Source organism: Kiritimatiella glycovorans (assembly GCF_001017655.1).
In the GTDB taxonomy this organism is placed as follows: domain Bacteria; phylum Verrucomicrobiota; class Kiritimatiellia; order Kiritimatiellales; family Kiritimatiellaceae; genus Kiritimatiella; species Kiritimatiella glycovorans.
In genome coordinates this window covers 2815145-2930487 of record NZ_CP010904.1, presented here as the reverse complement: position 1 = coordinate 2930487, position 115343 = coordinate 2815145, and the positions used below count along the sequence as shown (strand labels likewise).

Genomic DNA, 115343 nt, shown 5'->3' with positions numbered 1-115343 from the left:
CGGCGGCCCGCGAGCGCCTGGCCGACGGCGGCGCCGACGATGGTGGCCTCGCTCAGCGGGGCGTTGCGCACGCGGCCCGGGAAGGCGGAGCTGAGTCCCTTCGCGAGCCCGAAGACGTCGCCTTTGGGGTCTTCGAGGTCCTCACCCCAGACGTACGCCGCGTCTTCCTCCTCCAGCCGCACGCGCAGGGCCGCGCGCAGGGCGGCGATCATGGTGAGCTTGCGTTCTCCCGTGCCGCGATATTCGCGTTTCGGGTCGGTCAGCTCGACCGGCAGCGGCTTCTTCGCGCTGAGCGCCGCTTCCGGTTCCGCCCCGGCACGGGCGGCGGCGAGGGCGTCCTGCACGGCCTGTTCGCATTCCTCCTCGATCGCCCGAAGCCGCGACGCCTCCTCGCCCGCGTCGATCAGCATACGCTCCAGGTTGCGCAGGGGATCGCCGTGCTCCGCCGCCTCGGCCAGATCCTCCTCCGTGCGGTACGCGGTATGGTCGTCGGCGTTCGTATGACTCTGCAGCCGCTCACAGCGCATGCAGACGATCTGCGGGCGGCGGTGTTCGCGCGCCTCGGCCACGGCCGCGCCGAAGGTCTCGTGGCACGCCGCGACGTCCGCGCCCTCGACGCGGCGGATCGGGAGACCGTAGAACGTTTCGGGGTTGCCGTCGGGCGTCGAGTAGAACGTCTGGCCTGCGGTGAGTGTCGACAGCGCGTAGCGGTTGTCCTGAACGACGAAGAGCACCGGCAGGGTCGCGCGGACGGCCTCCGCCACCGCCTCGAAGAACTCGCCTTCCTGCGTCGCGCCGTCGCCCAGCCCGCAGTAGACCACCGGCGCGCCCTCGCGGTCCTTCACCGCCGCCGCGACGCCGGCCGCCTGCAGGGCGTTGTTGCCGACGAGCGTGGGGGTGCTGAGGATGTTCAGTTCCGGATCGCAGGGGAAATCGGGCATACGGCGCCCCGCGCTGCCGGACGGGTCGCGCGCGAGCAGGGCGGCGAACATCGACTCCACGCTGACGCCGCGCGCCAGGGCGAGCGCCTTGTCGCGGTAGTGGCAGTGCAGCCAGTCGGCGGCGGTCAGGTGCGGCGCCAGCGCCGCCGCGGCCTCGTGACCGGAGCCGGGGATGAAGAAGAACGCCTCGCCGCGGTGGGCGAGCGCCTGTTCCATTTCATCCACGCGCCGGGCCGTCCAGATGGGTCTGTAAAGCTCGAGCAGTGTTGACGTATCCAAGATTCTCATGCTCCTTGCGGGATTGAGTGCCGAATGTACGTCATCGGCACGAAGTTGAGAAATGAAAAAAGGGAAAGCGGATGGGGAGGGTTGCGTGAGGTAAAACGCGGAAAGCACCACGGAGGTTCGGCTCGGATTGTTTAATTTCGGGGACGACCACGGACGACACCAATTTCACGGATAAGAGCGGCGGCCTAAGAGATCGTCCTCTACCTGATCGCGGGGTTTTCGTGTTCCCCTTCGGCGTCCTTTTCGCGCGAAGCCTTCGTCTTCTCCGGCAGGCGCAGCGAGCGGAATATGCGGCGGGCGAGTTCGTCGTTCAACTCGCCGCCGGAGGCGAATTCCAGGCTGTAGAAGCGTCCGTGCGAGATGAGGTAGTAGACGCGGTACTGCTTTCCTTCCGGATGGCGAAAGGTATCCGCGAGGTAGAGCCCGCCGTGATCCCGGGCCACGCGCAGCCCTTCGCTGGTTTCCTGCCCCATGCGCTTCATCAGCTGTGCATGCGCTTCGCGCAGATAGTGCAGAGCGCTGTCGAAATCGCCGGGTGCGGGGACGTCGATCGAGTTGCGCCGGAAGATGCCGCTGCGGTCGTAGATCTGGATGGTATCGAACGGCTGGTCTCCGTTGCCGGCGAATTGGGCCACGAGGCCTGCGCCGGGCATCGTCGAAGGCACCAGGCGCATGCCTTCGGGGTAGTCGAGGCCGAGGCCTTCGTCGGGGTCGTAGTACGGGCGGAGCACCACGCCGCCTTCCACGACCGGCGGTTTGATCTTCAGGCTGCGCGCCAGCTCGCGCCCGGCGCGGAGTACTTTTTCGTGTTCCGCGGACCCGTTGAGGTGGAGCACGGCGATCCGGCCGGAGGATTCGAAGGCCGCGACATACAGCGTCTCGTCCAGAAACCGCCGCGAGATGGCGGCGCCGTACGACGGGCCCGGGCGGTCGATCTCCCCGCTCTCCACCTGTTCGGCAAACAGCGTGCCGACCGTGCCCAGCACCTCTTCGATGCGTGCACTCACACTCTCCTCGTCCTCGGGCACCGGCCCGTTCGCGAAGCCGATCCGCAGCTCGCCGTCCAGTTCGGGGAGCCGGGCGATGAACATGCAGCGCATGCCCTGCAGCGGAACATCGTGAACCAGCGCGATCTGGTTCATCTCCGGGAACACGCCGGACATCCGGTAGAGTTCGGTTTCGATCCGGAGCCGTTCGGCGCCCGCCGCGGACAGGGGTACGGCAAGGCAGAGCGCCCATGCGAGCATGGCGGCGCGGACCGGGGGCGCGTGGAGTAGCCGATGTGCCGGTGACATGATGATCAGGGGTTAAGTTTACCCGTATCTGCGAAAACCTGAGCGCACGATATGAACACAGGCGGCTCGGCAAATCAAAGCGTAAGTGTGTGTAAATGTGAGCATGCGCCCGTCGCGCTTGCACTTCAGCGCGGTGCGTGCACAATCGTGCCCCGGAAGACCGACGGTAAACCCGGGAGGAGCGAGCGTGTTGGACCGGAAAAAAATGACCAGGCGGATCATCGGACCCGCGGTTCTCGGGCTGGCCTTCGGCGCCTCGGCGCAGAGTTCGGTCTGGGAAGTGCGGGCTGACGGGAACCGCATGTATGTGGGCGGCACCTGTCATGTCCTTCGCGAGTCGGATTACCCGCTGCCCCGGGAATTTGAAACGGCGTATGAAACGTCGGGCCTGCTGGTTTTTGAAACCGATTTGGGCGGGCTCAACGACCCGGAGGTTCAGCGTGAGCTGCTCCAGCGCGGCGTCTACCAGGACGGCACGACACTGCAGGAGGCGCTCTCCGCCAAGTCCTGGAAGACGCTCAAACGGTACTGCCATTCGGCCGACATCCCCCCGGCCAGCCTGCAGGCGTTGAAACCCTGGATGGCCGTTCTCACGCTGATGCAGCTCGAGCTGCAGCGCCTCGGGGTCGACCAGGAGGGGGTCGATATGCACTTCTACCGCCGGGCCGTCGAGGAAGGCAAGCAGGTCGGCCGGCTCGAACCCCTCTCGAAGCAGATCGACCTGCTCGCCTCGATGGGCGAGGGGCACGAGGATGAGCTGGTGCAGCAGTTCGTGAACGATATCGCGTCGACCTCCGAAATGCTGACCGGACTGCTGTCGGCGTGGCGGAACGGGGATCGCGAGGCGCTTCAGGAGCTGCTCAACCGCGACATGAAGCGCAAGCATCCGGAGCTGTACCGGGAGATCATTGTCGAACGCAACCGTGACTGGATGGATGAGCTGACCGCCTTCGCGCGCTCGCCGGAGACGGAGTTCGTGCTGGTGGGCGCAGGCCATCTCGTCGGCGAAAAAGGCGTCCTGCACCTGCTCGAGAAAGAGGGCTTCCGCGTCACGCGCCTCGTGGCCGCGGAGGAATAAGGTCATGGGCGCCATTCGCGGGGGCGGGCTAAGCACCCCCGCCGTGCTTCATGAGCTTCATGGTGACTCCCGATCCCGAACGCGATCCCGATTCTTTGCTATTCCTCTTCACCGTCCCTTTCCTCCCCGTTCTCACGGATGAGCCGGATGAGGTGTTCGGAGGAGCGGTGGTCGGGGTGCTGGGCGAGGACGGCCCGGGCTTCGCGTTGTGCTTCGCGCAGGTTGCCGCGCTGATAGTGGACGAGCGCCAGGTTGTAGCGTGCGCGGGCTGAGGCGGGGTTCAGTTCGAGCGCGCGACGGTAGGCGGCCGCCGCGGCGTCCAGGCGGTCCAGTTTGTGGTAGGTGAGCCCCAGGTTGTAGAACGCCTCCTCGTACGTCTCGTCGTGTTCCACTGCGCGGGTGTACCATTGCGCCGCTTCGTCGAAATCGCCGGCCGCGTAGTGGCGGAACGCCCTGCCGAAGGCCTCGGTCGCGGCGGCCCGGTCGCGTTCCGGCCGGGGTTCGAGACCCAGCGGATCCTCTTCCCGCGTGCGCCGGGCGCGGCGGGGGGGCGGGGTTTCGCCGCGCCGGAGGCGGGCGGCGCGTTCCCGTGCGTCCGGGCCCTCCGCCGCCTCCAGGTAGGCGTTCAGCGCGCGGTCGGCATCGCCGGACCGGTTGAAGCCGAAGCGGTACACGGCGGCGAGGTTGAAATGACCCGGGGCGTAGCCGGGGTGCCCTTTCGTCAGCGCCTGAAGGCGTTTCAGCGCCGACGAGGGATCCTGTGCGCCGTACTCCGCCAGGGCCAGCCCGCACAGGAGGGCGGGGTCGTCCGGGCGGCGGCGCAGGGCCCGTTCGTAGGCCTGCCGGGCGCGGTCCCACTTGCCCTGTTCGAGGAAGGCGGCGCCGAGGAGCTGGAGCGACTGCGCGTCCTGGGGGTGTACCAGCGCCGCCTCGGTAAGCACCTCTTCGGCGTGTTCCGCCCGCCCTTCGGAGACCAGCGCGTATCCGAGATTGTAGAGGGCGTCGAAGGAATCCGGCGACCGGGTACGGCTTTTCTGAAACGCTTCGATTGCGTCCCCGGGGGCGCCGAGTTCCCAGAGGACCATACCGAGGCGATTGCAGGCGGGTCCGGTGTCGCCGCGTCCGGCCCGCTGGCGGACCGCTTTTTCGAGATGGGCGCGGGCGCGGACGAGCCGCCCTTCCCTGATCGCCCGCATGCCCTTTTCATATTCCGCATCGCCGGGGCCGCGTCCGCAGCCGAAGATCCCCCCGACCAGCAGGAGGCCGGCCATCAGCGGCGCGGCATACGTGCCTTTCCTGTCGAGCATGGAATCGATCATTCGCCTTTCACCCGCACCCGCCCGGGCCGCGGCCCGTTGCAGGCACAGAAATAAAACGGCTCCCGTGATCCCGGCTCGAACCGTCCGTCCTCGACCGGGACAATATATTCATACTAACATCCTGCCTGCGGTGTGGCACGGGATCCATGGGCCCCCCGCGCATCCGCCCGGGCGTTCCGTGCTGTTGACGGGACGCCGCACAGAATCGAGTATAAACGTATCTCCGCCGCGGGCAAACCACAATCATGGAGCAACTGAGCGAATACGGAACGGGACTGGCGGGGCTGGTCCTGCTGCTGGCCGGATCGGCCTTCTTCTCGGGGGCCGAAACGGCGCTGTTCTCTCTGAAGAGGGACCAGCTCCATCAGCTCGCGCGTTCGGAGGGCAGGACGGCGGCGGCCATCGTCTCGCTTTCCTCGCGTCCCGCCGAGCTGCTGGTCGCCGTTCTGTTCGGGAATATGCTCGTTAATCTGCTCTTCTTCTGCTCGGGCGCGGCAATGGCGACGCATCTGGGCCGCGCGGCTGGGGGCTGGATCGAGGTGGCGGCGGGGATCGTCCTCCTGGTGCTGGTGATTCTCTTCGGCGAAATCCTTCCGAAGGCGCTGGGGGTGTCCTATCCGCTCGCCTTCTCCCGGGCGGCCGCGATTCCGCTTCGGGGCTGGTTCGCGCTCACCTCCCCGGTCCGCGCAGTGTATCGCGCCGTCCGCGCGCGCCGGGGCGGACACGAGGGCGGCGAGGCCACGCGGATGATCACGGGCGAGGAGCTGCGGATCCTGCTCGATCTGACGCGCGGCAGCGATTCCGTTCCCGTGAAGGAAAAGGAGATCATCGAAGACATCGTGCATCTGCCGGGCATCCGGATCAGCGAGATCATGACGCCGCGGGTGGATGTGCTCCTGCTCGACCGCCGCGGCGATCCGGGGCCGGTGCTGGAGGCGGCGCGCCGGCGCGATATCAGCACGCTCCCCGTGTACGAGGATCACGAGGATCGCATCATCGGGATCGTCGGCGTCCGCGACCTCTACTTTGCACGGCGGGACGGCCGCGACGGGGTCGGGCGCGTGCGGCCCGTGAAGTTTGTGCCCGAGATGCTGCGCGCGGACGAACTGCTGCGGCGTTTCGTCGAGGAGAACCTCGAGTTCGTGGTCGTGGTCGACGAGTACGGCGGGCTGGCGGGCGTGGTGACGATCGAGGATCTGCTGGAAGAGGTGCTCGGGGAATTCGACGCCGGGCAGGCGCTCGACGTGGATACGCTCGGCGAGGCGCGCTACCGCCTCAGCGGCAGGCTGCCGGTGCGCGAATGGCGCGCGCTCTTCCGAGGCTACGTGCCGGAGGCGGAGCTGGAATCGCTGCCCTTCGACACGCTCGCGGGGCTGATCGTGTACCTGCTCGGGCGGGTGCCCCGGGAGGGCGATACGGTGAGGCTGCAGAATCTTGCGTTCACGGTGGAGCGGATGCACGGCAGGCGGATCGAGACAGTCCTGCTCGAACTCGCTTCGCCCGAGGAGGAACTGAAGGTGCCGCTGCCATGACCGCCTGGGACGCATGGGTCAAACTGCTGAGCGCGCTGATCCTCTCCGCCTTTTACTCGGGGAGCGAGACCGGCGGATACATGGTCAGCCGCATCCACCTGCGCTACCGCGCGCGCCACGGCGTGCGGCGCGCGCGCTGGCTGGAGGAGGTGCTGCGCGAACCCCAGCGCTTCGTCTTTACGGTCCTGCTCTGCAACAACGTGGTCAACTACCTCGCGGCTCAGACCGTGACGGCCTCCTTCCTGGCGCACGGCGTCGGCGCCGGAGGGGGGCGGGTTCTGTTCGGCCTGATCCCATGGAACGCCGAGATCGCCGCGACGCTCGTGCTCACGCCGCCCATGTTCCTGTTCGCCGAACTGCTGCCCAAGAACCTGTTCCGGACGCGGGCGGAGGAGCTGATGACGCGCGGCGCGATGGTCCTGCGGATATCCCTGGCCGTATGCCGTCCTCTGACCACTCCGCTGCGCCTGCTCTTCCGCGCGCTGCTGCGCACCTCCCCCGCCGACCCGCACCGCGATCTGCTGCAGCTCTCGCCGCAGCGCCTGCGGATGTACTTTTCCGAGGGCATCCGCCACGGTGCCCTGACGCCCCACCAGAACCAGATGATGGAGAACGTGATCGCGATGCGGCGCATACCCGCGCGGCGGCTGATGACCCCGCTCGACCGGGTGCCGGCGGTGTCGGTCGAGTCCGCGGTGCGCGACGCGGAACGGCTCCTGCAGAAGAGCGGCCGCAACCGCTGCGCGGTATTCCGGGGACGCCGGAATAACGTGATCGGCACGCTGCATCTCTGCGATCTCATGGATCCGGAGACGGGGCCGGACGATCCGGTGCGGCCGCTCGTGCGCAAGGCCGTACGGATCCGGGCCGACGCGACCCTCCAGCAGGCCTTCAGCAAACTGCGGAAAAATCGTCAGCCGGTCGCGGTGCTGATGGACGAACGCGACCGCGCGCAGGGACAGGTCAGGATCGAGGATCTGGCGAGGTACATCGCCGGGGCCCCCGCAGCCCACGGTCGCGGGAGGGAGTAGCCGCAGAGGCCCGAAAGCGGCGGGGAGAGAATGGGATTCACCATGAAGACCATGAAGGGTAATCGAGGGGGGTGAACATAATTCGCACCCTCATTCTTACTCTTACTCGTACTCGTACCCGTACTCGTACCCGAAGCGCCGAAGGCGCGATCCCACTCCCCCGATTCAAGGAATTCGAGTACGAGTACCGCTTCGCTGAGCACGAGTACGCGTACGTTGTGACGCGAGCGGATTTCTAATCCAGCCGCCGGGATTCCAGTAGTTCACCAAAATCTACGAAGAACCTACTGAGCGTATTCGATGCAGCGGGTCTCGCGGATCACGGTCACCTTGATCTGGCCGGGGTAGCGCACTTCCTGCTCGATCTTCTTGGCGATATCGCGTGCGAGCAGGGTGGCTGCCTCGTCGCTGATCTCCGACGGGGCCACGATCACGCGCAGTTCGCGTCCGGCCTGGATGGCGAAGGCCTTGTTCACGCCCTCGAAGTCGCCGGCGACGTTCTCGAGCCGGGAGAGGCGTTTGAGATAATTCTCCGTCGTGTCCGAGCGCGCTCCGGGCCGCGAGGCCGAGATCGCGTCGGCCGACGACGCCAGTGTCGCGTAGATGCTGTCGACGTCCATTTCGTGGTGGTGGGCGGCGACGGCGTTATAGACTTCGGGGCTTTCCCCGTGCCTGCGCAGCAGTTTCCCGCCGATCAGCGCGTGGGGGCCTTCGACTTCGTGATCCACGGCCTTGCCGATGTCGTGGAAGATCCCCACTCTCTTCGCAACAGAGGGATCGAGCCCGAGATCGGCGGCCATCGACCCCATAAGGAAGGCGGTCTCCAGCGAGTGCTGCAGGACGTTCTGGGAGTAGCTGTGGCGGAACTTCAGCCGCCCGACCAGGCTGACGAGTTCCGGGGCGACCCCCTGCAGACCGAGCTGGAAGAGCACGTCCTCGCCCGCCTTGCGGATCGTGTCGTCGACCTCCCGGCTGGTCTTTTCGAAGATCTCCTCGATGCGCGCCGGCTGGATACGCCCGTCCTCGATCAGGCGCTCAAGGGTGATCCGCGCCGTTTCGCGCCGCGTGGGGTCGAAGCCTGACAGGGTCACGACCCCGGGGGTTTCGTCGATGATCAGGTTGATCCCGGTGGTCGATTCGAACGCGCGAATATTGCGTCCCTCGCGCCCGATGATCCGTCCCTTCATCTCGTCGCTCGGCAGATCCACCGTGGTGGTGGTCACGTCGTTGGCCTGCTCGCCGGCGTAGCGTTCGATGGCCGAGACCACGATCTTGCGGGCCTCGGTCCGGGCCAGCACCCGGGCCTCGTTCTGGGCGTGGCGGATGAGACGCGCCGAGTCTTCGCTCAGGGCCTCCTGCAGCCGCTTCATGATCGTCTCCCGCGCCTCATCCCGGGACATTTCCGCGGCTTTCTGGACCGCCCTGTTCTCCTGTTCAATCAGCTCGTCGAGTTCGGTGCGGCGGGCCTCGGCCGCCTGTTCCTTCCGCTCCGCCTCGGAAATCTGCTGTTCGAGCTGCTGCTCTTTCTGGTCCAGCAGGGAGAGCTTGCGGTCGAAGTCCTTCTCCCGCTTCATGATCCGGTTTTCGAGATCGACCAGCTCCTTCCGCGCACTGTCCTGTTCCTCATGCGCCTTTTCGTGGACTTTAAGTTCCTGATCGCGCAGGTTGAGCTGCGCCTCGCGCCGGATGCTTTCGGCCTGTTTCTCCGCGTCCTCAAGGATCGATTTGGCCTGTTTCGACGCCGCGACGGCGTTGGCCTTTGTAAGGTAGGCGTGGAAAAAGAATCCCAGCACGACAAATCCCAGCGGGACGATAATGTCCTGCCACATCTGCCACCAATCGTACTCGTACCCCATGGTGCTCCTCCGGAAGTTTCATCGGGAAGATCCTCCCCGGTTGGTTATCCGCCTCGTTCGACACTCAGAATTGAGAATCGTTCGGCATTGATACCGTACAACCTGCGTTCGGTGAGCACAAGGCGAACCGGAACATCGTGCGGGGCCGTTTCGATTCGCGGCACGAGCTGGGCGTCGAAGGCGACGCCGGTCCGGAAGGCGCGGAGATTTTTCAGCATGCGATCGTAATGGCCGCCCCCGTGGCCGGCCCGGTTCCCTTGCACGTCGAATGCGAGGCCGGGAACCAGCACGAGATCGATCTCATGTTCGCCTGCGGCCGGTCCCGGGGGCTGCGGGATGCCGAGCGGCCCTCTTTCGAGGGGGGTGTCCGGTTGCCAGAGCGCCATTTCGTATTGTTCGCCGTTATAGCGGGGCAGGTAGATACGCACCCCCCGGGCGCGGAGGGGCGCCTCCACCTCCGAGAGGTCGACTTCATCGCCGACGGCCCTGTAGAGGGCAACGGAGCGCGCCGTGATAAAAGGCTTCAGCCGGGTCAGACGACGGCACAGAGCGCGGTTTTTGCGAGCGCGTGCATCGGGGGGGAGAGAGGCCCGCCCTGCGCGTCCCCACCTCCGGGCCTTGTCTTTAGCGAGACGGTTCATCTTTTCGCGGCGTTTTTTTCCGCGCACGATGCCACTCGAGCATGCGCGCGCGGATCTCGGCTTCGCGTCCTTCCCGGGAGGGCCGGTAATAGATCTTCGAGGTGGGGACGTATTCCTGGTCGACGAAGTGCCCCTCGTAGTCGTGGGCGTACTTGTAGCCCTCGTGGCCCAGCTCGCGGGCGCCGCGGTAATGCGTATCGCGCAGGTGGTCGGGCACCGGGAGGGTGTTTCCCTGTTCGACGTCGCGTCCGGCCTCTTCGATGGCCCGGTAAGCCGCGTTGCTTTTCGGGGCCGTCGCGAGGTAGGTCGTGGCCTGCGAAAGTATGATGCGGGCCTCCGGCATGCCGACGAAATCGACGGCGTTCAGGCTCGCGACCGCGAGCGGGAGGCCGTGCGGGTCGGCGTTGCCGATGTCCTCCGAGGCCAGGATGATCAGGCGGCGTGCGATGAAGCGCGGGTCTTCTCCCGCATAGAGCATTTTGGCCAGCCAGTAGACCGCGGCGTGCGGGTCGGAGCCGCGCACGCTCTTGATAAACGCGGAAATGGTGTCGTAGTGCTCGTCCTCGTCGTGGTCGTAAACCACCGCCTTCTTCTGGACGGAATCCTCGATGACCCCGCGGTCCAGCCGCCGGACACCGTCCTCGCCCGCGGGCGTGGTGAGGGCCGCGATTTCCAGCGCATTCAGCGCGCGGCGGGCATCGCCTTCACAGATCGAGCAGAGGTGTTCGCGGGCGTCGTCCTGCAGCTCGATCCGCAGAGGTCCGAGTCCCTCGGGATGGTGGATCGCCCGTTCGAGCACCTGCCCCATAGTGCCGGTGTCGAGCGGTCTGAGCTGAAAGATCTGGGAGCGGGAGGTCAGCGGGCTGTTGATGAAGAAAAACGGATTGTGGGTGGTCGCCCCGATCAGCGTGACATCGCCCTTTTCGACGTAGGGGAGCAGCACGTCCTGCTGCGCCTTGTTAAAACGGTGAATTTCGTCGATGAACAGGATGGTTTCACGCCCGCGCATCCGCCGCAGCTCGCGGGCGCCCTCCAGGATTTTGCGCAGCGTCGCCACGTTGGCCATTACGCCGCTGACCTGTTCGAAGCGCCGCTGCGTGGTGCGCGCGATCGCCTCGGCCAGCGTGGTTTTGCCCGTGCCCGGCGGTCCGTAGAGGATGATGCTGCTCAGGCGGTCGGCTTCGATGGCGCGGCGCAGCAGCTTATCCGAAGCCAGCAGGTGGTCCTGGCCGAAGATTTCATCGAGGGTATCCGGACGGACGCGGTCAGCCAGCGGCCGTGTACGCCCGCCGCCGCTTTCGTCCCGATCCCGGTTGTCGGAGGTGAACAGATCCATAAAAAGGCCCCGCCCGGCCGACTGTTATGCTCATCTCTGGACCACGGTAACAAGGTGGGTGCTCTGCCGGCGGTTTATCGTTTCCCCTTCAGGGGTATACGGCCACTGCCGGACTCCGAGCTCCCTTTCAGTGGCTAAAGGGTCAGAGAATTTGCATGTCCGCGTACCGGGCAGGGCCAAGCCGTACATCCCGTGTGCCGCTGCCGTTCACACCATCGGCAAAGCTGCCGAAGCGTCCGCTCCGCTCTGCCGCCTGTAGCATCATATTACCGCGTCCGCCCCGCGGAGTCAACAGGCCGCGCGATCACGAATCGATCGCGGCCAGAATACCTTCAAAGTCCGCACAGAATTCTCTGCACAGCCCCCGGGTGCCGCTTCCCTCGATGTTTCCGCCCGCGATGCCGAACGGCTCGAAGCCGGCGAGGCGGATCGAGCATACCCCGGCCCCGCTGTCTTCGATCCCGATCACATGCGCGCGCCGGTCGAAGGGAATCCCGAGCCCCACGCGCGCGACCTCGGCGTACAGCCACGGGTGCGGCTTGGGAGAGAGTTCGCCCAGGGTTCCCGTCGAACGTCCCTGCTGCATCGGAAATCCGGCGGTGATGATCGCATCGTAGAATTCGAGCGGGTCGCCCAGTTCCAGTTTGCGGAAGGCGGACACGATTTCGGGCCAGGCCTTTTCGTAGAGCCCCGACGTCACGAGCCCCAGGGCGACGCCGCGCGATTTCAATTCGAGAAGAAACTCCCTGATCCCGGGGCTCGGGACGAAGGCCTCCGTCCGCCCCGTCCCGTCGAGCACGGCCTGCATCTCGCGGCGGGTATGCTCGAAGTAATAGTCGCGCGCCTCTTCGACGCTGCGGTCCGGGCAGTACTTGGTTACGCAATACTGCAGGTGTTCCGACACGCTGTGCCCCGAGACATACGGAATATCCTCGTCCTCGAGCTCGAAGGAGTCGTCGCCGAGCAGACTGGCCGTCGACAGCTGAATGATCCATATCCAGAACGTCTCGCTGTGCACCGTGGTCCCGTCGAGGTCCATCAGCACGGCCTCGACCGGCTTATCGAGCCGGACCGGGTGCACGGGATAGCAGGCGGGGTATCCCATGGCCGAATTGACCGTGGCCAGCGTATGGGAGTCGAAGCCGATAAACTCGACCTTCCCGTCGCCGGTCCGCGCCACCGCGCACACCCCGTCGCGTCCCGCCGCGAACCGGCCGTCGGACGTGACCTCCAGCGCCGTCAGCCCCAGGGCCGCGGCGCTCTCTCCCAGTCCCGGAAATGCTTCACTCATCGATTCTCTCCTCTTCTGCCGAAAAAAACCTTCATAAAGCATCCGTGCGGCCCATGAAAGCATAAGCTGAGCGTTTATCGCTGCCTCGCCCCGTTTGAATCCGCGCGGAAAGGGCGCGGCCGGGGTATAAGGCCCGCATAATACAGAAATCACGATCAGATAAGTAACATTATATAATTGGTTCTCTACGGCTCTGAAGCTGCTGTAGTATCGGGGGAAGTACAGGCGTCTTAGTGGCTGGAACTAAAATTTGCTCGCGTCACAAAGTACGCCTACTCGTACTCAGCGAAGCGGTACTCGTACTCGAATTCCTGAAAAATACTATCTGCGCTTACGCTTGCAACCTATACTATTTATAAACGTCATTAATAATGTGCATACAGAGCACAAAAAAAGGTTGTATCGGTTTTATATATTCTTAGGATGGTAATCCTGTTCCGGGGGTTCGGTCCGGCCCGCCAGGGGGCCGGCACCCGGGACGCATCCACAACCACTGCGAGGAGGAAAGAATGGCAAAGATCACGCTCTACGACGTGGCGCTGGAGTGCGACGTAAACGCTTCGACGGTCTCCCGGGCCCTGCGCAACGATCCGCGACTGAGGCCCGATACCTGCCGCCGCATCCAGGAGGTCGCCGCACGCATGCAGTATCAGCCGAACCTGGCCGCGCGATTTCTCGTGCAGGGCCGGGCCGAAATTCTCTGGTTCATTGTCCCTTCGCTCGGGGTGATGGTGGACTGGAAGGCCGCCGAGTTCGCCTCCCGCCGGGCGGCGATGCACGGGTACGATCTGTCGATCGCCGTTCATCACAAGGATCAGGAGACGTTCGACCGCACGGCGGCGCGTATGAGTCAGGGTCTCTCGGCCGGCGCCATCGTGAATCCGCGCCATATCCATGACCTCTCTGCGCTCGCGCCGCTGAAAAAGCGCGAATTTCCTCTGATCTTTCTCGATGTGCCGCCGGAGGACGTTCAGGGCGTGACCGTGACGAGCGCGAACGAGGAGGCCGCCCGTGAGCTGGTCCGCCATTGCGTGGAGGCGGGCGCGTCGCGGTTCGTGCTGCTCTTCCGTACCGAAGACAACCCGGTGGAGAAGATGCGACTGAAAGGCGCGTCAGAGGAACTCTCCGCGCGCGGGCTGGGATGGATCGGCGGGAGCGGCGGGGAGGAGAACGTCGATCTCAGGGGGGAACCCCTGGCGATACTGGGCTCCTCCCAGTACGACGTCCGCGAGTACACCCGTCCGCGCGCCCCGGTGCTCCGCGAAAGCGAGACCCTGGTCGGCTGCTTCGACGAGTGGCAGGGGGAGCCTTATCCGGCGCGCCGGGTTATTGTGGCGGAACAGGACTACCGGACCATCGCCGATACGGCGGTGGATGAACTCTTCAATATGATCGGCGGGCAGAAAAACGGCGGTTCCCATCAGGTCCGGATTCCCATGGCCCGGTACCACAGCTGCGCCTCCTGTTGCTGAGACCCGTGAGGGGGTCCGGCTTGCGGGGATGTCCCGAATCCTGTTGAAACTCGTTGGCGGTCTCGGTCTTCATTTCGATGTAGTTCCTTGTCATTCACTTGTCCAGTCCCTGTTCGGCAGTTCGCTTCGCTCTCTGCCTGGGGGTGAGGCGTCGTGGAGTGGAGCCCGTTCCCGCCGGAGGCGGGATGGCCCGGAGGGCCAAGGGCGGAGCGGAGCGACGCCTCAACAGCTTCCGATGGCCAGCCCAGGGATTTCAAAAGCACCGGGATCTGACGATAGCCTTTGATTCGACGGAACCCTTTCTCGGCCCTCAGAAGCGAATAGGCCAGCCAGCGTTCCGCCTGATCCGTCTCTGCGCGCCAACGCTTCACCCGCCCGATTTTTGCGCGTGTGTTTCGGAACGGGTTCTCGATGCAGTTTGTGTTCGTCAACGTGGTGTGTAGAGTGGACGGCGCATTCAGCTTGTGAACCGTAATGAGCTCCTCACCGGCCTCGTGCAGGGATTCCAGGGCCTTGTGGCTGTGCCGGCTCAGAAAGCGTTCCAGATCGGCGAGTGCTTCACGTCCGGCTTCTTCGCCTTCCACGGAGCGGAGACGCTTGAAAAGGTCGCTCACGCTGCCGTGATGACGCCTGGAGAGACAACGCTTAATATTTCGTTCCTTATGCACCAGGCATCGTTGAATGCGCGCTCGCGGAAAATGCTTCAAGACGCTGTTATGAAGTGCCCGAGAACCGTCGAGAACCGCCAACGGATCGCCCTCGAACTCAAGACCGCGGTGGACAAGCCGGTCGAGCAATGCGTCACACACTTCTGTCGATTCCTGTGCGCCTATTTCAAAATCCAGCATAACTTTGCGGCCGTCCAGCGTAATGCCCAGCCCCACAATGGCGCTGAGATCCTCGGACAGTACAATGCCGTCCAGCAGCATGCAGAAGAACCTCTCGGACTTCAGGTCGCGGTCACGGAGCTTCTGTATGCGCTGTCGGCCCTCGACAATCCAGGCGCGGGAAACCCTGCTGCGTCCGGGCGCTGAATCGGGATACAAGGTTTTCTGATCACGTGAACTGACTCCGGCAGCTGTGGCACGCAAGATACGGTCACGAAGGTCGTCGGCCCTGTTGACCGCGTCGTAACTTTTAAGCCTGACCTCCTTCGATGTGTCTGCCTCATGGCGACGTACACGCGGCTTGCGGATCTCCTCATCAATACCGTCAATTCGAAGTCCTACGCGGGTTCCGCCGGCACGTCGGCAGCCTCTGTCCCCTGCCGGCTTGTAGGCCGGACCACACAGTTCTGTGACCTCTTCAGCCAGAATATCGGCGATCAGGGTTCGCATTTCACCACGCAGCCAGTCACGGAAAACATCTCCTGCTGCAGACGGTTCAACTTGTCCAAGGGCTTCAAGGACGCTATTGTCACTCATGGCGGTCTCCTTTCGGGTTGGTTTGCCCCGAGCGTCCAACATGGACGCTCAGGAGACCGCCTTCAAGTTTCAACAGTCAACGGGACACTTCCCGGCTTGCATTCCCTCCCGAAAGCGGATATTGAACGGGTGAACTGTGGAGGGTAACCGGATGCGCGCTCATACTCATATACTTCGCCTGCTTTCGCTGGCTGTGATTACGGCCTTCCAGCCTTGTATTGCCGCAGACGCGGAAATGCACACGTTCCGCGACACACAGGGTCGCACTGTCGAAGCCGAGATTCTTTCGTTTAATGAGCGGCGGGACATGGTGAATGTGAGACGATCCGACGGGCGCCGACTCTCCGCGCCTCTGAGCGCGTTTTGCGAAAAAGACCGTGAATATATACGCACATGGGCCCGGGATGAGAGCTTCCGGTCGCAAATGGATTTCCGGATCGAAGTGGAAAAGAAGGAGACGGGTAAGCAGACGGGGAAAGAGGAGGGCCTGATTATTGAGGCGGAGGAATACCGCTACGAAGTGCTCCTCGAAAACAGGTCCGGTCACGACTTCAGAAACCTGCGTGTGGATTACATGCTCTTCTATAAGCAGGAGGAAGCCGCCTCGCATGCCGACGCCAAGATGCTCGACGTGAGCGGCAGTATCGAAGTGCCGGTGCTCGAAGCCGGCGGCGAAAAGACCGTTACCACCGGTCCCGTCGTGCTGAAGAGCCTGGAGCTGATGCCCGGCTACGTATGGGAGAACAACGCGCCCGCCTCAAGCACCGGCAAGCTCAAGGGCTACTGGGTGCGCGTGTACAGGAAGAGCGCGGACGGCGATGAGATTTTCCGGGAGGTCTGCAATCCGTCCGCGATCGCCGAGAGAAACACCTTCCGGGTCGACCGGGAAACCGCGAAATAGAATCCCGGCGACACGGACTACACGGCTCCGGTTTTGCGCTTGAAACGCCCCGCTCTCATCCCTGCTTTCCCGTCATTGACTGCGGATATGGCTACCTGAGCCGTTTCACCATCGCCCGGTACTCGGGCATGACGAGTTCGGCGACGGCGTACTTCGGTTTGTGGCCGCGCACCGGGGTTTTATCGGCGAGGAGTTCCCGGTGCCATTCGGTCATGAGGGCGAGATTCTCCGGCTTGCGCAGGGGATCGTCGGTCTCTTCCTGCCATGCCCGAAGTTCATGCTTCATGCGCTCCAGCAGCCCTGCGTATTTCGGATCGTCGGCGAGGTTGACGAATTCGCCGGGGTCTTCCTCCAGGTCGTACAGTTCAAACTCCGGCGGACGGCGCAGGCGGTCGAGCGCCCGTTTCATTTTTTCGTCGCCGCCGGCAATGACCGGGCCCGCCTCGGGGTGTTTCTGCGGCACGCGCTCGTAGGCGGCCCAGTAGGGATTCGGTGTATCGGGGCCGAGGAGGTTGTGGATCAGGTGGTAGCGCCCGTCGGAGATCGTGCGTCCGGGGAAATAGTGACCGGATCCGTGCGCGGTGAACTCGGCGCAGACGCCCGTGCGCCACGGAACCTCGTCCCCGGCACAGAGCGGAAGCAACGAGCGGCCGTGCAGGGTCTCCGGAATATCCAGCCCGGCGGCGTCGAGAATGGTCGGCGCGATATCGACCGCCGAGACCGGTTCCGCGCGGCGCTGTCCGGCCTTCACCCCTTTCGGCCAGCGGATGACCAGCGGCACGCGAATGCCGGCGTCGTAGAGATACGGTTTGCTGCGGATAAATCCGGGACCCTGATCGCCGGTGACGATGATCATCGTATCGTCGAGTACGCCGCGTGTTTCGAGCCTTTCGATTAGCAGTCCGATCCCCGCATCCGCGCGCCTGAGTTCAACATGGGGACACCCGGGGGAATATCGTACTCGTACTCGTACTCAGCGAAGCGGTACTCGTACTCGAATTACTTGAATCGGGGAAGTGGGATCGCGCCTTCGGCGCTCCGAGTACGCGTACGAATTATGATCTCTATGAATCCCGATTTCGACTTCGATTCGGATTTCGAGATCCCATCCGTGTCATCGGGTGCGCCAAGCAAAGCTTGGCTGTTTCTAACTGAATGAAAGGAGTCAGTCGTGTGAATTGATCGTTGCACATGTAGCCGACCCAGCGGTGATCGGGGGTAACCCCGGCGTCGAAGCCTGGGAAGGCGAACGCGCGAGCCGTAGCGAAAGCGAACTTGATTCAGCCTCGTTACACAAGTCGAGGGCGGCCAGCCTATCGGATATGATGAAGCCAGCACTTGTCGGGAAGGAACGGTCATATGCACCGGCAAGGCCCTCCGGGGTAACAAGAGACGGCGCGCGCAGAAAGAACAGCCAGGAACTTGGGAGGCCCGCCGTGATGTCGGGTAAGCCGACAAGCCCGTGGGGGAATCAATAACCTCGGGGGTGATCGCGTGCGGGAGTCGGAGAGGCTCGTAGTAGTGATGAAGCGGGGTAATGCCCGTGGAGCGAAGGGGTCTCGGCGGAAGACGAGCTGAGTAAGAAGCGCGGGGGACTGATTGGTGAAACCTATGACAGAAGAAGCGACGGAGTACTATCGCATTGACGACAGACTCTTGCCGCCGAAACTCGCCGCGCTGAGACAGAAGCTGAGTCAGAAGGCCAAACAGGAGAAGCGGTTTCGCTTCTACAGTCTCTATGGCCACATTGGCCGGGCCGACACTCTGCTGGCGGCATGGAAACATGTACGCGCCAACGGCGGAAAAGAAGGCCCCGATGGTGTGACCATCGAGGACATCGAACAGAGTCAAGGAGGAGTCGAAGCCTTCTTGGCGGATATTGAACGCAGCCTGAAGGATCGAACCTACCGTGCTGGAAAAGTGCGGCGGGTCTACATCCAGAAGGTGAACGGGAAACTCCGTCCCTTGGGAATACCCTCGGTGCGGGATCGGGTCGTGCAGACCGCTACGGTTCTGATACCCTCTGTGCCAATAAGAATGAGACACGAACCTGAACCAGGATGGAGGGCGCAGAGGAGCCGGTTGGATGAAGGCAGAGGCGTTGGTTGTAGAGGAGCAGTCCCAGGGACAGGAGCCCCCCATGGGGGGCTCGCGCCGATCGCGGGCAGGACAGCTCGCCGATCCTGAAGCCGCGACACCGAGAGTCGCGAAACGAAAACGATGGGACGTGGCGTACAAGCTGCGGATCGCGGAGGAGGCCGAGAAGTGTAAGCACCGGAAGGGGGAACTGGCTGCCCTGGCTCGTCGGGAAGGGCTATACTCCTGCACACTCACGAAGTGGATGCAATGGAGGCGCACGATGGACGAGAAGGGCTTCGATGTCACCCCGGACGGCAAGAGCAAGCGCTCGATGCGCAACGAGATGAAGCGCCTTGAACGCGAGAACGAGCGGCTGAAGACCAAGCTGCGCCGCGCCGAAGGGCTCATCGAGCTTCAAAAAAAAGTCTCCCGACTGCTGGAGGATCTCAGCGACGCCGGGCAGAGCGAGAGCTGAGCATGCAGACCGTAGATGACAACGGCAAGAAGCTCTCCGTGAAGGCGGCCTGTGAAGCCCTGGGCGTGAGTCGCGCGACGTACTACCGGTGGCGGAAGCGCAAGGAAGATCCGCCCCCGCCACCCGCGCCGCGCATCTCGCATCGTCGGCTCAGCGAGGACGAGGAACAGGACGTGATCGACGAACTGAACAGCGAGCGGTTCTGCGACTACGCCGTCCCGGAAGTGCATGCCACGCTCCTGGACGAGGGCAAGTACGTGTGCAGCGTGCGCACGATGTACCGTGTGCTGAAGCGCCGTGAGGAGGTCCGCGAACGCCGAGACCAGCGCGTCCACCCGCCCTATACGAAGCCGGAGCTGCTCGCGACACGCCCGAACGAGCTATGGTCGTGGGATATCACCCGGATCAAGGGACCGAAGTCGTGGATCTTCTACCACCTCTACGTCGTGCTGGACGTGTTCAGCCGCTACGTGGTCGGCTGGATGATCAGCGAGACCGAATCCGGCGAGGAGGCCGAGGCGCTGGTGACCCACTGTTGCGAGCAGCAGGCGATCGGGCGCGACGAGGTGACGTTGCACTCGGACCGGGGCAAGGCGATGCGTTCAAACCGGTTCATCGACCTGCTCATCGAGCTGGGCGTGGCGCGCAGCTACTCCCGGCCGCATGTGTCGAACGACAACCCGTACTCCGAGGCCCAGTTCAAGACGCTGAAGTACCACTGGACGTTCCCGGAGCGGTTCGGGTCGCTGGAGGATGCGCGTCAGTACCTGCGGGAGTTCTTCCGCTGGTACAACGACGAGCACCGGCACTCCGGCCTGGCCATGATGACGCCGGCCGACGTACATGCCGGCCGAGCCGACGAGCGCTGGTTGGAGCGGAAGCAGACCCTCCTGGCCGCCTACGAGCGGCATCCGGAGCGGTTCGTTCGGGGCGAGCCGTCGCCACGGCACGTGCCCGAGGAGGTGTGGATCAACAAGCCGAAGGAACTCGAAGTGGCCGGGTGACCGGCCAAGAAAAGTGTCTCATTCGCGTTGACACGTAGCGATATTGGAACCGATCTTTGAAGCTGACTTCAAGGATTGCTCCCATGGGTTCCGGCCTGAGCGCTCGGCGCATGATGCGTTGAAGGCGATTGGACAGGAGCTCCGGCAAGGGCGGTGTGCGGTTTATGATGCGGATCTGGCCGGCTATTTCGACAGTATTCCACACGACAAGCTCATCGCTTGTGTGCAGATGCGTGTCACCGACCGGTCCGTGCTGAAGCTGATCCGAATGTGGCTGAAAGCGCCGGTAGAGGAAACGGAGAAAGGCAAACCGCCGACCGTGAAGCGCAACGACAAGGGCACGCCGCAAGGCGGGGTCATTTCGCCGCTTCTGGCCAACATCTATCTGCACTGGTTCGATGCGGTGTTTTACCGCAAAGACGGACCGGCACGGTGGGCGAAGGCCAAACTGGTGAGGTACGCCGATGACTTCGTGGTCCTCGCCCGGTATATCGGTCCGCAACTCGAAGCGTTCATCGAAGCCAAGATAGAAGGGTGGCTCGGGCTGAAGATTAACCGGGAGAAAACCCGGATACTCGATGCTCGGGAACCGGGGCAGACGCTGGACTTTCTCGGATATAGCTTCCGCTATGACCGGGACCTCGGCGGACGCCCGTGCCGGTACTGGAACCTGACACCGTCGCGGAAAGCGCTCCAACGGGAACGTGATCGGCTTCGGGAGATGACCGGACCGGAACAATGCTTCAAACCTCTGCCGACGGTGATCGACGAACTCAACATGCAAATGCGAGGATGGGCAAACTACTTCTCGCTGGGTTATCCGCGTGTGGCATTCCGCCACGTCAATGGATACGTGCGACAGCGTCTCACGCGACATGCGAAACGACGCAGTCAGCGCGGCTACTGGCCCCCTGAAGGTATGAGCTACTACGCGCATTTCAAGAACATGGGACTGATCTACCTGTGAAACCATCCAACAAATGCCTTCCGCGAGAGCCGGATGCGGGAAATCCGCATGTCCGGTTCGACGAGGGGGAGGGCAGTCCGCGGTCATTGGCTCTAAGCCTCTCATCCCGTGGCTCCCTCTCTACTCTACTGGCCGAAAACACAAGAAAGGTCTCTCGCCAAGGCGCAGAGATCGCAAAGATGAATGAGAAGAGCACAGGCAAAGAAATGGTGCGTTCTCTCTTACGTTCGTAGTAGGCCCGCAGGCCTGCGAAGCAGGATCAGGGCCGTTATCTTTCACGCGCCTGGCCTGCCGGGGGGCAGGCTTGCGGCGCTACTACGAATGTTTGTCGTCTCCCATCCCGACCCCGGCATGATCTGTGACCGTTGTGGTGAATCCCCATCCCGCCTCTTCCCCGAACGGCTCCACCACAAAAATCTACGAAGAACCGGATTTTTGTAGAACTACTGAAATCGTAGCGGCTGGATTAGAAATCCGCTTGCGTCACAACGCACGCGTACTCGAATTCCTTGAATCGATGGAGGGGATCGCGCCTTCGGCGCTCCGAGTACGCGTACGAGTGCGAGTACGAGTATATGTCCCCCTCCTCAACCAACCTTCATGCTCTTCAGGTCCTTCATGGTGAATCCCATGCTCTCTCCCCCTCCGATCTGCCGCATCCCACCTTTCCCGGGAACCCTTCCATAAAAATCCACGAATAACCTTTTTTTCCGCCGGGACACCCTGATTCAAAACTCACTTCAATGTTCACAGGGGGATTCGAGCGCGTCTTCGGGCAATGTTGAAGTCAGGAGGGGCGGGGTCAGACTCAGCGTGCTGAAGCCTGTGTCCCGGAGCAGGGTTCCGGTCCGCGCATCCCGCGGTGCTCACCAGATCAGGAACGCATACTCTCCCGCGCCTTCGAGCCGGAAGAGGTCACCCTCCCGTTCCGCTGTCCCGTCAGCGCGTTCGGTGCGTACTCTGCGGCCCCGGCCCTCCGGGGGCAGCGTCAGTTCGGCGCGCACGTCTGCGGGGATGCTCACCCGAAGCCGCCACTGCTGAGGGTCCCAGTACAGGTAGACTCCGCCGCGGGGCGTCATGGCATGACCCGCCACGTAGGGCAGTCCGCCGGAATCGGGTTCGAGGGCGATCTTCCCCCCTCCGGGTTCGAGCACCCTCACGCCCAGCAGTGAGTCGTGCATCCAGAGCAGGGGCGTAGCGCACCAGCCGTGCGAGCCCGTTTCGTCGTGCGGCTGATGCGGGTTGGGTTCGCCCTCGGCCAGACCCGCGTCCTCGCGGCTCATCCAGTACTCGGGAAGCGGTCCGCCGTAACAGCCCTGCAGGGCGTGGGATATCCTGTTGTCCGGATGACCCGGAAGGTAGGGGGCGAATCTTTCTTTCAGGTGGCGGACGGCGCGTTCCGAGCGGTCGAGATAGCTGAGGGTGCGGAGGCAGCGGTATCCGTAGGTGGGGTTGTTCCAGCGCCGCACGCCCTCCGGGGGGTCGCCGCAGGGTTCGGAAAAGGCGTAATCCACGGCAGCCTCCGCCGTTTCACGGGGCAGGAGGCCCGCCGTGGTCGCGACGGTTTGGCCCGACTGGCTGAAGCCCCGGTCGATCTCCTCGCCCGTCGTCTCGAATCGCGAGGCTACATGGGCGGGCACGCCGTCGCGGGCGGGGACGACATGATCGCGGTGAAAGGCCTCCAGCATGCGGTCATGCAGCTGCTTCCATTCCCCCTGTTGATCCCGGTCGCCGATCGCCGCGGCCATCTCCATCGAGAACCCCAGCCGCTCGATCAGCCAGGGCGTGACCAGCCCGTTCGACTGCGTATGGGTGCAGTCGTAGCCCATGCGGAGGTCTCCGTAGGTGCGGTAGGTCACGAAACGACCCTGTTCATCGACGAACTCTGCGACGTTGTTCCAGAACCGGATCACGTGGTCCCAGTAGCGGCGGACCAGTTCGGTGTCGCCGCTCCACATGTACTCATCGTACAGCGTGCAGACCCACTGGACGGACCAGTCGAAGTTGCCGGGCATCATGATGGGCCACTTGGCGGGCCAGAAGGGGTGGAAATCGCCCTGCTCGTCCTGGCCTTCGGCGAAGGTGCGAATGAGGAAACGGCGCAGGCGTGTATCGTTGAACCACGACGCCGCGAGCTTCGCGCGGGGCTGGGCGTCTTCGATCCACTGGCCGTCTTCGCGGCCGGGGGTGTCGACGTAGGCGTCGGTCATGGCCACCTCAGCGTGCGCCATGCAGAGTTTCATGATTTGTTCGACGGTCTCGTCGCCGCAGTGGAAGGAACCGTACCGCTCGATCGGGTACTGCGACTTGATGAAACCGAAATCGTGCAGGGTGAGGCTGCCTTCTTCGGGGAAGGTGACGTGCAGCGTACACCAGCGCAGAGTCCGTTCGTCGGGGACTTCCGCGTACCTGCGGCCCGTTCCGGCGATGTAGCGGTCCGCGTAGTGCGTTCCCGCCACGCCCTCGGTATCGATCCAGCCGTCCTCCCGGACCAGCGTCTTGTCCTCGTAGAGGGTGCGCGCAATCTCTCCGTATCCGAGGTCGATCGTGATGCCGGGGATGGAGGTTTCGACTTCCAGGAAGGGGAATCCGTGCGAGGGCAGGGCGAAATCGACGGTGAGGTACAGGGTTTCGCCGGCGCGTCCGGTGAGGGTGCACGGCCGGCCGCGCAGAAGATCCTCGACGGAGGTGCGGGTGTTCTCGTCCGGCGAGAGCTTTGCGGAAACGATCGCGCGGCTCAATTCGGCGGGCCCGGCGGCTTCGGGCCGTTCGGCCGTGCCGGCGGCGAGGACGGTGCGGGGCCGGACGGGGTGTTCGCGCTGCCCCGGCGTCTCCTGTTCCACCGGCCGCCGCGGCCACGGGCCGTCCTCGACCGCGCAGGCGCACTCCCAGGCGGAATCATCGAAATCGGGATCGTGGATCTTGCCGGGGGCGCGGGCGCCGTCGATCAGAACCGGATAACGCAGCCTCTTCGATTCGCCGACGATGCCGATGATCTGTTCTTCGTGCGGGAGAAACTCGGGGGCGGGCGTCCACTTCCAGCTCGTATCGGACTGCAGCCAGGGGGCTTCGGCGTAGAGGCCCGCGTGGCGGTTGGCGTCGCGCATGAAACAGGGCACGTCGCCCCAGTTGTGGTGGAGCACCACGATCGTGTTGCGCCCCCCGTGCAGGTGCGGGCCGGCGTGGATGTTTTCGGCGCTGATCGCCTCTTCGGTGTAACGGGAGACCTTGCGCCGGACGATCCGTCCGTTGATCCATACCTGCGCGTTCGTGTCCGCTGCGAAGCGGAGGCGCGGATCGTCGGGGACCGACTCCAGTTCAAACACTTTCCGGAAATAGTGGAAGCGATTGCAGGGAGCGGGGTCGTCGGGCCGGGTCCAGATCCATTGAGGTGCGGTCCGGGTACTCATACGGGTGCGGGGTTCTCCTTTCCGGTATAGGTGAAGTGGGACATGATTTCCGCATCCTCACACTTTCTGAATTCGGTGGCCGTTTTTCCGGTCTCCCGTGCGAAGGCGCGGCAGAACGAAACCACGCTGCCGAACCCGCTTTCGATGGCGACTTCGTTCACGCTGTTTTCCGTTTCGCGGAGCATGCGGCAGGCGTGTTCGATGCGGCAGCGGGTGATCTCCTTGGCGATCGAATGTCCGAGCGCGCGGTCGAATTCCTGGTATACGAACGATCGGGACATGCCGGTTCGGGCGATGACGTCGAGTACGTTGATTCGGTCCGCGAAGTGGTCCCAGATGTAGCGCAGGGCGCCCGCGATCGCGGGCTGTTCGATCGCCAGCATGTCGGTCGAGCGCCGGAGCTGCACGTCACGGGGTGAGACGCGGACCGGTTCCTCCGGGGGTGCTTCGCCGTTGATGATCCGGTCGAGTACGCGTGCCGCCTCGTATCCCAGCCCGTAGAGATTGCCGTCCACGCTCGAAAGCGGGATCGGCGCGAAATCGCAGATCAGGTGATTATTGTCGGCCCCCAGCACCGCCACCTGTTCCGGTACGCGGATGCCCGCTTCGATGCATGCGTACAGCACGAGGATCGCGGAGTCGTCATTCTGGGCCATGATCGCCAGCGGGGTCGAGGCCTCTTCGAGCTTGCTCACGAGCCAGTCGCGCACCTGGCGGTAGGAGCGCACGCGTCCCTTCCGCGGGCTCATCCAGCGCTGCAGCCGGTAGTCCGTGCCCGTTCTCTGCAGGGCTTGCTCAAGCCCTTCGCAGCGTTCGTGTTCCAGCGTTCCGTGATCGAAGAACACGAACGCGAAATCCCGGTACTTGCGCTGCAGAAAATGTTCCGCCGCCAGCTCGCCCACCCGGGCGTGGTCGCCGAGAATGATCGGGTAACGGTCCTGAAGGACATACCCGATTCCCGCCGTCGGGAGGTCGAGAGCCTCCACGTAGCGGAGAAGCTGCGATTGCTCCTCGTTCAACAGCGAGATGACCCCGTCGCCCTCCCAGTGCTCGGGCATCGTATTGGTGCGCGCCATGCTGACGTCCAGTACCCAGTCCGCCTCCTTGGCGTACTGCGCAATGCCTTCATGGATCATCGGGTCGTACCACTCAAGGGCCATCAGCACGCGGGGACGCGCCGAAAAAGCGCACGGACGCTCCGTTCTGTTGTTCGATACCGCCATGAGTCTCCTCTCGCGTTTAAGGCGGGAATCCGTCACGTTCCCGCTTTCGGAGAAGAATAAAACTTATTGATATATAAAGTGCAATGTTATTATCATTTCGTTTCAACATTTCGTGCGCACGCTCTGCGGCAGAGCCGGATATTCTGGCCGTGCACAAAAAGCCGGTCCATTGTTACTATATTTTCTGCAAAGTAACAAAGACTTTATTTATCGCTTAGTTTCCGCTTCAATCGGCCCGATTTTAAGCGGGGGATCGGATCAGGCGGTTGCGCAGGAACGGGGAGAGGCGGTTCAAACATGGCTCGGAAAGCACGTCCATGGTATCTGGATGCGGTTTTTTATCAGATATATCCCCAGACCTTCTGCGACTCGGACGGGGATGGCATCGGAGATCTGAAGGGGATCGAAAGCAAGCTGGATTATCTCGCGGACCTGGGGGTTGACGCGCTGTGGCTGAACCCGATTTTCGAGTCGCCGATGCTCGATGCCGGGTACGACGTCACGGACTACTATCGCATTCATCCCCGGTACGGTACCCGGGAGGACTTTCGCAGGCTCGTCGGCAGGGCCCACGACCGCGGCATGCGCGTGATTCTCGACCTGGTGCTGAATCACACCTCCCGCCGGCACCCGTGGTTCCTCGAATCGCGCCGGATGGAAAAGAACCCGTACTCGAACTGGTACGTATGGAACTTCAACGCGTGGAATGCCGCCGCGCTTCCGGGGAAGTGGCTGACGAATCTCGAGGGGCGACACGACAGCGTGCTGTCCACATTTCATCAGGATCAGGTCGATCTCAACTTCGGACTCCCCGTGCTCCGGGACGGGTACGGCAATTCGCCGGACGACCCGGGCGTAAAGCGGCTCTGGGAGCAGATGCGCCACGTGGTCTGTTACTGGCTGGACCAGGGAGCGGACGGGTTCCGGTGCGATGTGCCCAACTGCGTGGGCACCAAGGCCTGCTGTCACGAGCCCGGTCTCAACCGCGCCTTCTGGAATTACATCCGGGAGGCGGTCGACGCCTACGGGGACCGTGTGATGGTCGCGGAGATGTGGGACGATGCGTCGGAGGCGGTCAACGAACTCGGCTTCCATCTGCAGTTCACCAAGAACTTCTGCATGATCTCGACCCCGCGGGACACGCTGTTTTCCGAAAACCGGCAGTTTATCCGCGACGGCGAGGCGCACGATCCGGTGGAGTTCGACCGGCACCTCCACCTGCAGACCGGAAATCTCCGGCGGTCGGACGGAGCGATCGCCATGCAGACCGGGAGCCACGACCTTCCCCGCCCGAGTACGGGAAGCTGCGGCGACGACGACCTGACGATGCTGGCGCTGGCGATCAACCTCACCAGCAACGTGGTTCCGTTTCTGTATTACGGCGACGAGATCGGCCTCGAAGTCAATCCCGCCGCCCCCTCCCACGAAGGGGCGTCGTTCAAGGCCCCGTACCGTTGTCCGATGCCCTGGAACGCGGGCCGCAACGCGGGCTTCAGCGAGGCGCGCAAGCGCGATCTCTATCTTCCTCTGCACCCGGACTGGCGGCGAAGAAACGTGGAAAATCAATTGAAAGAAGGGGGCTCGGTATTGCAGGAAGTGAAGGCGCTGATCGCACTTCGCAGAACCGCGCCGGCCTTGTCGAGCGCGGCGGAAAAGATCACGCTGCGGGCTCGCACCCGTGATCCGTTGTACGTATATCTCCGGCGGGGCGGCGGCCAGGTCCTGCTGGTGGTGGTGAACGGCGATGCGCGCGGGCGGGGCATGCGGCTGGACCTTTCCGGGGTGCTCGGAAAACGGCGGCGGCCGTACCGCGCCGGCCTCCGGTCGGGGAGGCACGGCGCGGCCTTACCCGCCGGGCCGCTGGATCTGCGCGACCGGGTGTTGAGTATGAAGGTTCCGCCCCGCACCTACGGCGTATATGAAATTGCATAAACCGATCGTCATGCTGGCCGTCTTGGCGGCGGTTCTGGCGGTAGAGACGGAAGCCATGGAACTCAAAACCGTGCGCTGCGGCGAACGCGCTGTTTTCAAGCCGGAACCCTGCGGCAGCGAAGAGATGGTCTATTACGCGGTTGACCGCGGCGACGGAACCTTGTGCACCACCGCGCGCGGCGCGGGCACGTCCGCGCCGCGCCTTTCGCTCTCCTGGGCAGAACCGGGGGTGTACGAAGTGACGCCGCGCGCCGTCAGCCTTTCAGGACGCATTTACGAGTCGCCTTCCCGCACGTTCCGTGTCCGCGGGCGTTCCGTTGCGGAAACCCGGGCGATCGGGGACGCGGCGTCCTTTCACCACGATACGCTGGACGGACCGGCGGAACAGGGTCCCGATCCGAAAGCGTCGCAGTCGCCGTATGCGGTGCAGTGCAGCGGCCTCTGGTTCGACCGCGTGGTGGCGCTGGACGCGCTGGAACTCGACGCGCATCCCGACCACCCGTTCCCGCCGGATTTCGAGGTGCAGTACTGCACGGACCGCGGCGCCACCTGGTATCCCGTGCCTTCGGCGCGCTTCGTGCACTTCCCCGATCCCGACGGCCGTACCGTACGCATCCCCCTGCACCGGCTCGCTGTGCGCGGCGTGCGCGTCATGACCCCCCGCCCTCCGGAACTCGAAAACGGGGCCTTCGCCCTGCGGCTGGGCGCAATGCGGGCGCGGGGCGACGAACATACGCTCTTCGAGATGGACGCGCCGGCGCAGGTCCGCGCGGACTGGAACAACCTGTGGACGATCTACGGCACGGCGGATGCGGAGGTGCACGGGAATTTTTCGGGCTGGTGGCCCACCGATCGTCCGGACTGCGGAGGGATGACGGGCATCGGGAGCACCATCTGGGCGCACTGGAACGCGATGAAGCTGGCCTGGACCGCGCGGGAGCACGACCGCGCATTTTACGAGGAGATCGTCACCACCTATCCCCAGGACGAAAACGGGTTTCTCGGCGTCGCCCCGAACAGCTTCCGCCACCTGGGCCACTCGAAGCATTACGTTACGCCCGCGATCTATATCGCCGGTCTCGCGCGGTGGTATCTCACCAATCTCGATCGCGCGTTTCTGGAGCAGCGCGCCGGCCCCGGCGAACCGACCCAGCTCGAGCGGATGAGACGCGCCATGACCTTCCAGGTGGAGTCCATGGACGGCCGCTCCGGCGTATTGACGATCAAGGACCCCGAAAACGACGGCACGGTGCACGGGCGCAGCAGCAACTACTGGGACGGGTGGCGCTTCGGCTATCAGTCCGCCTACGCGAATGCCCGCTTCTACGATTCGCTCCTCTGGATGGCGAGGCTCGAACACGCGCTCGGCCGGAGTACGGAAGCGGAGGAGTACCACGCCCTGAGCCGCCTCGTTCGCGAACGCTTCAACGAGATCTTCTGGTCCGAAGAGCGCGGCCGTTTCATCGGCGCGGTCGACCGGGAAGGGAATCGCCACGATTACGGATTCAGCTTCGTGAACCTTGAGGCGGTCGCCACCGGCGTGGCTTCCGACGAACACGCCGAAGCCGTGCTCGAATGGCTGGACGGCGAAAGAATCGTCGAGGGCGACACCTCTACGGGAAGCGACATCTATCACTTTCGCATCGCCCCCCGCGCGAACACGCTGGCGGCGGAGGCCGTGCGACCGACGTGGTGGGACAACTGGACGATGAAGGTCGGCGAAGGTGAAATCGGTGAATACGGCAGGCAGATTCAGAACGGCGGCGTCATCTTTTATGTCTCTTACTACGATCTGATGTCGCGGTTGCGGGTTCGCGGGATCGGCGATGCGATGCGCCGCATGGAGGCAATCCTCGAGGAATTTCATCAGGACCAGCTCCGCCGCCAACCCTGCAATCAGCATGGGAGTACCCACCTGCTCGGCATACTCCGCGAATTCCCCGAATCGGGCCTGGTCCCTCTTTTTTTCGTCAACGGGATCCTCGGACTGCGTCCCGCCGCGCAGGGACTGCTTATCACGCCCGCTCTGCCGGCGGAATGGAACTACGCCGGGATCCGTGCGTACCGCTACGCGGGGGAGGAGTACGCCCTGCGGATTGAACGCGGTCGCGAAGAGGCAGCCTCGAGCGAAGCGAACGGGAAGACGCACTGGCGGATTCCCGCGGAAGGACGCTGGATACTGAGCCCGGACGGCGTACTGCACCGGGTGGGAGAATGAGCATGACCGATCGGCCCGAAAGAACCATGAGCCGGAGGAAGAGCCTGATGACGATGGGATGTGCCGCGGCGGCGGCTGCAGGGAGCTTTGCTGCGGAGGAACGCCCGGTCTTCTCGGATTTCTTCACCCCGCCCGGCGGTCTCGACCTCTACCTCCGCCACATGCACGACCTGACCGGATGGCGGCGCGTCAAATCCCCCTCGCGACGCGGAGCGCGCTCGCTCGAAATGACCCTCCGGTTCTCGAAGCGTTTCAGGCGGGCTACCCTGTTCTGGGATCTTTCGCCGGTCCATTTCACGCGCCTGCGCACCGCCCTGTTCAATCCGAACGGACCGGAACACCCCGTCTATTTCAGATCGGTGCTGCGGACGACAAAAAGGAAAGTGTGGCGCGCGCCGTATTACGGCTCCTCCGGCGGCGCGGAGAGCAGGCCGGGCCGACCCCACGATTCGGGAGCGAAACCCCTGCCGCCCGGGGGAAGCGGGTGGATCCCCTACGAGGTCGACCTGGAACGCGACGCGATGATGCGCACCGGGCGGGAGGACGACGATCGCGGTTCGATCGACGATGCGGCGTTCGAGTTCATTATGTTTTTCTTCGAGCCGCCGGACGGATACCGGCGCTGGGGCGAGCCGCTCAGGCTGATCATGGACGGCATTGAATGTTTCGCGTAAGAGGTTAGAATCAACCCGTGATGCACTTTGACCGCGCGTATCTCGATCTGTTCCGCGAATCTCCTCTCGCGTGTGCCGTGGAGACGGAGCATCCCGACATGGAGCCGCACGCGCACGAGTTCGATGAACTCGTGCTGATCGCCTGCGGAGAGGGCCGACACGAAGCGGGCGGCACGGACTACGGGTTCGCAGCAGGCGACGTGTTCGTGGTGCCCCGCGGGATGCGCCACGCCTATCGCGATATGGAAGGGGTCACCCTGTACAACGTGCTCTACGACTTCGATCACATGGGCATGGCGAACTGGGACGCGCGCGACCTGCCCGGCTTCCGGGCGCTCTTCGCGCTGGAGCCCGCGGCGCGGGAGCGCAATGAATTCCGCGGCCGGCTGCACCTCACCGCCCACCGCCTCCATGAGGCCCTGATCCACCTGCGCGCATTAAACGAGGAACTGGAGGAAGAACGCCCCGGCTTTCGCGTGGCCGCGTTCGGACGCTTCATGCAACTCGCCGCCTTCCTCGGCCGCTGCTACGAGGAACAGGAGGAACCCTCGTCGGAAGCCCTGCTCAGGATCAGCCGCGCCATCGGTTTTATGGAAGAGCATTTCCGGAATCCGCTCTCGGTCCGGGAACTCGCCGATGCGGAGCACACGTCGGTGCGGACCCTCCAGCGGCTCTTCCGGGAGGCCCTCGATACCACCCCGACCCAATACCTCCGGCGGCTCAGGATCGAACATGCCGCTTCGCTGCTGCGCGAGCGGCGCTGCACGGTGACCGAGGCCGCCTACGCTTCGGGATTCAATGACAGCAATTACTTCTCGCAGCTGTTCCGGGAGATCACCGGCGTCACCCCCACGGCCTACCGCCGCTCGGAAGACGAACGACACGGACTCGACGATTTCCCCGCGGACGATGACGGCGGGATGTCGCTGCCGTTCCCGGCAGCGCGCTCGGAGAGCACGCCCTAACCGAGAGACGCAAGCCGAACCCGTGCGTGAGGGTAGGGATTCTGCAGTACAGCAGAAGGCCGTCCGCCGTTTTCGTACTCCTGCTCGTACGCGTACTCGGAGCGCCGAAGGCGCGATCCCAGCAGTTCTCATTATGGCCGCATTCCGACCGCGGACGGCGTGGCAGCCGTCCCTCCCGAGTCGATATCCGACGCCTTTTTGGGCATTGGGAGGGTCGGGTGCCACCCCGACCGAAAAGGGTGAAGCCATAATGAGAATCGCTGGCGCGATCCCACTCCCCCTGTTCAAGGAATTCGAGTACGAGTACGATATTCCCCCGGGTGTCCCCATGTGGAACTCAGGGGTGACGGACGCGGCCCCGCTCCTAATGGGCCAGGGACCGGATGCGCTGACGCCATCCTTTCGGGGAGGTGCCGGTGCGTCGTTTAAACGCTTTGGAGAACGTGGGACCGTCGGCATAACCGACTTCCCCGGCGATGTGCTCGAGCGTCCAGTCGGTACGCATCAGGAAATCGCAGGCGCTGCGGATCTTGAGCCGTTCCAGGTACTCTTTGGGTGTGCAGTCCGCGTGTTTCCCGAACAGGGTGTAGAGTCGGCTCCTGCTGCAGCCGCAGGCCCCGGCGATTTCCTCGATGCTGCGCAGTTCGCGGTAATGCTTCTTCACATAGCGCAGGCAGCGTTCCGTGCGCCACCGCTCCCCGTCCGCCTGAGAATGACCCCTCAGGTCTTCGCCGAGCACGGTGCGCAGAAAGAGTTCGGCAAAGGGGTTGGCCAGCGTGATCCGGTCGTCCGACGTTCGTTGCAGCAGATCGAAAAACGTCGAGGTGAAATCGATAACCTCGCCCGCATCACAGAGCTGTACCGCGATCCTTCCCGGATCGATCAGATCATCCCACACGCGGTCGATCGCGGGGTCGAACATGATCATGATCAGATGCAGATCGTGCGGGTCCCGCTTGAAAAATTCGTAGGGCTCGTTCGGGCGTCGCAGAAAGACCGATCCGCGCTGAAGCGGGGCCTCGCGGCCCAGATGCCGGAAGACCGCCTCGCCGTCGGTGATCAGCGCCGCGCAGAAGCCCATGCGGTCCCGTGTCCGGATCCGCATGTGAGGTCCCCGGTGCTGCCGCGTGAAATGATAGATGAGATTCGGGGGGCGATTTTCGCGGTCCAGCCCGAAATCGACCGACTCGTAGCCGCGAAATTCAATTTCGGCGTATGTGCGTTCCCGCGCCATGTGGACAAAATGACATGAATCTCGGACATCTGTCCATTCCGGATTCCGGACGCATCGTCCAGTATACACGCACAGAAATGGGCGGGACAAGTTCACGGGAGTGCTGATGCGACGGAGAACCTTCATACAAAAAAGCACGGCGGCCGGACTCGGGCTCGCTGCGCGCGCGGGAGCGGGGGGGAGCATGAAGAAGAGGCCGAATCTGCTGTTCGTGTTCGCCGATCAGCACTCGTACGACATACTGGGATGCAACGGGTGTGAACAGGTGAAGACACCCCGCTTCGACGCCTTTTCGCGCGAGGGGCTCAGCCTTGACAGCTGCTTCTCGATCTCCCCCCTCTGCACGCCGATGCGCGGCGCGCTCCTGAGCGGTCAGCACCCGCTCCACAATGGCGCCTTCGACAACTGCGTGCAGATGCGCCCCGGGAACGGGGACTACTTTGCCGAGGTCCTCAAACGCCGGGGCTACACCACCGCCTATGTGGGCAAATGGCACCTCTATGGGGGGTACTGGTATCAGCCGGTTCCCGCCGGCCCTTTTCGCTACGGGTTCGACGACCTGTTCCTCACGAACAACTGCGATCTGAACTACACGCCGGGCAACGCCTTCTACTTCCATCCCGAGAGCGGGGAGCGGATCAAATTCGGTGAGTGGGAGCCGTTCGGGCAGACCGGCCAGGCGCTCGACTTTCTCGACCGGGTCAAGGCGGACGAGCCGTGGACCCTCTTCGTCTCGTGGCATCCGCCGCATAATCACCGCACCCGAAGTCCGGATCATGACTACGCCTACAGCGCACCGCGCGAGTATCTCGACCGCTACGAGTACGAGGCCGTCCGCGTCCGTGAGGGTACGCCGGACACGGAGGAAAACCGCCGGATGATGCACGGCTATATGGCCCTGGTCAGCAGCATCGACGACTGTTTCGGGATGCTGATGGACAAGCTCAGGGAGCGGGGCATGGACGAGGACACCATCGTCGTCTACACCGCCGACCACGGCGATATGCTCAAAAAGCAGGACGGGCGCTATTTCATCAAATCACACGCCGAATCCCAGTCGTCGCAGGTTCCGTTCATGATCCGCTGGCCGGGTCGGTTCCGGCCCGGCGAACGGACCGATCTCCCGTTCGGGACGCTGGATATCATGCCGACGCTGCTCTCGCTGATGGGGGTCTCGCCGCCGCCGAGCTGCCACGGCCGCGATCTTTCGCAGGCGTTGCTTCGCGGCGGCGACGGCGACGACCGGGCTTCGGTCCCGATGTTCATGTGTTCCTGCACCGAGTGGCGGGGCGCGGCGACGCGCGACTGGATCTATTCGTACGACCCGCGCTACCGCGGCCCCGGAGGGTGGCCGCACGATACCAACGCACTCTACGACCGGAGACGCGATCCGCAGTGCCTGAACAATCTCTATGGCATGCCCGGATACCGGGAGACGCAGGAGCGGATGCACCGCATCACGCAGGACTGGATGGCGCATTTTGACGACCCCTTCATGCCCTATGTCGAACTGCGGGACGCCGTCATCGATCCCGCCGACCGCAACGGCAAGCCGTACATCGACTTCTGGGACCCGGAGGCGGAGGGAGTTCCCGAAACGCGGCCGATCGAGGCCGCCCGCGCATGGGCGCGGGCGCAAACCTGAGCCGGGTCGGCCCGCGCGACCCGCCTGAATATCCGCCGTCGCTCCGGGTCGGACTCCGGGATCGACATCCTTTCCGCCCCCCCGATAACCGTTTGCATCGGCCTGACGCCGGCCGTATAGTTCGATCATCTCTACGGGAGGCGATTGGCATCATGGAATCGGCCGAAGCCGCCGGAATGAAAACCGGAAGAATCTTCGGCGCCCTTGCGCTGGCCGGGCTCTATTTGGCCAGTTTCTACCGCTTCGCGATCGATGTGTCCCATTATGCGGCCACGGATGCCAACTGGTCGCACGCGCCTTTTGTCCCGCTCATAAGCCTCTATGCCGTATACATGTATCGCGACCGCCTGCGGGCCATGGAGGCCGCTCCCGACCTGCGCGGACTGATCCTCCTGATCGCGGGCCTCCTGATCCACTGGTTCGGGGTCTATCCGGTCAGCCACGCGATGCTGCGCGGCTACGGGGCGATTCTCGGGCTCGGCGGCCTGTTGTGGCTGTTGACGGGGCCGATGATGCGTGTGCTGTGGTTCCCCGTCGCGTACCTCGTCTTCGCCGTTCGCGTCGGCGATCGAATCTGGACCGCGCTGGCACAGCCGCTCCAGCACTTGGCCGCGGGCTCTTCGGCCCTGCTGCTGCGCGCCTTCGGAGTGGAGGCGTCGTCCCGCGGCGCCACGGTGGTGCTGTGGAGCGGGATCGACCGCCTCGGCGAACTCAACGTCGCCGGCATGTGCAGCGGTCTGCGTATGCTGATGGCGTTTCTCGCGATGGGCGCGGCCGTGGCCTGGCTCTCCACGTCCCGGCCGAACTGGCTGCGGCTGACGCTGTTCGTCGCCGCGGTCCCGATCGCCGTCGCCACCAACATCGCCCGCGTCACCGCGTTCGGACTGCTCGCACTGGTGCGCCCGGAATGGATCGAGGGCGGCGCGCATACGGCCACCGGCGTGGCGATGATCGCGCTGGGGCTGGTGCTCTTCCTCGGGCTCCTGGCGCTGCTGGACCGGCTGTTCGTCCCCGCCCCGGAGGGTCCCCATGAAGATTGATCGCCGTACCGGAACGGCGTGGCTGCTGGCCGCGGTCGTATTGCTGATCGGCGCGGCGGGGTCGCGCATGGTGCTGCAGTCGTTCGGCCGCGTGTTCGACAAGGAGAAGCTGCCGCTGCGCAGATCGTTCGAGACCATTCCGATCGAGACGGGGAATTATCGTTGTCGCGAGGAGTCGCGCGAACTGCCCGAGGCGGTGCAGGCCTCGCTGAACGCCGATGCGCACCTCACCCGCCTCTACCGCGACCGCCGCTTCCGGCCGCAGGAGCCGGGAGCCTGGATCCGGCTTCACCTGGCCTACTACAGCGGGATGACGGATACCTCCGTAGGCCACCGGCCCGAGATATGTTACACGGCGGCGGGGGCCGAAACGGTGTCCGGCGAGCAGGTCCGGCTGCGGCTCGGGGCGGACGGCGTCGAGCGCGAAATCCCCGCCACCCTCTTCCGCTACCGGCGGCCCGGCGACGAGCGGACCGAATCGGTGGTCTATTTCTTTCTGGGGAACGGCAAAGTTTTCGGCACGCCGCTCGGGGTTCGTCTGCTCGATCTGAATCTCGACGACCGCTATTCGTACTGGTGCAAGGTCGAGGTGCAGACGATCGGGGTGCGGCGCGGCCCCCTGGCGCGCCGGGTGGCCTCCGAATTCCTGGACGCCGTGCTGCCCGCGGTCGAGGCGTGCATGCCCGCGTGGCCGCCGGACAAGCACCGTGCACCCTGAGTTTTGGATCACGAAAGCAGGAGGGGGACGTCGATGAAAAAAATCAATTACCGTGTACTGATCCCGCTTCTGGTGGTCGTGGCCGCCGTCGTCACCGGGGTGACCCTGCTGCAGCGTCAGCAGTCGCCCGACGCACTCGAACACAGGGGAGATGCGCTGCTGGAGGAAGGCTCGGCCGAAGCGGCCCTGGACCTCTACATGCGCGCCCTCCGCAGCGAGCCGGGGAATCCGGAGCTGCGGATGAAGGCGGTCCGGGCCGTCGAATCCCTCCCGCCGCTGAGCATCGACCGCGCCCTCGACCACAGCCGCTTCATGCTGCGCAGCCTGCACCGCGTGCTCGACATCGATCCGATGCACGGACCCGCGCGGCGTCGACTGCTGGATTTCTATTTCGAATGGGCCGTGGCCGTGCGCGACCGCGCCGTGTGGCAGCATCTCAAGGAGGCCGCCCACGAGTCCGTGGCCGCCGCGCGGATCATGAGCCGTGAACCGTCGCCCCTCACCCTCAAGTACCGCGGCGTGGCGGAACTGAAGACCGGCGAGCCGGTGCCGGTGGAAGAGGCCGAACGCCGTATCGGAAAGACGGTCGAGGATCTGGTCACCCGCTTCCCCGACGACCGCCTCGTGCTGATGCAGGCCGCCGAATACCACCGGCGGCTGGCGCGTCGCTGGCAGATGGCCGGCCAGCCTGTCCGGGCCGGGGAAAGACTGGATCGCGCGGAGTCCCTCCTCCGCGATGCGGTGGCTTCGAGCCCGGACGACCTTCGTCTGCGTATCGGGTACGTCCGCACGCTGTGGACGAACCCGGAGCCGGGTCCGTCCGCCGCCACGGCCCGGGTGGAACTCGACCGGCGCCTGGGCGGCGCGGAGGATAACGAGACGCTGCGCCGCGCGGCGCGGTTGTACCTTTCGCTTCAGGACCGCCGCGACGAGTCCCTGAACCTCGAATGGACGGCGGAGGAACTGCTCCGGCGCGCGGTCGACCGCCACCCCGACGACCTGCTGAGCCGGCTGATGCTGGTCGAGATCTCGGACCGCCGGGGCGGCGGGGACACCGAAGAGGACCTGCTCAAGCTGTGGCGCCAGCGCCGTGCGATCCGGCCGGGCGTGCCCGCGATGATCGCCGCCCATGTACGGCCCGTGGCCGGCAGTCGACTGGCCGATCTGCACCTCCGCCTCGCGGAGCGCGCTCCCGACGCGGAAGAGCGGCAGCGGCGCCTGCGCCGCGCCGACGAGGTGCTTCAGTCGCTGGCGCGGTTTAACCGCCGCGACGGCCTGCTGCCCATGCTGCGCGGAAAGCGACACCTCATCGCCGGCGAGGTGCGCCAGGCGGCGCTCGCGCTCCACGAGGCGGAACGACGGTACGAGAACCCGCCGGTGGACGTCGTGTACCTGGCGGCCCGGGCTATGATGCAGGCCGGTAATTACGGCGCGGCCCGCTCGCGGCTGGAGCGGCTGGCCCGCCACCCGCGCGCCCTGGAGATGGAGCGTGTGCACGCCGACCGGGTCGAGGTGGCCCTGCGCCAGGGGCGCACCGCCGACGCCCTGCGTGTGCTCGAACACGCCCGGAAGCGGTTCCCGGATTCGGAGCCGCTCGACATCCTCTACCTGCGCGCGCTCGATCGACGACGCGGGGAGTCGCAGGCGGAGCATGGGCCCGAACCGGCGCTCGAAATCGTCGAACGGCTGCGGAGCGCGGCCGTGGAGCGCGGCAGGGGACTCGCCGCCGCCGTGCGCACGCTGGAGGCCGCGGGCCGGCTCGGTGCGGCCCGCGAGCTGTTGCGCGAGCGGCGCGCGCAGGCGCCCTCCGACCGGACGGCGTTCGCGGAACGGCTCCGGATCGAAGAGCGGCACGCGGGCGCGGACGCCGCGCGGGGGTGGGTCGAGGAGGTGCTGGCCGGGCAGCCGGACTTCTTCCCCGCCCTGGCGGCAAAGGTGAGGCTTACCGGCGATCCCGCGCCGATGGAGGCGTTCGAGGACGCCGTGCTGGCCGCGGAAAACCGTGTCGACGATCTGTGGAAACTTTACGGATGGCGCCTGGAACGAGGCGAGGAATCCGCGGCGTCGCTCTTGTGGTCCCGGCTGAAGCAGCGCCGCCCCGATTCGCAGGCCGTGTTGCGCGAGGACTTCCGGCGCGCCCTGGAATCGGAAGAGTGGAACCGCGCCGGGAGCCTGGCCGTCGCCGCGGAGAAAGATAATCTCGATCTTGCCTCGGGCGCGGCCTGGCGCGGACGCATCGCGCTGGCGCGGCAGGATTATCCCGAGGCGGTGCATCAGTTCGACCTGGCGGTCGAACGCATGCCGGTCTCGCCCCGCCTGTGGAAGGAGTACGGCGAGGCGCGACGCGGCAACGGCCAGCCCGATGCCGCGGAGAAGGCGTTCCGGCGCGCGCTGGAGCTGCGGCCGCAGTATACGGCCGCGGTGTGGTCGCTTCGCACCCTTTACACCGAACGGGGAAACTACGCCGAGGCGGTCCGGCTCATGGAGCAGGCGATAGGCCGCTTCGACGAACGACCCTTTTTCCGGCATGTGTATCTCGACGATCTCGCCCGTGCGGGGAAGGTCCGCGAGGCGATACGCGGCCGCGAGGCCTGGCGGCGGGACGAACCCGGCCGCGCGGAGAACGTACACGCCCTCGCCCGGCTTCACCTCCGGCAGGGACAGACGGAGAAGGCGCGCGAAATCATGGCGCCGCGGATGGAATCGGGCGCGACGGAGTACGAGGACGTCGAAGTGATGGCCGCGGTCCACGCCGCGGCGGGCGAATACGAACAGGGCGTGGCCCTTTGGGACCGGTGGATTCAGGACGGGCGGGGCAACACTGTGCAGGCCCGCATTGCGCGGGCCCGTTACCTGGCGGGGTTCGCGGATGCGTCGCGTGTGCGGGCCGCGTTCGAGGACGCGGTCGAGGCGGCCGGTGACGGATCCTCCGCGTCGCTCAGGGCCTTCGGCGGGTGGCTGAATGCAAGGGGCGATCCGGCTGCGGCGCTGGCGCGGTACCGCGCGGCCGCCGCAGCCGGCGACCGGGAGGCGGCGCTGAGAGTCATCGATCTGCATCTGCAGCTCGATCAGGCGGATCGCGCCGGCGAGGCCCTGGCGCAGTTTCGACGACGCTTCGGTCTCACACCGGCCGCACTCGTACTCGAGGGCCGGCTGCAGGAAAAGCGCGGCGACCTCGAAGGCGCGGAACACAAGTTCAACCGCGCCGCGGAAGAGGCCCCCTGGAATCCCAACATGTACCTCCAGCGCGCCCGCTTCTTCGTCCGCAACGAAAAGGGCTCCTGGATGGAGCGGGCGGAGAGCGACCTGAAAAAGGCGCTCAGGCTGCAGCCTGCCTTCGCGGACGCGCAGCTCGCGCTGGCCTCCTTCTATCTCAATCCCGCCGTCGACCGCCCCGAACAGGCGGCGGCGGAACTCCGCAGCCTGATCCGCCGCCATCCCGGCGACCCGCGCGCCTACCGGGTGCTGGCGTCGCTGCTCCTGGGCCGCGGGCGCGAGAGCGAACTGGAGCAGCTTCTGGATACCGCGCGGGAGCAGTTTCCCGGAGCGGAATCGTGGAAGGAAATACGGACCGAAGCCGCGTGGCGGGAAGGCCGTCGCGACGAGGCGCTGACGGCGCTGCGCGAGGCGTGGGAGCGCAGGGGCGATGCCGTATCGTTGAACGCCTGGGTGCGTGCGCTGATCACGGTCGATCCCGGCGGGGCCCTGCGGGCCATGGAGTCAAACGCGGAGACGGTGCGGGAGAACCCCGCGCTCAGGCTGATGTACGGCATTGTGCTTGCCGCCGAAGGGCGCGCGGCGAAAGGGCGCGCGGAACTGGTAGCCGCGTTGAGGGCGACCACGGATCGGGCGGCGCTGCTGGACGCGACGGCCATGCTGCGCAGCCACCTCGAAGACGGCGACCGGGTGGCGGTATTGAAGTCATGGTGGTCCGGCAGCGGCGATCCGGCGGCGGGCTGGTCACTGGGGCGCGCCTTGACGGACTCGGGTCGTGCTTCCGCGGCCGTGGCCCCGCTGACCCGCGCGCTGGAGAGTGAGGATCTTCCCGAATGGCTGGAGGAACGCCTGCGTGCGGAACGCGCCGCGGCCCTGATTGCGGCCGGGCGGCCCGCCGACGCCGAACAGGAGCTGGAGACGCTCGTGCGCGAGCATCCCGGGAATCCCCATTACCATAACGATCTCGCCTGGCTGCGGCTCGAGGAACTGGACCGGCCTCACGACGCGCTGCCGGCGGCCGAGGAGGCGTGCCGCATTTCTTCCGACAACGATCGCGTCCGCGCCGAACTTCGGCACACGCTCGGCCGCATCCATCGCGTGCTCGGCAATCGCGAGCAGGCCCGCTTCTATCTGGAGAAAAGTCTGGAAGACCACCCGACCGGGCACGCGCGTTCCGATCTGCGCAAGCTGGACCTCGAATCGCCATGAAACATTGAAGAAGCCGCGGCGAAGCTTTTATATAGAGCTTCCATGATTACCTATGAATCCGTAACCAAGACGTTCGGGGCCGGCCGCACGGCGGTCCATGCACTGCGCGAGGTGTCGTTCGAGGTCCCCGAAGGCGAGGTGGTGGTCCTGCTGGGACCCTCCGGCTGCGGGAAGACGACCACGCTGCGGCTTACAAACCGGCTGGAGCGTTTGACCTCGGGGCGCATTCTGCTGCAGGGCCGCGATATCGGCGGGATGAACGCGGTCGGTCTGCGCCGCAGAATGGGCTATGTCATCCAGGAGATCGGACTCTTCCCCAACCAGACCATCGCCCGGAATATCGCCCAGGTTCCGCGCCTGCTCAAATGGCCGAAGAGCCGTATCGAAGAGCGGGTCGATGAGATGCTCCGGATGGTCAATCTCGAGCCGGGGACGTTCCGCGACCGTTATCCGGCCGAGTTGTCGGGCGGACAGCAGCAGCGGGTCGGGGTCGCGCGCGGTCTCGCGCACGACCCGGAGGTGCTCCTGATGGACGAGCCCTTCGGGGCCGTCGACCCGATCAACCGCGCCCGCATCCAGGACGAGTTTCTGGCGCTGCAGGCGCGGCTGAAAAAGACGGTGCTCTTCGTCTCGCACGACATCCACGAGGCCGTGAAGATGGGAGACCGCGTCGCGCTCTTCCGGGAAGGCCGCCTGTCGCAGTACGACACGCCGGAGGCCCTGCTGACCCGGCCGAAGGACCGCTTCACCGCTGAATTCGTGGGTGCCGACCGGGCGCTGAAGGTACTCGGGCTCCTGCGGGTGCGCGACGTGATGGAGGCGCCGGATACGGCCGGGCCGGAGCCCGGAGAGGAGGGGCCCTCGCTGCACCGGGAGGATCTTCTGCGGGAGGCCCTGTCGGTGATGCTGCTGCACGAGGAGACCGAGCTTCCGGTGTTGGACGAGGAGGGAAACCGCGAGGCGGTCATCACCTACCGCGCCATCCAGTCGAAACTCTCGGGGATGGCGGAGCGCGACGGGGAGACGGACCGGTAGATCCGGGCCTGCTGAATTATGATCGGATTTTTCAGGGACAACGCGGCGGAGATCGGGGCGCTGACCCTCGAGCATTGTACGCTGGTCGGGCTGTCGCTGCTGATCGCCTCCGCGATCGGTGTGCCGCTGGGCATCCTCATCACCCGCCGCCGTGACCTGGCCGGCCGGGTGATCAACGGTGCCAACATCTGTATGACCATCCCCTCGATCGCCCTCTTCGGTCTGATGCTCCCCGTGCTGGCGGTCTTCGGCCACGGCCTCGGCAAAGTTCCCGCCGTGGCGGCGCTCGTGCTCTACAGCCAGCTTCCCATTATCCGGAACACGTACGTCGCGATCCGCAACGTACCTCCCGCGGTGGTCGATGCCGGGCGCGGCATGGGCATGGGCACCATGCAGCTACTGCGCGAAGTCGAGATCCCGCTGGCGGCGCCGGTGATCCTTGCCGGGCTGCGCACGGCGGCCGTGATGAACATCGGGATCGCCGCCATCGCCGCCTACATCGGCGCCGGAGGCCTGGGGGTCTACATCCAGCAGGGGATCGACCGCGTCTACGACGAGATGATCCTCTGCGGCGCGCTGTGTGTGTCGCTGCTCGCGATCGGGGTCGACGGCGCCATGGCGCTGCTGGAGAGGATCATGACGCCGAAGGGGCTCCGGGTGGAGCGCAGGGTGAAGGGATCGTGAAGCGCTGGGGAACCACCGTATACCGCCTGCTGCTCGCCGCGCTGCTGCTCGCCGCCGGGATATTTGCGGAGCGCATCGGGCTGGTGGCGTACTTTACCGACCCCTACGAGGTCCCGTATCTGCTGGGGCTGATCCGGCGTCATCTCATGCTCGTCGGGATCAGCATGGCGCTGGCGACCACGGTCGGTCTGGGGGTCGGCATACTTTTGACCCGCCGTCCGTTCCGTCGCGCGGCCGGTGTAGTGATGTACATCGTCGGTCTCGGGCAGACCCTGCCCTCGATCGCCGTGCTCGCCCTGATGATGAGCGTGCTCGGGATCGGAGTTCAGACGGCGCTGTTCGCGCTCTTCATCTATTCGATCCTGCCCATAGCGCGCAATACGCTTGCGGGGATCACCTCCGTTCCGGCCCCGATGATCGACGCCGCGAGGGGGATGGGCATGACGGACGCCCGGATTCTCCTGGAAGTGGAGCTTCCGAATGCGATGAAGGTGATTCTGACCGGATTCCGGGTCGCGCTGGTGATCAACATCGGGACCGCCGCGCTGTGCTACCTTATCGGAGCCGGGGGGCTCGGCGATCTCATCTTTACGGGGATCGCCATGGACTCGCCGAAAAAGCTGCTCGCCGGAGCGCTGCCCACCACGCTGATCGCGCTGCTGGCCGACCGCGGCTGCGAACTGCTGGGCCGGCTGCTGATCCCGCGCGGGCTTCGGGAGGGGGGAGCATGAGGAGGAAGCGCCGGAGTAAGAATCGTGCTCTCCGCGATCTCTACTTTCCCCGGATGTTTCCCGTCTACGCGCCGAACCCGAGATCGAGGAGGCGGCGCGCTTCGCGGTTGCGGGTTTCGCGCCGGGGGCTGCCGAGGACGACGGCGATGAGGCGCCGGCCGTCGCGCTCCGCCGTGGCGGCGATCGACCAGCCCGCGATCCAGGTGTAGCCCGTCTTGAGCCCGTCGCATCCCTCATACGATCCGAGCAGCGGGTTGTGGGAGCGGAGCATGAATTCGCCGTTGCGGAATCCGCGTGCTTCGGTCGAGGTGTATCGCAGCGTGTCCGGGTGTTTCACCAGTTCCCGCGCGAGCCGGGCCATGTCGAGGGCCGTACTGACGTCCGGCTCCTGCCCGCGGCCCGGAGGTAGGCCGTGTTCGGTGTGGAACTCCGTGCCGGCGAGGCCCAGTTCGCCCGCTCGCGCGTTCATGCGCGCGACGAACGCCTCGCGCGTGGAGGCGAAGTGAAGGGCCAGCGCGCGGGCGACGTCGTTCGCCGACTTGACCATCAGCGCGTAGAGCATGTCGTCGAGCCGGAACCGCTCGCCTTCCGCGAGATAGACCTGCGACCCGCCGATGCCGGCCGCTTCGGCCGTGACGGCGACCTCGTCCTCCAGCGAGGCCTCTCCGCGCCGGACGGCCTCGAGCACCACCAGCAGGGTCATCATCTTGGTGAGGCTGGCGGGGCGGCCGCGCAGGCGCGCCCTCTTCTCGTACAGCAGGGCGCCGTCGGCGGCGTCCATCAGCACGGCGCCGAGACAGGGATCCAGCACACAACGGCGGACCGCGCGGACGGCGCCGGGCATGCTCAGTGCGAGTGCCGCCGCCCCTGCGAGCATCCGGCGCCTGGTGGGTCCTGCGGACATGGGTTCAGTTCCCGGAGCGGCCCTTGATCTCGCGTATCTGGCGGGTGAACTCCGGAACAATCTCGTGCAGATCGCCGACCAGGCCGAAGTCGGCCACGTCGAAGATCGGCGCGTTCGGATCCTTGTTGATCGCGATGATCACGTCCGAACTCTGCATGCCCGCCAGGTGCTGGATCGCGCCGGAGATACCGCAGGCGATGTACACGACGGGGCAGACCGTCTTGCCGGTCTGTCCGACCTGGTGGTGGTGCGAGATCCAGCCGGCGTCGACCGTCGCGCGCGACGCGCCCACGGCGCCTTCCAGTTCCTCGGCCAGTTCGTGAATGATCTTGAAGTTCTCCGGTTTGCCGACCCCGCGTCCGCCGGAGACGATGAACTGGGCGGCATTGAGGTCGACATCTTCGGCCACCTCCTGAACCGACTCGACCCTCTTCATCCGGTCGCCGTGCCCCCCCGTATCGACGGGCACCTCCACCACCTCGTCCCCGGCCGGATTTTCCAGCGGCTCCTTCTTAAACACGTTCGCGCGTACCGTCGCCATCTGCGGGCGATGGTTCTCGCACGTGATGGTGGCCATGATATTGCCGCCGAACGCCGGCCGCGTCTGGAGCAGGATGTTCTTTTCGGTGTCGAAATCCAGTTCCGTACAGTCGGCCGTCAGCCCGGCGTAGCCCATCACGGCGACCGTGGGCGCGAGAGTACGGCCCACGGCGGTGGCGCCGTAGAGCACGATCTCCGGCATTTCCTTCTCGATGAGATTCCAGAGCGCCGGGGCATAGAGGTCGTTGTTGAACTCCGCCAGCGCCGGATCGGCCAGGCGGTAGACCTTTTCCGCCCCGTACCGGAACAGCTCCTGCGGGATGTCGTCGTCGCCTGCGGAGAGGAGCACCGCGCACAGGGTGTAGCCCGATTTTTCGGCGAGGACGCGTCCTTCGGTGAGCAGTTCAAGCGCTACGGGCGCGAGTGCCCCGCGCCGCTGTTCGGCAAAGACCCAGATTTCCGCGCTCATAGCAGCTTCCTCTCTTTCAGGCGGTGAATGAGTTTCGTCGCCATCTCGGAGGGTTCGCCCTCCAGCTTCTCCTTGTTCATCTTCACCGGCGGACGGAAGATCTTCACCACCTTGGTGGGCGATCCCTTGAGCCCCATCTTTTCCGAATCGGCTTCGAGGTCGTCGGCCGACCACACGGGGATGTCCGCCTTCTTGGCGCGCATTTTCAGTTTGAGCGAGGGCATGCGCGGCGTGTTGGCCTCCTTGACCACCGTACAGGCGGCAGGGGCGGGGACGTCCCACACGTCGTATCCGTCTTCCGTAACCTGTTTGACCCGGAAGGTGCCGTCGTCCGCCTCGATCTCGCGCGCGTAGGTCACCATGGGCAGGTCGAGGTACCGGGCCACGCCGGGGCCGACCTGCGCGGTGTCGCCGTCGACCGCCTGTTTGCCGAAGAGCAGCAGGTCGAAGGCCTCGAACTTACGGATCGCGCCGCTGAGGGTGTAGGAGGTGGCCCAGGTATCCGCGCCCGCGAATTTCTTGTCGGTCAGAAGCACGGCCTCGTCCGCGCCCACGGCCAGCGCGTCGCGCAGCGCCGATTCCGCCTGCGGGGGACCCATGGTGAGGACGGTCACCTTGCCCCCGTACTTCTCCTTGAGCCCGACCGCCATCTCCAGCGCGTTTTCATCGAACGGATTGATAATGCTGGGTACGCCGGCGCGGTTGAGCCGGTTTGTTTCGCGGTCGATGGTGACCTTGTCCGTATCCGGCACCTGCTTGATGCAGACGACGATATTCATGTGCTACTCCCCTTTTCCGGACTCCCTGCCCTTTCCGCCGCCCTTCTTTTTGGCGGGGACGATAAGCGTGATAATCTGGCGTCCCATCAGCCTCGGTTTCTGTTCCGGCGTACCGATGTCGCTGAGATCCTCCACGAAGCGGTTCATCACGTCGAAGCCGAGATCGCGGTGCGCGTTTTCGCGCCCGCGGAAATAGAGCGAGCCCTTGACGCGATTGCCGTCCTCGATGAACTCGCGCGCGTGCCGCAGTTTGGTCTCGTAGTCGTGATCCCCGACGTTCACGTGGAACTTGACCTCCTTGACCTTGGTCTGCGACTGGCTCTTCTTCGCCTCTTTGCGCTTCTTGTCCTGCTCGTATTTATACTTGCCGTAATCCATGATCCGGCACACCGGCGGGCGGGCGGTGGGGGCGATCTCCACGAGATCCAGCCCGGCGTCGTCGGCCATGCGCTGGGCCTGCCGTGTCTGGACCACCCCGATCTGTTCCCCTTTGACCCCCGTGAGCCGGACTTCCGGCACGCGGATATTACGATTCATGCGCGGCGGGCGTTCCCGCTGGTTTTTTCGACTCTGAGGTTTCGGGCTAATCTTCGTCCTCCTGGTTCCTGGTTCCGTTACCGGCGTTCAGCGGCCTCTGCGCGTATCCTGTCCAGGCAGTCGCGCCAGGGCACCTGGCCCTCGCGCCCCCCGGACCGGCTGCGGACGGCCACGGCGCCGGCCTCCTCTTCCTGCTCGCCGACCACGAGCATATACGGCACTTTCCCGAGCTGGGCGCGCCGTATTTTCGCCCCCATCTTCTCCTGCTGGGCATCGACGGTCACCCGCACGTCCTCGCGGCGGAAGGCCGCCGCGACTTCGTTCGCGTACGGGAGCTGGCGGTCGGTGATCGGAAGGATCCTGGCCTGCTCGGGAGCCAGCCAGACGGGAAACGCCCCGCCGTAGTGTTCGGTCAGGATGCCGAAAAAGCGTTCCAGGCTGCCGAACAGGGCGCGATGGATCATGTAGGGCCGGTGTTCGCGCCCGTCGGAGCCTACGAAATTAATGTCGAATCGTTCGGGCAGATTGAGGTCGAACTGGATGGTACTCATCTGCCACTCGCGTCCGATCGCATCGCGCACCTTGAGATCGATCTTGGGTCCGTAGAAGGCCCCTCCGCCCTCGTCGCGCTCCACGGGAAGCTCCTCGGCCTCGACCGCGCGCTCGAGCGCGGCGGTGGACTGCTCCCAGCGCGCGGGATCGCCGACGGCCTTTTCCGGACGCGTGGAGAGATAGGCCCGGATATCCTCGAAACCGAAGGTCTTCCAGATGGCCGTGGAGAACCGGAGCACCTCGCGGATTTCGTCCTCGACCTGGTCGGGGGTGCAGAAGATGTGCGCGTCGTCCTGTGTGAATCCGCGCACCCGCAGCAGGCCGTGCAGCGCGCCGGCCTTCTCGTACCGGTACACGGTCCCCAGCTCGGCCCAGCGCAGCGGCAGGTCGCGGTAGGAGCGCGTCTGCGAGGAGTAGACCGCGATGTGAAAGGGGCAGTTCATCGGCTTGATATAGTATTCCTGCCCGTCGATCTCCATCGGCGCGTACATGCTCTCGTGGTAGAATCCGAGGTGTCCCGAAGTCTCCCAGAGGTTGGCCTTGCCGATGTGCGGGGTAAAGAGCAACTCGTAGCCGTTGCGGAAATGCTCGTCGCGCCAGAAGTTCTCGATCAGCACCCGGATGCGCGCGCCGCGGGGATGCCAGTGCACCAGGCCCGGACCGACGTCCTCCCGGATGCTGAACAGATCGAGATCGCGGCCGAGCCGGCGATGATCCCGTTTGCGCGCCTCCTCGAGCTGCTGCAGGTGTTTGCGCAGCTCTTTGGGGTTCGTGAAGGCGGTACCGTAGACGCGCTGCAGCATCGGGTTCGTCTCGATGCCGTGAAAATAGGAACCCGCTACGCTGAGCAGTTTGAAGGCGCTTATTTTTCCGGTGGACTCGACGTGCGGTCCCCGGCAGAGGTCCATGAAATCGCCGGTGCGGTAGAAGGTGATCGTCTCGCCTTCCGGGATTTCGGCGAGGCGTTCAAGCTTATAGGTCTGGTTGCGCTGTTCGAGCCATTCGACCGCTTCTTCCCGCGACATCTCCACGCGCTCGAAGGGGTGGTCCTCACCCACGATCTTACGCATCTCTTCTTCGATCCGCGGAAAGTCGTCGGAGGTGATGCGTTCCGGGAGATCGAAATCGTAGTAGAATCCCTGTTCGGTCGCGGGTCCGATGTCGAAACGCACTTCGTCGTACAGACGGCACACGGCAGCGGCCATCACATGCGCGGCGCTGTGTCGTACGACCTCCAGTTTTTCATGCGGCTCCCGACTCATCAGGCTCTGATTCTACTATCCTCGGCTGCGAGAAATCAAACAGGGGCATCAATATAGGGTCAGGGGGGGAGCGTGTCAATTGCGAGTGAGGAGTGGGCAGCAGTTCTCATTATGGCCGCATTCCGACCGCGGACGGCGTGGCAGCCGTCCCTCCCGAGTCGATATCCGACGCATTTTCGGGCACTGGGAGGGTCGGGTGCCACCCCGACCGAAAAGGGTGAAGCCATAATGAGAATCGCTGAGGAGTGGGTGTAGGAGTGGGAGGGCTGAAACCTGAGACCTGAGTAAGACCTGGCCGGACCCGAAATCCGCTCGCATCCCAACGTACGCGTACTCAGGTTCCCGGAAAAAATCGCGCCTGCGGCGCTCCGAGTACGCGTACGCGTACGAGTACGAGTAGGAGTACGAATCATGTTCTCTGTGAATCCCGACTTCGATTCGGATTTCGAGACCCCATCCGTATTATCGGTAATCCGTGGTCTCTCTTACGCTCGTAGTAGGCCCGCAGGTCCGCGCAGCGGACAAGGGCCGTTATCTTTCACGCGCCTTGGCCCTTCGGGCGCTTGCGGCGCTCCGAGCAGGGCAGATCCAACATTACCTTGCATATTCACCATGATGTAGTTATATTTTAACCATGATAAGAAGAAATATTGAAGATCGAGTTAAGGCAGCCCTGTCCGACACCCCGGTGGTATTGATTAACGGGGCGCGGCAGACGGGAAAGACCACGCTGGTGCGTGCGCTGGCGAAAGAGGTCTCCGGAAGATCGACTTATTTGACATTCGATGATGCAGGCGTCATGGCGGCGGTGGCCAATGATCCCCAGGGGTTCATCGAGGGCCTTGAGGGCATGGTGGTTCTTGATGAAGTGCAGAAGGCGCCGGAGGTCTTCCCCGCCATCAAACTCTGTGTGGACCGAGATCGGCGGCCCGGGCGTTTTCTTCTCACGGGATCCGCCAACGTGCTGATGTTGCCCAAGCTCTCGGAATCTCTGGCCGGGCGCATGGAGATCATCACCCTGCGTCCCTTTTCCCAGGGCGAACAGGAAAAACGCCGCGATGGATTCGTAGAGCGCCTGATGAGCGGTAAACCGTCCTGCGAGCCCGCCGCGCCCGTGTGTCGGGCGGACCTGGCGGCGCGCGTGAGCAGGGGCGGATATCCGGAAGCCCTTCGAAGGGCGGATGACCGGCGGCGAAGCTGGTTTGCCTCGTATCTGACCACCGTTCTGCAGAGGGATATTCGCGATCTCTCCCATATTGAAGGCCTCACCCAGGCCCCCGGACTCATGGCGCTGCTGGCGGCACGATCCGGATCTTTGCTCAATGCTGCCGAGGTATCACGCAACGCGGTCGTGCCGTACTCAACGCTCCAGCGTTATTTGTCGCTCTTTGAAACCACGTTCCTGATCCATCGGATTCCGCCATGGGCCGCAAACCTCGGGAAGCGTCTCGTCAAATCCCCGAAACTGATGCTCGGCGACACCGGTCTCATGACGCACCTCCTCAATGCTTCGGAGACCTCATGGATGAGTGATCCCACCCTGGCCGGACGATTCATTGAGACCTTCGTCGGCGGCGAACTCATCAAGCAGATCGAGTGGAGCCGGAACCGGCCTGCACTCCTCCATTATAGAACCGGCGGCGGTGCCGAAGTGGATTTCGTGCTCGAGAGTGGAGGGCGGATCTGCGGCGTGGAGGTGAAGCTTGCGCAAACACTTAAGCGGAACGATTTCCGCGGTCTGAATTCCCTGGCGCAGGACGCCGGGGCGAGGTTCACCGGCGGAGTCCTTCTGTATACGGGTCGTGAGATCATTCCGTTCGGAGCAAATCTCAGGGCCGTGCCTGTATCATGCCTCTGGCAGTAGAGCCGAAACCCTTGCGGGTGAAGACTGTATATCATGAGTGGGAGGGCTGAAACCTGAGACCTGAGTAAGATCTGGCCGGACCCGAAATCCGCCCGCATCCCAACGTACGCGTACGAGTACAAATCCCGATCCCGACTCTGATTCCTCCTCCCCCGAACCAACCTTCATGGCCTTCATGGTCTATCCCGTCAGGATACTCAGCCTTCAGGTTCCCGGCTCAACGAACCCTCTCCTCCACCCATTGCGCCCGCGCCTGCGGGTCGCAGCGCAGGCGGGTTTCGCGGGAGAGACGGTTCAGCGGCCCCCGCACGAGGCGGCCGTCCTCGCGTTTGATCACGGCCTGATCGCCTTCCAATCCTCGAAACTCGCCGCGGAACGTGGTGCCGTCGTCCAGTTCAAAAGTGGCCGATTCCCCGGGTACCAGCGGGGGATACTTCCGGTTGAGTCTGTCCTGAATCTCCGCGCGCCGCGATCCCGCGGCGCGGTCATCAGGCTCCGCCCGGTCTGCGGAGGACGCGGGTTCGGGCGCGACGGGATCCTCCCCGGAAACCTCCGGCACGGGGTTGACGGCCTCGCGCGCCCAGCGGTACGTCGCCACGAACGCGCGGCGCCCCGGCTCGATCCATTCCGGCCGCCGGAACCCGATCCAGACCACGGCGACCAAGAGAAAGAGCAGCAGCCACACCCCGAGGCGCGGGCCGCGCCGTCGGGAGGTGGTGGTGCGTATGATCTCGCCGGTCTGCGTGTTATACCCGCATTCCATGCAGATCACGTCCTGCCCCCCCATTGGCGCGTTGCAGTGGGGACAGCTTTTGCCCGACACGGGGCCGCCGGATTCGCGGAGCCTGAAGGAAGGCCCGCCCTGATCGCTGCCGTGGTTCTCTTCCGTCCGGTCACTCACGGAACGCCTCCCTGTTTTCGAAAAACCGTTTCAGCACCCGCCGCATTACGGGAAGCGCGCGGGTCGCGGCCTCCACGACCTCACTTTCGGAGAGCGGCGCATCGCCGAGCCCGGCGGCGCGGTTGCACACGCAGGAGAGGGCCGCCACCCGCAGCCCGAGCGCGCAGGCCACCGCGGCCTCGGGCACGGTGGACATCCCCACCGCATCGGCGCCCATTGCGCGGAACGCGCGTATTTCGGCGGGGGTTTCGAATGCGGGGCCCGAGGCCGCCACGTAGACGCCGCGGCGGGGCTCCGCCCCGGCCGATTCCACGGCCTGCGACAGAATTCCGCGCAGCGCGCGGTCGTACACCTCCGACTGATCCGGGAACCGGGGACCGAGTTCGGGCCGGTGCGGCCCGATCAGGGGATGTCCGCCCAGCCGGTTGATGTGGTCCTCCACGATCATCAGCGATCCGGGCCCGAGGTCGTCGCGTATGCCGCCCGAGGCGTTGGTCAGCAGCAGCAGTCGCGCGCCGAAGGCATGCAGCAGCCAGGAGGGAAGCACGACGGGCGTCCACCCTTCACCCTCATACCAGTGCCGGCGTCCTTCGAAGATCCACATCTCGCCGATATCCGCTTCGGCGCGCACCAGCCTCCCCGCGTGTCCCGTGACGCCGGTCTGCCCCAGGGCCGGAATCTCGAGATAGGGGATCGAATCGATCACCGCGAAGTCTGCCGCCGCCTCGCCCCAGCCCGAGCCGAGCACCAGCCCGGCACGCGGCCGCGCGTCGGGCCAGTGATCGCGTACGGCGTACTGCGCGCGCCTGAGGTCGTTGAGGTCGATCATGTCGGGTGAGCCCTCCTCCAGTTCAGCAGACCGCGTCGCCCTCCGGTAGCGAAAGCGCGTCGATGAAATCGTCCTCGAAATCCGGCTGCAGGTTGAGCGGAATAATACGCGGCCGGTGCACGATGGTCTGATACGTCCGGCAGGCGTCTTCGTCCACCGCCGCGAGATACGCACCCGCCAGCGAGCCGTTCCCGATGCTCTCCACCCGCTCCTCCGGAAGACGCGGCAACAGGCCGATCTCCATGGCATTGCGCAGGTCCACATACTGCGCGAACCCGCCGGCGAGGATAAGCTGCTCGAGATCCTCGAAGCCGAGTCCGCGCGCGCGCAGCAGCGTCTGCATCCCGGCATAGATTGCGGCCTTCGCTTTCAGCACCTCCGCGACATCGCCCTCGGTCACGACAATCGGTTCGCCGCTGGCCGACGACTCCGCATCCGCCAGGACGCAGGCGAGCAGCTTGTGTCCACCCTCTTCGATCTCCACCGCCCGGCCCGCCGCCTCCAGTTTTTCGCGCACGTACCGGCCGGCCGGGGTCAGCCAGCCGCGGCGGTTGAGTTCGGCGATGAAGTCGATGATCGCCGACCCGCAGATTCCGGCGGGCGGTACGTCGCCGATCGTGGAAAGGCTTATGTTCCCCTCCCCGTCGAGCCGGATGTGTTCGATCGCCCCCTCCGCCGCGCGCGAACCGTGGCGGAGGCCCGCGCCCTCGAAGGCCGGCCCCGCCGCGGTGGCCGCCGCCCACAGCGAGCCGTTTTCCGCGAGCACGATCTCGCCGTTGGTCCCGATATCGATCAGCGCCGCGATCCCCTGCTCGCGCCGGTGCAGGCCCGAGACGTAAATATCGGCGGTGAGGTCCCCGCCCACGTAGCCCGAAATTGCGGGCACGAGGTCGATCACTCCGCGGGGATGGATCTCCACCCCCGACTCCGCCGCCCAGTACTGTTCATGCACGTGGGCGGCGGGCTGGAAGGGGATGCGCCCGATATGGACGGGCGGGATCGCGAGAAACAGGTGCATCATCACGGTGTTCCCGGAGACGACCAGCCGGTGGATGAAATCGGGTTCGGTCTCCGCGCGCGCACAGAGCTGCTCGATCAGCGGATTGATCGACTCCCCGATCACCAGCCGCCGCATCTCCTCCAGCTGGGCCGGGGTCTCTGCGAGCGAGATGCGCGACGCCACGTCGTCCGCCAGCCGGATCTGCTGATTGTAACGCGAAACCTTGTCGAGCACCGCGCCGGTGTTGAGGTCGACCAGCGCACAGACCACGGTGGTCGTTCCGATATCCGTGACGACGGCGAGATTCGGCGCGTCCGTGGTATCGCCGCGCTCCGCCCGCACCATGTACCACTGGTGGTTGAAGCGGCTCAGCGTAACCGTCACCGTCTCCGCGACCCCGTTGAGCAGAAGCGGAAGCTCGCGCATCATCGTAAGCGGCACGCGCACGTCCTTCATTCCGGCCCCGGTCTCGATCGCGCGGAGCAGGCGTTCGCGGTCCGCCCGCGGATGATCCTGCGTAGGCGCGGGAACCTCCACGCAGAGACGGCGGGTGCGGGCCCCGAACTGGAAACTCCCGGTGCGGAAGTCGATGCCGATCTGCCCCTTTTCCTCGATCAGCGAAGAGGCCGGCACGCGCACGCGGCATCCCTCGCTGACCGCTCGGGTCAGGCACGCGAACCCTTCGACTTCCCCGCCCTCCGGGACCTCCCGGTCCACCCCCTGCACCCGGTACCTGCCGGGGCCGAGCAGGACCCGGCAGCGGCGGCAGACCCCTTTGCCCCCGCAGCGGCGGTCCAGCGGCACACCTGCGTCGATGGCCAGCAGATCCAGCGTGCGGTCCGCATCGCCCGCGATGCCGATGTCTCTTCCGTTGACTTCAAATGTGATGTTCATCGTTCTTGCTTACCGATTGTTGGGTGACGGCGGCCGGACGGGTTCTGACCCCACCTGGAGGGACGGGTTCCACCCCGTCCGGTTCCACCCCGTGCACGAGGTCAACGCATTCCACGAACCTGCGGTCGGCGTGGAAGCCGACCCTCCACGGGTCTGCGGTACCTATCGATTTCGATTTGGATTTCAATGGTCGTCCACCTGACTCTGCATCTTACTCAGGTCTCAGGTTTCTCACTCACACTCTTTCCCCCCCTCACCTTCGGTGCCGGTAGCGGGCGGGGGTGGTACCGGTCAGCTCACGGAACTGTTTAATGAAATAACTCTGATCCGAAAAGCCCAGTTCGTAGGCGATGTCGGCGTAATTGCGCTCGCTCTGATCGAGCAGTTCGCGCGCCTTCTGCACGCGCATCCGCTTCACGTGCTGCAGAATGGTCTTGCCGGTCACTTCCTTGACCAGGTGCGCCGCGCGGAAGCGGCTCAGGTTCACCGCCTGCGCCACGTCGTCGAGCGAGATCGGTTCGGTGTAATGCTCGGCGAGATAATTCATGATTTCACGGACCTTGGCATTGCTGCGGTTGTAGCCCTGAAGATAGATGCGGTTCATGAATTCGTCCAGCGCGTTGCGCAGCACTTCGCACAGGCGCTCGAAGTCGTCCGCCTCGAGGATCTCCTCGATCCAGTGGCGATGATTCTCCAGCAGCGGGCGCAGCATGGGGCTGTCCTCGATGGCGGTGCGCACCAGGTAGCCGAGCATCTCGATGGCGCGGGCCTGCACGACGTACACCTTGGGGGAGTAGAGGAACATCGCGGCCAGCATCTTGTTCAGCAGCTTGCGGGCGCCGGCTTTGTCGCCGACACGGATGAGGGAGAGCAGCATCTGCTCCTGGTCAAACGGATAGATCCGGTTCTGGGCGACCTTGCGCTGCTGGATTTCCTCCGCGATCTGGCGCTGCTGGCGCGCATTCTCATTGTTGCGGCGCAGGAGCAGCGGGCGGAGCCGGGTGTGATCGTAGAGAAGCTGGTAGAGGTAATCGGCCGCCTCCCGCGGACGCTCATGCGGCCATACCGGGAGCGCGTCCGTATACCGCTGCGCCGCCGCGCGCTCGCACCCGGCCTCCGTCAGATAGTTGACGGCCGCGGCGAGATCGAAGTCCTCCTCCGTGACCACCTCGCCCCCGGTCAGCGCCCCGTGCAGCGATTCCCGGTGCACGATCGGCACCACCCAGCTCAGTACGCCCGGCATCAGGAAAAAAGTGTAGGCCTCGCCCCAGCGCACCGCCTCGCGTATCGCATCGTGACGCCCCTTGATCAGCACGGGGAGAGAGTTGACCTCGTCGCTCTTCCCCGCGTTGAGAATTCTACCCTCCGTATCCAGGATACGGGGGCGGATACCGTACCGCTCGCGATAGCTGCGTATTACCGTCCTGATCAGATGGTTCGACAACAAATTCATATCCGCACCCCCCTGAAAGGGCCTTAATGAGCCTAATTTAGGCCGCGATTATTTTTTCGACAAGCAAGATATTGCTATCGTTCAGCCACTATTCCCTATACGGGCGTATCCCGGCTGCGTTTATGATGGCGGTACGGTTGAAAGACCGGTCTGGAGAGCGGGCAACCGGGAGATTGATATGAGCGAACGCGACGCGCTGATTCTGATTGGGGAAAAGCTGCACTGCACGAGGGTGTACCGCACGGACGGGAAATTTGTCGTCGAAAAGGACGGCGATCATTACGTGCGCTACCGCGCCGAAGACGGGGATCGCCTGCTGCCCATTCCCGCCGCGATCCGCGAAGGCGACCTCTGGTCCCGCGGGCGGGTGCGGCAGTGTGCCGTGGCGATCGCGCAGGGAATGCTCGGTTCGGGCGAGGCGGCCGAACTGGGCGTGGATTACCTGACCCGGCTGGCCGCCGGCCAGGAGCGTGACGGCGCCCATTTTCTCGATCTGAATGTCGACGAATATACATCCGATCCTTCCGTGCGCGCCGACGCGATGACGTGGCTGTGCGGGGTCGCGCAGGAGGCGTCCTCCCTGCCGCCGGCCATCGACTCGTCCAGCGTGGAGGTTCTGCGGGCCGGGATTGCCGCCTGCGACCCGTCGCGCGGGCGGCCGATGATCAACTCCGTCTCGCTCGAACGCATGGATGCCGCCGATCTCGCCGCGGAGAGCGGCGCTGAGGTGATCGCCTCCGCGGCGGGTCGCGATACGATGCCCGCCGACGCTTCGGACCGGATCCGGAATTTTGAAGCGCTGATGGAGGAACTCCGTCGGCGCGGCATAGCGGACGACCGCATCCACCTCGATCCGCTGGTCATGCCCGTGGCCACGGACCCGCAGCACGGAGCCGCGGTCATCGAGGCCTGCCGGGCGGCGAGGACGCAGTTCGGCGGTACGATTCATATCACCGGAGGGTTCAGCAACGTCTCGTTCGGGCTGCCGAAACGCAAACTCATCAATACGGTATTCACGCAACTCTGTGTGGATGCGGGTGCGGACGGCGGAATCGTCGATCCGGCCCATATCAATTCGGGCGCGCTCGCCGCCCTCGACAGGGAGAACCGCGCATACGCGCTGGCCCGCGATCTTCTTACGGGAAAGGACGATTTCGGCATGAACTTCATCACCGCGGCGAGGGAAGGGGAAATCTAGACGATGAATCTTGACCCGACGAAAATGAAAGACTGGGAGATCGCGCAGGCGGCGGAGGAGCGGATGATCCCGATCGACCGCCTGGCGGCGGATATCGGTCTGCGCCCCGAAGAGCTGATCCCGATGGGGCGGCAGCTTACGAAGGTGGACCACCGCCGCGTGCTCGAGCGGATGCCCGGGGCCGGTTCCGCCAGATACATCGACGTCACGGCCATCACGCCGACCCCTCTGGGCGAGGGCAAGACCACCACCACCATGGGGCTGGTGCAGGGACTCGGCGCCATCGGCAAACGCCCGGTCGGCGCGATCCGCCAGCCCAGCAGCGGCCCCACCTTCAACATCAAGGGTTCCGCCGCCGGGGGCGGCCTGGCCCAGTGCATCCCGCTCACGCCGTTCTCGCTCGGGCTGACCGGCGACATCGACGCGATGACCAACGCGCACAATCTGGCGATGACCGCGCTGACGGCACGCATGCAGCACGAACACAACTACGACGACGCACGACTGGCCCGCGCGAACCTGAAGCGGCTCGATATCGACCCCGGGCAGGTTCACTGGAAATGGGCCATCGATTTCTGCGCGCAGGCGCTGCGCAATATCACCATCGGACAGGGCGGCAAAATGGACGGGCTGGAAATGGATTCCGGCTTCCAGATCACCGTCTCCAGCGAACTGATGGCGATTCTCGCCGTGGCGCGCGACCTGAAAGACCTGCGCGAACGCATCGCAAAGATTGTGCTCGCCACCGACCGGAACGGGCGTCCGGTCACGACCGCCGATCTGGAAGTCGACGGCGCCATGACCGCGTGGATGCGCAATACGCTCGATCCGACCCTGATGCAGACCGTCGAGGGCCAGCCGGTCTTCGTGCACGCCGGGCCGTTCGCCAATATCGCCATCGGCCAGAGTTCCGTGCTCGCCGACCGGCTGGGTTCGCGGCTCGGCGATTACCTGGTCACGGAAAGCGGGTTCGGCGCCGACATCGGGTTCGAGAAGTTCTGGAATCTCAAGTGCCGCTACTCCGGACTCGCCCCCGACGCCGTCGTGCTCGTCGCCACCATCCGCGCGCTGAAGATGCACGGCGGCGGACCGAAGGTGAAACCCGGCCTGCCGCTCGACGACGTCTACAAAGAGGAGAACCTCGAACTGGTCGAACGCGGATGCCGGAACCTGGCCGCGCACATCGAGACCGTGAAACGGAGCGGCGTGCGGCCGGTCGTGTGCCTGAACGGATTCCACACCGACACCGCCGCGGAACGCGAGGTGGTGAGGAAGGTGGCCGAGGCGCACGACGCCTATTTCGCCGTCTCCGAACACTGGCTGCGCGGCGGCGAAGGGGCGCGCGAGCTGGCCGAGGCCGTCGAGGCCGCAGCGGAAGAGCCCGGCGACTTCCGCTTCCTGTACGAACTCGAGACCCCGCTGCGCGAGCGGATCGAGCTGATCGCGCGGGACATCTACGGCGCCGACGGCGTTACCTTCGAACCGCTCGCGGAGGAGAAACTGGCGCGGCTCGAAAACGACCCGGAAGCCCGGTCCATGGGAACCTGCATGGTCAAGACGCACCTGAGCCTCTCCCACGACCCCGAACTGAAGGGGCGGCCGGCGGGGTGGACGCTGCCCGTGCGCGATATCCTCACCTACCGGGGCGCGGGCTTCCTGGTGCCGGTGGCCGGAACGATCAAACTCCTGCCCGGAACCGGGTCCAATCCCGCCTACCGGCGGATCGATGTCGATCCCGACACGGGCAAAGTAGAGGGACTCTTCTGAAAAAAAGACAAAACATGCGCGCTGAAATGCGTGAGGGGGGTGGTCATGAAAGACTGGTTTGAACCCGGACGGTTCCTCAACGAGGTGCTGACGCCCAAGCAGGCGAGCGAAAATATTGAGGGCGACCTCGAAAAGTTCGCGGAAAAATACGCCATCACCATGGATCGCGACTGGGTGGCCTGCATCACCGACAACCCCCTCGGCATGCTGAGTTTCGAGGCCATGGAAACCCTCGACGCCGTTGAAGCGGACGTGAAGCCCGAGCGGGTGCTGGTGCACCTGAACACGTTCCACATCAAAGCGGACCTCGACCGCATTCTCGCCGAGATGAAGGAAAAAGGCGCGCGCTACATCCTGGCGGTCAGCGGCGACGGTTCCGAGCGCATGCACCGCCTGGAACCCGGGGAACTCGGCACGGGGGGCACGACGGTGACCTCGGTCGAACTCATGGAGTACATCCACCGCGAACATCCGGGTGATTTCGTCTGCGGCGTCGCGTTCAATCACTACGAGCCGCAGGACGCCGAGCGCGACAAACTCCGGCGCAAGCTCGAGGCCGGCGCGCAGTTCATCGTCACCCAGCCGGTGATCCGCCGCCACGAAAACGTGGACTGGCTCCGCAACGCCGGCGTTCCGGTAATCGTGGAATCCTTCATGTCCAAGCGGATCGATCTGGTCGCCGAGTGTGTCGGTTACGATCTTCCCCCGGAGGACCGGAACTACGATCCGATCGCCAACTTCGTCGCGCTGCGCGAGAACTACCCCGATTTCGGCGTCTACCTCGCCCTGCTCGGGATGAAGAAGCAGATCGTGCGCTTCGACGAGGCCCTGAGCACACAGCGCACGGTGGCGTGAGGAAAAGTACGTAGTAGCGCCGCAAGCCTGCCCCGCAGGCAAGGCGCGTGAAAATAACGGCCCTGGCCCTGCTTCGCAGGTCTGCGGGCCTACTACGAGCGTAAGAGAGAACACGGATGGGATCGCGCCTTCGGCGCTCCGAGTCCGAGTACGAGTACGAGTGCGAGTACGGATTACGTCCCCCCCCTCAACTCACCTTCATGCTCTTCATGTGAATCCCCTTCCCCCTCTCTCCCTCTCCTGATACACTCACGCTCCATGATCGCTTTTCTGGACGGCACGCTCTGCGACAAAGCCCCCACCCGCGCCGTGGTCGACGCGGGCGGGGTCGGCTACGAGGTGTTTATCCCGCTCGGCACGTACGATCGTCTTCCGCGGCTCGGCGAGCGCTGCCGCGTCCTGATACACGATCATGTGCGGGAAGACGCGCACCTGCTTTTCGGCTTCGGGACGGAAGAGGAAAAGGATCTCTTCGAGCGTCTGATCGGGGTCACCGGCCTGGGGCCGAAGCTCGCCATAAGCGTCCTGAGCGGCCTGCCGCCCCGCGAATTGAAGCGCGCGCTGGTGGAGGGTGACGCGAAACGTCTGGGCACCATCTCCGGCATCGGCAAGAAAACCGCCGAACGGATGGTGCTGGAACTGCGCGACAAGTTTACCGCCGGCGAAAAATTCGAAGCGGTGTCCGGTGAAGCCTCGGGGGGCGATACGCGCATGAGCGATGCCGCGCTCGCGCTGGTCTCGCTGGGCTACAAAGAGGACCAGGCGCGCAAAATGCTGCGCGCCGCGGAAAAGGACATTACCGAGCAGACCACCGTGGAGGAAATCGTCCGCCATGCCCTGGCGGGCTGAGACACGACCATGACCGAAGAACACGGCATCACCCCCTTCGAACAGCCGGACGCCGAACTGGATGTGCGGCTGCGGCCGCATACCTTCACCGACTTCGTAGGTCAGGGAAAGATTCGCGAACGGCTTGAACTGTTCGTGCAGGCCGCGCGCGAGCGCGGCGATGTCCTCGACCACGTATTGCTCTCAGGCCCGCCCGGACTCGGGAAGACCACGCTGGCCCACATCCTCGCCGATGCGATGGGGGTGGATCTGCGCGCCACCTCCGGCCCGGTGGTCGACAAGCCCGGCGATCTGGCCGGCCTGCTCACCAATCTCGAACGCGGCGACATCCTGTTCATCGACGAGATTCACCGTATGCAGAAGACGGTCGAGGAATACCTCTACTCGGCCATGGAGGACTTCGCGATCGACATCATGATCGACCAGGGCCCCAACTCGCGCTCGGTGCGGCTCAACCTCCCTCCGTTCACGCTCGTCGGCGCCACCACGCGCAGCGGCCTGCTCTCCGCCCCGCTGCGTTCCCGCTTCGGCCTGTCCAACCGGCTCGACTACTATCCGCGCGAGGAGCTGGCCGAGATCATCCGCCGCTCCGCGCGGCTGCTCGACGTGGAGATCGAGGAGGAAGGCGCGCTGGAGATCGCCGGCCGCGCGCGCGGAACGCCGCGCGTCGCCAACAACCTCCTGCGTCGCGTGCGCGACTATGCCCAGGTCAGGGCCGACAACCGCGTGACCCGCGAGACCGCCGACCGCGCGCTCGGGCTGCTCGACATCGACGAAAACGGCCTCGACGAAATGGACAAGAAGATTCTGACCACGGTCCTGGAGAAGTTCTCCGGCGGCCCCGTCGGTCTGGGATCGATCGCGGTCTCGGTCGGCGAGGAACAGGGCACGCTCGAAGAGGTCTACGAACCCTTCCTGATCCGCGAAGGCTACCTCAAGCGCACCCCCCAGGGCCGCGTCGCCACCGAGCACACCTGGCACCGATTCGGCCTCACCCCGCCCCCGCGGCAGGACGGGCTGCTGTAGCCCGGGCGTGACCTGTTTTCAAGAACAGATCAGGTTCACGGCGCTCTATATCTCTATAACCCTCAATAAACAAGTCTCTCCCGCCCCCAGCTCCAGGGGCAGCCCCTGCATCAGGTCAACGCCGGTATAGCTTTTGGCTTCCCGATTCTGCAGGGACACGGAGTAGCGCTCGGTTCTATCTATCGTATACCATTCCGGGAACTGATTGATGCGCGGATAATCGAGCGGCAAATGCATGAACTCCGCATGACGCGGTCGGTCAAACCTGAGGGTTCCCTTCCACGGCGCATCCGCCCTCAGCACAAACGTAACCTTGTTCCCCTCGCGAACCGCGCCCAGCTTAACATCCTCGCGCCAGGGGCGGATCGTTGCACCCTGCTGTTTCCACAGAGCCCACATAATGGCGGTTCGCGCATAATTCCCGTCGCCATGCCAGCCTTCGATGACGCCATCCGGTTTCTGCATATCCAGCATCCAATTGATGTTCGCATCGATCCACATCGGCACGCCTTCTGCATCCGGCTCACGATTGAACAGGTTAAGCGCCCCTTCCACCGAATCCGCAATCCCGTCGGCAATCAACCCCTGCCACTTATGCTTCCAGTAGTGCTCCTTCAGGCTGGACAGGGCGAAGCGGCACGCCTCACGGTATTTCCGGTCTCCATCCAAAAGATAGACGGTATAGAATCCATTGTAGTTGTAGCCCCAGTTATCGTGGATCGTCTGGTTGACAATCGATCCGTCACGCAGGTTAACCGCCTGGTACATCAGCCCGTGTTCGTTCACTCCGACCTTGAGAATATCATCCAGCATCCAGTGAATCGGCTGTTTGTATTGCGTTGCCTTCTCCTTCCGAAGGAAATGGCAGGCCGCGTAGACTTCGGTCAGCCCGGAGATCAGTTCACAGTTGTGGTCACGCAGATGCAGCAGTTCGGCATCACGGGTCGGATGCCGATCTCCCAACAGGTAGTAATCGGCGATTCGGCACGCCATATCGAGATACGTGCTGTTGTTATAGCGGAAGCAGAGGCGACTGAGCACCTGCATCATCTCTCCGTTGACCTCGATGTTGCCGGACGGGATATTTCCGTAAGGCGTCTCGTATTCAGCCTGCCGGAGGATGCTGTCGATGATGCCCTTCATGCGTTCGGACCATGGAGAATCGCCCAGCCATTCGGTAATCGGCATCAGGCCGTCTTTTACATACTCTGATCCTGCAAAGATCAGGGCGGACAGAGGGGTCTCTTTGTTGCGGTAATCCTGTTTCCGGAAATCATAATCCGCGGGCAGACCTCCTCTGAGGGTGGCCACCTTTTCTTCCGTTCTGAGGATGTCCAGCATCCTCCCTTTGTACAGTTCCTGATCGGTCAGGGCGGCGGTCAGCACCATGAAGGGATAGTTATCGGCGGCAGAGTCCTGGCCGTTCCACAGGTATTTATCGTGGCGCAGATTGCGCGGAACCAGGCCGGTCTTCGGGTCGCAGTGAGCGGCCCAGCCGTCGACGAACTTGCGGCATCGCCGCAGGGCTTCCGATGCCTGGAGTCCATGAATGAGCGCACGCCGTTCGACGGCGAGCGATTGGTCCTGCAGTTCCTGAGCCCAGCGATCGAGGCCTGATGGAGGCGGCTCGCAGAGCTGCATGAACTTTGACGCCGCATCGGGCAATGCTTCGTTCGGGGCGGTGCGGGAGGACGTCAGACGAAGCGCCGCCAGAAAGGCCGGAGCGTCGTTCCCGTTCGCCGCCCGCAACTCAACCAGCCATTCCTCTTTCCCTTTCGGCGGGTCCAGCTCCACCCGTTGCCAGCGAAACCCGTCATACCCTCCCGCTCTGACCCGCTGTTCCGTATCGCCGGCCTTGAGTATAGCGACACGCTGATCGTTTTTCGCGCCCCACAATAAATCCAGAACGGCATCCTCTTTCGGGGCCGCGGCGACCTTCACATAGAGCGGCGCATCTCCGAGGAAATGATACGTTCGTCCGTGATACTGTTTTGAGTTCTCGGGGTCGAAACGGATCCAGGCCGCGGGATCTGACAGGGCGGCAGCACCGCTCATCGCGACCATAAGCGCAGCCAGACCGGCTATTCTCACCTCTCGTCCCCTGCTCATCAGCTCCCTCCCATTTTTCACGATCATTTCGTTATTCCTGCCATCCCGCGCGGATCTTCTATTCGTGTACGACCTACGCGCCCCCTCATGTAAACAGGGCTCAGCCAACCCCGGATTCAGTTCGCCGAACCGGCGGCCTGCCGCTTTATATACGTCAACCACTCGTCCTCGGTCCTGAAATCGAGCCCGTGGCTCCAGGCAGCGCCAGCCCTATACGTAAAGGTGTCGCCATCCCGGATCGGCTGCAGGAGCAGAGCATGGCCGTCGGCCCGCTTGAACTCGGCACGGTTCGGCAGGACCGCGCCGCAGAAGATGCGGCCTTTGCCCCGGGTTTCCGGGCCGGCGTAGCTGATCCAGTTCTCGCCATGTTCAAGCCGACCCTGATCATCGCGCAGGACAATGCCGACGGCCGCGGTAATGGAGTCGGCGCCTTCCACTCTGAAGGTACTCTGTGCGGTGAAGAGGTTGCGTCCTGCCTGCATGGAGAGGCGCTTGATTTCGGTCACGGTGGCCCGGCCGATGGTTTTGGGCGCATAGTGCAGTTCGAATGCAATTTCATCGCCGCTGCCCTGCAGCACCTTGTACGAGGCAAAGTGATCGCCGGGAACGAGGGTGTCTTCGACCCAGTAGCCCAGTCCGCCGCAGCCCAGCGTTTTACCGACCTTGTAGAAGTCGAGTCCTTCGCCGAGATCCCGGTGATAGTCGCCGTGTTTATACCACTTGTTGATGATGGGGTAGCGGACCCTCTTCGCCCAGACATCGATGCCGCTCCCGCAGCGTTCCCCGGGGCTGTTCCACAGCGCCGGACCGTACATGCGGAAGGCGATGCGATCGTTCTCCCATGCAAAATCATCCATGCGCTCGGGCACGAAGCGGGCAAAACAGGGCGAGGCCGACGGGTCCTCGAGCAGGCGAAAGACCTGTGAGCCCGCGGCGAGGAAGGCGCCGACGCCGTACACTTCGGTTTGCTGGGCGGTGAGGCCACCCGTCGGTGCGGCGCCGATGGGCTGCACAAAACCCAGCCTGCCGCCGGGCTGGACGGCCTTGACCAGCGCCTTCCAGCCTTTTTCGACCGTGGGCAGGTACGTCTCCCGGTCGAGATACCCGTGGTTGATGCCCCATGCCAGGCCATAGACAAAGAAGCCGGTGCCGCTGGTTTCGGGGTCGGTATATTCATCCGGATCGCCGAGGTTGGTGCGCCAGTAGCCGTCGGGTTGCTGGATGCGCTTGAGTGACGCGGCCATGTCCGTGAAAATACGCTCGTACTTGGGGCGTGTGGGCCAGTCTTCGGGCAGGTCGCTGAGGACGTTTACCAGCCCCCCGAATACCCAGCCATTCCCACGGCTCCAGAAAACCTTTCTGCCGTTTTCCGATTGGTGTGCGGGATACAGGTAATTCCGATCGCGAAAGTAGAGCGAGGCCTCCTCGTCGTACAGCATATCGGTCGTCCACGCGTATTCCTGATCCATGAACCTGAGGTACTTCTCATCCCCCGTAATGGCGTGCAGCTTGACCCATACCGCAGGTGACATGAAGAGTGCATCGGACCACCACCAGCGATGGCGGTCGAGTTCGGGCGGATGGGCGATGATTTCATCGAATTGCGAACGGGTCGGTTCAAGCATGGCGGGATCCCGGTGTATCCTGTAGAGCTCCAGATACATCTGGGCGACCGTGTGGTCATCGGCGTGATACGTCCGGGGCAGAAGACTCCAGCTGTGCTCCTCGCCGATATCCCGCAGTGCCGCGAAGTAGTGGTACGTATCGGCAATGCGCGCCCATTCGAGCATGCCCACATAGAGAGCGCCGTTCATCCAGCGCAGGGGATGATGTCTCCCGTTCTCCGGCTGCAGCTGCCAGTCGGCCACTTTCTTCAGCACGGCCTTCACGGCGGCGGGTTCCATAATATCCCGTTCGTCCGCCGCATCCGCGGCATGGCTGGCTGCGCTGAGTACGCCGATCGCACCGGCACAGACGATGATTATCCGTTTCCTCATCTCATTGCTCCTCTGTTGTTGTGGCTTTCGTCTGCATAAATGCGGCTTTCTCCACCTCGGCCTGTTTAAGCTGGTGGGTTTTCACCGGGAGCCATAGCGATACGATCGGCAGGTAGGTGATTACCATCAGGGCGACGATCATGGCCGCAAAGAAGGGAAGGATGGTACGGGTCACCCTGGCGATCGTGGTTTGTCCGACTCCGCAGCCGATAAAGAGGCAGGTGCCGACCGGGGGGGTACAGAGGCCGATGCAGAGGTTGGCGATCAGGACGATCCCGAAGTGGACCGGGTGCATGCCGAGCGCGGTGACGACCGGCAGGAATATCGGGGTGAAGATCAGGATGGCCGGCGTCATATCCATAAACGTGCCGACAAAGAGCAGCAGAAGGTTGATAGTCAGCAAAATCACCACGGGGTTGTCGGAGAGCCCCAGCAGGGCGGCGCTGACGGTTTGCGGGATATTGGCCATGGTCATGATCCAGCTCATCCCCGAGCTGGCGCCGATAAGGAGCATCACCACGGCGGTGGTTACGCCGGTCCTGCTCAGCAGAGCGGGCAGCTCTTTCAGGGGGATCTCGCGGTAGAGGCCTACGGAGAGGAGCAGGGCGTAGACCACGGCAATGGCAGCGGCCTCGGTGGCGGTGAAGATGCCGCCGAGAATGCCGCCGATCACGATCACGATCAGAAAAAGGCTCAGGAAGGCTCGCTTGAAGCTCACCAGAATCTCCCGCAACGAGGCTCGCGGCTCGCGGCGGTACTTCTTTTGGAAGGCGAAGCCGCCGCATACCAGCATGATGAAGAGTCCCGTCAGAATGCCGGGCAGCACGCCGGCCATGAACATCGCAGCAATGGAGACGGACCCGGCGGCGACCGAATAGACGATCATGACATTGCTGGGGGGGATAAGCAGCCCGGTGGTTGCGGCAGTGGTGGTGACCGAGACGTTGAACTCGCGGCTGTAGCCCTTGCGGTTCATCTCCGGGATCATGAATCCGCCGACCGAGGAGACCGCCGCGGCGGCCGACCCCGAGATCGAGCCGAAAAGCATACAGGTGAGCGTGTTGACATACGCCAGGCCGCCGGGCAGAAACCCGACCAGCGCCCCGGCGAAATCGATCAATCGTCGCGCCATTCCGCCGCGGCCCATCAGATGGCCGGAGAGAATGAAAAAGGGGATGGCCAGCAGCGCAAAGCTGTTGATCCCGTTGGCCATCCTGCCGGCCAGCACAAGGGTGGGATCCATGCCCGCGGCGACAATCGCAAAGAACGAGGCCAGCGCGATCGAAACCGCGATCGGCACGTGCATGACGAGCAGGAGCAGAAAAACGGTGACGAGCACAAGTGCGACCATGCCCATCAGGCCACCTCCTCCGGGGCGTTCGCGTCATGCGGTCGGGCGGCAAGGGTTTCCGCCAGGTTTTCGAGGGTGTAGAGCACCATGAACACGCCGGCGATGGGCAGGGCCAGGTAGACGTAGCCCATCTTCCAGCCGAGGGCGGGGGTCATCTGTTCCATGTTCAGGGCATCGATGACAAAACGACTCCCGCCGTACAGAAAAATGGCGCCGGCGAAAAAGAGGGTTATCAGATGCGCCGCCACGCCCATCACTTTGTGCATATCGGGATGGAGTTTATGGATGAAGAAGTCGACCCCCAGGTGCGCCTTTGTGCCGAAAGCGACCGCGCTCCCCAGCAGGGCGACCCATACGAGAAGGAAACGCGCCAGTTCTTCGGTCCACTTGGCCTGTTCGCCCATGATGTAGCGCGTGAAGACCCCCCAGACTACATCCAGCACCAGCAAACCGACGGCGACAATGAGCACGGCGTTAAGTGCGGCCGTCATGGTTCTTTTCAGAGTTATAAGCGTCGTCCGCATTAATGCACCTCCGGAATCCGGTCGAGCAGTTCGCGCACTTCCGGATTTTCAACCTGTCGGAGCATGGGCTGGACCCTGGCGGCAAAGACGGCCGTATCTACCGTATAGATGTTCACCCCCTCCTCCCGGGCCTTTTTCAGGGCGGCAACGGTCTCCTTCTTCCATAGCGCGCGCTGAAATTCGGAGGACGCATCGGCGGCCTGCTGCACCCATTCCCGCTGCTGAGGGGTAAGTTTGTCCCGGGCCCGGGTGCTCATCATGAGAATGTCCGGGATGCGGGTGTGTCCATTTAGCGAGAAGTGTTTGCAGACCTCGTAGTGCCTGTTCGAAATGAAGCTGGGCGGATTATTCTCGGCGCCGTCGACCGTGCCCTGCGCCAGCGCGGAATAAAGCTCGCCCCAGGCAATGGGGGTGGGCGCCCCGCCCAGGGCTTTGACCATATCGATCGCGGTTTCGCTGTTCATGACACGGATCTTGAGCCCTTCCAGATCCTCGGGCGTACGAATCGGACTCCCCCGGCTGTAGAAGTTGCGGCTGCCGGCGTCGTAATAGCAGAGTCCGTAGAGGAATCGGGTCTCGCCTTTCCTGAGCAGGGCTCTGCCGATGTCGCCGTTTAACACCTTCCAGTAGTGATCCGCGTCGCGGAAGATATAGGGCAGGCCGAAGACCGCCATCGCCGGAATGAAGTTTTCCATGGCCGCGGCGGAGGTTTTGGTCATGGCGAGCGATCCGTTCTGCAGCATCTCAATGCATTGCGTTTCGGAGCCGAGCACGGAGCCGGGATAAATATCGACGGTCATGCGGCCGTCGGAGATCTCTTCCAGATGAGTCTTCATGTATTCCATCGCTTGATGCACCGGGTGTTCGGTGCTGAGGCAGTGAGCCAGTTTCAGGACCGTCTGCGTCCGGCCCTGCGCTCCACCGCCCGAGAGTTTCCCGCGCAACACGAAGGAGAACATCACCGACGCGAGCAGGGCGCCGAGGAGGAAGCCTCCGGTAAACAGGGATGCCGATTTATTCATAGCGCCTTCCTTGTTCATCGTGATCGGATGCGTTTGCGATAGGCTGACGGGCCTTCCCCCATTACGCTTGAGAAGAAACGACTGAGAAGCGGTGCGCTGGCGAAGCCGCACTCCTCGGCAAGCTGCTCAAGCGTCCAATGTGACTGACGGAGCAGTTTCGCAATATGCTCTCCGCGGAGCCGGCGGTGGTACCTGCCCATCGTCTGGTTCGTATACTTCTTAAAACGCCGTTCCAGTCCGCGCCGGTACAGGCCGCCGGCCTCGGCAATGTCGGCTACCCGGAGCGGTCGGTGTGCATGGTCCTGCATGAATTTGAGCGCCTTGACGACCGCCGGATCGTCTATGGCGAAGATGTCCGAAGACTGGCGCACCACCATCTCGTTCACCCGCCCGACGATCTGTGTAACGCCGGGGGCTTCCCCCCGCATCATGCGGTCCAGCACTGCCGCCGCTTCGTAGCCCGCTTCGTGCTGGTGGAGAGAGACGCTTGAAAGGGGCGGGTTGCTCAGACCGCACACCACGGGATCGTTGTCGACACCGACCACGGCGCAGTCGTCAGGCACATGAACTCCCGCCAGATCGCAGAGCTGGACCAGCCAGCGGCCCGCATCGTCGTTGGCCGCCATCAACCCGACCGGTTTCGGCAGCGTTCGGAGCCAGTTGCAGACGCGCTCGATGGTCTCCTCGTCTTCCATCTCCTCCAGCGTCACGCAGTCGGCCATACAGGTGTCGAGCGTGAAACCGGAACGTTCTACCTCGCGCCGGAACGCCTTCCGGCGATTGGCCGCCCACATCGTGCTGCGCTGCCCGAAAAACGCGAAATTCGAGAACCCGCGCTGAATGAAATGGCGCGCCACCCGTTCGCAGATGGCCGCGTCATCGGCGCACTCAAAGACCTGCCCCTTCCGGAACGGGCCCAGGTGTGCGAAGATGATGACCGGGACTCCGTGCTGCTCAAAGGTTTCCGCATCCGCGATGTTCCGGGCGAGGATGCCATCGAAGTCTCCGACATCGGAAAGGGCCTTGAGCCCCAGGAACCCTACCGGATGCCAGTGAATCTCCCAGTGTCCGAAATGGCGGGAGTAGTCCGAAATTCCGGCCAGCAGAGCCCGTCCCGATTCTCGCGCGGATTCGATGACAATCAGTATGCGGGGCTTCCTTCCCATGGCTTTCGTCTTCCCTCGCCGGAGCTAGACCGGGTCGTTTTCGCCCTTCACGTAACCGAAGTTGGCAAGGATGCCGCCGTCGACGTAGAGCACGTGGCCGTTGACAAAATTGCTGGCCCCGGAGGCCAGGAAGAGGGCGGCATTCCCCACATCTTCAGGCTCGCCCCAGCGTCCCGCCGGAGTGCGCGTCATGACGAGGTCGTTGAACGGGTGGCCGCCTTCGCGAATGGGCGCGGTCTGCGCCGTAGCGATGTAGCCCGGACCGAGGCCGTTGACCTGGATGTTGTGCCGGGCCCATTCACAGCACATATTGGCGGTCAGCAGCTTGAGCCCGCCCTTGGCGGATGCGTAGGCGGATACCGAATTGCGGCCATATACACTCATCATTGAGCACATGTTGATGATCTTGCCGCCGCCCTTTTCGATCATGCCCGGTACTGCTCGCCTGCTCACTATAAAGGGCGCCACCAGGTCGACATCGATCACCTGTCTGTATTCCGCAACCGGCATATCGAGAATCGGAATGCGCTTAATGATGCCCGCGTTATTGACCAGAATATCGACGGGGCCGACTTCCTTTTCGATGCGCGACAGCCCGGCATCCACATCCGCCTCATCGGTTACATCGAAGACGAGCGTATAGGCATCGATGCCGTTGACGGCATATTGTTTCCCGGCTGAATCCAGTTTCGCTTCGTCGAGATCATTGACGCAGATCTTCGCGCCCGCCTTTCCCAGCGCCGTCCCGATCGCCATGCCGATGCCATGCGTTCCGCCCGTTACCAGTGCAACCCTGCCATTAAGATCAAATAATTGCTCTATCACACGCTCATCTCTCTTGTTTCTGAATGCTCCCCTTCGTCGTTTGCCGGTCGACCATGGGTCGACGGGAACGGGGACGCGGCCTGCCTATCTCAATTCCTCGATCGCGATGGAGTCCATATCATCGAATCGCTGGTTTTCGCCGCCCATGGCCCAGCAGAAGGCATAAGCCCGGGTTCCGCAGCCGGAGTGGATCGACCACATGGGTGAGAGGACCGCCTGTTCGTTCGAAACCGCCATGTGGCGTGTTTCGTCGCCGGGGCCCATGAAATGAAATACCGTGGATTCTTCGTCCAGCCCGAAGTACATGTAGATCTCCGTGCGGCGCTCGTGCGTGTGGCAGGGCATCGTATTCCAGACGCTGCCCGGCTCGAGGACGGTAAAGCCCATCGTGAGCTGGCAGCTCCGGATGCCGTTCTCGTGGATGTACTGGTTGATCGTGCGTCTGTTCGAGTCCTCCGCCGTTCCCAGCTCAATCTTGTTCGCATCGGCATTCCGGGCCAGGGCGGTCGGATACGCCGTGTGGGCCGGGTAGCTCACCAGGTGGAACCGCGCCGGCTGACCGGCATCTTCGCTGGCGAACCATACCTCTTTTGAGCCGCGGCCTATGTAAAGAACGTCGAGGTGCTCCACGACATAATCCGTGCCGTCCACACTCACGATTCCATGGCCGCCGATGTTGAGTACACCCGCCTCGCGCCGTTCGCAGAAGAAATCTGCGGCCAATTCCCGGTCCGCTTCCAGCGCAAGCGGGGTGTCCGTGGGGACCGCGGCGCCGATGATGGCGCGTTCCACTTCGCAGTAGAGGAGGTTCAGTGCGCCATCCTCAAACAGATCGACCAGGAACGCCTCACGCAGTTCCGCCGAGGTCATCCGCCTGTACTCACCTTTACCTACCGTATAGCGTACCTTCATCAGGGCTCCTTCTTCTGATCGAATTTATTCATAACTCATCTCACTATAACCACATCATCCGAGAGCACTCCATACGACTTATGGTATTAAATATTATCATATTGCGACATGCCAGCCCGCCGGGATCAAACGGAAGAAGAAGGTGCAATGAAGCGTGGAAGAGCCGGGGCCGCGTCACCACCGAACACACCGGGCGACGGTTCGGACTCAAGCCCCCCCGCGCGTCAGGACGGGCTGCTGTAGCCCGTCCGTGACCTGTTTTTAAGGAACTGCTGGAATCTCAGCGGCTGGAATGGTCCGCAGGATATCAGCGGTGGTCCCGGAAAACGGAGCCAGTGAGGGGCGGATAGACAGCATCGGGTTCTCCCGGTAAAAAGGAGACCGAAAGGAGAACCGATGAAGAAGCCGAGACGAAATCACAGCGCGCAGTTCAAGGCGCGTATCGCGATGGAGGCGTTGCGCGGCATCAAGACCGTGGCGGAGATCGCGGCGGAAAACAACGTGCATCCGACCATGGTGACTCGATGGAAGACGGAGCTCACAGAGGGCGCAGCCGATCTCTTTGAGCGCAAGAACGCGCCGGACCTAGAAAAGCGCGGGCTGGAAAAGAACTGCGAGCGGCTGGAGCGAAAAGTAGGTCAGCTGGTGATTGAGAAGGAGTGGATGGAAAAAAATGCGTCGAGTTGGGGATCGATCCGTGAGGAAGGCTCTGGTGGATCCTTCTGATGCTCAACTCTCGCTGCGGCGCCAATGTGCTCTGCTGGGCGTCAACCGGAACCGGTTGACGCCGCCGGAGCCCAGGGCGACGATCACGGACTTACGGATTATGAGGATGCTCGACGAACTTCATCTGCGTTTCCCGACGTTCGGGACGCGGGGGCTGCGCCGATTACTCAAGCGCGAACAGGGGCTGAACGTGGGGCGAAAGCGGCTTCGCCGGCTGATGAGGCTCGCGCATATCTCGGCTCTCCGCCCGCGGCCGCGGACCAGCGCACCGGGCAAGGGGCATCGCATCTATCCGTATTTGCTGCGTGGAGTGGATGTTACGCGGCCGAATCAGGTCTGGTGCGCCGATATCACCTATATCCCGATGCCGCGAGGGTATTGCTACCTGGTGGCCGTCATGGACTGGTACAGCCGGAAAGTGCTCGGGTGGGAACTGAGCACCACGATGGATACCGCGTTCTGCCTGCGGGCCTTTCGATCGGCGGTGGCCACGGCCGGGCGGGCGCCGGAGATCATGAATACCGATCAAGGCTCGCAGTTCACGTCGACGGATTGGATCAGGGAGATGAAACAGCACGAGGGCTTAAAAATCAGCATGGATGGGACGGGCCGCTGGGTGGACAATGTGTTCATCGAGCGGCTGTGGTGGAGTCTGAAATATGAAGACGTTTACCTGAAAAGCTATGAAACGCCCCGGGAAACCGGGCGCGGCGCGGGGGCGTGGCTGGAGCGCTACAATGCCGAACGTCCGCACTCATCGATCGGGGATCGAACGCCCGATGAGGCGTACTTCGGGATGGAGACGGAGTCAAAATGCAGAGCGGCATGAAGAGGCGAGTTGCCCACAGCCATGCGACCGTCTCCGACGAGTTCAATGACCCATTCTCGACGGTCGCAGACTATGGACAACTCGCCGGAGTTGTGGCAGAACACTCGCAGGAAGCGGGAGCCCTGATGCTGACTTAAAGTTCGAAAACACTGGCTCCGCTATCGGGACCACCGCTTATTGTTTCATTGCTGTGCTCGTAGTCCATCCCGAAGCTTTTCCGCGATCCGAGCCCGCAGGCTCTTCGGGGCGAGCACTTTCACGTCGGGCATCCAGGACAGGACCCAGCGTACCAGTTCCTTGCGTCCTGTCGTCTCCAGCCGCATCTCGACACGGCCGTCCCGGCGCGTTCGGAACTCCTGGGTGGGGTGCCACTGCCGTTCGGTGATGTACACGGCCAGTTTCGGCTCGAACAGCAGCCGGACCCTGATCGGCTCCTCGCCGCCCACGATGCCGAACGCCTGCCGGGCGTATGCCTCGGGGCTGAACTCGGCCGCCCGTGCGCAGCGACAATTACACTTCCCCAGTGACGACAATTAGACTTCCCCACTAACCGGGGGTGCTGGAGGCTCTCTTTTTGGAAAGAAAGGAGGGCCGATGGTCACCCCGGACCGGAAAGTGAGGAAGCTGATGGAAGAATACGAAAGGACAGGGAACGTGTCCAAGGCTGCGTTGCGGGCCGATCTGGACCGTAAGACGGCGCAGAAGTACCTGAGGTGCGGGAAACTGCCCTCAGAGATGCCGGTTGAGCGCAGGTGGCGTACCCGGGAGGACCCGTTCGCGGAGGACTGGGAAGAGTGCCGACTGATGTTCGAGGGCTGCCCGGAGCTGGAGGCCAAGACGGTGTTCGAGTGGCTGTGCCGGGAGCGGGCGGGTAAGTATCAGGAGGGTCAACTGCGGACGTTTCAGCGGCGGGTACGTGAATGGCGAGCGCTTTCGGGGCCCGAGCAGGAGGTGTACTTCGCGCAGGAGCACCGGCCGGGCGTGCGGATGTCCACAGACTTCACGCACATGGACCGGCTGGGGATCACGATCGCCGGGGAACCGTTCGACCACCAGTTGTGTCACAACGTGCTGACCTACTCGAACTGGGAATGGGCCAGCATCTGCCATAGCGAAAGCCTGGTGGCGCTGCGTACGGGGATTCAGAACGCGCTGACGCGGCTGGGCCGTGTGCCGGCGGAGCACTGGATGGATCATTCGAGCGCAGCGACCCACCGGCCGGCGGAGGCCAGCGGAGAACCGCGGGCGTACAACCGCGCCTACCTGGAGCTGATGGATCACTTCGAGATGGTTCCCCGTCTGATCCAAGTGGACAGTCCCCATGAGAACGGGGATGTGGAGTCGCTGAACGGCGCCCTGAAGCGTCGGATCGAGCAATAGTGAAACGGGGTCTGACCCCCGTAAGCGGTTCAAATAGAATGAGTAATCGTGTGTTGAAATCGCTTGTTTGGTCTTAGGGGATCAATTACGGCCCTAAAAACGAAGTTCTATAGTGAAACGGGGTCTGACCCCCGTAAGCGGTTCAAATAGAATGAGTAATCGTGTGTTGAAATCGCTTGTTTGGTCTTAGGGGATCAATTACGGCCCTAAAAACGAAGTTCTAAGCGCGGGCGCGTTGACGACAAGGGGGGGCAGGTGGCAAGGTTACGCCATGGTCCGCCCCCACCGCTTCTACCTTCCCGGTCACACCTGGCACCTGACGCACCGGTGTCACAAGCGCGAATTTCTGTTTCGTTTCGCGAGAGACCGACGGCGTTGGATGCACTGGTTGTTTGAGGCGAAAAAACGATATGGGCTTCAGGTGCTCAATTACGTGGTGACGTCAAATCACATCCATCTTCTGGTACACGGTTCCGGCAACCGGATGGCCATTCCCCGCGCGATGCAGCTTATGGCGGGCCGTGTGGCGCAGGAATATAACGCGCGTAAGCATCGCCAGGGAGCATTCTGGGAAGACCGCTATCACGCGACGGCCGTGGAAAATGGCACCCACTTGAGGCGCTGTATGACCTATATCGACCTGAATATGGTTCGGGCCGGAGTGGTCAGGCATCCCTCGGAATGGTCCTTTGGCGGGTACCATGAGCTTGAGCGCAGACCGAAGAGATACGGGCGAATTGACCGAAGCCTGCTGGTGCAACTGGCGGGGTTATCTAATCAAGAGGAACTGAGCGCCTGGCGAAGGGAGCGTGTGGATGCGGCAATCCGCGAACGAGGTTCGTTGCTGAGCCGTGAGTATTATTGGAGCGAAAAACTGGCGCTCGGAAGCCCTGCGTACATTGCGCGGGTAAAACGGGAGTTCGGGATCGATGTGGACGCCTGTCGTATAGAAGAGGCCGAGGAATGTGCGACGCTTCGTGAGGCGCGAGGAGCTTACGACATCTTTTCCGACGATGGAATTGAGGCCCTAAGCGCAGGAAACCGATTGAGGTGGGATGTAAGTCCTTCACAATGAAGATGTAGCGGGGGTCAGACCCGCAGAAGATTGAGGCCCTAAGCGCAGGAAACCGATTGAGGTGGGATGTAAGTCCTTCACAATGAAGATGTAGCGGGGGTCAGACCCGCAGAAGATTTTCCGACGATGGAATTGAGGCCCTAAGCGCAGGAAACCGATTGAGGTGGGATGTAAGTCCTTCACAATGAAGATGTAGCGGGGGTCAGACCCGCAGAAGATTGCTAAGCGCAGGAAACCGATTGAGGTGGGATGTAAGTCCTTCACAATGAAGATGTAGCGGGGGTCAGACCCGCAGAAGAACGACCGAGCTTTACGAGACTCCGAATATCGAGCGCCTCGCCGATCGCGGGATGGTCTTCACCGACGCCTACGCGGCCAGCCCGTTGTGCTCGCCGACGCGGGCCAGCATTCTCACCGGGCAGACCCCGGCAAGGCATGGCATCACCGCGCCGACCGCGCACACCAAGCAGGAGGTGCCCGCGCTGCGTCCCGCAGTTCAGGCGAGCGCCCCGCCGGGCAAAAAGGCTCTTGGCATCCAATCGGCGGGCCCGCTCGACACCCGCCTGCCCACCCTTGGCAAGCTGCTGCGCGACAGCGGCTGGGCGACCGGCCATTTCGGCAAGTGGCATCTGGGGCACCCCCCGTTCGCGCCGATGGACCACGGCTTCGAGATCGATATCCCGCGGCACCCCGGCCCCGGTCCGGGCGGCAGCTTTCTCGCCCCGTGGCGATACGCGCATTACGACAGCGGCAGCCCCGGCGAGCACATCGAAGACCGGATGGCCTCCGAGGCGGCGGCTTGGCTTCGCGAACAGAGCGCGGCCGAGCGGCCGTTCTACCTGCAGTTCTGGCAGTTCTCGGTGCATGCCCCGTTCGACGCCAAGCCTGAGCTGAAGGAAAAGTATGCCGGGCGCGTCGATCCGGACGAAGATATCGACAGCGGCCAGGATTCGCCCACCTACGCGGCGATGGTCGAGACCCTCGACGATGCCGTCGGAACCCTTCTGGATACCCTCGACGAAACGGGCGAGGCGGAGCATACGATCATCGTGTTTTTCTCCGATAACGGCGGCAACGAATACAACATGATCTTCGAGCGGGATGAGAACGGCGAAGGCTTCCTCGCCCGCCCGACCGACAACCGGCCGCTGCGCGGGGGCAAGGCCACCATCTTCGAAGGCGGCATCCGGGTGCCGGCCATCGTGGTCTGGCCCGGGGTGGTCGAGCCGGGCAGTCGGACCGACGCGCGAATCCAAAGCACCGACCTCTATCCGAGCTTCCTCAACGCCCTCGGGGTGGATTTGCCGGAGGGCCATCCCGTAGACGGCATCGACATCCGGCCCGCGCTGGAAGGCGGCGAGCTGGAGCGGCCCGGCGGCATGATCACCTATTTCCCCCACGATCCGGGGGTGCCCGAGTGGATGCCGCCCTCGGTGGCGGTGCATCACGGCGATTGGAAATTGATCCGCGTCTTCCACGACGGGGAGGCCGGCGCCCACCGCTACCTGCTCTACAACCTCGCCGAAGACATCGGGGAGACCGAAAACCTGGCCGCAGAGCATCCCGAAAAAGTGGCGGAACTGGATGCCCTGATCACCGCCCACCTGCGCGAAACCGGAGCGGTCGTGCCCCCGCCCAATCCGCGCTTCAATCCGGCCGCCTACCGTCCGGAAGAATTCGGGGTCCAAAAGCAGGACGTGCCGAGGCTGGCCTCCTTCACCATGACCGCCGCCGATCGCGCCGAGGCCGAGACCCTCTTCGCGGCGGCCTATGCCGGGCAACCGACGAATGCAAACCCCGCTGTGGCCCCGGTCGAGATCGAGGGCTGGCGCACGCCGCGACCGGTCAAACTGTCGCTGGACGATGGCGGTGCGCTCGCGCTCGAATCGCTGGGCGGGGATCCCTGGGTGATGACCCGCTTCGAACCGATCTCAGGCGAGGGACTCACCCTTCGGTTCTCGATCCGCTCGGAAAACCTCGGTGGCGTTCTCGTCTTCTCCGCCGGGCCGCAGGAAGTGTTCCGGGCGGGCAGCTTCGAGGCCGTCCGTTTGGATGCTGCCGGGAAGTGGGAGACCTTCGAGGTGCCGCTGGACGCCGGTCCGATCGGATCGCTGCGGATCGATCCTCCGGGTGCGATGGGCGCAAGCGCCCTCCGCAACATCGAGCTGATCGACGGCGACGGGAACGTCCTCCGTTCCTGGTTCTCGGACCGGAACATTTGATCCAATCGTTGCCCTGCTTTAAGCTTGGAATGGCAGAGAGCCCAAACACCGAAGGAACGATGGCAGTGCTGCGATAGCGCCCGGAGCTATTGGAAAAACTGGATCGAATGCGACGGATGGAATCGGAGGAATCGGAGACCGATCGAGGCGCGAAAAGTAGGGCGCAGGTGCGGGCGCGGTCGAGCCGCAGGGGAGCGGGGAGTGTCCCAAAAATTTTTTCATTTTTCTGGTTGACTTCGAATGGTTCTGGTCCATGATTACGGTAGTTTCAATCGTCAATCTAATCTACAACCCTGGACAAAATCATGAAAAAGACATCCAAGCTCTCTCTCTCTCTCGCTCTGGCGTCGCTCCTCGCCTCCTCCGCATCGGGCAATCTGGTCTTTGAGGACACCTTCGACGCCACGGCTGTAAACTCAGCCGGATTCAATAACGATATAGCCGCGCGCCAGGCCAATACGACCCTCACGAACGCTCCCTACGCCTATACCGCGGCGGGCGGCGCGGCAATCTCGCTCGACGGTTCGAATGTTGTGATCGACGGAGCAGGTTCGTTTACACCCGACACTTCGGAAACGCTTGCCGGTGATCTCGGGGCGGAGCTTGTCGGCGAAATCTACACCATTTCGTTTGAACTCAGCAATACCTCTGGTCCAAGCGGGGACTGGATCGGATTTGGGTTCGGGGACGTGGCTGTTGGTGCCGCCAACGCAAATGTCGGCGCCGGCTTGCTCATCCGAAGAAATGGGGCGAAATCGTTTTATTTTGCGGACGGTTCGGGCACCAATTTCAGTTCGACGGTGAGCGGAGTGAACACATGGGAAATTACGGTCGACGAAACCGGAGCGAATCCCACCGTGCAGTTCTTCCAGAACGGCAGCGCTCTGAACGCTACTCCAACCACGATTTTGTCGAACCTCACGGGCACCGACCGCACTTTCCAGTTCAATTCGCTTAGCAATACCACTGGCACCTTCGACAATCTCCGAATCGAAGTCATCCCGGAGCCGGCGACGGTGGGGCTTTTTGTGGGTGCGGCTGCGCTCCTTTGCGTCTTTCGCCGTCGCGCGCGGGCGTAAGTAACGCGCCCGGAGTCGGCCCGCTTGGGCGAAGCCCAGCTCGGGGCGCGATGGGCGAACGCGAAGCGTTCGTCCATCGAATGACGATATAGCGCACAAACGAATCGTAAGTCCGAACACACCCTGCAAATGAGTCCGAAAAAACCCTCGAAAATCTGGCAATCGCACCGGTTTGTGACATGCACGAAACTGCTCGCGTGTGTCGTCGCAGGACTACTGCCGATCGGCGAGTCTCTCTGCGTCGCGCAGGAGCCAAAAACCCATGTGCAGGACGTCTTCTTTAGTCCGACTGTCCTGTCCCATCATGTTCACGGCGAGCCGGCCATCTGGTTCGATGACGGCACTTATTATATGATGTACGATTACATCGGCTGGAATCCCAAAGCACATGCAAATGTCAAGAAGCAGGGACTAGGCTTGGCGACATCCAAAGACGGCGTTTACTGGCGCGACCACGGCATCGACTTCCCGAACGACGAGGATGTCTACTGGACAGGTTGCGCTGCTGTGACCCGGTATCAGCCTGACGGCCCCTGGGTGATGCAATATTCTTTTACCGATGTACCAAAATACCCCGGCTTCCGCATGCGCTTTGCCGTGTCCGAGGATTCGCGCACTTGGGAAAAGCTGGGGCCCGAGTCGACCTTCCTTCCGGATCCGCGCTGGTACACCAACCGCCGCTTTGACACGATCAACCCTTGCCCGGCTCCCGACGGCGGATACTGGTACGGCGCATGGATTGCCGTTCCCAAAGACGTGTGGGGGTTTGGCTTCGGCAAAACCCGGGACGGAATTCAATGGGAGGTGCTGCCCCCGGTAGAGGTGGTGGAGGTGCCCCGGATTAAGAAGGACACCATTCCGGGTGAGATGGGGGGCTTTTTCAAGATGGGAGATCGCTACTTCATCGAGTATTGCGACAACACCCACGCGTCGCCGCTCGGCGTTCGCGTTCACATCGTTAGCTCCAAGAAACCGGAGGGGCCTTACCGGCCCACCCCTCGCAATCACACCTGGGGGACCTATTCATATTTTTATCCACGCGTTTACGACTTGCCCGGCGGCACCTTCTTTGCCGAGATGTTTCATGTTGGTCGGGATAATGGCAGATCGTATCATATGCCACCATTGAAGCGGATCGAGTCCGATGGCGAAAGCATCTGGCTAAAATACTGGGAAGGGAACGACCGGCTGAAGAGCCAACCCATCCGGCTTTCCGCCGTAGAGCCATTCGATGACGGAAAAGCGTCCTGGCTGTATGGTGTTCCAGAGACGCTTCCCTATGGAAATGCCGTCGTGGTCGAGGGCAAACTCCGTTTGGACGGTGCCCGCGGGGAAAGGAATCTGGCTCTGGATGCGACGGCAACGGCCAGTGCAACCGAGGAAGCCGAATGGAATCAAGCGGACAGCTTCAGTCCGGACAAGGCGATCGATGGCAATCCGGCCACAGGCTGGGTCGGGCATGCGCCGGTGGGCGGAGCGGTGTCGTTTCAGTTGGATTTGGGGGAAAGTCAGTCAATCGGCTCCATTGCGCTTCACGCCTCCGTGCCTCCTGATTTTGTGGAGACCTCGGTCGACGGTAAGGAATGGACTGTCGTCCCGGATCCGCCGCAAGTGTTTGACGCTCGCAACTACTCCATAGGGGCCTACTGGGAAAATCTCGGGCGCGATGCGCGGTTTGTTCGATTTACGAAGAAGAACGCGGAGGACGAAAGTTGGCCTGGACTTCCTGGCGGGAATCCTACATGGCGTGGGTACTTCGGCATTAGCGATGTCGGTGTCTATGCGCGGCCGAGCAAATCGATTTCCGATAGGCCGTCGCTTGTCTTACGGCGCGAGGGCGAACGGGACTTCGCCATCGTCGTCGATCGCGATGGTACGGTTCGCTTCGGCGGTGTCGACAAGGACGGAACTCATTTTCGCCGGGAACATGTCCGGGATATAGAAGTCGATCTCGGGCAACAAGCCGATTTCCGGCTGATCCTGCGCGAGGACATGGGCGAATTCTATCTTAACGACTATCAGATCGGATTGCTCAATCTGGCGGGCACGAATCCATTGATCGGTCGCATCGGCTTCACCGGCATCGATGGTGCGTGCCGGGCCTCCGACTTGAAGGCCTGGCATTCGGATCCGGATGCGTCGTTCCTCGCCTCCTCCGCATCGGGCCAGCTGGTCTTTGAGGACACCTTCAACGCCACGGCCGGCGCAGCGGTTGGCTTCAACAACGACATCAGCACCCGGCAAGCCGCCAGCAGTCTGGCCAACGCCCCCTACAGCTATGATGCGACCGGTTCCCTCGCCCTCAACGGTTCGAATGTAAATATCGTCGCAGCAGGTTCGTTTACACCCGACACTTCGGATACGCTTGCCGTTGATCTCGGAGCGGAGCTTGTCGGCGAAATCTACACCATTTCGTTTGAACTCAGCAATACCTCTGGTTCAAGCGGGGACTGGATCGGATTTGGGTTCGGGAACGAGGCTGTTGGTGCCAACATCGCAGATGCCGGCTTGCTCATCCGAAGAAATGGGTCGAATTCGTTTTATTTTGCGGACGGTTCGGGCATCCAATTCAGTTCGACGGTGAGCGGAGTGAACACCTGGGAAATTACGGTCGACGAAACCGGAGCGAGTCCCACCGTGCAGTTCTTCCAGAACGGCAGCGCTCTGAACGCTACTCCAATCACGATTACGAACCTCACGGGCACCGACCGCACTTTCCAGTTCAATTCGTCTAACAGCAATACCACTGGCACCTTCGACAATCTCCGAATCGAAGTCATTCCGTAACCGCTCCACGACGCCGTCGCCTTGAGGGAAGGCGACCTCGCAGGACGGGGTCTACTGGAAAGATCACGGGTTCATCTTCGAGAAAGACGAAGACGTTGCGGATATCCAGGCCATGGGTGTGCACCGTTTCCAGGAGGACGGGCCCTGGGTGATGAATGATTCGTTCCGGAAGAAGCCGGATTACCCCAGTTTCGGATGCGGTTTGCGGTGTCGGAGGACGGACGCAACTGGAAGAAGTTAGGCCCCGAGTCGACCTCCCTGCCTGATCCGCGTTGGTATAAGACCAAAGGTCGCTGGGATGCGATCGGCGCCTGCCCCATGGGTGACGGTACACATTTCATCGATAACTCTATTTTCAGAAGTGCCCTTTATTAAAGTTTTATGCCTGATATATCAGGTGTAATGCTGGCCGAATCGTGGAAATCTGATGACCGTGGCAGTAAGTGCGTAAAAACGCCTTTTATGTCATGCAATTTTGTTGATTTTCGGTTCATTTTGTGAGAAAGTTCTATGAAATCGAGAATTTGGCCTGATATAACATGCGTAGTGAACAACTAGGCAATTTAATTGTCTTTCACCGAAAGAAGGCTGGTTTGACACAAGTCGGACTGGCCGAACTGGCTGGTGTCAGTCGATCTGTCGTCCAGGATCTGGAAGCTGGAAAGGGGAGAACGGTGTGGGAGCACGTTGAATCCATACTGGTTGTTTTGAATCTTGAGTTGCAGCCAGTCGGGCCATTGGTCGAGGAGTGGAAACGGTCTTGGGAGGTATCTCAATGACGGACGGCGACAAAAAAGTTCTTCGAAGAGCGGAGGTCTTCCAGTCAGGACGGCTTGCCGGAAATTTATTGGAGCAGGAGCAAGGTGGTCTTTGGGTTTTCGAGTATATAGATGGCTATGGAGGTGCGCCTATTTCACTGACACTTCCCGTTCGTGGGGAGCCTTATACATTCAAGGAGTTTCCTGCCGTTTTTGATGGATTGCTGCCTGAAGGGGCGCAATTGGAAGCGCTCTTGAAGACACGCAAGATTGATCGAAATGACTATTTTAAGCAGTTGGTGACTGTCGGAGGCGATTTAGTCGGTTCGCTTTCAGTGTGTATCCCAAAGGATGCTATTGCTGAGGAAAAGGAAGGCTAGGCATGTCGCATTGTCCGATCAATTTAGAGTCATTGCCTGAGGGATGCAAATATTCGGAAACTGGCCTGAAGAGCATACACCCGAAGCTGAAGCATTTGAAGCCTTTCGAGTATTCGTATGAAGAACAACTTCGTGAAGTGCGTCGCCGCTCCGGTAAGATGTCTATTCAAGGTGTGCAGCCCAAGCTATCGGCTGTTTTAAAATTAAAAGATGCTTCCTTCGCATTGGTGAACCGAGGAGGGAGATTTATTTTGAAACCCAACCCATTGGCATGCGAAGAAGTACCCGCCAATGAGGCGCTGACGATGAGTATGGCTGCGGCTGCGGGTATTCATGTGCCTGTGCATGGCTTATTGTGTGCTCAGGATGATAGCTGGGTTTATTTTGTGAAGCGCTATGACCGTGAGGGGCGTTCAAAGAAAGTGCACGTGGAGGACTTTGCGCAACTTTCAGCGTCAACCCGTGAAACAAAGTATGACAGCTCTTTGGAGCGTGTCGCTCAGTTGGTCGAACAATTTTGCACCTTTCCGGCGATAGAAAAGCCCAAGTTGGCCAAGCGTCTGTTGTTCTGCTTCCTGACTGGCAATGAAGATATGCACCTGAAAAATTTCTCGATTTGGGTGCAGGACGGAGTGGTCTCTTTAACGCCTGCGTATGACCTCTTGAATTCGACTCTGGTTTTGGAGAATGCCAAGGAAGAGAGTGCGTTGCCTTTGCATGGTAAAAAGAAGAAGCTCACCAAAAAGTTATGGTTGGATTACTTTTGCCGTGATCGTTTGAAGCTATCGGAAGTGCAGGTTGATAAAATTCTCCAAGACTTTCAGGAGGCTATGCCTGCATTTGACGGCTTGATTGGGCGAAGCTTCCTATCAGAAGAGCGTAAGGCTGGATACCGTGATATCCTGTTGGAAAGAGTAAGAAGGTTGGGGATTTCGGGATAAATCCCAAACATGTTCCCCTCGACATGAAATCCACCTTGTCCGCCTTTATCCTCTCGACTCTCCTCCTCTCGGCGAGGTCCTCCGACGGGACGTGGGTCATTCCGACCGAACCGGAACCTGGGATGAGAAAACGGGGCGAAAGAAATTCTGATGGCCGCGTTTACCGAAGCGGATGTCGCCGCAGGCGGGGTCGTCTCCGCCGAAGTCGACGAGGACGAGACGGAGTAGCGGCTCGGAGCGGTCGAGCCGCAGGGGAGCGGGGAGTGTCCAAAAAATTTTTTTATTTTCTGGTTTACTTCGAATGGTTCTGATCCATTTGATCGTGGGCGTTTCAATTGTCAATCCAGTCAGCAACCCTACAAAATCATGAAAAAGACATCCAAGTTTTCTCTCTCTCTCGCCCTGGCGTCGTTCCTCGCCTCCTCCGCATCGGGCCAGCTGGTCTTTGAGGACACCTTCAACGCCACGGCTGTAAACTCAGGCGGATTCAATAACGATATAGCCGCGCGCCAGGCCAATACAACCCTCCCGAACGATCCCTACGCCTATACCGCGGCGGGCGGCGCGGCAATCTCGCTCAACGGTTCGAATGTTGTGATCGCCGGAGCAGGTTCGTTTACACCCGACACTTCGGATACGCTTGCCGTTGATCTCGGAGCGGAGCTTGTCGGCGAAATCTACACCATTTCGTTTGAACTCAGCAATACCTCTGGTTCAAGCGGGGACTGGATCGGATTTGGGTTCGGGAACGAGGCTGTTGGTGCCAACATCGCAGATGCCGGCTTGCTCATCCGAAGAAATGGGGCGAAATCGTTTTATTTTGCGGACGGTTCGGGCACCGATTTCAGTACGACGGTGAGCGGAGTGAACACATGGGAAATTAAGATCGACGAAACCGGAGCGAATCCCACCGTGCAGTTCTTCCAGAACGGCAGTGCTCTGAACGCTACTCCAATCACGATTTCGAACCTCACGGGCACCGACCGCACTTTCCAGTTCAATTCGGTTAACAGCAATACCACTGCCACCTTCGACAATCTCCGAATCGAAGTCATTCCGGAACCGCTCCACGACGCCGTCGCCTTGAGGGGTGGCGAAGAAGCGGCCGCACGGCTGCGGGCGGAGCGTCGAGAAGCCTCGTACGCCAGTCTGCTCGAGGCCGGCGTGATCCGGGCAGACGGCCCGCAGGCGGCACAGGATGTGTTCTTCAGCCCCATCTCCGAGCCGACGAAAGCCTGGGGCGAACCGACCATCTATTACGACAATGGGACGTATTACATGATCTACGATTACTTCCCGACGCCGCTGCCCTACGGGATGGCGACCTCGCAGGACGGGGTCTACTGGAAAGATCACGGGTTCATCTTCGAGAAAGACGAAGACGTTGATGATATCCAGGTCATGGGTGTGCACCGTTTCCAGGAGGACGGGCCCTGGGTGATGAATTATTCGTTCCGGAAGAAGCCGGATTACCCCAGCTTCCGGATGCGGTTTGCGGTGTCGGAGGACGGACGCAACTGGAAGAAGTTAGGCCCCGAGTCGACCTTCCTGCCTGATCCGCGTTGGTATAATACCAAAGGTCGCTGGGATATGATCGACGCCTGCCCCATGGGTGACGGTACACATTACGGGATCTGGGATGCCGTGCCGAAGGAAGGCAGCGGGTTCGGATCCGGAACGACGCGCGACGGCATTCGCTGGGACGTGCTGCCGCCGGTAAGGATGAAGGTGCCGGCAGAGCACCAGGGAAGTGGCGGGGAAGTGGGCGGGTTCTTCCAATTCGGCGACCGCTACTACCTGCTGTACACCGCGTACAACAACCACTTGAGCCGCCAGGAGTTCATCGTTTCCTCGCAACGGCCCGAAGGTCCCTATGAGTTCACGCCCAGGAATCACTACCGCATGGAGGTGCCGCATGTTTACACCCGCTACTATCGTTTGCCGGGCGGTGTCTTCGGCTCGGAGATGTTCTGGGTGCGTCGCGACGGGCCGCGCTATTACCACTTCCCCTTGTTGAAAAAGGTGGTGCGTGAGGATCAGAGCCTCTGGCTCAAGTGGTGGGAGGCCAACGACAAGCTGAAGGTTCACGAGATTGCACTTTCGGCACCCGAAGAAACGAACGGCGGCGGCGGATACCGGCGATTCGATTCGCCGGAAACCATCGACTTTTCCAAGGGCACGGTGATCGAAGGCAAGCTCCGCCTCGCGAAGAAAACGGCGGCGCCGAGGAATCTCGCACGGGACGCGGCGGTTACCGGAACGCCGGGGGTGGAGGACATCAACAAGGCGGGCGGCTTCGAGGCGCGAAATGCCGTCGACGGCGACCCGGCCACGCACTGGCAACCGGACGTCGCTCTGGGCGAGACGGCCGAGTTGCATCTGGACCTCGGTGCCGTTCGCTCGATCGGTCGCATCCGTATCGACAGCCGGACGGTCGAAAGCGTCGAACTCTCCGCAGACGGCAAAACGTGGCACCCGGCGCCGCCCAGCGAGGACTACGAACCGGAAACCTTTGATCTTAATGGACTAGCGGCCCGATTCAGCCATTATTATGAACCTCTCGACGTGCGGGCTCGCTATGTGCGCATTACGAATCGCGCCCCCTCGAAGGCCGAGGCCAAGCCCCACGTGTTTAGCCAGATCGGGATCACGGATATCGGTATTTTCGAGGTGCCCTTCCTAACCGCCGGGCGCGAAGACAGCACGCTGGCCGGATTGGTGCTCGAGCGCGAGGGCGACAAGGATTATGCCATTCTGATCGGGCCGGACTCGACGGTCATGTTCGGTCCGCTCGACAAAGACGGCTCGCCTTTCCGCTACGGAATGCATCGCAATCTCGACATCCACTTCGGGGACGAAGCGGATTTCCGGCTGATCATCCGGGGTGAGATGGGTGAATTCTATGTGAACGATTACCAGGTTGGGTTGATAAACTTCTCCGGCCCAAACCGACTCACCGGGAAAATCGGCTTTGTCGGGAGTGGCGGGGAGCGCGCAATAAGCGACCTGAAGGCCTGGCACTCGGATCCGGATGCGTCGTTGACGGCACGGTAAAAGAGGAAAACTCGGCCCGGAGAGTGTCCTTAAAGACAAAACTGGAACGGAGGTTTCGCATGAACGCGTGTGTTATTGGGTTGGGTTAAAAACATACGGATCGCCTCGGTTGTGCCAACCATTGAATCAGATTGCGATGTTCTGGCATAAGCGTCGATGAGCGAAGATAAGCGGTCGCTCCCGACCCTGTCGGGACTGGATCTCTTTTCCCAGGCGGGCAACGAACAGGAGGAAGCCTGGTTCCGCCACTACCTCTACTGGGAGACCGATCGAGGCGCGAAAAGTAGGGCGCAGGTGCGGGCCGCGGTCGAGCCGCAGGGGAGCGGGGAGTGTCCCAAAAATTTTTTCCCAAAAATTTTTTATTTTTCTGGTTGACTTCGAATGGTTCTGGTCCATTTGATCGTGGGTGTTCCTATCGTCAATCTAATCTACAACCCTACAAAATCATGAAAAAGACATCCAAGTTTTCTCTCTCTCTCTCTCCCTGGCGGCCCTCCTCGGCTTCACCGCATCGTCGGCTTCAGCGCAATCTGTATTGTTCACCACGGACGTAAACGGGGGAGCGACCCCGTTGAGCGCTGGAGATGAATACACTACAGCCCAGTTGCAAGACGACACATCCATCGTTGCGACGAACTGGCTCTCATCGCTGGCTGAGAACCTCATAAATATTTCGTCGCCGCAAACGTCTCCGGCCGTGATTTCGGCAGATGGAACGGGCTTGACGGGTGCTTCTCCAAATTTCTACGAGCCTGGTCTTACATTTGGTGCCCGCTCGGGACGCTTTGACTACAGCATCGGTAACGCCGTGTCGGGCGAGCAGTTCACGCTCACCTCAGCCGAAATTGAGGTTACCGGAGCTACGGTCGATCTGGAATGGGGCGTCGGCTACCAATTGGCAGACAGCACCATACGGACCATAAGCGGTGGAACCATCACTTCGGCGGGAACTTTCAGCGTCGATCTCACCACTACGGACACCTTGCTCTTTACGGACAGTTCCAGTCCATTGGCCAGCGGAGCTAATTTCCGCCTGTTGTTAGCGGACGGTGCGAGCGGCACGTCCGGTTCGGTGGAGTCATTCACCGTTAACGCCATCCCCGAACCGTCCGCCGGTGCGTTTGTGCTCGCGTTTCTGAGTGGGCTGCTGGTTTTGCGGCGACGCGCCGCAAGATCCCGGACCTAGTCGGGGCACCGGCCATCAAGGCTTTGCCAAAAGCCGATCCGCCTTCCGGGCGGGTCGGCTTTTTTTCGGCTTCGCCTTGCCTTCTCGCAATTCGTCCTGATGGATGCTGGCCCATTCGATGACAAGACCACGGGCGCAGGGCGGGAGTTGGTGTCCGATCAATGCAAGGGTCTCGATGTCCACGATTGCCTTGTTGCCAACGGCTTTCCGAGCGATTCGCATCCTTCAGACCCCTCGTATCCTGTGTTTTGTGTCGTCATGGAGAAACCCGTGGGAGATGGGGCATCAGGCCGCAAGGCTTTGATCAAGCGAATGGTCTCTTGAACCGGGCGGCGGACGTTCCCGGGTAGGATCATTGCTCTTCATACTGGATGGACTACCGAGCGGACAGGAGGCGAAGCCGGAGACCGGCGGCTTCGAAACGGCGGAGGTCGCCATCGAGAGTGGCAAGGGGAAGACCGGCGCGGATCGCGAAAGCGGCGAGGTAGGCGTCCATCCAGACCTTCGGTGAGGCGGAGCTGACGCCAGCAAGTTCAAGCCACAATTCGCGGGTGCCATCGACTTCCGCATCGAAACAACGGACATGGGGCCGGGCGTGCCAAGTAGCCAGAACGGCACTGGCTTGGGCGTTGCTGAGAACCGGACTGGCGTAAGCGCGACAGACTGCGGCGGTGGTGGCGAGGGGATGTCCCGAATCCTGTTGAAACTCGTTGGCGGTCTCGGTCTTCATTTCGATGTAGTTCCTTGTCATTCACTTGTCCAGTCCCTGTTCGGCAGTTCGCTTCGCTCTCTGCCTGGGGGTGAGGCGTCGTGGAGTGGAGCCCGTTCCCGCCGGAGGCGGGATGGCCCGGAGGGCCAAGGGCGGAGCGGAGCGACGCCTCAACAGCTTCCGATGGCCAGCCCAGGGATTTCAAAAGCACCGGGATCTGACGATAGCCTTTGATTCGACGGAACCCTTTCTCGGCCCTCAGAAGCGAATAGGCCAGCCAGCGTTCCGCCTGATCCGTCTCTGCGCGCCAACGCTTCACCCGCCCGATTTTTGCGCGTGTGTTTCGGAACGGGTTCTCGATGCAGTTTGTGTTCGTCAACGTGGTGTGTAGAGTGGACGGCGCATTCAGCTTGTGAACCGTAATGAGCTCCTCACCGGCCTCGTGCAGGGATTCCAGGGCCTTGTGGCTGTGCCGGCTCAGAAAGCGTTCCAGATCGGCGAGTGCTTCACGTCCGGCTTCTTCGCCTTCCACGGAGCGGAGACGCTTGAAAAGGTCGCTCACGCTGCCGTGATGACGCCTGGAGAGACAACGCTTAATATTTCGTTCCTTATGCACCAGGCATCGTTGAATGCGCGCTCGCGGAAAATGCTTCAAGACGCTGTTATGAAGTGCCCGAGAACCGTCGAGAACCGCCAACGGATCGCCCTCGAACTCAAGACCGCGGTGGACAAGCCGGTCGAGCAATGCGTCACACACTTCTGTCGATTCCTGTGCGCCTATTTCAAAATCCAGCATAACTTTGCGGCCGTCCAGCGTAATGCCCAGCCCCACAATGGCGCTGAGATCCTCGGACAGTACAATGCCGTCCAGCAGCATGCAGAAGAACCTCTCGGACTTCAGGTCGCGGTCACGGAGCTTCTGTATGCGCTGTCGGCCCTCGACAATCCAGGCGCGGGAAACCCTGCTGCGTCCGGGCGCTGAATCGGGATACAAGGTTTTCTGATCACGTGAACTGACTCCGGCAGCTGTGGCACGCAAGATACGGTCACGAAGGTCGTCGGCCCTGTTGACCGCGTCGTAACTTTTAAGCCTGACCTCCTTCGATGTGTCTGCCTCATGGCGACGTACACGCGGCTTGCGGATCTCCTCATCAATACCGTCAATTCGAAGTCCTACGCGGGTTCCGCCGGCACGTCGGCAGCCTCTGTCCCCTGCCGGCTTGTAGGCCGGACCACACAGTTCTGTGACCTCTTCAGCCAGAATATCGGCGATCAGGGTTCGCATTTCACCACGCAGCCAGTCACGGAAAACATCTCCTGCTGCAGACGGTTCAACTTGTCCAAGGGCTTCAAGGACGCTATTGTCACTCATGGCGGTCTCCTTTCGGGTTGGTTTGCCCCGAGCGTCCAACATGGACGCTCAGGAGACCGCCTTCAAGTTTCAACAGTCAACGGGACACTTCCGAATCGGTTATTGCCGCAACCAGTCGCACCTGTCCGAGCAGGCCGGATGGCATCGACGCGTCTTCCGGAGTCCACCACTTGTAGGTCGCAAAGCCGATGCGTTCCGTTGGCCGCGGCAGGTCCGGGTCTTGGAACCACTCCGGCCACTCGCGGAGGAAGGCGCCCTGGCCGAGACCCAACCCGGTATCCGGGAGCCAGTTGGCATCGATCGGCAGCCTGGAGTCGGCGATGAGGCGGTTGACCCAGGTCGTCGCGACCCGCACGCGGAGAAGGTTTTCCCCTCTGAGCATGGCCTCCCCCACCGGGATGCGGTGTGGGAAGGTCCAGGTTGCGCCGATCTGGGAGCCATTGAGAAAAACCTCGGCAATGACCTCGACCCGATCAAAGTCCAGCGCCAGCCCCGGCGCCGACGGGTCGCCATCGAACGAAAAGGTCGTCTCATAATCGATGACTCCCGAGAAATCGCGGACTCCGGGGAGATCGTGCTCCGCGAGATCCTGCAGACTCTGCAAGGTGACCTGTTCGGGGGCGCCACGCCCCGGCTGGAATCGAAGCGTCCAGGGACCGGGGATGGATGCCAGGGTGCGCGTAGCAGTCGGTGGAGGCTCGGCCACTCGGGGAACGGGTCCGAAGACAACGAAAGCCGATTCATAGGTATCCAGTTCGAGTTCCGCGCTCCATCGACCGTCGTCCCGCTGCATGACCTCCAAGCGTTCGATGCGACCGGAATCCGGAAACCATAGGGAGGCCGTTTCCGCGCCCGAACGGAACAGGCCGGTGAAAGCGATTTTCTGTTTACTCCGGTTGGCGAGGAAATACACCTCACGCTCCGGCAGGCGGCGATGGCAGAAGTTGACCGGAATATCCGGGTCGTTTTCCTGGCCGGGAATGGTGAAGTCGTTGGGGATGCCCAGATGTTCGAGCGCCTCGACCGGCGTCCATCCCCAAAGCAACCGCCCATTGCCGATGGAACGCTCACCGCGCGGGGCCGGTTCGCCCGGACCCCAGAGAGCGTCGGACAGGCTGTCGACCTCCGCCGCTGCTTCCGGCAGGTGCCTCCGGCTGATCGGGTGGCTCGGCTTTTGCGCGATCACCGTCAGGCCCGCCTCCAGCAAGGCCGACAGCTTGCGCAACACCTCCAGCGGAATCCCTTCCCGGCTGTCGAGCATCAGGAGATCATATTCCTGGCCGTTGGCGAGGAGCAACCGCCCGTCTTCGACACCAGCGCCGACGAGGGCCTCGGGTGCTGCCCAGTCGAAAAAGTAGTTTCCAAGTGTGAGATCAAAGGGCCGGCCGAAGGTGTCGATCGCGCGGGTGGTCAGGAGGCAGACCTCCCGGACGCTGCGACCGTGCTGGAGAACCGCCTGTGCCCTTCCCAGGTAGTCCAGCCAGGGCGCGGACAAATCAAACCAAGTGTTGGCGCGTTCGAAATGAATCCCCCACCGCGAGAAGGTCATCCCCGGCGCAAAGCCCTCATAGGGCTGATGGGTGCTCGTGTGGAAGACGAACCAGTTGATGCCGGTGGCGAACGCCGCATCGCCCAAGCGCTTCAAGGCCCTCGGATGATTCTGCCAGGAGCTGGTCACAGGCTGACTGGTAAAGGCCTCGGCCGAAACCCGCGGACTGCGCCACGGCGCGGACGGCGCTGTGTGGGCGGCCGACGGCGCTCGATAGGTCATCTCCCGGCCCATGCCGAGTTCGGATATCTCCAGTTTGGCTTCCGGATTCGTTTTGGGAACGGCATCGGGGTTTTCGACGCCGTAACGCCCCCAGAACTCGTCCATTGGCATACCCGCTTGATAGCCCGATCGAATGTGTGAGAAGATGCCGGAGCCGTAGGCTTCGCAGAGAAAGGTCAGGCCGCGCTCCTCTGATTGCCGCCGCATTTCGCCGATGAAATTCACCGCGACGGCTTCGGCGATGCTCTCGCGGAAGTCGTAGAGGAATTGCTTGGTCGCGAGCGGGCTCTCCACGATCCGGCCGGTTAGCGCGACCATCCAGGGATCAAGCGAGTAGCCATTGCGCCCGGCGAAGAAGTCCGGCAAGACCGCCGACCAATTCTGCGGCCCGGCCTCCCAGCTATCGACTTCGGTATAGCGGAGCGGATTCTCCGGCAGTTCCGCCGCAAGCTCCGCGATCTTTCCCAGATAGGCGTCGAAATGGCGCTCGACCGCCCGGGGATCGAACTTGTCCACCTCGTATCCGGTTCCTTCCCGCGTGGCCGGGTGGTTTTTTGCCCCCGTCGTGGTAAAGCCCATGCGGATCACCGTCCAATCGCCCGAATCGGGATGCCAGTCGAGGCTCCCATCGGGGCCCATGCAACCGCTCAAGTCGATGATTTCGGCAGGATCAATCCCGGCATCGGAAGCACCCCATTCCCGAAGTGGAATCGCCTCGTCAAAATGGCGACCGTATTTCTGGTGACCGGCGAGCTGCCCGAAAGCAGGCACCCGCGGTGCCTCGGAAAGCACCAATTCGGCGAGGCGCACCGGTGAGCCCGCAGAAACGCTCAGCCGGAATTCCCTTGCTGGCGATAGGTCGTCGATCTTTCCCGAGACGAGCCGGTAGCTTGCGTCATGCCGCCCGACGAACTCGCAACGTCCCACCACCCGCCAAGCCTCGTCGCGCTTCACTTCAAGCCTAACGTTCCCGCGGCGCGCCGCAGTGTCGAGGACGGCGAGAAAGGAAGCCGGACTGGCCGGCTCGCAAAAGCGGAAGGTGAATTGGTAGTCCAGGCCGTCTTCACCCTTCTGCAGCTCCGGACCGGTGAGCCAACTGGAGTCGGTCAGGGCTTCTAGATGACCGCCGAGGTCAACCGCTCGAGCGGTGAGGAGGTTCCGAGCGCGCGCCTCCTCGGGGAAAGCCAACACTGCGATATCGCAGTAAAACCCATCGCGCACGTCCGGCAGCGGCAGGCGGATCGGGTTTGACGTCCCGGCCTCGACAGCCGTCTCCGTCCAGCTCAAACGCTTCATCGATTCCTCCACCGGCACCCAAGGCCCGCCGGCTTCGTTGAACCCGTCGCAGTTGTGGAAACCGACCTCCAGGTCGAGTCGTGCCGCCTCGCGCAGGAAATGCTCGATCATCTCAAACCACTCATCGGTACCGAATCGCACCGGGCCGGCCACGTAGTGATTGACTGAGAAGAGCATCACGGTTTCGACGCCCACCCGCGCAAAGGCCTCCAGATCTTTGGTAATCCCCTCCTCCGTCACACTCCCGTTCATCCAGTGCCACCAAGTGGCGGCGCTCGCTTCCCGCGGCGGATTTCGAAAACTGATCGCCAGCTCGGGAACGACATAGGGAACGACATCAAAGCTAAGCTGCGGCTTGCGGGTCTGCAACCCTGTTCCTTCCAGCGAAAGGATACGACCGAGAAAGCCGTTGTTCGCCGTCACGATGATGGTCGCGACCGTATTGTCAGCCGCCCCATTTCCATAGGGGTCCGCGATCGCTCCTGCCTTCCAATTCAGATACTCGTCCAACCCGGCCCCGGAGATGGTGTAGGTGTCTGTGCCCGCTGGAACGGGGTCAAAGGTGAAATTCGCCAAGGTGGTGGTTCCGGTCGAGTCCACCCCGGTTCCGGACGTGTCGTTCTTCGGAGCGTTGGCCCAAGTGATGCCGTTTTCCGTCCACGAGTCGTTGTTGTCCGTAATCCCGTGGAGCGTCCAGTTAAAACCGGTGGTATTGGCAGGTTGAGTCGGGTGTGTCGTGATCGAAAACTCGACGCCGTCGAAGACCTCGCCCGAGCCGAGAATGCCTTCGACATCGAACTGGTAGTAGAGTTTTTCCGTACTGACACCGCCCCCACCACGCAGGTACAATTGGTCGTCACTGCCGAAGTTCGTGTCCGGGCCGCCCCCGTCAATCATCGCATCCGCGGAGGCAACCACCACGTCCGCGCATGCGCCCCCCGCAAAAGCTACCGTAGCCGCAAATAGAACAACTGCCTTATTCGCCTTCATCCTTGCCCCTTTTGTTTATTTCCCTGTTCGTGTCAAAGGCCGGTCGCCGATTCCTTTATCCAAGCATAGCCCCCCTATCTACAATACGGGCCGCCCTCTGTCAATATTATTTCGATTAATCGATTATTTTAAACCCCGGCGGAGGCAAGATAATCGGAGGGATTGGTTCGTCAGCGCTTGCGGGAAAAGACGCTGTTGCGGCGGATCAGCCCGGCAGGAACCACCACTTCCTTGGAAGCGGCCTTTTCAGGACTGACGATGTAGTCGATGGCCCGGCGGATCCGCTCGCGGGAGTCAAACGCGGTCACCGTAATCGGCGGGCTGCAAAAGCGGGCGAAACTGTAATCGCCCTCCCCGATCACGCTGACGTCCTCCGGAACCCTTTTTCCGACCTCGTTCAAAGCACGGATGGCGGCAAAAGCCCCGTGCGCCGAATCGAACAGAATCCCGTCCACGTTCGGGTGCTCGCGAACCAGTTGAGCCGTCAAGCGGTATCCCGCCTCGGCGGCATACTCCCCCGGCTGCGCCCTGTTCTTCTGCGAAACAAGGCTTCGCGTACCCCTTTTGTGCTCGCGGAAAGCCGCAAGGATGCCCCGCCGGTGTGCATCGGTCACTTCGTTTTCAGGGATATCGCCCACATACGCGATGTGGCGGTGGCCGCATTTCAACAGCTCCTCGGCCATCATAAACCCGCTCTGCTCATAATCCGGGTGTACGGCATGAACCCGGTCCAGGTCGGCAAGGCTGTCCACCGGCTCCAGCAGCACAACCGGAACCTTCAGGCTGTTCAAAAAACGGCTGTCCATGTGCAGCAAGCGCGTACTCAAATCCACCACAACACCGGCAATCCCTTCTTCTGCCTGAAGAAATTCACGCACACGCCCTTCCTGATCCGTCTTTTTCAGCTTGAACTGAATCGACTGGTATCCTGCACGATCCAGGAATTCATCGCACAGATGCGTATTGGTCCAGATGGTCTCCGAAAAATAATCGTACGACACAATCACCACTTTGGGCCGGGAGTTTTTCTTTGCTGCCGAGTACTGGCGCACATCCTTCCGGGCAATGAACGACCCCCGCCCGCGGTGGCGCTCCACCCGCCCCTCGTCAACCAAACGCCCGAACGCCGTGTTCACCGACGCCAGCGAAACGCCGAAATCCTTCATAATCTTGTTCTGCGAAGGCAACGGCTTGTCGATATCCCACGTCTCGATCTGCTCACGCAGCCAGTCATATATCTGATCCGACACCAATCCCCCGTTACCGCCCACCGGAGATGCAACCCTTCCACCTTTGCCATCTGTACCCATATGAAAGTAAGATACTTCGCTTCGCCTGAAAGCGAAGCGATAAATAATTTGCGAAGTCAAATAGGGCGAAGCCCGGTTCATACATCATCCGCAACCCCTTTTCCGTCGAAAAGATGCATCCCGACCCGGAAAGCGGCACCATCATCTACCGCTCCGGCATGAATCCCAAAATCCGGCTCCAGTTGACGTTCGTGTTGCTCACTCCTGCACATTCGTGCAGGCTGTCTCCCTTCGGTCGGCTCGAGATCTTCAGCCCCTGCGACTTTATCCTCCTTCGCTCTGCGAGCTACGGAGGACAAGTCGCCGCGACAGGCTGGCTTGCCCGACGTAGCCTTGGCGAAGTCGGGTATTCTAACAAGATGCGCGGCCAGCGCGACAAGTGCCCCGCGGAAGAGGCCGCAGGCGAGACCGTTCAGATCATCGACGTGTCCGAACACAAGCCGCGCCGCATCCCCTCGGCCAGCCGACCGAAGGGAGACGGGCTGCCCGTAGGGCAGCAACGGAGCGAAGCGGAGTGGCAACTGGCGCGAACTCATCAAGAAGGTGTGGGAAGCCGATCCGCTTCTTTGCCCGAAGTGCCAGAAAGAAATGCGCATTGTGGCCCTCATCAACGAACGCGACGTGATCCAGCGTATCCTCCGACACCTGGGCCTGTGGCCTGCCTGCCGCGACGCTCGCGGCGCAGGCAGGCAACAGGTCGTGCGCGTGTCGCCGGCGAGGGCACCGCCTGAGGTTGCCGAGCGGGTCATCGAGCCTTGCTTCGATGACCCATTCCCCGACTACGACACCGAACCGCTAGAGAAGAAGCCGACGCGACACCAGCAACAGCCCGGCACATACAGAAAAGAGGCCGATCGTCGCCGGTTCGGGGATAACAGTGTAGCTCAGTTGCGGGTCATTGACACCCGTTCCTTCCTTCGAAAGGATACGACCGAGACTGGAGTTGTTCGCCGTCACGATGATGGTCGCGACCGTATTGTCAGCCGCCCCATTTCCATAGGGGTCCGCGATCGCTCCTGCCTTCCAATTCAGATATTCGTCCAACCCGGCCCCGGAGATGGTGTAGGTGGCTGTGCCCGCTGGAACGGAGGCAAAGGTGAAATTCGCCAAGTTGGTGGTTCCGCCCGAGACCACCCCGGTTCCGGACGTGTCGTTCTTCGGAGCGTTGTCCCAAGTGATGCCGCTTTCCGTCCACGAGTCGTTGTTGTCCGTAATCCCGTGGAGCGTCCAGTTAAAACCGGTGGCATTGACAGGTTGATTCGGGTGTGTCGCGATCGAAAACTCGACGCCGTCGAAGACCTCGCCCGAGCCGAGAATGCCTTCGACATCGAACTGGTAGTAGAGTTTTTCCGTATTGGCACCGCCCCCACCACGCAGGAACAATTGGGTGGCAGCGCCGAAGTTCGTGTCCGTGTCGCCCCCGTCAATCATCGCATCCGCGGAGGCAAACAGCACGTCCGCGCATGCGCCCCCAGCCGCTAAGAGGATTATGCAACTAATGAACCCTATCTTCTTCATCCCATCTCCTTTCGTTATCTTCTTCATCTCATCTCCTTTCGTTATCTTCTTCATCTCATCTCCTTTCGTTTATTTCCCTGTTCGTGTCAAAGGCCGGTCGCCGATTCCTTTATCCAAGCATAGCCCCCCTATCTACAATACGGGCCGCCCTCTGTCAATATTATTTCGATTAATCGATTATTTTAAACCCCGGCGGAGGCAAGATAATCGGAGGGATTGGTTCGTCAGCGCTTGCGGGAAAAGACGCTGTTGCGGCGGATCAGCCCGGCAGGAACCACCACTTCCTTGGAAGCGGCCTTTTCAGGACTGACGATGTAGTCGATGGCCCGGCGGATCCGCTCGCGGGAGTCAAACGCGGTCACCGTAATCGGCGGGCTGCAAAAGCGGGCGAAAGTGTAATCGCCCTCCCCGATCACGCTGACGTCCTCCGGAACCCTTTTTCCGACCTCGTTCAAAGCACGGATGGCGGCAAAAGCCCCGTGCGCCGAATCGAACAGAATCCCGTCCACGTTCGGGTGCTCGCGAACCAGTTGAGCCGTCAAGCGGTATCCCGCCTCGGCGGCATACTCCCCCGGCTGCGCCCTGTTCTTCTGCGAAACAAGGCTTCGCGTACCCCTTTTGTGCTCGCGGAAAGCCGCAAGGATGCCCCGCCGGTGTGCATCGGTCACTTCGTTTTCAGGGATATCGCCCACATACGCGATGTGGCGGTGGCCGCATTTCAACAGCTCCTCGGCCATCATAAACCCGCTCTGCTCATAATCCGGGTGTACGGCATGAACCCGGTCCAGGTCGGCAAGGCTGTCCACCGGCTCCAGCAGCACAACCGGAACCTTCAGGCTGTTCAAAAAACGGCTGTCCATGTGCAGCAAGCGCGTACTCAAATCCACCACAACACCGGCAATCCCTTCTTCTGCCTGAAGAAATTCACGCACACGCCCTTCCTGATCCGTCTTTTTCAGCTTAAACTGAATCGACTGGTATCCTGCACGATCCAGGAATTCATCGCACAGATGCGTATTGGTCCAGATGGTCTCCGAAAAATAATCGTACGACACAATCACCACTTTGGGCCGGGAGTTTTTCTTTGCTGCCGAGTACTGGCGCACATCCTTCCGGGCAATGAACGACCCCCGCCCGCGGTGGCGCTCCACCCGCCCCTCATCAACCAAACGCCCGAACGCCGTGTTCACCGACGCCAGCGAAACGCCGAAATCCTTCATAATCTTGTTCTGCGAAGGCAACGGCTTGTCGATATCCCACGTCTCGATCTGCTCACGCAGCCAGTCATATATCTGATCCGACACCAATCCCCCGTTACCGCCCACCGGAGATGCAACCCTTCCACCTTTGCCATCTGTACCCATATGAAAGTAAGATACTTCGCTTCGCCATCACGCCTCAACCGAAATAATCGATTAATCTAAAGCGGTGGTCCCGATAGCGGAGCCAGTTTTTTCGAACTTTAAGTCAGCATCAGGGCTCCCGCTTCCTGCGAGTGTTCTGCCACAACTCCGGCGAGTTGTCCATAGCCTGCGGCCGTCGAGAATGGGTCATTGAACTCGTCGGAGACGGTCGCATGGCTGTGGGCAACTCGCCTCTTCATGCCGCTCTCCATTTCGACTCCGCCTCGATTCCGAAGTACGCCCCATCGGGCGTTCGATCCCCGATCGATGAATGCGGACGTTCGGTATTGTAGCGCTCCAGCCACGCCCCCACGCCGCGCCCGGTTTCCCGGGGCGTTTCATAGCTTTTCAGATAAACATCCTCATACTTCAGGCTCCACCACAGCCGCTCGATGAACACATTGTCCACCCAGCGGCCCGTCCCATCCATGCTGATTTTTAAGCCCTCGTGCTGTTTCATCTCCCTGATCCAATCCGTCGACGTGAACTGCGAGCCCTGATCGGTATTCATGATCTCCGGCGCCCGTCCGGCCGTGGCCACCGCCGATCGAAAGGCCCGCAGGCAGAACGCGGTATCCATCGTGGTGCTCAGTTCCCACCCGAGCACTTTCCGGCTGTACCAGTCCATGACGGCCACCAGGTAGCAATACCCTCGCGGCATCGGGATATAGGTGATATCGGCGCACCAGACCTGATTCGGCCGCGTAACATCCACTCCACGCAGCAAATACGGATAGATGCGATGCCCCTTGCCCGGTGCGCTGGTCCGCGGCCGCGGGCGGAGAGCCGAGATATGCGCGAGCCTCATCAGCCGGCGAAGCCGCTTTCGCCCCACGTTCAGCCCCTGTTCGCGCTTGAGTAATCGGCGCAGCCCCCGCGTCCCGAACGTCGGGAAACGCAGATGAAGTTCGTCGAGCATCCTCATAATCCGTAAGTCCGTGATCGTCGCCCTGGGCTCCGGCGGCGTCAACCGGTTCCGGTTGACGCCCAGCAGAGCACATTGGCGCCGCAGCGAGAGTTGAGCATCAGAAGGATCCACCAGAGCCTTCCTCACGGATCGATCCCCAACTCGACGCATTTTTTTTCCATCCACTCCTTCTCAATCACCAGCTGACCTACTTTTCGCTCCAGCCGCTCGCAGTTCTTTTCCAGCCCGCGCTTTTCTAGGTCCGGCGCGTTCTTGCGCTCAAAGAGATCGGCTGCGCCCTCTGTGAGCTCCGTCTTCCATCGAGTCACCATGGTCGGATGCACGTTGTTTTCCGCCGCGATCTCCGCCACGGTCTTGATGCCGCGCAACGCTTCCATCGCGATACGCGCCTTGAACTGCGCGCTGTGATTTCGTCTCGGCTTCTTCATCGGTTCTCCTTTCGGTCTCCTTTTTACCGGGAGAACCCGATGCTGTCTATCCGCCCCTCACTGGCTCCGTTTTCCGGGACCACCGCTGGAAGAGAAGGTCCTTGCCGGATTCGGGGCCGCTGGGCATTCTGGAAGCTATATCCAGCCGGCGGTATCAAATCCGTTCGCGTCGCTCACTACGTGATACACCTCCACGTCTGCCATAAATATCTGGCGGGCGCATGAACTATTAATTTCACTCGAAAATCGAAAAATTCGAAACTTTAGGTTAGCGCGAACGTTTAACTCCCGTATGAGACTCTTTCGATCACTCTGTTACCTGTATTTACTCACCTGCCTTGCCGGTGTTGCCGCCGGACAGGATGGCTCCCGTCTTCGTCAGGGTTTCGAACGGCTTGATACAGACGCGAACAGTCGGCTATCACAGACCGAACTTAATGCCGCCCCACGGCTGAGTTCTCGTCTCAAGAACGCTGACAGCGACAATGACGGCACGCTCACATTTGAGGAGTTCGCCACCGCCATCGCACGGTCAATGCGTCCCGGGCCCAACCCCGGACCTGACCCTCGACCGGGCAACGAATCGCTCAGCCCGGGCGACCACATCCGCACGGTGACGGTAGGAGAGGTTCAGCGCCGTTATCGGCTTCATGTGCCGGCCAGCTACGATCCGGAAAAGGAAACGCCAGTGGTGATCGCTTTTCACGGCGGGGGCGGAAACCCGGATGCGATGGTCCGTGTGTCGCGGCTGGACGACAAATCGGAGGAAGCGGGGTTTCTCGTCGCGTATCCCTTCGGATCGGGGCCGGATGAGGACCGCATGCTCACCTTCAACGGGGGCGAATGCTGCGGCTACGCGATGCATCGGGAGATTGACGACGTCGGCTTTGTCCGGACGATGCTGGATAATCTGGAGGAGGTCGCGAACGTGGATTCCGGGGCGGTTTTCGCCACCGGCCTTTCCAACGGCGGTATCATGTCCTATCGGGTCGCCGCCGAGCTGGCGGATCGGATCGCCGCAATCGCTCCGGTGGGCGGACCGCTGATGATGGAGACGATCGCACCGTCAAGGCCGGTGGCGGTGATGCATTTTCACGGCACGGCGGACAAGTTCGCACCGTTCAAGGGCGGATTCGGCGAGAACGGTCGGGGAGGGAGGGGCGTGACGGAATTCCGATCCGTGGATCGCTCGCTGCAGCTGTGGATTCAGTCGAATGGCTGTGACGATGAGCCAACCGTGACCAAGCTGCCGGACACCAAGGACGACGGAACGCGGGTGACCCAAAAAAACTGGGGCAATGGACGTGAGGGGACCGAGGTGGTTTTGATTGAGATTGAAGGTGGAGGACACACTTGGCCCGGAGTCGCGCCTCCGGCGGCGGCTGCCTTTCTCGGTCTCGCCACACGCGACATCTCCGCCAACGACCTGATGTGGGACTTCTTCCTGAAACATCGCCGCAAGTTGGATGGGGCCGCGAAGGAGCCAATCGGCGGAGCGAAGGGAGCGGCCATGGAATTGCTGCGCACCCCGGACTCGCATTTCGCGGACCTCCCAGGATACGATTTCGAGCCGCGCTACCTGTCGGTCGACGACCCGAATCTTCCGCCGGGAAATCGCCGGATTCGGATGCACTACGCGGTTTCGGGACCGGAGGACGCGCCCACCCTTCTGATGCTGCACGGCAATCCCTCCTGGTCGTTCTTGTTTCGCAAAATCGTGCCCCCGATCAATCAAGCGGGCTATCGGACGATCATGATTGATTATGTCGGCCACGGAAGATCGGACAAGCCCGCGAACGAATCGGATTCACTAGCATCCCATTCGCGAAGGACGAAAATTGTAATGGCTGACTGACTGGCTACAATCTTCTTCAGAGTCTAACCCAAAGGAGATTGCGTTATGCCAGCCAGTCGAGCCGGGAGTAAGAGTGCCATTTTTCGCCAGGTCTGTGAACTCATTCCGCCGCACCTTGTGCCGAAACTTGCGCGCAAGCACGGGATCAAGTCGAGGGGCATCACGCCCTGGAGCCATCTGGTGAGCATGCTCTATGCGCAGTTCACCCATGCGATCGGGCTGAACGACGTGGTGGACGCGCTGCGCGCCCATCGGGCGCCGATGGCCAGCATCCGTGGCGCCAAGCCACCGAGCCGCAACGGGCTCTCGCACGCGAACAAGACCCGCGATCCGAAAATGGCCGAGGAGCTTTTCTGGTCGGTGCTCGAGTACTTCGAGACGTTGCGACCGGGGTTCGGTGGCGTGAAGTTCCGCCGACTGCCGAGGCGCTTCAAACGAACGGTGTATGCCCTGGACTCCACGACGATCAAGCTGTTCGCCAACTGCATGGACTGGGCGAAGCACCGGCGGCGCAAGGCGGCCGCGAAGCTGCACCTGCGGCTGAACCTGGAGAGCTTCCTGCCGGCCTTCGCGATTGTCGACTCGGCCAGGGGGCACGACAGCACCAAGGCGCACGAGTTGTGCGCAGGCCTCAAGGCGGGTGAAATCGCCGTGTTTGACATGGCCTACATCGACTATACGCATCTGTTCAGACTGGCCGAGCGGGGTATCTTCTGGGTGAGCCGCGTGAAAGAAAGCATGAACTTGCGCTGCGTGAAGCGGCTGGTGAAGAAGCCCGCGGGGCGCATCCTGCGTGACGATCTCGTGCTCGTTCAGAATCCCGGTAAGCGAAAGGACTATCCGAAGCGCATGCGCCGGATCGTGGCCCGCATCGAGATCAACGGCGAGGATCGGATAATGACCTTCTTTACGAACAACTTCGAGTGGGCGGCCTCGAGCATCTGTGATCTGTACAAGGCGCGATGGAACATCGAAACCTTCTTCAAACAGATCAAGCAGACGCTGCACCTGGGCGACTTCCTCGGGCACAACCGCAAGGCGATTGAGTGGCAGCTCTGGACGGCGCTGCTGATGTACGTGTTGCTCCGCTTTCTGCATACCTGCAGCGATTGGGCGCACAGCTTTACGCGGTTGTTTACCTGCCTGCGCGCGGTTCTGTGGCAACGGCTTCATCTGCTCGCTTATTTGAAATCCTATGGGACAGCACAGGGCAGCTTCCGGATGCAATGGGCCCCACAACAAGCCTATTTGCCCGGATTAGGGTTGTCCCCTCTCTGAGATGTGGGACAGCATCGGGCGCATTTAAAAACAGGGGCATCCTTGATCGCGAAAATTATCAAATGAAACATAGCTCGGAGAAAAAGTGCGACCCTTGCAGGGCAAGGGGTTACGTAAGTCCTGTGCCCCGATATGGGGCCTTATGGGATGCTACTGAATCGGATTATACTTATGACCGACATCTCGAATGGCTCTATCAGGCGTTTTCCCAATTGGACAACGACCCTGATTTGAATCTGGATGGAGTGACGCTTTTCGGCCACGACTACGGTCATCCCCTTGGCGCCCGTTTGATGGCGGAGCATTACCCGGATCGTTTCGATGGATTCATCAATGGGAATGCGGGATTGAACCGGGGGCGATGGGGAATTGCAAAGCGCCATGATCGCTGGAGAAGTTTTGTCCGTTCGGTTCCCAAGGTTCCTATCGGCGCGGTGGTCTTCCGCAACGACGCCCGGCAGAACATGGGCTTGCCCCCCGGCACGGAAGCCGAGGAAGCCGGCTACGACGCTCCTTATCCAACGGGTGACTATCAGGCTTCGATTCGCGCATTTCCTGAAATGGTCCCTGAAGACGCCACCCGGCCGGAAGCTATCGCCAATCAGAAAGCCTGGGATTTTCTGACTTCCTCCTATGACAAGCCCTATCTGGTCATCTGGGAGAGCATGGACATGCCGGACTCGCGAAACCGGCGGGACGAATACATTTCGAGCATCTCCGGGGCGTTCGGACAAGAGAACCCTCAACTGCAGACCGGACACTATTCTCCCGAAGATGATCCCGTATCCACGTCTCAAGTGATCATTCGCTTCCTTGACGATATCTATTGTTCGAATGCCTTTGAAGAAATCTATAGAGAAACTTTCGGCTCAATCCGAATCTCTCAACGGCTTTCTTTAGGGAGGTGACACGGCCATAGGTCGGTCCATACTGTTGGTTGTTGTTCGAAGACGACCAGCAGGAAAGGAGCACGACCTATGACCGGGAACAGAGTAGTCGCGAAGCTGTTGAGATTCAAGGGGCTGCGCGTAGTGGGCTTCGGTTTCGAGGGGAGGAGCAACTTCGTGGTGACGGTGACGCCACACAAGAACGGGTGCCGGTGTCCGGAGTGCGGCCGCCGCGGAACCATTGTTCGGGTGATGCCCGAGCCGCGGCGGTGGCGGGACATCCCCGTCTGCGGGTGGACCGTATGGCTTCAACACTGCCCCCGGGAGATCTGGTGTCCGACCCACGGACGGGTGGTTGAAGCGATCCCCTGGGCGGGGCGGTTCGCGCGTGTCACCTATCGCTTCGAGTACGTGATGCTGAAGTACTGCCAGATCATGACGCAGAAGGCGGCGGCCCAGTTGCTGCGTATCCCCCGTTCCACGCTCTCCGATGTGCTCCACCGGACGATTACCCGTATCCGCGACGGTCACCGGATTCGAGGGCTGAAGACCATCGGCATCGATGAGATCTCCTACGCCAAAGGCCACAAGTACGCCACACTGGTTTACGACCTGGACCGCTCGTGTGTGGTGTGGGTCGGGAGGGGCAAGAAGCGCGAAACCATTGATGTTTTCTTCCATGAAGTGCTCAGCGACTACCAGAAGAAACAGATCCGGTGGGCATGCTGCGACATGAGTGATGCCTTCATGGGGGCCATCAAGGCGCACTGTCCGAATGCCACGCTTGTCCTGGACCGTTTCCATATCGTCAAAGCCCTCAACACGGCCGTCGACGGTGTGCGTAAGGAGCAGTGGCGGCTGGCCGGCGGTGACGAGCGCAAGGCTCTGAAGGGACTGCGCTGGCTTCTCTACCGTCACTCCTCAACGCGATCCAAAGACGACACCCAGACCCTTCGGGCACTTGAGAAGGCCAACAACCGCATCTATAGAGCATGGCGGCTGAAGGACGAGTTCGAGCAGTTCTGGGAATACAAGGCACCCTGGGCTGCCGAACGCTTCCTCAAGAGCTGGACGACCTCCGCCCTTCGAAGCCGTCTGGAACCTCTGCGCAAGTTCGTCACCACGCTGCGCCAGCACTACTTCGGCGTCCTCGCTTTCGTTAACTCACGGCTCACCAATGCCATAGCCGAGGGGCTCAACCGCATCGTCAAAATCGTCAAGAACCGCGCCAGCGGATTCCGCACGCTCGATGCCTTCACTGACATGATATTCCTCACAGTCGGAGACGTAGATATCCCTGCGCAAATCCCAACCCGTTTCCGCACAGTATAGGACAGCCCGATGAACCAGTATCCATCGACATCAAATCGAAATCACCCCGTTGAGAGATTCGGAAATAGCCAAACTTTCTCGGACGGCCCGGGTCAATTCGTGTCCGCGCGAGGCGGCGAAGGATACGATTGCGACAAAGAGGCGCTTCGACTCACATCGGGCAAGGACGACGAAGTAACCCTGCCTCAGCTCGACCTATCCGGCTTCGAACAAGTGAAAATCGCCTTCCGCTTCCTGGCCTACGGTTGCAGCGACGGCGATCAATTGATTGTGGATTTTTCGGAAGCGGGAAAGTGGACGGAACTGCTAAGGCTCGAACATGGATCCAAGCCCCGCCCAGGCGACTTCCGCAATCATTCGACCGACTACGGATTCATCCGGTTGGATCGGACCGGAGCCGCCTTTTCTGCCAATGCAAAACTCCGATTCCGGATCGAAAGCGAGAATCGGGCAGCGGCAATATTAATTAGAGAGTTTGGGATCTATGGCAGGCCGAACGCACAGCACGAAACGATAGCGGGCAGAACAAGTAGGCACTGACCAACCCGCTACCGCTCCGGGGTCGAGGTCGGCGGGTGATCAGAAACCTAAAACCGCGTCGGACGAAGGGCGCAGGGGTCAAACGCAAAATCTAAAGATTTCCTGAATCCGTGAGATAATCTGTGCGGTGCTGGGCAACCCCTGATGTTTGGATTCCAGAGTCTTCACGAGGGTCTGCCTTCCGACTTTTCATGCTTCGGGCTTGCGGGTTCGCCTGAATCGGACGGTCAAAACGGCGGTTGACCGCCGAAACAGGCGTTATTTTTCTGAAGGCGGCACGGTGTATCCTCCGATTGCCTGTCGGTTACCGTTGTTTCCTCTTAGGTGCGGGGATTCAGCCCGGCATTCGCGCCCGTGCGATATCTTCGATGAGATCGAACCAGGGACAGCTCCTGCCGAAGTGAAGCCGGATTCCCCGGGCGTGGCGGACGGGAGCGGGGAGCGCCTGAATAACTTTTCTGGTTGACTTCCATTGGTTCTGATCCAAAAAATCATCCTCCGTATCGAAATCCTCAAACCGATCTGCGACCCAGCAGTATCATGCAAAAGAAATTCAAATTCCCCCTCGCCCTCACCGCCTGTCTGGCGGCGCTCCTCGGCGCCTCCCCGGCCGGCGCGCAGGTCTTCGAAGACAGCTTTAACGCCACGACAGCCGGAGCGGGTAGCCAAACGCCTAAAGGGCACTCGAACGAGGTTCATAACGATTTGGAAAAGGCCACATTCTTTTTTGATTTTTCGGATGCCCGGAGTTCCGTTTCGGGGGACGCAGACGACACTCGAGTCGTTGAGTTGAAGGGCGTCGATTACGTTGCTTCCATCCAAGCCGGTGGAGATGGAAAGGCGGTTGACTTGTCAAAGGGTATTTATGCGCTCCCCTTGCAAATCGATGAGCCCTGGGAGGAGGCCACGCTGTTCGTGCGAGTGAGAGCCGCCGATGGCTTTCTAGACGGGGGGCTGATGAGTCTGGCCACGAAAGGCTTGGATATCATGGTGTCTGCTTTTCATATCGATTGGGGAGAACGGGGCAATCTGGGTGTTTTCGCCCGTCTTGGTTCGGTTCATCGGCCAGTCCATGCGCCGCTCGACTTGGAAACCGGGGATTGGATGGATATTTGTGTCCGCTGGCAGCCACGATCCGAGGGCAAACCGGATACGGCTGTTTGGGCTGGCTTCACTGGCTGGACGGAGGTTTTTGTGAATGGACGATTGATTTCACGCCGCTGTTATCGCGGTCCCCCTCCGGGTGCTTACGACAGAAACAATCGTTTAACACTGGGTGTTGACTTTGAAGGGCAGCGTTTCAGAGGCCTTGTGGATCATGTTGCCCTTTGGGATCGTGCTCTGGATAATCGTGAAATCGCTAGACTTTTCAAAGTAGGCCATGTTGATACAAACCTCCCTGCGGAAGGGCCGTTGAATGGTTGGAATCAAGAAGTGGGCAATGCCTTTTTCCCAAAAGAAATGCCCCGCAAGGAGCGCTTCGAGTGGATCAAAAGGAATACCGCACAGTACGTTAAGCAACTGCGAGAAACGGATAGGGCGATGTATCCAACCTATCATCTTACTCTGCCAGGTTTCCAATACAACACGCATGGATTTTACTTCAATGATCGTTGGCACCTGTTTCCCGTCGTTAGCATGGGGGGAGCGCGCAATCTAGACTTGGAGCAACTGTTCTGGGCTCACCTAAGCAGTGACGATTTGTTGAAGTGGAAAGTGCATACCCCTTTGATGCCTGAACGTTTTGATGCAAACGGAGCGTTTTACATTGATCGATACGGGACCCCATCCGTTGTTGCAGGGGATGCAGGACCGGGAGTCGGGTATGCGGTCGCGAAAGACGATTCGTTGGATGAGTGGGAGGTGCAGAATCGTCCGAAATTGCGTGGAAATGCCCCGGTTATTCAGCAAAGGAACGACCCTGCTGTCTTTCAGAAAAATGATCGGTGGTATATGGTTGCGTCCGGTGTTTCCACAGAGCGCGAGTCATCGAATATCCATCTTTATCGATCCGAGAATGGAATTGATTGGACTTATGTTAAATTGCTTTTCGAGGCGGAGGTTGGAGTCGGAGTGCAAGAATGTCTCGTAGCCTTTATTCAAAACGATTTGCTCGTCATGTCGACAAACAAAGCGCTCGTTCAGGACTCGGCAGCTAACGGGCACGACTATATCGTTGGAAGATTTGAAAACGAATCGTTTGAATTGCTTGGGAGCGGCATCTCCGACTACGGTTATAACTCTAATCCGCGTTATCGTCCTTACAACATGTGGCACGGATTTACGGATGATACCGGAAGAACCGTCGTGTGGCAGTATCAAGGACGACACGGAAACAACTGGGAAGCATTACGCAAGGGTTGGTTTTCCACTTACTCTCTACCCAGGGAAATTAGAATAAGGGATGATTACACTTTGGCTTTTCTTCCGGCCAGGGAGCTGGAAGAACTACGTAATACTTCAGAGCCCGGGAAGTCTTTTCGGGAGCATAAAATCGATGGCTTCAAGCACTTGGGCACTGTTTCGGACACATCCGAAAATCGCATTTCCGTAACTCCCGGCGAATCGGGGAACAGCCGTTTGAAGTTTGCCAAAGGATCCGACGAATTCACGTTGAGCTACAGTGCTCATAAAGAACGATTAATACTTACTCAGAACAGATCTTCGGCGGCAAGTCCCGACAACCAACCCTACAGCGTTCCGCTTCGCTTGAATGATAAAGAAGAAGTCAGCTTTACGCTTTATTTGGATCGTTCGATGATAGAAATTTACACTCCTGAAGGCGATGTGCTGAGCGCTTGGTTTCGAACGGACGAAGTCGGCGATTTCACGGTCGAGGCCGGTTCAATGAAGGAAATCAAAGTTCACAGCTGGAAAATGAATCCCCTCCAATTCGATTAATGCATCCTGACCTGGCGACCGGAACGATCATCTACCGCTCCGGCATGAACCCCAAGATTCGACGCAACTTTGAGGTTTTCACCCCCTGCGACTTTATCGCCGCCATCACCCAGCACATCCCCGACAAAAACTTCCAACTCGTCCGCTACTACGGATGGTACAGCAACAAGATGCGCGGACAGCGTCTCAAGCAGGCCGCAGCGGAAGAGCGCCCCGGCACCCAAACGGCTGGTTGAGAACTCGATGGCCTCGGTCGGCCTGATCGTTCACATCATCCTGGGCAAGTTCTGCGACCACCTGCCGCTCTACCGGCAGGAACAGATCTTCAAGACCCGCTATCGTTGACAACGGGAAAGGGCATTTCGTCGTGGATAGTGGAATGCGCGCAACGGCATTGATGCATCTAAAGCATTCCAATTCAAATATTTAAAGGGCAGGATCCCCTGGGTTTTGGCCGGGGCAGCAAAAAAAAATCGGTTCTTTCGCTATAATTGTGGGTCACTGAGTTGCTCGAAGCTGGGTAGGGCTCCAGTTGCATTGAGTATTTTGAGGAAGAAGTAGTGCTCATCGTGGAAGCCATAGCTCCTGCGTTTGAGTACTTTGATTTTGTTGTTGATGCCCTCGGCCACGCCGTTGGTGATGCGATATTCGAAGTAGGAGAAGATGCCGTGCGACCACCGGACCAGGCGCTTGGCGAGCTTGATGAATGGCTCCAGCCGGCTCTGCTTACACCGCTTGATCCACCCCTTCAGGAAGGCTTCGGCCTCTTCGCGTGTCGAGCACGCGTAGAACGCCTCGAAGTCCTCCTTGAGCAGGTACGCTTTCTGTAATTGTCGGTTGATTGCCATGATCTGTTCGAGAGTCTGTTTGTGTTTGCGCTTCAGGTTGCGTGAGGCCCTGAGCCAGAGCCAGCGCGTGCCCTTGATCAGCTTGCCCTCTTCGTCAGAGCATATGGACTGCTCGTGGCGACGTACGGCCTCAATGGCATCACTGAGGTACTTGTAGACATGGAACTTATCGAAGACAACGACGGCGTTCTTGCAGTGCCGTCGGACGCTGTTCAGGAAGGGCTGCCAGAGGTCCATGCACACGGCCTCGACAGCCTTGCAGCGCTTGCGACCGAAGCAGCGGAAGAACCCGCCCACAGCGCGCTCCTTGCGTGTCTTTACCAAGCCGATCACCTCCTTGCGCTCCAAGTCATAGAAAACCGTGGCGTAGCGGTGCCCCTTGCGCAGCGAGATCTCATCGATCCCCAGATATCGCACCGTGCGCTCCTCTCGCTTGGCATCACGCCGTTGCAGCCACTTCTTGTCCATTCGGTAAACGGCATCTTTACTCAGGCCCTCCAGGGCGGCCACATCGCTGACTGGCAGCAGATCGCACAAGCCTGCCACGTACTTCTCATAACGGACGGTCTGGCGAGCATACCGTTCAACCCAGTCCAAGCCCTCGATGACCACGCCGCAACGAGGGCAATCCACACGGACGAACTCGACTTCCAAGTAGCACTGTCGGCCCCAGATCGGGAAGTCCCGGATCCGTCGCGGTGGCTGCGTGTCGTATGTGAACAACAGCCCCTCCCCGCACTGACCACAGCTGTAACCAACACTGCGTCGATCGATTCGAACCGTCACACTGCCATCTTCCTCGATACGAATTCCACCGGCGACTACGCCCCATCCTTGAATCCCGAGCAAATCTGTGAACAATGACTTCTGAGACATCGCTTCCTCCTGCTGTATATGATTGCGTTCACAACCATTTGCGCAGATCTGGGGCGATGTCTCACGCTTTCATCCACAAAATTCGAGAAAGAACCAAAAAATCAAAGAGATCGCATCCTCCGCCTCGCGCAAGATACACAAAGACACGCTGATCATTCTGGACCCGAGTGATATCCGGAAGAACTACGCCGAAGCGATGCCCTTTCTTGGCCGGGTGCGTGACGGCAGCACGGGGCAGATCGTCAACGGGTACTGGAGCTGCCTGGCCGTGGCCTGTGAAGTGGGCAAGCGCCGCATGCTGCCGCTGCATCATCGCCTGTGGTCGGCCGAAGCTCCGGACTTTATCAGCGAGAACCACCAGTTGCGGGAGATCATCAACATGATCAGCCGGGCGGTCTCTAGACGAGGCATCTACGTGATCGACCGCGGCGGCGACCGCTGCAAGATCTATAACCACCTTCTCCGTAATCATTGGCGATTTATCATCAGGCTGACGGGCAGCCGCCATCTGCGCTATCGCGGCAAGAACAGCCGGGCCCTGGATCTGGCGGAGAGTTGCCCCATGCTCTATCGCGATCAGCTCGTCAAAGAGACTCGCGAAGGCGAGAAGACTTATCAGATCGAGTACGGTTTCCGGCGAGTCAGGATGCCGGGGAAGAAACCCTGGCTTTACCTGATCGTGGTCAAAGGCTTTGGCCGGAAGCCCATGATGCTGCTGACCACCGAAGAGGTGACGAAGAGCCGCAAGTCGATATGGTTCATCGTTGAGGGCTATATTTCACGCTGGCTCGTAGAAGACGCCCTCCGCTTTATCAAGCAGAGCTACAAGCTCGAAGACGTCCGCGTCCTCTCGTACCAGCGCCTCCAGAACATGATGGCGCTCGTGCTTGCCGCGATCTACTTCTCGGCGGTCTGGCTGGGCAGCTCGGTAAAACGGGCCGTTCTCTCGGCCTATGCCATCAAGGCCTCAAAACGCTTCTTCGGTATCGCAGAGTTCCACTATTACGCGCTCGCCGATGGCATCGCCGCTCTTCTCTCCCGCATCGGCGCATCGCGCAGCCCGCATCCCCGTTCGCCTCCTGTCTCAAGCTTCCCGCAAACGTGGTTTCCGGGGTTCGGCTGAAAACTGGGGTAAGTCCAAAAAAAAAATTCGAACCCCTTGACACCTGCCGTGCGGAAGCCTACGGTCTCCCGGTTGCCGGAAGGTCGGCAAGTTCCGTGAAAATCGGACGCTGTCGCGCAACCGTGTGCGGGGAGAACTGACCCCGCGAGCCGGAAAACGACCTCCGGGAACCTGTGTAGTGGTGCTCTCCCTCGCGTACGGGGTGAGACCGCAGGCCTGACCGTCTGTCGTCTCTCCTCTTCCGCGTCCGGGGCTCACCGTGTAATGGACCGGGGTTCCGCGTTAGGGCCCCACCAACTGAGGAGAGAAGACATGAAAGGACACGGACTTACCCGTGTACTCACCGTCGCGCTGCTTCTGGCGGTCGCGGCGACGTCCATGGCCGAAACCTGGACGACCTATACCCTGCCGGACAATGCCGGCTTGTTCAATACGTGGGCGCTGGGCCACACCACGAGTGGTCAGTTTATCTATGGCGACCACGGCAACCTGTATGTGCAGGATGCCTTCGGCGGATCCTCGTATACGGAGTACGACAACAGCCCGGTCGCCGGAACCGATCCCGCGTTTATCACGACGTATGATGCGGACACCGCGGTCCTCGGCAAGGGAGGCTGGGGCGCCAGTGCCCTGGTGAGTTTTGATCCGAGTGATACGGGGACCGCGTTCTCGTCAGGCTCCTTCACCCTTCAGGGGTATAGAGGCGTATTCCATGACGAAACCAGCATGTACATCGCCGGCGCCAACGGCAACGAATACACCAACGGATTTGGCGGGTTCAGCAACAACCTGATGTATGTCGCGCTGGATGGTTCGACCAGTAAGGTCATCATTAACGACTACTCCCAATACAGCTGCGGGTTCACCAAAGACAGCCTCGGGAACCTCTATGTGGGCGATAATGATGACGGACGGGTCTACAAGTTCACGGCCGCACAGATCAGCGGAGCCATCAGCGGCGATGCACTGGAGATCACGGACGGGGAACTGATTTGCGATTTCGGCCTGGGCGGCGATATCGGTTCGCTGGCCGTTGATGCCGACGGGGTGCTCTGGGGCGCGGGCTGGGGCCATACCGGCCTGAAGTGCTATGACCAGGACAGCGAAAGCTTCTACACCTGGACCCCCGGGTATGACACGACCGCGTATCTTGCGGATACGTTTTCGTATGGCGGGTCGAATTACGTAGGGTTCGCCAGCGCGGATGGCTCGGATCCCGGTGTTGACGTGATGTACGGCTTTGCCGAGGTGGGTGCGGTGCCTGAACCGGCGACCATGCTGCTCCTGCTTCCGGGCATGGGCGGGATTCTCGCCCTGCGCCGGCGCCGCTTTGCCCGTGCGCGACGCGTGATGGCCGGCCACTCCGCCACCTCCGGGCTCGTCCCCGCGACGGCCGGAATCACGGAGCGTCCGCGCGTGGAAGCCACCGCGTGGATGGAACGCATGGACCGGTTCGTCCGGAAGATGCATACGGTGGATCCGTTGGGGATGGACCGGTTCGTCCGGAAGATGCATACGGTGGATCCGTTGGGGACGGTTCTGCTCGCCTTCGATAACATCCTCCGACGCTGATCCAGCGCATCAACCTCGCGGGGCGCTTCTTTCAGGGAGCGCCCCGCGAAGCCCCTGCTCCATGATGAACCGATCCTCAAAAACGCCGCTCGCCCTTCTTCTGATCGCACTGCTTTCTTGTGCCGCAGCGGAAAGCGTGGCCGGCCCCTATTCCTATCCCCTCGGCACAAAGGGTCCCGGAGACACTCCTCCGATCGATCCGGGGGTGCCCGGCTTTGTCGGAATCGATGGCGATGGCGCGGCAAATCTTAACGGCGCGAACACCCATAACTACGTCAACGCCGCCTTTGCGGGCTGGTGTTCGGCGGCTACCCATTATTATCGTTGCGACGGCGGGGAGGGGTTTTCGAATCCCTCCGCGGCTGAAGGCCCCGTTTCCGGAGATCACGCTAATCCCGTCGAGGTGGTCTCCCTGGGGGATCTCGATCAGGAGGCGATCAATGCGGGCGATCCCCCGGGGTCGATCGTGCTGCTCTTCGATGCCCCGATCTTCGACGGAGAGGGACAGGATTTCGCGGTCTTTGAAAACGGCTTCGTCAACATCTCCAATGCCGCGTTTTTTGCCGAGCTTGCCTATGTGGAGGTTTCGTCGGACGGCGTCGATTTCCTGCGCTTTCCCAGCGTCTCGCTGACCTCCTCTCCCGTAGGGGAATACGGAGGACTCCAGGGTCAGAACGTGTACAACCTCGCGGGCAAACACGGCAACGCCTACGATAAGAGCTGGGGAACCCCCTTCGACCTGTCGAGTCTGACCAACAGTGCCGCCTGTGCATCCTATTCCGATGGCGTGATCACCACGACTTATGGGGCCACGATCGATTTGAACGCGATCACCCATATACGAATCGTCGATATCCCTGGATCCGGTGATTTTTATGATGAAGCCTCTTCGCTGACGGATCCCGAAACCGGAAATCCCTACCCCGGCCATCATCCCGTATACGATGCCTGGCATACCTGGGGATCGGGGGGATTCGATCTTGATGCGGTGGGGGCCATCCACGCCCGGGGCTGGCACCACATCGCGGTCACTTTCAACAAGGGCGGTTATATCCATCCCTATGGGGTGCCGGCGGGCAAAGTCGCCGTCTCGAACGGCGCGGACCGGGCGTTCTCCATTCAGCCCGACCCGCATTACCATCTCGAAGACCTGCGCGTCGACGGGGTTTCGTTCGGGACGAATCTGACCGCGTACACCTTTACGAACGTCGTCGGCGACACCCACACCCTCGAGGCGGACTTCGCGCCCGACCGGCATCGATTGACCGTCGCGATCGAGGGCGCGGGCGAGGTCACGCCCGGCGGAGGATCCCACGCCTACGGGTCGGTTGTGGCGCTCACGGCGTCGGCGGGGCCCTACGCGCGCTTCTCACACTGGAGCGGTGATCTGCCGGGTGGGGCCGATCCTTCGAACGCGCTCTGTTCGGTCACCGTCAGCAACGACATGGCCCTCGTTGCCCACTTCGCCTGCGAAGGCGCGGCGACGTCGAACGGCGTTCCGGTGGCGTGGCTCGACGAGAACGGGCTGGACGGCGATCGGGAGACCGCCGCGGCGTCCGATACGGATCATGACGGCTGGGCCGCGTGGCAAGAGTACGTGGCGGGAACCTCGCCGACCAACCCGACGCCCACGCTCTTCCGCGTCTCCGGCTGGACCCGTGACGGCACCGCGGGGACGCTCCTCTTTGACACGATGCGCTACCGCGAATACATCATCTACGGCAGTACCGATCTGAACGACTGGTCCGAAACCGTCCGCTGTTATGGAACGGGCGAACCGGCGGAGATCGCGCTGCCGGAATCCGGACCCCCGGTCTATTACCGGGTTCAGATCGGGATTCCCTGATCTTATGAATCGCGATACCTCAAGGGGCTTCACGCTCATTGAACTGCTGGTGGTACTGACGCTTGTGATTCTGCTGATCACGCTGCTCGGCCCCGCCGCAGCACGGCTGCTCGAATACGCCCGAAGCTCGCGCTGTCAGGCCAACCTGCGGGTCCTGTATTCGGCGAATGCCATGTACGCCGCCGACCACCAGTCTTATGTCCCCGCCGCCGCGGACATGTGGGGCGAGCACGGCGACTGCTGGCGCTGGCACGGGTGGCGTCCGAACCGCAATAGCGATTTCATTCCGGGCCGCGGACCGCTGGCGCCGTATCTCGGCCAGGGGGGCGTGGTCCGCGATTGCCCGTCGTTCGAAGGACACCGGGCCGAAGGACAGTGGAATCCGAGCTTTGAGTCGGGGGGCGGGGGGTACGGCTATAATCAATACGGCGTCGGCTCGCGGTATTTTCTGAGTTCAAACGGGTTTTACGACTTCGAGGCGGAGCCCTGGGCGCGCGGCATGCCGCCCCATGCGATACGGGAACCGGCGTCTACCCTGATGTTCGCCGACTGCGCCTTCCTCAAACAGGGCGAGCTGATCGAGTACTCCTTCGCCGAACCGAGCCGCGAACCCACCTTCGGGGTGAGTCTTCAGCCCTCGATCCATTTTCGCCACGCGGGCCGGGCCCATGTGCTCTGGTGCGACGGGCACATCACCGGGGAACGCATGAACGACCTTTCCGGCGGGGCCCACCGCGAACATGCCCTGGGCTGGTTCGGGCCGGAGGACGACTCGGTATTCAAGCCGTTCTGAATGGCGGTCCGGGCCGCGCTCACTTCTCCCGCGCGAAGGGCCAGGCCATCACACCGCCCTCCATCACCTTGACCTTCGTCCAGCCGTGGGCCTGCAGCAACCGGGCCGCCTCGTATCCGCGCAGCGAGATTTTGCAGAAGCAGATGATCTCGTGATCCTTGTCCGCCGGAAGCTCGTCCATGCGGCCGCGGAGCGCGCCGAGCGGAATCAGAACTTCCCCGATACCAAGCCGCATCAGCTCGTATTCGTCCGGCCCGCGTGTATCCAGGATGAAGGCCTCGTCGCCCCGATCGACCTTCTCCTTCACCTCGCGGCAGGAGATCCCGTCCATGAACCCCGCCATCTTGTTCTGCAGAGTGTGCGCACAGGCGATCAGGTTGTCGACCGCAGGGGAGAACGGCGGCGCGTAGGGCAGATCGGCGACGGTCAGATCGTCGACCGTCAACCCGCCGTGCAAGGCCATGGCCGCCGTAGCGATCCGCTTACTCACATCGCCGGGGCCCACACACTGGACTCCGAGCAACCGGCCCGAGCCGCGCTCTGCGACCATCTTGATCACCACAAGCGCCGCGCCCATGAAGCCCGGCTTATCGGGCTCGGCGTGCACGACCGAAACGACATCGAACCCCGCCGCACGCGCATGGCGCTCCGAGAGCCCCGTCGCCCCCGCCGTGTAGTCGAAGACCTTGCAGACCCCCGTCTGGATCGTACCGGGGAAGACCGCTTCACCCGCATCGGTGATGTTCGTTCCGATCACGCGCCCCTGCAGGTTCGCCAGATCCCCGTAGGGGGCATGTACCTTTTTCCCCGTCAGCAGATTCGGAATCTCCACACAGTCGCCGGCCGCGTAGATGTCCGGATCCGAGGTCCGCATCGACGGATCGACCGAGATTCCTCCCGC

88 protein-coding genes, 1 other RNA gene and 1 pseudogene (2 of these 90 running past the window's edge) are annotated in these 115343 nt (G+C 62.0%); 50 read left to right on the top strand and 40 right to left on the bottom strand.

Features of this window, described 5'->3' with window-relative positions:
- On the bottom strand, positions 1-1220 hold the 5' portion of the coding sequence (locus tag L21SP4_RS12115; protein WP_052882899.1) for a beta-ketoacyl-ACP synthase 3. 2122 nt of this gene lie to the left of the window's left edge; 1220 of the gene's 3342 nt are visible here — the first part of the coding sequence; the start codon lies at positions 1218-1220; its stop codon lies beyond the left edge, outside the window.
- Positions 1221-1429: 209 nt separating this feature from the next.
- Entirely contained in the window at positions 1430-2524 is a 1095-nt protein-coding gene (locus L21SP4_RS12110; RefSeq protein WP_144413870.1) for a hypothetical protein, read from the bottom strand.
- Positions 2525-2711: 187 nt separating this feature from the next.
- On the opposite strand from L21SP4_RS12110, the gene L21SP4_RS12105 reads away from it, so the two are divergent.
- Positions 2712-3602 carry a TraB/GumN family protein gene (locus tag L21SP4_RS12105; protein ID WP_160300831.1) on the top strand — a complete coding sequence of 297 codons (891 nt, stop codon included), beginning with the start codon at positions 2712-2714 and terminating at the stop codon, positions 3600-3602.
- Positions 3603-3700: 98 nt separating this feature from the next.
- On the opposite strand, the gene L21SP4_RS12100 is transcribed toward L21SP4_RS12105, so the two are convergent.
- Positions 3701-4921 (bottom strand): tetratricopeptide repeat protein, encoded by a 1221-nt coding sequence (locus L21SP4_RS12100; RefSeq protein WP_052882896.1) that lies wholly within the window; start codon positions 4919-4921, stop codon positions 3701-3703.
- Positions 4922-5166: 245 nt separating this feature from the next.
- Between L21SP4_RS12100 and L21SP4_RS12095 the strand changes: the two genes are divergently transcribed.
- Positions 5167-6453, top strand: coding sequence for a hemolysin family protein (locus L21SP4_RS12095; RefSeq protein WP_052882895.1), 1287 nt, complete (start codon positions 5167-5169; stop codon positions 6451-6453).
- Entirely contained in the window at positions 6450-7484 is a 1035-nt protein-coding gene (locus L21SP4_RS12090; RefSeq protein WP_052882894.1) for a CNNM domain-containing protein, read from the top strand. The genes L21SP4_RS12095 and L21SP4_RS12090 overlap by 4 nt, the downstream gene beginning before the upstream one ends.
- Positions 7485-7768: 284 nt before the next feature.
- On the opposite strand, the gene rny is transcribed toward L21SP4_RS12090, so the two are convergent.
- The 5 genes from rny to L21SP4_RS12070 all read right to left on the bottom strand — a co-directional run bounded on the left by rny (position 7769) and on the right by L21SP4_RS12070 (position 12608).
- Complete coding sequence (gene rny / locus L21SP4_RS12085; RefSeq protein ID WP_201774642.1) at positions 7769-9340, bottom strand: ribonuclease Y; 1572 nt, start codon at positions 9338-9340, stop codon at positions 7769-7771.
- Positions 9341-9384: 44 nt separating this feature from the next.
- On the bottom strand, positions 9385-9981 hold the full coding sequence (locus tag L21SP4_RS12080; protein WP_052882893.1) for a 5-formyltetrahydrofolate cyclo-ligase: 597 nt from the start codon (positions 9979-9981) through the stop codon (positions 9385-9387).
- Positions 9965-11317, bottom strand: coding sequence for a replication-associated recombination protein A (locus tag L21SP4_RS12075; protein ID WP_052882892.1), 1353 nt, complete (start codon positions 11315-11317; stop codon positions 9965-9967). The genes L21SP4_RS12080 and L21SP4_RS12075 overlap by 17 nt, the downstream gene beginning before the upstream one ends.
- A gap of 2 nt (positions 11318-11319) precedes the next feature.
- Positions 11320-11497, bottom strand: a non-coding RNA gene (gene ssrS, locus L21SP4_RS12640) — 6S RNA.
- A gap of 124 nt (positions 11498-11621) precedes the next feature.
- Positions 11622-12608: an HAD family hydrolase gene (locus tag L21SP4_RS12070; RefSeq protein ID WP_052882891.1), complete on the bottom strand. Its 987-nt coding sequence runs from the start codon at positions 12606-12608 to the stop codon at positions 11622-11624.
- A 509-nt stretch (positions 12609-13117) separates the two neighbouring features.
- On the opposite strand from L21SP4_RS12070, the gene L21SP4_RS12065 reads away from it, so the two are divergent.
- Positions 13118-14080: a LacI family DNA-binding transcriptional regulator gene (locus tag L21SP4_RS12065; RefSeq protein WP_052882890.1), complete on the top strand. Its 963-nt coding sequence runs from the start codon at positions 13118-13120 to the stop codon at positions 14078-14080.
- On the opposite strand, the gene L21SP4_RS12635 is transcribed toward L21SP4_RS12065, so the two are convergent.
- A complete protein-coding gene (locus L21SP4_RS12635; protein WP_074041496.1) occupies positions 14029-15504 on the bottom strand; it encodes an IS256 family transposase in 1476 nt (491 codons plus the stop codon). The genes L21SP4_RS12065 and L21SP4_RS12635 overlap by 52 nt on opposite strands.
- Before the next feature lie 307 nt (positions 15505-15811).
- Between L21SP4_RS12635 and L21SP4_RS12055 the strand changes: the two genes are divergently transcribed.
- On the top strand, positions 15812-16405 hold the full coding sequence (locus L21SP4_RS12055; RefSeq protein ID WP_160300830.1) for a hypothetical protein: 594 nt from the start codon (positions 15812-15814) through the stop codon (positions 16403-16405).
- 91 nt (positions 16406-16496) lie between these two features.
- Here the strand turns inward: L21SP4_RS12055 and L21SP4_RS13425 are convergent.
- Positions 16497-17321: pseudogene (locus tag L21SP4_RS13425) on the bottom strand (sulfatase/phosphatase domain-containing protein); the annotation flags it as partial.
- Positions 17322-18016: 695 nt separating this feature from the next.
- Here L21SP4_RS13425 and L21SP4_RS12045 point away from each other — a divergent pair.
- From L21SP4_RS12045 to L21SP4_RS12030, 3 genes are all read left to right on the top strand, one after another.
- Complete coding sequence (locus L21SP4_RS12045) at positions 18017-18592, top strand: reverse transcriptase family protein (RefSeq protein WP_052882887.1); 576 nt, start codon at positions 18017-18019, stop codon at positions 18590-18592.
- A protein-coding gene (locus L21SP4_RS12035) for an IS3 family transposase (protein ID WP_417999890.1) occupies positions 18546-19963 on the top strand; the annotation gives its coding sequence in 2 pieces (ribosomal slippage) (positions 18546-18914 and positions 18917-19963; 1416 coding nt in all). Before L21SP4_RS12045 ends, L21SP4_RS12035 begins: the two co-directional genes overlap by 47 nt.
- 43 nt (positions 19964-20006) lie before the next feature.
- Positions 20007-20930 (top strand): reverse transcriptase domain-containing protein, encoded by a 924-nt coding sequence (locus L21SP4_RS12030; RefSeq protein ID WP_074041495.1) that lies wholly within the window; start codon positions 20007-20009, stop codon positions 20928-20930.
- Positions 20931-21796: 866 nt separating this feature from the next.
- Here the strand turns inward: L21SP4_RS12030 and L21SP4_RS12025 are convergent.
- Both L21SP4_RS12025 and L21SP4_RS12020 read right to left on the bottom strand, forming a co-directional pair.
- On the bottom strand, positions 21797-24340 hold the full coding sequence (locus L21SP4_RS12025; RefSeq protein WP_052882883.1) for an alpha-L-rhamnosidase-related protein: 2544 nt from the start codon (positions 24338-24340) through the stop codon (positions 21797-21799).
- A complete protein-coding gene (locus L21SP4_RS12020) occupies positions 24337-25563 on the bottom strand; it encodes an AraC family transcriptional regulator (protein WP_052882882.1) in 1227 nt (408 codons plus the stop codon). Before L21SP4_RS12020 ends, L21SP4_RS12025 begins: the two co-directional genes overlap by 4 nt.
- 297 nt (positions 25564-25860) lie before the next feature.
- On the opposite strand from L21SP4_RS12020, the gene L21SP4_RS12015 reads away from it, so the two are divergent.
- From L21SP4_RS12015 to L21SP4_RS12000, 4 genes are read left to right on the top strand one after another with little or no spacing between them, the layout of a single operon-like run.
- Positions 25861-27495: an alpha-amylase family glycosyl hydrolase gene (locus tag L21SP4_RS12015; protein ID WP_052882881.1), complete on the top strand. Its 1635-nt coding sequence runs from the start codon at positions 25861-25863 to the stop codon at positions 27493-27495.
- Complete coding sequence (locus tag L21SP4_RS12010) at positions 27482-29713, top strand: glucosidase family protein (RefSeq protein ID WP_052882880.1); 2232 nt, start codon at positions 27482-27484, stop codon at positions 29711-29713. The genes L21SP4_RS12015 and L21SP4_RS12010 overlap by 14 nt, the downstream gene beginning before the upstream one ends.
- Before the next feature lie 47 nt (positions 29714-29760).
- The gene (locus L21SP4_RS12005; RefSeq protein ID WP_160300829.1) at positions 29761-30387 is read left to right on the top strand and encodes a hypothetical protein; all 627 of its coding nucleotides are present in this window, start codon (positions 29761-29763) and stop codon (positions 30385-30387) included.
- Positions 30388-30407: 20 nt separating this feature from the next.
- Positions 30408-31352: a helix-turn-helix domain-containing protein gene (locus L21SP4_RS12000; RefSeq protein ID WP_144413866.1), complete on the top strand. Its 945-nt coding sequence runs from the start codon at positions 30408-30410 to the stop codon at positions 31350-31352.
- 364 nt (positions 31353-31716) lie between these two features.
- Here the strand turns inward: L21SP4_RS12000 and L21SP4_RS13020 are convergent, their stop codons facing one another.
- On the bottom strand, positions 31717-32586 hold the full coding sequence (locus tag L21SP4_RS13020) for a helix-turn-helix domain-containing protein (protein WP_052882877.1): 870 nt from the start codon (positions 32584-32586) through the stop codon (positions 31717-31719).
- 184 nt (positions 32587-32770) lie between these two features.
- On the opposite strand from L21SP4_RS13020, the gene L21SP4_RS11990 reads away from it, so the two are divergent.
- The 7 genes from L21SP4_RS11990 (at position 32771) to L21SP4_RS11960 (ending at position 42864) form a co-directional block, all read left to right on the top strand.
- The gene (locus tag L21SP4_RS11990; protein WP_052882876.1) at positions 32771-34231 is read left to right on the top strand and encodes a sulfatase-like hydrolase/transferase; all 1461 of its coding nucleotides are present in this window, start codon (positions 32771-32773) and stop codon (positions 34229-34231) included.
- Positions 34232-34383: 152 nt separating this feature from the next.
- Complete coding sequence (locus L21SP4_RS11985) at positions 34384-35271, top strand: exosortase/archaeosortase family protein (protein ID WP_052882875.1); 888 nt, start codon at positions 34384-34386, stop codon at positions 35269-35271.
- Entirely contained in the window at positions 35261-35989 is a 729-nt protein-coding gene (locus L21SP4_RS11980; RefSeq protein ID WP_052882874.1) for an exosortase-associated EpsI family protein, read from the top strand. The genes L21SP4_RS11985 and L21SP4_RS11980 overlap by 11 nt, the downstream gene beginning before the upstream one ends.
- A 33-nt stretch (positions 35990-36022) precedes the next feature.
- Positions 36023-40414, top strand: coding sequence for a tetratricopeptide repeat protein (locus L21SP4_RS11975; RefSeq protein ID WP_052882873.1), 4392 nt, complete (start codon positions 36023-36025; stop codon positions 40412-40414).
- A gap of 42 nt (positions 40415-40456) precedes the next feature.
- Positions 40457-41449, top strand: a complete 993-nt coding sequence (locus tag L21SP4_RS11970; RefSeq protein WP_052882872.1) for an ABC transporter ATP-binding protein — start codon at positions 40457-40459, stop codon at positions 41447-41449.
- Between the two features lie 18 nt (positions 41450-41467).
- Positions 41468-42133, top strand: a complete 666-nt coding sequence (locus L21SP4_RS11965) for an ABC transporter permease (protein WP_052882871.1) — start codon at positions 41468-41470, stop codon at positions 42131-42133.
- Positions 42130-42864, top strand: coding sequence for an ABC transporter permease (locus L21SP4_RS11960; protein ID WP_052882870.1), 735 nt, complete (start codon positions 42130-42132; stop codon positions 42862-42864). The genes L21SP4_RS11965 and L21SP4_RS11960 overlap by 4 nt, the downstream gene beginning before the upstream one ends.
- A gap of 64 nt (positions 42865-42928) precedes the next feature.
- Here L21SP4_RS11960 and L21SP4_RS11955 read toward each other — a convergent pair whose 3' ends face one another.
- From L21SP4_RS11955 to thrS, 5 genes are read right to left on the bottom strand one after another with little or no spacing between them, the layout of a single operon-like run.
- Entirely contained in the window at positions 42929-43768 is an 840-nt protein-coding gene (locus L21SP4_RS11955) for a D-alanyl-D-alanine carboxypeptidase family protein (RefSeq protein ID WP_082116751.1), read from the bottom strand.
- A 4-nt stretch (positions 43769-43772) separates the two neighbouring features.
- Positions 43773-44777, bottom strand: coding sequence for an electron transfer flavoprotein subunit alpha/FixB family protein (locus L21SP4_RS11950; RefSeq protein WP_052882868.1), 1005 nt, complete (start codon positions 44775-44777; stop codon positions 43773-43775).
- Positions 44774-45556 carry an electron transfer flavoprotein subunit beta/FixA family protein gene (locus L21SP4_RS11945; protein ID WP_052882867.1) on the bottom strand — a complete coding sequence of 261 codons (783 nt, stop codon included), beginning with the start codon at positions 45554-45556 and terminating at the stop codon, positions 44774-44776. Before L21SP4_RS11945 ends, L21SP4_RS11950 begins: the two co-directional genes overlap by 4 nt.
- A gap of 3 nt (positions 45557-45559) precedes the next feature.
- Positions 45560-46144, bottom strand: a complete 585-nt coding sequence (infC, locus tag L21SP4_RS11940) for a translation initiation factor IF-3 (RefSeq protein WP_074041494.1) — start codon at positions 46142-46144, stop codon at positions 45560-45562.
- A gap of 26 nt (positions 46145-46170) precedes the next feature.
- The gene (thrS, locus tag L21SP4_RS11935) at positions 46171-47907 is read right to left on the bottom strand and encodes a threonine--tRNA ligase (protein ID WP_052882865.1); all 1737 of its coding nucleotides are present in this window, start codon (positions 47905-47907) and stop codon (positions 46171-46173) included.
- Between the two features lie 688 nt (positions 47908-48595).
- Between thrS and L21SP4_RS11930 the strand changes: the two genes are divergently transcribed.
- The gene (locus L21SP4_RS11930) at positions 48596-49771 is read left to right on the top strand and encodes an ATP-binding protein (RefSeq protein ID WP_201774641.1); all 1176 of its coding nucleotides are present in this window, start codon (positions 48596-48598) and stop codon (positions 49769-49771) included.
- Between the two features lie 217 nt (positions 49772-49988).
- Here L21SP4_RS11930 and L21SP4_RS11925 read toward each other — a convergent pair whose 3' ends face one another.
- From L21SP4_RS11925 to L21SP4_RS11910, 4 genes are all read right to left on the bottom strand, one after another.
- Positions 49989-50672, bottom strand: coding sequence for a hypothetical protein (locus L21SP4_RS11925; RefSeq protein ID WP_052882863.1), 684 nt, complete (start codon positions 50670-50672; stop codon positions 49989-49991).
- A complete protein-coding gene (locus L21SP4_RS11920) occupies positions 50665-51501 on the bottom strand; it encodes a purine-nucleoside phosphorylase (protein ID WP_052882862.1) in 837 nt (278 codons plus the stop codon). Before L21SP4_RS11920 ends, L21SP4_RS11925 begins: the two co-directional genes overlap by 8 nt.
- Positions 51502-51523: 22 nt before the next feature.
- Positions 51524-53395 (bottom strand): ASKHA domain-containing protein, encoded by a 1872-nt coding sequence (locus tag L21SP4_RS11915; RefSeq protein ID WP_052882861.1) that lies wholly within the window; start codon positions 53393-53395, stop codon positions 51524-51526.
- A 253-nt stretch (positions 53396-53648) separates the two neighbouring features.
- Positions 53649-54848 (bottom strand): helix-turn-helix domain-containing protein, encoded by a 1200-nt coding sequence (locus tag L21SP4_RS11910; RefSeq protein WP_052882860.1) that lies wholly within the window; start codon positions 54846-54848, stop codon positions 53649-53651.
- Positions 54849-55026: 178 nt separating this feature from the next.
- Here L21SP4_RS11910 and L21SP4_RS11905 point away from each other — a divergent pair, with 178 nt between their 5' ends.
- The 5 genes from L21SP4_RS11905 (at position 55027) to ruvB (ending at position 60543) form a co-directional block, all read left to right on the top strand.
- Positions 55027-56046: a dihydropteroate synthase gene (locus L21SP4_RS11905; protein ID WP_052882859.1), complete on the top strand. Its 1020-nt coding sequence runs from the start codon at positions 55027-55029 to the stop codon at positions 56044-56046.
- 3 nt (positions 56047-56049) lie between these two features.
- Positions 56050-57813, top strand: a complete 1764-nt coding sequence (locus tag L21SP4_RS11900) for a formate--tetrahydrofolate ligase (protein ID WP_052882858.1) — start codon at positions 56050-56052, stop codon at positions 57811-57813.
- Between the two features lie 45 nt (positions 57814-57858).
- Positions 57859-58668: a methylenetetrahydrofolate reductase gene (locus L21SP4_RS11895; RefSeq protein WP_052882857.1), complete on the top strand. Its 810-nt coding sequence runs from the start codon at positions 57859-57861 to the stop codon at positions 58666-58668.
- Between the two features lie 258 nt (positions 58669-58926).
- On the top strand, positions 58927-59517 hold the full coding sequence (ruvA, locus tag L21SP4_RS12850) for a Holliday junction branch migration protein RuvA (protein ID WP_052882856.1): 591 nt from the start codon (positions 58927-58929) through the stop codon (positions 59515-59517).
- 9 nt (positions 59518-59526) lie between these two features.
- Positions 59527-60543: a Holliday junction branch migration DNA helicase RuvB gene (ruvB, locus tag L21SP4_RS12845; RefSeq protein ID WP_052882855.1), complete on the top strand. Its 1017-nt coding sequence runs from the start codon at positions 59527-59529 to the stop codon at positions 60541-60543.
- Positions 60544-60588: 45 nt separating this feature from the next.
- Here the strand turns inward: ruvB and L21SP4_RS11880 are convergent, their stop codons facing one another.
- From L21SP4_RS11880 to kduI, 8 genes are all read right to left on the bottom strand, one after another.
- Positions 60589-62652: a hypothetical protein gene (locus L21SP4_RS11880; RefSeq protein WP_144413864.1), complete on the bottom strand. Its 2064-nt coding sequence runs from the start codon at positions 62650-62652 to the stop codon at positions 60589-60591.
- Positions 62653-62768: 116 nt separating this feature from the next.
- Positions 62769-64649: a glycoside hydrolase family 88 protein gene (locus L21SP4_RS11875; protein ID WP_052882853.1), complete on the bottom strand. Its 1881-nt coding sequence runs from the start codon at positions 64647-64649 to the stop codon at positions 62769-62771.
- Between the two features lies 1 nt (position 64650).
- Positions 64651-66006, bottom strand: a complete 1356-nt coding sequence (locus tag L21SP4_RS11870) for a TRAP transporter large permease (RefSeq protein WP_052882852.1) — start codon at positions 66004-66006, stop codon at positions 64651-64653.
- The gene (locus L21SP4_RS11865; protein WP_201774640.1) at positions 66006-66491 is read right to left on the bottom strand and encodes a TRAP transporter small permease; all 486 of its coding nucleotides are present in this window, start codon (positions 66489-66491) and stop codon (positions 66006-66008) included. Before L21SP4_RS11865 ends, L21SP4_RS11870 begins: the two co-directional genes overlap by 1 nt.
- 32 nt (positions 66492-66523) lie before the next feature.
- Positions 66524-67546: a TRAP transporter substrate-binding protein gene (locus L21SP4_RS11860; RefSeq protein WP_082116750.1), complete on the bottom strand. Its 1023-nt coding sequence runs from the start codon at positions 67544-67546 to the stop codon at positions 66524-66526.
- Positions 67547-67560: 14 nt separating this feature from the next.
- On the bottom strand, positions 67561-68712 hold the full coding sequence (locus L21SP4_RS11855; RefSeq protein ID WP_052882850.1) for an AraC family transcriptional regulator: 1152 nt from the start codon (positions 68710-68712) through the stop codon (positions 67561-67563).
- A gap of 24 nt (positions 68713-68736) precedes the next feature.
- Complete coding sequence (locus L21SP4_RS11850; protein WP_052882849.1) at positions 68737-69537, bottom strand: gluconate 5-dehydrogenase; 801 nt, start codon at positions 69535-69537, stop codon at positions 68737-68739.
- A gap of 84 nt (positions 69538-69621) precedes the next feature.
- Complete coding sequence (gene kduI / locus L21SP4_RS11845) at positions 69622-70449, bottom strand: 5-dehydro-4-deoxy-D-glucuronate isomerase (protein ID WP_052882848.1); 828 nt, start codon at positions 70447-70449, stop codon at positions 69622-69624.
- 396 nt (positions 70450-70845) lie between these two features.
- Between kduI and L21SP4_RS13585 the strand changes: the two genes are divergently transcribed.
- Both L21SP4_RS13585 and L21SP4_RS11835 read left to right on the top strand, forming a co-directional pair.
- A complete protein-coding gene (locus tag L21SP4_RS13585) occupies positions 70846-71175 on the top strand; it encodes a transposase (RefSeq protein ID WP_052882847.1) in 330 nt (109 codons plus the stop codon).
- A complete protein-coding gene (locus L21SP4_RS11835) occupies positions 71123-72004 on the top strand; it encodes an IS3 family transposase (RefSeq protein ID WP_082116749.1) in 882 nt (293 codons plus the stop codon). The genes L21SP4_RS13585 and L21SP4_RS11835 overlap by 53 nt, the downstream gene beginning before the upstream one ends.
- Positions 72005-72186: 182 nt before the next feature.
- Here L21SP4_RS11835 and L21SP4_RS11830 read toward each other — a convergent pair whose 3' ends face one another.
- A complete protein-coding gene (locus tag L21SP4_RS11830; RefSeq protein ID WP_052882845.1) occupies positions 72187-72537 on the bottom strand; it encodes a helix-turn-helix transcriptional regulator in 351 nt (116 codons plus the stop codon).
- Between the two features lie 94 nt (positions 72538-72631).
- Between L21SP4_RS11830 and istA the strand changes: the two genes are divergently transcribed.
- From istA to L21SP4_RS11780, 11 genes are all read left to right on the top strand, one after another.
- Positions 72632-73384 (top strand): IS21 family transposase, encoded by a 753-nt coding sequence (gene istA, locus L21SP4_RS11825; RefSeq protein WP_160300828.1) that lies wholly within the window; start codon positions 72632-72634, stop codon positions 73382-73384.
- Between the two features lie 271 nt (positions 73385-73655).
- Positions 73656-74459, top strand: coding sequence for a transposase (locus tag L21SP4_RS11820; protein WP_052882551.1), 804 nt, complete (start codon positions 73656-73658; stop codon positions 74457-74459).
- Positions 74460-74785: 326 nt separating this feature from the next.
- A complete protein-coding gene (locus L21SP4_RS11815) occupies positions 74786-76681 on the top strand; it encodes a sulfatase (protein ID WP_256381207.1) in 1896 nt (631 codons plus the stop codon).
- Positions 76682-76986: 305 nt separating this feature from the next.
- Positions 76987-77760, top strand: a complete 774-nt coding sequence (locus tag L21SP4_RS11810; RefSeq protein WP_052882842.1) for a PEP-CTERM sorting domain-containing protein — start codon at positions 76987-76989, stop codon at positions 77758-77760.
- Positions 77761-78024: 264 nt separating this feature from the next.
- Positions 78025-80547 carry a discoidin domain-containing protein gene (locus tag L21SP4_RS11805; protein ID WP_052882841.1) on the top strand — a complete coding sequence of 841 codons (2523 nt, stop codon included), beginning with the start codon at positions 78025-78027 and terminating at the stop codon, positions 80545-80547.
- A 539-nt stretch (positions 80548-81086) separates the two neighbouring features.
- Entirely contained in the window at positions 81087-81326 is a 240-nt protein-coding gene (locus L21SP4_RS13580) for a helix-turn-helix domain-containing protein (RefSeq protein ID WP_074041493.1), read from the top strand.
- The gene (locus tag L21SP4_RS11800) at positions 81323-81685 is read left to right on the top strand and encodes a HipA N-terminal domain-containing protein (protein ID WP_052882840.1); all 363 of its coding nucleotides are present in this window, start codon (positions 81323-81325) and stop codon (positions 81683-81685) included. Before L21SP4_RS13580 ends, L21SP4_RS11800 begins: the two co-directional genes overlap by 4 nt.
- 2 nt (positions 81686-81687) lie before the next feature.
- The gene (locus L21SP4_RS11795; RefSeq protein ID WP_052882839.1) at positions 81688-82626 is read left to right on the top strand and encodes a HipA domain-containing protein; all 939 of its coding nucleotides are present in this window, start codon (positions 81688-81690) and stop codon (positions 82624-82626) included.
- A 366-nt stretch (positions 82627-82992) separates the two neighbouring features.
- A complete protein-coding gene (locus L21SP4_RS11790) occupies positions 82993-85680 on the top strand; it encodes a discoidin domain-containing protein (RefSeq protein WP_052882838.1) in 2688 nt (895 codons plus the stop codon).
- Between the two features lie 156 nt (positions 85681-85836).
- Positions 85837-86055: a hypothetical protein gene (locus L21SP4_RS11785; RefSeq protein WP_052882837.1), complete on the top strand. Its 219-nt coding sequence runs from the start codon at positions 85837-85839 to the stop codon at positions 86053-86055.
- Positions 86056-86251: 196 nt separating this feature from the next.
- The gene (locus L21SP4_RS11780; protein WP_052882836.1) at positions 86252-86866 is read left to right on the top strand and encodes a hypothetical protein; all 615 of its coding nucleotides are present in this window, start codon (positions 86252-86254) and stop codon (positions 86864-86866) included.
- A 15-nt stretch (positions 86867-86881) separates the two neighbouring features.
- Here L21SP4_RS11780 and L21SP4_RS13575 read toward each other — a convergent pair whose 3' ends face one another.
- The 7 genes from L21SP4_RS13575 to L21SP4_RS11735 form a co-directional block, all read right to left on the bottom strand.
- Positions 86882-87088 (bottom strand): DUF4160 domain-containing protein, encoded by a 207-nt coding sequence (locus tag L21SP4_RS13575; protein ID WP_052882835.1) that lies wholly within the window; start codon positions 87086-87088, stop codon positions 86882-86884.
- Between the two features lie 311 nt (positions 87089-87399).
- Positions 87400-88947, bottom strand: a complete 1548-nt coding sequence (locus L21SP4_RS12620; RefSeq protein WP_074041492.1) for an IS256 family transposase — start codon at positions 88945-88947, stop codon at positions 87400-87402.
- A 76-nt stretch (positions 88948-89023) separates the two neighbouring features.
- The gene (locus L21SP4_RS11760) at positions 89024-93004 is read right to left on the bottom strand and encodes a glycosyl hydrolase (RefSeq protein WP_082116746.1); all 3981 of its coding nucleotides are present in this window, start codon (positions 93002-93004) and stop codon (positions 89024-89026) included.
- A gap of 170 nt (positions 93005-93174) precedes the next feature.
- Positions 93175-94395 carry a GntR family transcriptional regulator gene (locus L21SP4_RS11755; protein WP_082116745.1) on the bottom strand — a complete coding sequence of 407 codons (1221 nt, stop codon included), beginning with the start codon at positions 94393-94395 and terminating at the stop codon, positions 93175-93177.
- A 714-nt stretch (positions 94396-95109) separates the two neighbouring features.
- Positions 95110-95886: a DNRLRE domain-containing protein gene (locus L21SP4_RS11745; protein WP_052882829.1), complete on the bottom strand. Its 777-nt coding sequence runs from the start codon at positions 95884-95886 to the stop codon at positions 95110-95112.
- Positions 95887-96056: 170 nt separating this feature from the next.
- On the bottom strand, positions 96057-97136 hold the full coding sequence (locus L21SP4_RS11740) for a GntR family transcriptional regulator (protein ID WP_052882828.1): 1080 nt from the start codon (positions 97134-97136) through the stop codon (positions 96057-96059).
- 295 nt (positions 97137-97431) lie between these two features.
- Positions 97432-98591 (bottom strand): IS3 family transposase gene (locus L21SP4_RS11735; protein ID WP_096335083.1). Its coding sequence is split into 2 segments (ribosomal slippage): positions 97432-98307 and positions 98310-98591, totalling 1158 coding nucleotides; the frame shifts between segments, so codons are not numbered across the junction.
- Between the two features lie 292 nt (positions 98592-98883).
- Here L21SP4_RS11735 and L21SP4_RS11725 point away from each other — a divergent pair.
- The 8 genes from L21SP4_RS11725 (at position 98884) to L21SP4_RS13010 (ending at position 107729) form a co-directional block, all read left to right on the top strand.
- Positions 98884-100446, top strand: coding sequence for an extracellular catalytic domain type 1 short-chain-length polyhydroxyalkanoate depolymerase (locus tag L21SP4_RS11725; protein ID WP_144413863.1), 1563 nt, complete (start codon positions 98884-98886; stop codon positions 100444-100446).
- A gap of 45 nt (positions 100447-100491) precedes the next feature.
- The gene (locus tag L21SP4_RS11720) at positions 100492-101724 is read left to right on the top strand and encodes an IS4 family transposase (RefSeq protein WP_052882826.1); all 1233 of its coding nucleotides are present in this window, start codon (positions 100492-100494) and stop codon (positions 101722-101724) included.
- Positions 101725-101936: 212 nt separating this feature from the next.
- A complete protein-coding gene (locus L21SP4_RS13015) occupies positions 101937-102632 on the top strand; it encodes an alpha/beta hydrolase family protein (protein WP_160300827.1) in 696 nt (231 codons plus the stop codon).
- 69 nt (positions 102633-102701) lie between these two features.
- Positions 102702-103943 carry an ISL3 family transposase gene (locus L21SP4_RS11710; RefSeq protein ID WP_052881181.1) on the top strand — a complete coding sequence of 414 codons (1242 nt, stop codon included), beginning with the start codon at positions 102702-102704 and terminating at the stop codon, positions 103941-103943.
- A 9-nt stretch (positions 103944-103952) separates the two neighbouring features.
- Positions 103953-104483, top strand: a complete 531-nt coding sequence (locus tag L21SP4_RS11705; protein ID WP_144413861.1) for a hypothetical protein — start codon at positions 103953-103955, stop codon at positions 104481-104483.
- A 540-nt stretch (positions 104484-105023) separates the two neighbouring features.
- On the top strand, positions 105024-107384 hold the full coding sequence (locus tag L21SP4_RS11700; RefSeq protein ID WP_052882823.1) for a LamG-like jellyroll fold domain-containing protein: 2361 nt from the start codon (positions 105024-105026) through the stop codon (positions 107382-107384).
- On the top strand, positions 107384-107620 hold the full coding sequence (locus L21SP4_RS11695) for a transposase (RefSeq protein ID WP_052882822.1): 237 nt from the start codon (positions 107384-107386) through the stop codon (positions 107618-107620). Before L21SP4_RS11700 ends, L21SP4_RS11695 begins: the two co-directional genes overlap by 1 nt.
- A gap of 7 nt (positions 107621-107627) precedes the next feature.
- Complete coding sequence (locus L21SP4_RS13010) at positions 107628-107729, top strand: IS66 family transposase (protein ID WP_144413860.1); 102 nt, start codon at positions 107628-107630, stop codon at positions 107727-107729.
- A 140-nt stretch (positions 107730-107869) separates the two neighbouring features.
- On the opposite strand, the gene L21SP4_RS11690 is transcribed toward L21SP4_RS13010, so the two are convergent.
- A complete protein-coding gene (locus L21SP4_RS11690) occupies positions 107870-109108 on the bottom strand; it encodes an ISL3 family transposase (RefSeq protein WP_052882821.1) in 1239 nt (412 codons plus the stop codon).
- A gap of 22 nt (positions 109109-109130) precedes the next feature.
- Between L21SP4_RS11690 and L21SP4_RS11685 the strand changes: the two genes are divergently transcribed.
- From L21SP4_RS11685 to L21SP4_RS11670, 4 genes are all read left to right on the top strand, one after another.
- Positions 109131-110231: a transposase gene (locus L21SP4_RS11685; RefSeq protein WP_052882820.1), complete on the top strand. Its 1101-nt coding sequence runs from the start codon at positions 109131-109133 to the stop codon at positions 110229-110231.
- Between the two features lie 312 nt (positions 110232-110543).
- Complete coding sequence (locus L21SP4_RS11680; protein WP_052882819.1) at positions 110544-111803, top strand: PEP-CTERM sorting domain-containing protein; 1260 nt, start codon at positions 110544-110546, stop codon at positions 111801-111803.
- Between the two features lie 61 nt (positions 111804-111864).
- A complete protein-coding gene (locus L21SP4_RS11675; protein WP_052882818.1) occupies positions 111865-113649 on the top strand; it encodes an InlB B-repeat-containing protein in 1785 nt (594 codons plus the stop codon).
- A gap of 4 nt (positions 113650-113653) precedes the next feature.
- Positions 113654-114442: a prepilin-type N-terminal cleavage/methylation domain-containing protein gene (locus L21SP4_RS11670; RefSeq protein ID WP_052882817.1), complete on the top strand. Its 789-nt coding sequence runs from the start codon at positions 113654-113656 to the stop codon at positions 114440-114442.
- Between the two features lie 19 nt (positions 114443-114461).
- On the opposite strand, the gene L21SP4_RS11665 is transcribed toward L21SP4_RS11670, so the two are convergent.
- On the bottom strand, positions 114462-115343 hold the 3' portion of the coding sequence (locus L21SP4_RS11665) for an FAD-dependent oxidoreductase (RefSeq protein WP_052882816.1). It continues 819 nt past the right edge of the window; the window shows 882 of its 1701 coding nt (coding positions 820-1701); its start codon lies off the right edge, out of view; it ends in the stop codon at positions 114462-114464.

What these genes read in the sequence shown, in the direction of transcription:
- L21SP4_RS13580 (WP_074041493.1), top strand. Translation starts at nt 81,087, where the DNA reads ATGCGTAGTGAACAACTAGGCAATTTAATTGTCTTTCACCGAAAGAAG.
- thrS (WP_052882865.1), bottom strand. Translation starts at nt 47,907, where the DNA reads ATGAGTCGGGAGCCGCATGAAAAACTGGAGGTCGTACGACACAGCGCC.
- L21SP4_RS11975 (WP_052882873.1), top strand. Translation starts at nt 36,023, where the DNA reads ATGAAAAAAATCAATTACCGTGTACTGATCCCGCTTCTGGTGGTCGTG.
- L21SP4_RS11755 (WP_082116745.1), bottom strand. Translation starts at nt 94,395, where the DNA reads ATGAACCGGGCTTCGCCCTATTTGACTTCGCAAATTATTTATCGCTTC.
- L21SP4_RS12070 (WP_052882891.1), bottom strand. Translation starts at nt 12,608, where the DNA reads ATGAGTGAAGCATTTCCGGGACTGGGAGAGAGCGCCGCGGCCCTGGGG.
- L21SP4_RS11870 (WP_052882852.1), bottom strand. Translation starts at nt 66,006, where the DNA reads ATGGGCATGGTCGCACTTGTGCTCGTCACCGTTTTTCTGCTCCTGCTC.
- L21SP4_RS11695 (WP_052882822.1), top strand. Translation starts at nt 107,384, where the DNA reads ATGCATCCTGACCTGGCGACCGGAACGATCATCTACCGCTCCGGCATG.
- L21SP4_RS11950 (WP_052882868.1), bottom strand. Translation starts at nt 44,777, where the DNA reads ATGAGCGCGGAAATCTGGGTCTTTGCCGAACAGCGGCGCGGGGCACTC.
- L21SP4_RS12000 (WP_144413866.1), top strand. Translation starts at nt 30,408, where the DNA reads ATGCACTTTGACCGCGCGTATCTCGATCTGTTCCGCGAATCTCCTCTC.
- L21SP4_RS11810 (WP_052882842.1), top strand. Translation starts at nt 76,987, where the DNA reads ATGAAAAAGACATCCAAGCTCTCTCTCTCTCTCGCTCTGGCGTCGCTC.
- L21SP4_RS11860 (WP_082116750.1), bottom strand. Translation starts at nt 67,546, where the DNA reads ATGAATAAATCGGCATCCCTGTTTACCGGAGGCTTCCTCCTCGGCGCC.
- L21SP4_RS11895 (WP_052882857.1), top strand. Translation starts at nt 57,859, where the DNA reads ATGAAAGACTGGTTTGAACCCGGACGGTTCCTCAACGAGGTGCTGACG.
- L21SP4_RS11965 (WP_052882871.1), top strand. Translation starts at nt 41,468, where the DNA reads ATGATCGGATTTTTCAGGGACAACGCGGCGGAGATCGGGGCGCTGACC.
- L21SP4_RS11670 (WP_052882817.1), top strand. Translation starts at nt 113,654, where the DNA reads ATGAATCGCGATACCTCAAGGGGCTTCACGCTCATTGAACTGCTGGTG.
- L21SP4_RS12090 (WP_052882894.1), top strand. Translation starts at nt 6,450, where the DNA reads ATGACCGCCTGGGACGCATGGGTCAAACTGCTGAGCGCGCTGATCCTC.
- L21SP4_RS12065 (WP_052882890.1), top strand. Translation starts at nt 13,118, where the DNA reads ATGGCAAAGATCACGCTCTACGACGTGGCGCTGGAGTGCGACGTAAAC.
- L21SP4_RS13020 (WP_052882877.1), bottom strand. Translation starts at nt 32,586, where the DNA reads ATGGCGCGGGAACGCACATACGCCGAAATTGAATTTCGCGGCTACGAG.
- L21SP4_RS13575 (WP_052882835.1), bottom strand. Translation starts at nt 87,088, where the DNA reads ATGCGAATCGCTCGGAAAGCCGTTGGCAACAAGGCAATCGTGGACATC.
- L21SP4_RS13010 (WP_144413860.1), top strand. Translation starts at nt 107,628, where the DNA reads ATGGCCTCGGTCGGCCTGATCGTTCACATCATCCTGGGCAAGTTCTGC.
- L21SP4_RS12075 (WP_052882892.1), bottom strand. Translation starts at nt 11,317, where the DNA reads ATGGATCTGTTCACCTCCGACAACCGGGATCGGGACGAAAGCGGCGGC.
- L21SP4_RS12635 (WP_074041496.1), bottom strand. Translation starts at nt 15,504, where the DNA reads ATGAGTGACAATAGCGTCCTTGAAGCCCTTGGACAAGTTGAACCGTCT.
- L21SP4_RS11760 (WP_082116746.1), bottom strand. Translation starts at nt 93,004, where the DNA reads ATGAAGGCGAATAAGGCAGTTGTTCTATTTGCGGCTACGGTAGCTTTT.
- L21SP4_RS11855 (WP_052882850.1), bottom strand. Translation starts at nt 68,712, where the DNA reads ATGGGAAGGAAGCCCCGCATACTGATTGTCATCGAATCCGCGCGAGAA.
- L21SP4_RS11955 (WP_082116751.1), bottom strand. Translation starts at nt 43,768, where the DNA reads ATGTCCGCAGGACCCACCAGGCGCCGGATGCTCGCAGGGGCGGCGGCA.
- L21SP4_RS11835 (WP_082116749.1), top strand. Translation starts at nt 71,123, where the DNA reads ATGCGTCGAGTTGGGGATCGATCCGTGAGGAAGGCTCTGGTGGATCCT.
- L21SP4_RS12020 (WP_052882882.1), bottom strand. Translation starts at nt 25,563, where the DNA reads ATGGCGGTATCGAACAACAGAACGGAGCGTCCGTGCGCTTTTTCGGCG.
- L21SP4_RS11910 (WP_052882860.1), bottom strand. Translation starts at nt 54,848, where the DNA reads ATGAATTTGTTGTCGAACCATCTGATCAGGACGGTAATACGCAGCTAT.
- L21SP4_RS11785 (WP_052882837.1), top strand. Translation starts at nt 85,837, where the DNA reads ATGAGCGAAGATAAGCGGTCGCTCCCGACCCTGTCGGGACTGGATCTC.
- L21SP4_RS11970 (WP_052882872.1), top strand. Translation starts at nt 40,457, where the DNA reads ATGATTACCTATGAATCCGTAACCAAGACGTTCGGGGCCGGCCGCACG.
- L21SP4_RS11800 (WP_052882840.1), top strand. Translation starts at nt 81,323, where the DNA reads ATGACGGACGGCGACAAAAAAGTTCTTCGAAGAGCGGAGGTCTTCCAG.
- L21SP4_RS12100 (WP_052882896.1), bottom strand. Translation starts at nt 4,921, where the DNA reads ATGATCGATTCCATGCTCGACAGGAAAGGCACGTATGCCGCGCCGCTG.
- L21SP4_RS11915 (WP_052882861.1), bottom strand. Translation starts at nt 53,395, where the DNA reads ATGAACATCACATTTGAAGTCAACGGAAGAGACATCGGCATCGCGGGC.
- L21SP4_RS11720 (WP_052882826.1), top strand. Translation starts at nt 100,492, where the DNA reads ATGCCAGCCAGTCGAGCCGGGAGTAAGAGTGCCATTTTTCGCCAGGTC.
- ruvB (WP_052882855.1), top strand. Translation starts at nt 59,527, where the DNA reads ATGACCGAAGAACACGGCATCACCCCCTTCGAACAGCCGGACGCCGAA.
- L21SP4_RS11880 (WP_144413864.1), bottom strand. Translation starts at nt 62,652, where the DNA reads ATGAGCAGGGGACGAGAGGTGAGAATAGCCGGTCTGGCTGCGCTTATG.
- L21SP4_RS11725 (WP_144413863.1), top strand. Translation starts at nt 98,884, where the DNA reads ATGAGACTCTTTCGATCACTCTGTTACCTGTATTTACTCACCTGCCTT.
- L21SP4_RS11900 (WP_052882858.1), top strand. Translation starts at nt 56,050, where the DNA reads ATGAATCTTGACCCGACGAAAATGAAAGACTGGGAGATCGCGCAGGCG.
- L21SP4_RS11980 (WP_052882874.1), top strand. Translation starts at nt 35,261, where the DNA reads ATGAAGATTGATCGCCGTACCGGAACGGCGTGGCTGCTGGCCGCGGTC.
- L21SP4_RS11710 (WP_052881181.1), top strand. Translation starts at nt 102,702, where the DNA reads ATGACCGGGAACAGAGTAGTCGCGAAGCTGTTGAGATTCAAGGGGCTG.
- L21SP4_RS12110 (WP_144413870.1), bottom strand. Translation starts at nt 2,524, where the DNA reads ATGTCACCGGCACATCGGCTACTCCACGCGCCCCCGGTCCGCGCCGCC.
- L21SP4_RS12025 (WP_052882883.1), bottom strand. Translation starts at nt 24,340, where the DNA reads ATGAGTACCCGGACCGCACCTCAATGGATCTGGACCCGGCCCGACGAC.
- L21SP4_RS12015 (WP_052882881.1), top strand. Translation starts at nt 25,861, where the DNA reads ATGGCTCGGAAAGCACGTCCATGGTATCTGGATGCGGTTTTTTATCAG.
- L21SP4_RS12620 (WP_074041492.1), bottom strand. Translation starts at nt 88,947, where the DNA reads ATGAGTGACAATAGCGTCCTTGAAGCCCTTGGACAAGTTGAACCGTCT.
- ruvA (WP_052882856.1), top strand. Translation starts at nt 58,927, where the DNA reads ATGATCGCTTTTCTGGACGGCACGCTCTGCGACAAAGCCCCCACCCGC.
- L21SP4_RS11705 (WP_144413861.1), top strand. Translation starts at nt 103,953, where the DNA reads ATGAACCAGTATCCATCGACATCAAATCGAAATCACCCCGTTGAGAGA.
- L21SP4_RS11875 (WP_052882853.1), bottom strand. Translation starts at nt 64,649, where the DNA reads ATGAGGAAACGGATAATCATCGTCTGTGCCGGTGCGATCGGCGTACTC.
- rny (WP_201774642.1), bottom strand. Translation starts at nt 9,340, where the DNA reads ATGGGGTACGAGTACGATTGGTGGCAGATGTGGCAGGACATTATCGTC.
- L21SP4_RS12095 (WP_052882895.1), top strand. Translation starts at nt 5,167, where the DNA reads ATGGAGCAACTGAGCGAATACGGAACGGGACTGGCGGGGCTGGTCCTG.
- L21SP4_RS11795 (WP_052882839.1), top strand. Translation starts at nt 81,688, where the DNA reads ATGTCGCATTGTCCGATCAATTTAGAGTCATTGCCTGAGGGATGCAAA.
- L21SP4_RS11700 (WP_052882823.1), top strand. Translation starts at nt 105,024, where the DNA reads ATGCAAAAGAAATTCAAATTCCCCCTCGCCCTCACCGCCTGTCTGGCG.
- L21SP4_RS11990 (WP_052882876.1), top strand. Translation starts at nt 32,771, where the DNA reads ATGAAGAAGAGGCCGAATCTGCTGTTCGTGTTCGCCGATCAGCACTCG.
- L21SP4_RS11680 (WP_052882819.1), top strand. Translation starts at nt 110,544, where the DNA reads ATGAAAGGACACGGACTTACCCGTGTACTCACCGTCGCGCTGCTTCTG.
- L21SP4_RS11945 (WP_052882867.1), bottom strand. Translation starts at nt 45,556, where the DNA reads ATGAATATCGTCGTCTGCATCAAGCAGGTGCCGGATACGGACAAGGTC.
- L21SP4_RS12080 (WP_052882893.1), bottom strand. Translation starts at nt 9,981, where the DNA reads ATGAACCGTCTCGCTAAAGACAAGGCCCGGAGGTGGGGACGCGCAGGG.
- L21SP4_RS11985 (WP_052882875.1), top strand. Translation starts at nt 34,384, where the DNA reads ATGGAATCGGCCGAAGCCGCCGGAATGAAAACCGGAAGAATCTTCGGC.
- L21SP4_RS11820 (WP_052882551.1), top strand. Translation starts at nt 73,656, where the DNA reads ATGGTCCGCCCCCACCGCTTCTACCTTCCCGGTCACACCTGGCACCTG.
- L21SP4_RS12005 (WP_160300829.1), top strand. Translation starts at nt 29,761, where the DNA reads ATGACGATGGGATGTGCCGCGGCGGCGGCTGCAGGGAGCTTTGCTGCG.
- L21SP4_RS11745 (WP_052882829.1), bottom strand. Translation starts at nt 95,886, where the DNA reads ATGAAGAAGATAACGAAAGGAGATGAGATGAAGAAGATAACGAAAGGA.
- L21SP4_RS13585 (WP_052882847.1), top strand. Translation starts at nt 70,846, where the DNA reads ATGAAGAAGCCGAGACGAAATCACAGCGCGCAGTTCAAGGCGCGTATC.
- kduI (WP_052882848.1), bottom strand. Translation starts at nt 70,449, where the DNA reads ATGAAGGTACGCTATACGGTAGGTAAAGGTGAGTACAGGCGGATGACC.
- L21SP4_RS12055 (WP_160300830.1), top strand. Translation starts at nt 15,812, where the DNA reads ATGGTGAATGTGAGACGATCCGACGGGCGCCGACTCTCCGCGCCTCTG.
- L21SP4_RS11865 (WP_201774640.1), bottom strand. Translation starts at nt 66,491, where the DNA reads ATGACGGCCGCACTTAACGCCGTGCTCATTGTCGCCGTCGGTTTGCTG.
- L21SP4_RS11905 (WP_052882859.1), top strand. Translation starts at nt 55,027, where the DNA reads ATGAGCGAACGCGACGCGCTGATTCTGATTGGGGAAAAGCTGCACTGC.
- L21SP4_RS11675 (WP_052882818.1), top strand. Translation starts at nt 111,865, where the DNA reads ATGATGAACCGATCCTCAAAAACGCCGCTCGCCCTTCTTCTGATCGCA.
- L21SP4_RS11920 (WP_052882862.1), bottom strand. Translation starts at nt 51,501, where the DNA reads ATGATCGACCTCAACGACCTCAGGCGCGCGCAGTACGCCGTACGCGAT.
- L21SP4_RS12010 (WP_052882880.1), top strand. Translation starts at nt 27,482, where the DNA reads ATGAAATTGCATAAACCGATCGTCATGCTGGCCGTCTTGGCGGCGGTT.
- L21SP4_RS12045 (WP_052882887.1), top strand. Translation starts at nt 18,017, where the DNA reads ATGACAGAAGAAGCGACGGAGTACTATCGCATTGACGACAGACTCTTG.
- L21SP4_RS11790 (WP_052882838.1), top strand. Translation starts at nt 82,993, where the DNA reads ATGAAAAAGACATCCAAGTTTTCTCTCTCTCTCGCCCTGGCGTCGTTC.
- istA (WP_160300828.1), top strand. Translation starts at nt 72,632, where the DNA reads ATGGAAGAATACGAAAGGACAGGGAACGTGTCCAAGGCTGCGTTGCGG.
- L21SP4_RS11690 (WP_052882821.1), bottom strand. Translation starts at nt 109,108, where the DNA reads ATGTCTCAGAAGTCATTGTTCACAGATTTGCTCGGGATTCAAGGATGG.